The organism is Janthinobacterium sp. SUN100, from assembly GCF_030397705.1.
GTDB lineage: Bacteria > Pseudomonadota > Gammaproteobacteria > Burkholderiales > Burkholderiaceae_D > Janthinobacterium > Janthinobacterium kumbetense.
The window spans coordinates 1,604,299-1,718,637 of record NZ_JAPUBU010000001.1; the positions used below are offsets into that span (position 1 = coordinate 1,604,299).

At 62.9% G+C, this 114,339-nt stretch carries 109 protein-coding genes, 6 tRNA genes and 1 riboswitch (2 of these 116 cut by a window edge); of the genes, 35 read left to right on the top strand and 80 right to left on the bottom strand.

The window, feature by feature from the left end; genetic code table 11:
• The 5 genes from fdhE to O0881_RS07005 form a co-directional block, all read right to left on the bottom strand.
• On the bottom strand, positions 1-889 hold the 5' portion of the coding sequence (gene fdhE, locus O0881_RS06985) for a formate dehydrogenase accessory protein FdhE (protein WP_289910712.1). It extends 167 nt beyond the left edge of the window; 889 of the gene's 1,056 nt are visible here — the first part of the coding sequence; it begins with the start codon at positions 887-889; its stop codon lies beyond the left edge, outside the window.
• Between the two features lie 150 nt (positions 890-1,039).
• Positions 1,040-1,711 carry a formate dehydrogenase subunit gamma gene (locus O0881_RS06990; RefSeq protein WP_289910713.1) on the bottom strand — a complete coding sequence of 224 codons (672 nt, stop codon included), beginning with the start codon at positions 1,709-1,711 and terminating at the stop codon, positions 1,040-1,042.
• Positions 1,698-2,621 carry a formate dehydrogenase subunit beta gene (fdxH, locus tag O0881_RS06995; protein WP_034779207.1) on the bottom strand — a complete coding sequence of 308 codons (924 nt, stop codon included), beginning with the start codon at positions 2,619-2,621 and terminating at the stop codon, positions 1,698-1,700. Before fdxH ends, O0881_RS06990 begins: the two co-directional genes overlap by 14 nt.
• A gap of 13 nt (positions 2,622-2,634) precedes the next feature.
• On the bottom strand, positions 2,635-5,706 hold the full coding sequence (fdnG, locus tag O0881_RS07000) for a formate dehydrogenase-N subunit alpha (protein WP_289910714.1): 3,072 nt from the start codon (positions 5,704-5,706) through the stop codon (positions 2,635-2,637).
• 295 nt (positions 5,707-6,001) lie between these two features.
• Positions 6,002-8,161, bottom strand: a complete 2,160-nt coding sequence (locus O0881_RS07005) for a TonB-dependent siderophore receptor (RefSeq protein ID WP_289910715.1) — start codon at positions 8,159-8,161, stop codon at positions 6,002-6,004.
• Between the two features lie 382 nt (positions 8,162-8,543).
• Between O0881_RS07005 and O0881_RS07010 the strand changes: the two genes are divergently transcribed.
• Entirely contained in the window at positions 8,544-10,253 is a 1,710-nt protein-coding gene (locus O0881_RS07010) for a methyl-accepting chemotaxis protein (protein WP_289904355.1), read from the top strand.
• A 25-nt stretch (positions 10,254-10,278) separates the two neighbouring features.
• Here the strand turns inward: O0881_RS07010 and O0881_RS07015 are convergent, their stop codons facing one another.
• The 30 genes from O0881_RS07015 to O0881_RS07160 form a co-directional block, all read right to left on the bottom strand.
• Positions 10,279-10,731, bottom strand: a complete 453-nt coding sequence (locus O0881_RS07015) for a hypothetical protein (RefSeq protein WP_289904354.1) — start codon at positions 10,729-10,731, stop codon at positions 10,279-10,281.
• Positions 10,732-10,764: 33 nt separating this feature from the next.
• Entirely contained in the window at positions 10,765-12,252 is a 1,488-nt protein-coding gene (locus tag O0881_RS07020; RefSeq protein ID WP_289910716.1) for a SulP family inorganic anion transporter, read from the bottom strand.
• Positions 12,253-12,531: 279 nt separating this feature from the next.
• Positions 12,532-12,605, bottom strand: a tRNA-Cys gene (locus O0881_RS07025).
• 42 nt (positions 12,606-12,647) lie between these two features.
• Positions 12,648-12,723: transfer RNA gene (locus tag O0881_RS07030), tRNA-Gly, on the bottom strand.
• Positions 12,724-12,806: 83 nt separating this feature from the next.
• A tRNA-Gly gene (locus O0881_RS07035) sits at positions 12,807-12,882 on the bottom strand.
• Positions 12,883-12,938: 56 nt separating this feature from the next.
• Positions 12,939-13,014: transfer RNA gene (locus O0881_RS07040), tRNA-Gly, on the bottom strand.
• 71 nt (positions 13,015-13,085) lie between these two features.
• Positions 13,086-13,161: transfer RNA gene (locus tag O0881_RS07045), tRNA-Gly, on the bottom strand.
• Between the two features lie 92 nt (positions 13,162-13,253).
• Positions 13,254-13,329 (bottom strand) — tRNA-Gly (locus O0881_RS07050).
• 105 nt (positions 13,330-13,434) lie between these two features.
• Positions 13,435-14,019: a CDP-diacylglycerol--glycerol-3-phosphate 3-phosphatidyltransferase gene (gene pgsA / locus O0881_RS07055; RefSeq protein ID WP_034749601.1), complete on the bottom strand. Its 585-nt coding sequence runs from the start codon at positions 14,017-14,019 to the stop codon at positions 13,435-13,437.
• A gap of 257 nt (positions 14,020-14,276) precedes the next feature.
• Positions 14,277-16,157 (bottom strand): excinuclease ABC subunit UvrC, encoded by a 1,881-nt coding sequence (uvrC, locus tag O0881_RS07060; protein ID WP_077406680.1) that lies wholly within the window; start codon positions 16,155-16,157, stop codon positions 14,277-14,279.
• 24 nt (positions 16,158-16,181) lie between these two features.
• On the bottom strand, positions 16,182-16,577 hold the full coding sequence (gene acpS / locus O0881_RS07065; RefSeq protein WP_289910717.1) for a holo-ACP synthase: 396 nt from the start codon (positions 16,575-16,577) through the stop codon (positions 16,182-16,184).
• A 20-nt stretch (positions 16,578-16,597) separates the two neighbouring features.
• Positions 16,598-17,359 carry a pyridoxine 5'-phosphate synthase gene (gene pdxJ, locus O0881_RS07070; RefSeq protein ID WP_289910718.1) on the bottom strand — a complete coding sequence of 254 codons (762 nt, stop codon included), beginning with the start codon at positions 17,357-17,359 and terminating at the stop codon, positions 16,598-16,600.
• Positions 17,360-17,401: 42 nt separating this feature from the next.
• Positions 17,402-18,259 (bottom strand): DNA repair protein RecO, encoded by an 858-nt coding sequence (gene recO / locus O0881_RS07075; protein ID WP_289910719.1) that lies wholly within the window; start codon positions 18,257-18,259, stop codon positions 17,402-17,404.
• 28 nt (positions 18,260-18,287) lie between these two features.
• On the bottom strand, positions 18,288-19,190 hold the full coding sequence (gene era / locus O0881_RS07080) for a GTPase Era (protein ID WP_099667265.1): 903 nt from the start codon (positions 19,188-19,190) through the stop codon (positions 18,288-18,290).
• 1 nt (position 19,191) lies between these two features.
• A complete protein-coding gene (gene rnc / locus O0881_RS07085) occupies positions 19,192-20,007 on the bottom strand; it encodes a ribonuclease III (RefSeq protein ID WP_077406693.1) in 816 nt (271 codons plus the stop codon).
• 74 nt (positions 20,008-20,081) lie between these two features.
• Entirely contained in the window at positions 20,082-20,999 is a 918-nt protein-coding gene (gene lepB, locus O0881_RS07090) for a signal peptidase I (protein WP_099667264.1), read from the bottom strand.
• A gap of 3 nt (positions 21,000-21,002) precedes the next feature.
• The gene (gene lepA, locus O0881_RS07095) at positions 21,003-22,793 is read right to left on the bottom strand and encodes a translation elongation factor 4 (RefSeq protein ID WP_034749621.1); all 1,791 of its coding nucleotides are present in this window, start codon (positions 22,791-22,793) and stop codon (positions 21,003-21,005) included.
• A gap of 317 nt (positions 22,794-23,110) precedes the next feature.
• Positions 23,111-23,356 (bottom strand): glutaredoxin family protein, encoded by a 246-nt coding sequence (locus tag O0881_RS07100; protein WP_289910720.1) that lies wholly within the window; start codon positions 23,354-23,356, stop codon positions 23,111-23,113.
• Positions 23,357-23,411: 55 nt separating this feature from the next.
• On the bottom strand, positions 23,412-24,914 hold the full coding sequence (locus tag O0881_RS07105; protein ID WP_289910721.1) for a DegQ family serine endoprotease: 1,503 nt from the start codon (positions 24,912-24,914) through the stop codon (positions 23,412-23,414).
• A 243-nt stretch (positions 24,915-25,157) separates the two neighbouring features.
• On the bottom strand, positions 25,158-25,493 hold the full coding sequence (locus O0881_RS07110) for a sigma-E factor negative regulatory protein (protein ID WP_289910722.1): 336 nt from the start codon (positions 25,491-25,493) through the stop codon (positions 25,158-25,160).
• Positions 25,494-25,565: 72 nt separating this feature from the next.
• Entirely contained in the window at positions 25,566-26,189 is a 624-nt protein-coding gene (gene rpoE / locus O0881_RS07115) for an RNA polymerase sigma factor RpoE (RefSeq protein WP_171985072.1), read from the bottom strand.
• Positions 26,190-26,255: 66 nt separating this feature from the next.
• On the bottom strand, positions 26,256-26,786 hold the full coding sequence (locus tag O0881_RS07120) for a hypothetical protein (protein ID WP_289910723.1): 531 nt from the start codon (positions 26,784-26,786) through the stop codon (positions 26,256-26,258).
• A gap of 121 nt (positions 26,787-26,907) precedes the next feature.
• Positions 26,908-28,158, bottom strand: coding sequence for a beta-ketoacyl-ACP synthase II (gene fabF, locus O0881_RS07125; RefSeq protein ID WP_099667260.1), 1,251 nt, complete (start codon positions 28,156-28,158; stop codon positions 26,908-26,910).
• 29 nt (positions 28,159-28,187) lie between these two features.
• Positions 28,188-28,427 carry an acyl carrier protein gene (gene acpP / locus O0881_RS07130; RefSeq protein ID WP_008449912.1) on the bottom strand — a complete coding sequence of 80 codons (240 nt, stop codon included), beginning with the start codon at positions 28,425-28,427 and terminating at the stop codon, positions 28,188-28,190.
• Between the two features lie 178 nt (positions 28,428-28,605).
• Complete coding sequence (gene fabG, locus O0881_RS07135) at positions 28,606-29,349, bottom strand: 3-oxoacyl-ACP reductase FabG (RefSeq protein ID WP_035820245.1); 744 nt, start codon at positions 29,347-29,349, stop codon at positions 28,606-28,608.
• A gap of 49 nt (positions 29,350-29,398) precedes the next feature.
• Entirely contained in the window at positions 29,399-30,340 is a 942-nt protein-coding gene (gene fabD, locus O0881_RS07140; protein WP_077406717.1) for an ACP S-malonyltransferase, read from the bottom strand.
• A gap of 32 nt (positions 30,341-30,372) precedes the next feature.
• The gene (locus O0881_RS07145; protein ID WP_289910724.1) at positions 30,373-31,371 is read right to left on the bottom strand and encodes a beta-ketoacyl-ACP synthase III; all 999 of its coding nucleotides are present in this window, start codon (positions 31,369-31,371) and stop codon (positions 30,373-30,375) included.
• Positions 31,372-31,386: 15 nt separating this feature from the next.
• Entirely contained in the window at positions 31,387-32,454 is a 1,068-nt protein-coding gene (plsX, locus tag O0881_RS07150; RefSeq protein WP_034779241.1) for a phosphate acyltransferase PlsX, read from the bottom strand.
• A gap of 210 nt (positions 32,455-32,664) precedes the next feature.
• The gene (gene rpmF, locus O0881_RS07155) at positions 32,665-32,847 is read right to left on the bottom strand and encodes a 50S ribosomal protein L32 (protein ID WP_034749653.1); all 183 of its coding nucleotides are present in this window, start codon (positions 32,845-32,847) and stop codon (positions 32,665-32,667) included.
• Positions 32,848-33,186: 339 nt separating this feature from the next.
• The gene (locus O0881_RS07160; RefSeq protein ID WP_289910725.1) at positions 33,187-33,684 is read right to left on the bottom strand and encodes a DUF177 domain-containing protein; all 498 of its coding nucleotides are present in this window, start codon (positions 33,682-33,684) and stop codon (positions 33,187-33,189) included.
• Between the two features lie 223 nt (positions 33,685-33,907).
• Between O0881_RS07160 and O0881_RS07165 the strand changes: the two genes are divergently transcribed.
• Both O0881_RS07165 and O0881_RS07170 read left to right on the top strand, forming a co-directional pair.
• On the top strand, positions 33,908-34,516 hold the full coding sequence (locus O0881_RS07165) for a Maf-like protein (RefSeq protein ID WP_289910726.1): 609 nt from the start codon (positions 33,908-33,910) through the stop codon (positions 34,514-34,516).
• 18 nt (positions 34,517-34,534) lie between these two features.
• On the top strand, positions 34,535-35,284 hold the full coding sequence (locus O0881_RS07170) for an SAM-dependent methyltransferase (protein ID WP_289910727.1): 750 nt from the start codon (positions 34,535-34,537) through the stop codon (positions 35,282-35,284).
• 67 nt (positions 35,285-35,351) lie between these two features.
• Here the strand turns inward: O0881_RS07170 and rlmJ are convergent, their stop codons facing one another.
• Complete coding sequence (rlmJ, locus tag O0881_RS07175) at positions 35,352-36,269, bottom strand: 23S rRNA (adenine(2030)-N(6))-methyltransferase RlmJ (RefSeq protein WP_070255356.1); 918 nt, start codon at positions 36,267-36,269, stop codon at positions 35,352-35,354.
• Between rlmJ and O0881_RS07180 the strand changes: the two genes are divergently transcribed.
• On the top strand, positions 36,213-36,494 hold the full coding sequence (locus tag O0881_RS07180) for a hypothetical protein (protein ID WP_171984907.1): 282 nt from the start codon (positions 36,213-36,215) through the stop codon (positions 36,492-36,494). The genes rlmJ and O0881_RS07180 overlap by 57 nt on opposite strands.
• A 52-nt stretch (positions 36,495-36,546) precedes the next feature.
• Positions 36,547-36,978 carry a thioredoxin family protein gene (locus O0881_RS07185; RefSeq protein WP_289910728.1) on the top strand — a complete coding sequence of 144 codons (432 nt, stop codon included), beginning with the start codon at positions 36,547-36,549 and terminating at the stop codon, positions 36,976-36,978.
• Between the two features lie 2 nt (positions 36,979-36,980).
• Here the strand turns inward: O0881_RS07185 and O0881_RS07190 are convergent, their stop codons facing one another.
• Together O0881_RS07190 and O0881_RS07195 are read right to left on the bottom strand one after the other, a co-directional pair.
• Entirely contained in the window at positions 36,981-39,263 is a 2,283-nt protein-coding gene (locus O0881_RS07190; protein WP_289910729.1) for a xanthine dehydrogenase family protein molybdopterin-binding subunit, read from the bottom strand.
• A gap of 10 nt (positions 39,264-39,273) precedes the next feature.
• Entirely contained in the window at positions 39,274-42,411 is a 3,138-nt protein-coding gene (locus O0881_RS07195; RefSeq protein ID WP_289910730.1) for an EAL domain-containing protein, read from the bottom strand.
• Positions 42,412-42,670: 259 nt separating this feature from the next.
• On the opposite strand from O0881_RS07195, the gene O0881_RS07200 reads away from it, so the two are divergent.
• Entirely contained in the window at positions 42,671-43,177 is a 507-nt protein-coding gene (locus O0881_RS07200; RefSeq protein ID WP_071322895.1) for a DUF1993 domain-containing protein, read from the top strand.
• A 166-nt stretch (positions 43,178-43,343) separates the two neighbouring features.
• On the opposite strand, the gene O0881_RS07205 is transcribed toward O0881_RS07200, so the two are convergent.
• Both O0881_RS07205 and O0881_RS07210 read right to left on the bottom strand, forming a co-directional pair.
• Entirely contained in the window at positions 43,344-43,538 is a 195-nt protein-coding gene (locus O0881_RS07205; protein WP_034779267.1) for a DUF1289 domain-containing protein, read from the bottom strand.
• Positions 43,538-44,110, bottom strand: a complete 573-nt coding sequence (locus tag O0881_RS07210) for a DUF1415 domain-containing protein (RefSeq protein WP_289904335.1) — start codon at positions 44,108-44,110, stop codon at positions 43,538-43,540. The genes O0881_RS07205 and O0881_RS07210 overlap by 1 nt, the downstream gene beginning before the upstream one ends.
• A gap of 338 nt (positions 44,111-44,448) precedes the next feature.
• Here O0881_RS07210 and O0881_RS07215 point away from each other — a divergent pair, with 338 nt between their 5' ends.
• From O0881_RS07215 to O0881_RS07235, 5 genes are all read left to right on the top strand, one after another.
• The gene (locus tag O0881_RS07215; protein ID WP_289904334.1) at positions 44,449-45,858 is read left to right on the top strand and encodes a transglycosylase SLT domain-containing protein; all 1,410 of its coding nucleotides are present in this window, start codon (positions 44,449-44,451) and stop codon (positions 45,856-45,858) included.
• A gap of 103 nt (positions 45,859-45,961) precedes the next feature.
• Complete coding sequence (gene fabI, locus O0881_RS07220; protein ID WP_099667252.1) at positions 45,962-46,750, top strand: enoyl-ACP reductase FabI; 789 nt, start codon at positions 45,962-45,964, stop codon at positions 46,748-46,750.
• A 73-nt stretch (positions 46,751-46,823) separates the two neighbouring features.
• Positions 46,824-47,102, top strand: a complete 279-nt coding sequence (locus O0881_RS07225; RefSeq protein ID WP_289910731.1) for a hypothetical protein — start codon at positions 46,824-46,826, stop codon at positions 47,100-47,102.
• Between the two features lie 5 nt (positions 47,103-47,107).
• Positions 47,108-47,629 carry an AlpA family phage regulatory protein gene (locus O0881_RS07230; RefSeq protein ID WP_289910732.1) on the top strand — a complete coding sequence of 174 codons (522 nt, stop codon included), beginning with the start codon at positions 47,108-47,110 and terminating at the stop codon, positions 47,627-47,629.
• A gap of 383 nt (positions 47,630-48,012) precedes the next feature.
• On the top strand, positions 48,013-49,419 hold the full coding sequence (locus O0881_RS07235) for a DEAD/DEAH box helicase (protein WP_071322891.1): 1,407 nt from the start codon (positions 48,013-48,015) through the stop codon (positions 49,417-49,419).
• A gap of 85 nt (positions 49,420-49,504) precedes the next feature.
• On the opposite strand, the gene O0881_RS07240 is transcribed toward O0881_RS07235, so the two are convergent.
• The 4 genes from O0881_RS07240 to O0881_RS07255 form a co-directional block, all read right to left on the bottom strand.
• Positions 49,505-49,963, bottom strand: a complete 459-nt coding sequence (locus O0881_RS07240) for an acyl-CoA thioesterase (RefSeq protein ID WP_071326331.1) — start codon at positions 49,961-49,963, stop codon at positions 49,505-49,507.
• Between the two features lie 84 nt (positions 49,964-50,047).
• A complete protein-coding gene (locus O0881_RS07245; protein ID WP_099667251.1) occupies positions 50,048-50,416 on the bottom strand; it encodes a hypothetical protein in 369 nt (122 codons plus the stop codon).
• A gap of 129 nt (positions 50,417-50,545) precedes the next feature.
• A complete protein-coding gene (locus O0881_RS07250; protein WP_180979422.1) occupies positions 50,546-50,683 on the bottom strand; it encodes a hypothetical protein in 138 nt (45 codons plus the stop codon).
• A gap of 234 nt (positions 50,684-50,917) precedes the next feature.
• Positions 50,918-51,091 (bottom strand): hypothetical protein, encoded by a 174-nt coding sequence (locus O0881_RS07255; protein ID WP_162835752.1) that lies wholly within the window; start codon positions 51,089-51,091, stop codon positions 50,918-50,920.
• A gap of 135 nt (positions 51,092-51,226) precedes the next feature.
• Here O0881_RS07255 and O0881_RS07260 point away from each other — a divergent pair, with 135 nt between their 5' ends.
• The 3 genes from O0881_RS07260 to O0881_RS07270 all read left to right on the top strand — a co-directional run bounded on the left by O0881_RS07260 (position 51,227) and on the right by O0881_RS07270 (position 54,725).
• Complete coding sequence (locus O0881_RS07260) at positions 51,227-52,459, top strand: glycosyltransferase (RefSeq protein ID WP_289910733.1); 1,233 nt, start codon at positions 51,227-51,229, stop codon at positions 52,457-52,459.
• A 188-nt stretch (positions 52,460-52,647) separates the two neighbouring features.
• Positions 52,648-53,625, top strand: coding sequence for an EDSAP-1 family PEP-CTERM protein (locus tag O0881_RS07265; RefSeq protein WP_099667249.1), 978 nt, complete (start codon positions 52,648-52,650; stop codon positions 53,623-53,625).
• A 107-nt stretch (positions 53,626-53,732) separates the two neighbouring features.
• Entirely contained in the window at positions 53,733-54,725 is a 993-nt protein-coding gene (locus O0881_RS07270; RefSeq protein WP_289910735.1) for an EDSAP-1 family PEP-CTERM protein, read from the top strand.
• 18 nt (positions 54,726-54,743) lie between these two features.
• On the opposite strand, the gene O0881_RS07275 is transcribed toward O0881_RS07270, so the two are convergent.
• From O0881_RS07275 to O0881_RS07295, 5 genes are all read right to left on the bottom strand, one after another.
• Positions 54,744-55,844, bottom strand: coding sequence for a nitroreductase family protein (locus O0881_RS07275; protein ID WP_289910736.1), 1,101 nt, complete (start codon positions 55,842-55,844; stop codon positions 54,744-54,746).
• Entirely contained in the window at positions 55,845-56,714 is an 870-nt protein-coding gene (locus O0881_RS07280; protein ID WP_289910738.1) for a ThiF family adenylyltransferase, read from the bottom strand. It abuts the gene before it with no gap.
• A gap of 86 nt (positions 56,715-56,800) precedes the next feature.
• Complete coding sequence (locus O0881_RS07285; protein WP_099667245.1) at positions 56,801-58,384, bottom strand: methyl-accepting chemotaxis protein; 1,584 nt, start codon at positions 58,382-58,384, stop codon at positions 56,801-56,803.
• Between the two features lie 144 nt (positions 58,385-58,528).
• A complete protein-coding gene (locus O0881_RS07290) occupies positions 58,529-58,726 on the bottom strand; it encodes a hypothetical protein (RefSeq protein WP_010399555.1) in 198 nt (65 codons plus the stop codon).
• A 94-nt stretch (positions 58,727-58,820) separates the two neighbouring features.
• On the bottom strand, positions 58,821-61,664 hold the full coding sequence (locus O0881_RS07295; RefSeq protein ID WP_289910739.1) for an insulinase family protein: 2,844 nt from the start codon (positions 61,662-61,664) through the stop codon (positions 58,821-58,823).
• A gap of 183 nt (positions 61,665-61,847) precedes the next feature.
• Positions 61,848-61,998: riboswitch (FMN riboswitch) on the top strand.
• A 94-nt stretch (positions 61,999-62,092) separates the two neighbouring features.
• On the opposite strand from O0881_RS07295, the gene ribB reads away from it, so the two are divergent.
• A complete protein-coding gene (gene ribB / locus O0881_RS07300; protein WP_035820303.1) occupies positions 62,093-62,740 on the top strand; it encodes a 3,4-dihydroxy-2-butanone-4-phosphate synthase in 648 nt (215 codons plus the stop codon).
• Between the two features lie 16 nt (positions 62,741-62,756).
• On the opposite strand, the gene O0881_RS07305 is transcribed toward ribB, so the two are convergent.
• Positions 62,757-64,127 (bottom strand): MFS transporter, encoded by a 1,371-nt coding sequence (locus O0881_RS07305; protein WP_289910740.1) that lies wholly within the window; start codon positions 64,125-64,127, stop codon positions 62,757-62,759.
• Between the two features lie 133 nt (positions 64,128-64,260).
• Here O0881_RS07305 and O0881_RS07310 point away from each other — a divergent pair, with 133 nt between their 5' ends.
• The 6 genes from O0881_RS07310 to O0881_RS07335 all read left to right on the top strand — a co-directional run bounded on the left by O0881_RS07310 (position 64,261) and on the right by O0881_RS07335 (position 69,623).
• Complete coding sequence (locus tag O0881_RS07310) at positions 64,261-65,136, top strand: LysR family transcriptional regulator (protein ID WP_289910741.1); 876 nt, start codon at positions 64,261-64,263, stop codon at positions 65,134-65,136.
• 124 nt (positions 65,137-65,260) lie between these two features.
• Positions 65,261-65,584: a hypothetical protein gene (locus tag O0881_RS07315; protein ID WP_289904313.1), complete on the top strand. Its 324-nt coding sequence runs from the start codon at positions 65,261-65,263 to the stop codon at positions 65,582-65,584.
• A 48-nt stretch (positions 65,585-65,632) separates the two neighbouring features.
• The gene (locus tag O0881_RS07320) at positions 65,633-66,451 is read left to right on the top strand and encodes an ABC transporter permease (protein WP_289910742.1); all 819 of its coding nucleotides are present in this window, start codon (positions 65,633-65,635) and stop codon (positions 66,449-66,451) included.
• A gap of 56 nt (positions 66,452-66,507) precedes the next feature.
• Positions 66,508-67,533: an MlaD family protein gene (locus O0881_RS07325; protein ID WP_289910743.1), complete on the top strand. Its 1,026-nt coding sequence runs from the start codon at positions 66,508-66,510 to the stop codon at positions 67,531-67,533.
• Positions 67,530-68,210: a hypothetical protein gene (locus O0881_RS07330; RefSeq protein WP_289910744.1), complete on the top strand. Its 681-nt coding sequence runs from the start codon at positions 67,530-67,532 to the stop codon at positions 68,208-68,210. Before O0881_RS07325 ends, O0881_RS07330 begins: the two co-directional genes overlap by 4 nt.
• Before the next feature lie 87 nt (positions 68,211-68,297).
• Positions 68,298-69,623: an ATP-binding protein gene (locus O0881_RS07335; protein ID WP_289911469.1), complete on the top strand. Its 1,326-nt coding sequence runs from the start codon at positions 68,298-68,300 to the stop codon at positions 69,621-69,623.
• Here the strand turns inward: O0881_RS07335 and O0881_RS07340 are convergent.
• The 8 genes from O0881_RS07340 to O0881_RS07375 form a co-directional block, all read right to left on the bottom strand.
• Positions 69,620-70,933 (bottom strand): HD domain-containing phosphohydrolase, encoded by a 1,314-nt coding sequence (locus tag O0881_RS07340; protein ID WP_289904308.1) that lies wholly within the window; start codon positions 70,931-70,933, stop codon positions 69,620-69,622. The two genes, O0881_RS07335 and O0881_RS07340, sit on opposite strands and share 4 nt — an antisense overlap.
• Before the next feature lie 14 nt (positions 70,934-70,947).
• Positions 70,948-72,411 carry an ATP-binding protein gene (locus O0881_RS07345; protein WP_289910745.1) on the bottom strand — a complete coding sequence of 488 codons (1,464 nt, stop codon included), beginning with the start codon at positions 72,409-72,411 and terminating at the stop codon, positions 70,948-70,950.
• Between the two features lie 14 nt (positions 72,412-72,425).
• Positions 72,426-73,265, bottom strand: coding sequence for an HDOD domain-containing protein (locus tag O0881_RS07350; RefSeq protein WP_289910746.1), 840 nt, complete (start codon positions 73,263-73,265; stop codon positions 72,426-72,428).
• Positions 73,262-73,618, bottom strand: a complete 357-nt coding sequence (locus tag O0881_RS07355; RefSeq protein ID WP_289910747.1) for a hypothetical protein — start codon at positions 73,616-73,618, stop codon at positions 73,262-73,264. Before O0881_RS07355 ends, O0881_RS07350 begins: the two co-directional genes overlap by 4 nt.
• Positions 73,615-74,439, bottom strand: coding sequence for a response regulator (locus O0881_RS07360; RefSeq protein WP_289910748.1), 825 nt, complete (start codon positions 74,437-74,439; stop codon positions 73,615-73,617). The genes O0881_RS07355 and O0881_RS07360 overlap by 4 nt, the downstream gene beginning before the upstream one ends.
• A gap of 174 nt (positions 74,440-74,613) precedes the next feature.
• On the bottom strand, positions 74,614-75,078 hold the full coding sequence (locus O0881_RS07365) for a hypothetical protein (protein WP_289910749.1): 465 nt from the start codon (positions 75,076-75,078) through the stop codon (positions 74,614-74,616).
• A gap of 81 nt (positions 75,079-75,159) precedes the next feature.
• On the bottom strand, positions 75,160-76,422 hold the full coding sequence (locus tag O0881_RS07370) for a DEAD/DEAH box helicase (RefSeq protein ID WP_289910750.1): 1,263 nt from the start codon (positions 76,420-76,422) through the stop codon (positions 75,160-75,162).
• Between the two features lie 85 nt (positions 76,423-76,507).
• Positions 76,508-77,566, bottom strand: coding sequence for a DUF4105 domain-containing protein (locus tag O0881_RS07375; protein ID WP_289910751.1), 1,059 nt, complete (start codon positions 77,564-77,566; stop codon positions 76,508-76,510).
• A gap of 180 nt (positions 77,567-77,746) precedes the next feature.
• Here O0881_RS07375 and O0881_RS07380 point away from each other — a divergent pair, with 180 nt between their 5' ends.
• Positions 77,747-78,451, top strand: a complete 705-nt coding sequence (locus O0881_RS07380) for a hypothetical protein (protein WP_289910752.1) — start codon at positions 77,747-77,749, stop codon at positions 78,449-78,451.
• Between the two features lie 2 nt (positions 78,452-78,453).
• On the opposite strand, the gene O0881_RS07385 is transcribed toward O0881_RS07380, so the two are convergent.
• Positions 78,454-79,623, bottom strand: coding sequence for a mandelate racemase/muconate lactonizing enzyme family protein (locus O0881_RS07385; protein WP_289910753.1), 1,170 nt, complete (start codon positions 79,621-79,623; stop codon positions 78,454-78,456).
• Between the two features lie 97 nt (positions 79,624-79,720).
• Here O0881_RS07385 and O0881_RS07390 point away from each other — a divergent pair, with 97 nt between their 5' ends.
• Positions 79,721-80,680 (top strand): LysR family transcriptional regulator, encoded by a 960-nt coding sequence (locus O0881_RS07390; protein ID WP_289910754.1) that lies wholly within the window; start codon positions 79,721-79,723, stop codon positions 80,678-80,680.
• A 3-nt stretch (positions 80,681-80,683) separates the two neighbouring features.
• Positions 80,684-81,547, top strand: a complete 864-nt coding sequence (gene motA, locus O0881_RS07395) for a flagellar motor stator protein MotA (RefSeq protein ID WP_077406831.1) — start codon at positions 80,684-80,686, stop codon at positions 81,545-81,547.
• A gap of 27 nt (positions 81,548-81,574) precedes the next feature.
• Here the strand turns inward: motA and O0881_RS07400 are convergent, their stop codons facing one another.
• From O0881_RS07400 to O0881_RS07430, 7 genes are all read right to left on the bottom strand, one after another.
• On the bottom strand, positions 81,575-81,973 hold the full coding sequence (locus O0881_RS07400; protein WP_289904288.1) for a VOC family protein: 399 nt from the start codon (positions 81,971-81,973) through the stop codon (positions 81,575-81,577).
• Between the two features lie 147 nt (positions 81,974-82,120).
• Complete coding sequence (locus tag O0881_RS07405; protein WP_289910755.1) at positions 82,121-83,587, bottom strand: PLP-dependent aminotransferase family protein; 1,467 nt, start codon at positions 83,585-83,587, stop codon at positions 82,121-82,123.
• A gap of 10 nt (positions 83,588-83,597) precedes the next feature.
• The gene (locus O0881_RS07410) at positions 83,598-84,182 is read right to left on the bottom strand and encodes a LysE family translocator (RefSeq protein ID WP_289910756.1); all 585 of its coding nucleotides are present in this window, start codon (positions 84,180-84,182) and stop codon (positions 83,598-83,600) included.
• A gap of 176 nt (positions 84,183-84,358) precedes the next feature.
• Complete coding sequence (locus tag O0881_RS07415; RefSeq protein WP_289910757.1) at positions 84,359-84,844, bottom strand: helix-turn-helix domain-containing protein; 486 nt, start codon at positions 84,842-84,844, stop codon at positions 84,359-84,361.
• Positions 84,837-86,168, bottom strand: a complete 1,332-nt coding sequence (locus tag O0881_RS07420; protein ID WP_289910758.1) for a S41 family peptidase — start codon at positions 86,166-86,168, stop codon at positions 84,837-84,839. Before O0881_RS07420 ends, O0881_RS07415 begins: the two co-directional genes overlap by 8 nt.
• Before the next feature lie 313 nt (positions 86,169-86,481).
• On the bottom strand, positions 86,482-88,299 hold the full coding sequence (locus O0881_RS07425) for a DUF4153 domain-containing protein (protein ID WP_289910759.1): 1,818 nt from the start codon (positions 88,297-88,299) through the stop codon (positions 86,482-86,484).
• A 102-nt stretch (positions 88,300-88,401) separates the two neighbouring features.
• Positions 88,402-88,839, bottom strand: coding sequence for a hypothetical protein (locus tag O0881_RS07430; protein ID WP_251351615.1), 438 nt, complete (start codon positions 88,837-88,839; stop codon positions 88,402-88,404).
• Positions 88,840-88,921: 82 nt separating this feature from the next.
• On the opposite strand from O0881_RS07430, the gene O0881_RS07435 reads away from it, so the two are divergent.
• Positions 88,922-89,311 carry a MerR family transcriptional regulator gene (locus O0881_RS07435; protein ID WP_289910760.1) on the top strand — a complete coding sequence of 130 codons (390 nt, stop codon included), beginning with the start codon at positions 88,922-88,924 and terminating at the stop codon, positions 89,309-89,311.
• 58 nt (positions 89,312-89,369) lie between these two features.
• On the opposite strand, the gene O0881_RS07440 is transcribed toward O0881_RS07435, so the two are convergent.
• The 3 genes from O0881_RS07440 to O0881_RS07450 form a co-directional block, all read right to left on the bottom strand.
• Positions 89,370-90,011, bottom strand: a complete 642-nt coding sequence (locus O0881_RS07440) for a choice-of-anchor C family protein (RefSeq protein WP_251351617.1) — start codon at positions 90,009-90,011, stop codon at positions 89,370-89,372.
• Between the two features lie 156 nt (positions 90,012-90,167).
• Entirely contained in the window at positions 90,168-90,662 is a 495-nt protein-coding gene (gene rraA, locus O0881_RS07445) for a ribonuclease E activity regulator RraA (protein WP_289910761.1), read from the bottom strand.
• Positions 90,663-90,694: 32 nt separating this feature from the next.
• Positions 90,695-91,930: an MFS transporter gene (locus O0881_RS07450; RefSeq protein ID WP_289910762.1), complete on the bottom strand. Its 1,236-nt coding sequence runs from the start codon at positions 91,928-91,930 to the stop codon at positions 90,695-90,697.
• A 100-nt stretch (positions 91,931-92,030) separates the two neighbouring features.
• On the opposite strand from O0881_RS07450, the gene O0881_RS07455 reads away from it, so the two are divergent.
• On the top strand, positions 92,031-92,831 hold the full coding sequence (locus O0881_RS07455; protein ID WP_180278731.1) for a helix-turn-helix transcriptional regulator: 801 nt from the start codon (positions 92,031-92,033) through the stop codon (positions 92,829-92,831).
• 112 nt (positions 92,832-92,943) lie between these two features.
• Here the strand turns inward: O0881_RS07455 and fliD are convergent, their stop codons facing one another.
• From fliD to alr, 4 genes are all read right to left on the bottom strand, one after another.
• On the bottom strand, positions 92,944-94,329 hold the full coding sequence (gene fliD / locus O0881_RS07460) for a flagellar filament capping protein FliD (RefSeq protein ID WP_251351619.1): 1,386 nt from the start codon (positions 94,327-94,329) through the stop codon (positions 92,944-92,946).
• Between the two features lie 229 nt (positions 94,330-94,558).
• Positions 94,559-94,879, bottom strand: coding sequence for a PilZ domain-containing protein (locus tag O0881_RS07465; RefSeq protein WP_257218936.1), 321 nt, complete (start codon positions 94,877-94,879; stop codon positions 94,559-94,561).
• A 131-nt stretch (positions 94,880-95,010) separates the two neighbouring features.
• Positions 95,011-96,387 carry a DNA repair protein RadA gene (radA, locus tag O0881_RS07470; RefSeq protein WP_230540493.1) on the bottom strand — a complete coding sequence of 459 codons (1,377 nt, stop codon included), beginning with the start codon at positions 96,385-96,387 and terminating at the stop codon, positions 95,011-95,013.
• Between the two features lie 69 nt (positions 96,388-96,456).
• A complete protein-coding gene (alr, locus tag O0881_RS07475) occupies positions 96,457-97,554 on the bottom strand; it encodes an alanine racemase (protein WP_289910763.1) in 1,098 nt (365 codons plus the stop codon).
• 247 nt (positions 97,555-97,801) lie between these two features.
• Between alr and lplT the strand changes: the two genes are divergently transcribed.
• Positions 97,802-99,064: a lysophospholipid transporter LplT gene (lplT, locus tag O0881_RS07480; RefSeq protein WP_034779369.1), complete on the top strand. Its 1,263-nt coding sequence runs from the start codon at positions 97,802-97,804 to the stop codon at positions 99,062-99,064.
• 35 nt (positions 99,065-99,099) lie between these two features.
• On the opposite strand, the gene O0881_RS07485 is transcribed toward lplT, so the two are convergent.
• Genes O0881_RS07485 through tsaB form a run of 4 tightly spaced genes read right to left on the bottom strand, consistent with a single transcriptional unit; the run spans position 99,100 to position 102,152 of the window.
• Positions 99,100-100,056, bottom strand: coding sequence for a DUF1853 family protein (locus tag O0881_RS07485; protein ID WP_289911471.1), 957 nt, complete (start codon positions 100,054-100,056; stop codon positions 99,100-99,102).
• A complete protein-coding gene (locus O0881_RS07490) occupies positions 100,040-100,942 on the bottom strand; it encodes a uracil-DNA glycosylase (protein ID WP_289910764.1) in 903 nt (300 codons plus the stop codon). Before O0881_RS07490 ends, O0881_RS07485 begins: the two co-directional genes overlap by 17 nt.
• Positions 100,939-101,430: a ribosomal protein S18-alanine N-acetyltransferase gene (gene rimI, locus O0881_RS07495; RefSeq protein WP_289910765.1), complete on the bottom strand. Its 492-nt coding sequence runs from the start codon at positions 101,428-101,430 to the stop codon at positions 100,939-100,941. Before rimI ends, O0881_RS07490 begins: the two co-directional genes overlap by 4 nt.
• The gene (gene tsaB, locus O0881_RS07500; RefSeq protein ID WP_289897241.1) at positions 101,427-102,152 is read right to left on the bottom strand and encodes a tRNA (adenosine(37)-N6)-threonylcarbamoyltransferase complex dimerization subunit type 1 TsaB; all 726 of its coding nucleotides are present in this window, start codon (positions 102,150-102,152) and stop codon (positions 101,427-101,429) included. The genes rimI and tsaB overlap by 4 nt, the downstream gene beginning before the upstream one ends.
• Before the next feature lie 225 nt (positions 102,153-102,377).
• Between tsaB and dapC the strand changes: the two genes are divergently transcribed.
• The 7 genes from dapC to O0881_RS07535 all read left to right on the top strand — a co-directional run bounded on the left by dapC (position 102,378) and on the right by O0881_RS07535 (position 110,896).
• Positions 102,378-103,607: a succinyldiaminopimelate transaminase gene (gene dapC, locus O0881_RS07505; RefSeq protein ID WP_099667209.1), complete on the top strand. Its 1,230-nt coding sequence runs from the start codon at positions 102,378-102,380 to the stop codon at positions 103,605-103,607.
• A 12-nt stretch (positions 103,608-103,619) separates the two neighbouring features.
• On the top strand, positions 103,620-104,447 hold the full coding sequence (gene dapD / locus O0881_RS07510) for a 2,3,4,5-tetrahydropyridine-2,6-dicarboxylate N-succinyltransferase (protein WP_034779378.1): 828 nt from the start codon (positions 103,620-103,622) through the stop codon (positions 104,445-104,447).
• Positions 104,448-104,679: 232 nt separating this feature from the next.
• Complete coding sequence (locus O0881_RS07515; protein WP_289910766.1) at positions 104,680-106,227, top strand: FAD-dependent oxidoreductase; 1,548 nt, start codon at positions 104,680-104,682, stop codon at positions 106,225-106,227.
• Between the two features lie 134 nt (positions 106,228-106,361).
• On the top strand, positions 106,362-106,718 hold the full coding sequence (locus O0881_RS07520; protein ID WP_099667207.1) for an ArsC family reductase: 357 nt from the start codon (positions 106,362-106,364) through the stop codon (positions 106,716-106,718).
• 48 nt (positions 106,719-106,766) lie between these two features.
• Positions 106,767-107,903, top strand: coding sequence for a succinyl-diaminopimelate desuccinylase (gene dapE, locus O0881_RS07525; protein ID WP_289904271.1), 1,137 nt, complete (start codon positions 106,767-106,769; stop codon positions 107,901-107,903).
• Positions 107,904-107,959: 56 nt separating this feature from the next.
• Entirely contained in the window at positions 107,960-108,850 is an 891-nt protein-coding gene (gene prmB / locus O0881_RS07530) for a 50S ribosomal protein L3 N(5)-glutamine methyltransferase (protein ID WP_289910767.1), read from the top strand.
• A 48-nt stretch (positions 108,851-108,898) separates the two neighbouring features.
• Positions 108,899-110,896 (top strand): ATP-binding cassette domain-containing protein, encoded by a 1,998-nt coding sequence (locus tag O0881_RS07535; protein ID WP_289897235.1) that lies wholly within the window; start codon positions 108,899-108,901, stop codon positions 110,894-110,896.
• 39 nt (positions 110,897-110,935) lie between these two features.
• Here the strand turns inward: O0881_RS07535 and O0881_RS07540 are convergent, their stop codons facing one another.
• Positions 110,936-111,418: a chemotaxis protein CheW gene (locus O0881_RS07540; RefSeq protein WP_077406904.1), complete on the bottom strand. Its 483-nt coding sequence runs from the start codon at positions 111,416-111,418 to the stop codon at positions 110,936-110,938.
• A 196-nt stretch (positions 111,419-111,614) separates the two neighbouring features.
• Between O0881_RS07540 and arfB the strand changes: the two genes are divergently transcribed.
• Positions 111,615-112,013 (top strand): alternative ribosome rescue aminoacyl-tRNA hydrolase ArfB, encoded by a 399-nt coding sequence (arfB, locus tag O0881_RS07545; protein ID WP_034779396.1) that lies wholly within the window; start codon positions 111,615-111,617, stop codon positions 112,011-112,013.
• Here the strand turns inward: arfB and O0881_RS07550 are convergent, their stop codons facing one another.
• Entirely contained in the window at positions 112,014-113,873 is a 1,860-nt protein-coding gene (locus tag O0881_RS07550; protein ID WP_289910768.1) for a flagellar assembly protein A, read from the bottom strand.
• Between the two features lie 159 nt (positions 113,874-114,032).
• Positions 114,033-114,339, bottom strand: partial view of a hypothetical protein gene (locus O0881_RS07555; RefSeq protein ID WP_289910769.1) — the 3' portion only. The gene runs 20 nt beyond the window's last position; 307 of the gene's 327 nt are visible here — the last part of the coding sequence; its start codon lies off the right edge, out of view — the gene reads right to left on this strand; the stop codon is at positions 114,033-114,035.

Consider the following 114,339-nt stretch of genomic DNA (forward strand, 5'->3'; position numbering starts at 1 on the left):
GGTAGGTATGGCAATCGTCGCAGGTTTCCGCGCGCGCCACCTTCTTCGGATCATTTGCCTTGTTCGGCAATTTGTCGTCCTTTGCCGTCACGGGGTCGAACGGCGCCGCATCGGCAGCGTCCAGGCCCTGGTAAGCGATCTTGCCATTCTGTTCGCAGGTCGAACACTTCACGCGCACCATATGCCATTCGCTTTCGCAAATGCCGCAGTGCAGGTAGCGGTAGCCCTGCGACCCGCCGCCGATGCGGATCACGCTGGCGACGGGGTGCGAACCGCAGACGGGGCACAGGGTGCCCGTTTCCAGGTCCGGCACGCGCGCGGCGCGCAGTTCGCTGGCTGACACCGACCACAAGATTTGCAGGGCGGCCGCGACGAACGGCGCATGCATGGGGTTCAGGTTGTCGCCGTTTTCATCGAGCACGGCATCGGCGCAGGCATCCAGCGCTGCCGCATCGAGCGCGCGTAGCTGGGCCAGCACTTGCGTCAGGCCGCCGGACAGGGCCGGCTGGCTTGCCGCCGTGGCGGCCAGTTCATCGAGCAGGCTGGCGAATATGTCGCGCCAGACGGGCGGCCGGGCGCCGTTGACGGGCAGCACCGGCATGCGGTGCTGCATCGCGCGGCGCAGCGCGTCCGGGTCGGCGGCGGGCACGGCGCCGGGCGCCAGTTTTCCCACCACGGCGGCTTGCGCGTCGGCCAGCGCGGCCATCAGCACCAGGTAACCCTGCATGCCCGCGTCAACGGGGATGCCCTTGATGTTTCCCTGCGCCAATTCGCGCAAGCGCGAGGCGCGCGCCTTGAACAGGCTGTCAGGCTGCGGCAGCAGCAGGCGCGGAATCGCGTTGTGGTCCAGGCCTTCGATTTCGCCTGGCTGAAGAATGCGTTGTACCAATGGAGTTTTCCCATCAAAAAAGGCCGAGCGTAGCTGGCCAGCCCATCCGGCGGATGCGGCTGTGTTTCGAAAGTATTTTAATCGATAAAAAGAAAGGGGTCAGTCCTGGGACTGACCCCGGGTAATGCCGCTGGCATCAATCGCAAGAACTTAGTCTTTTGTACTGCGCATCACCGCCTCGAACCACTTCGGATGGTGCTTGCGCGCCCAGCCGTAGGTGACGGTACCGCGCACCATGGCGCCGATCGAGCCCTTGACCCACAGGGCCGCATAGATGTGCACGATGATGGCGCAGATGATGCCGAACGCGCACACGGCGTGCAGCAAGGCGGCCGCGCGGATGATGGGAATCGGGAAGTAGAACGCGAAATACGCGCGCCAGATCACGATGCCCGACAGCAACAATCCCGCCATGCAGGCCAGCAGCACGAAGAACAGGATCTTCTGGCCGGCATTGTATTTGCCGATCTTCGGAAGCTTTTCTTCGCGATTGTTGAGCACGTCGTCCATCTGTTTCAGCCACTGCTTGTCGCCGTCCTCGAACTTGTTGTGGTGCCAGAAGCGCACCACCAGGATCGCGAACGAGACGAACATCACCAGGCCGGCAAACGGATGCAGGATGCGCGTCCATTGCCCGCCGCCGAACAGGTTGGCCAGCCACGCCATCGAGGGATGGAACATGGCCAGACCGGACAGGGCCAGCATGACGAAGGTGATGGCGGTCACCCAGTGATTCGTGCGCTCGTTCGGGTCGTAGCGCTGGATCAGCGGGTTGCCATCCTTGTCACGCAGCTTTCCATCATGCAGATCACTGTGGCTCATGGTCTTCCTCCCGGATGCGTTTGGCCTCTTCCAGCGCCTCGTGCTCTTCGTCCTTACTCACTTCGTTCGGACCGACACGCGTGTAATGGAAGAAGCCTGCCAGCGCTGTGGCGGCCATGCCGGCCACCGCGAGCGGCTTGGACCAGCCCTTCCAGAAACCCACCATCGGGCTGATGCGCGGGCGTTCCGGCAAGTTCGAATACAGCTTCGGCTTGTCGGCATGGTGCAGCACGTACATCACGTGCGTGCCGCCCACGCCCAACGGGTCGTACAGGCCCGCGTTTTCGAAACCGCGCGACTTCAGGTCGACGATGCGCTCTTCCGCATGCACCTTCATGTCTTCCTTGGTGCCGAAGACGATGGCGCCCGTCGGGCACGTTTTCACGCAGGCCGGTTCCTGGCCCACGGCGACGCGGTCCGAGCAGAGCGTGCACTTGTAGGCGCGGTCGTCCTTTTTCGAAATGCGGGGCACGTCGAAAGGACAGCCGGCCACGCAGTAGCCGCAGCCGATGCAGTTTTCCTGATGGAAATCCACGATGCCGTTCGTGTATTGCACGATGGCGCCCGGCGCCGGACAGGCTTTCAGGCAGCCCGGATCCTCGCAGTGCATGCAGCCATCCTTGCGGATCAGCCACTCGAGGTTGCCGTCGTTGTTTTCGTGTTCGGCAAAACGCATCACCGTCCACGATTGCGGCGTCAAGTCCGTTGGATTGTCATAGGTGCCATGGTTTTCGCCGACTTCGTCACGCAAGTCGTTCCATTCCATGCACGCCGTCTGGCAAGCCTTGCAGCCGATGCATTTCGACACATCGATCAGCTTGGCCACGGTGCCCGTCACCGGGCTGCGCGCTTGCGGCGGCGTTACCGTGGTAGCCGACAGGCGCCGGATATCTAAGGATTGCAGTGCCATTATTGAGCTCCCATCATGCTTTTTCCACCTTCACGAGGAAGGACTTGAATTCCGGCGTTTGCGAATTCGCATCCCCCACGCCCGGCGTCAGGGTATTGATCAGATACCCCGGCTTGGCCACGCCCGTGAAGCCCCAGTGCAGCGGCAGGCCCACGGTATGCACCGGCTTGCCCTCGATCATCAAAGCCTTGATGCGCTTGGTGACGACGGCCTTGGCGATGATGTGACCCCGCTTGGAACTGACGCGCACTTCCCCACCGGCAACGACGCCGATGCTCTTGGCCAGTTCTTCGCCGATTTCGACGAATTGCTGCGGCTGGATGATGGCATTCAGGCGCGCATGCTTGGTCCAGTAATGGAAATGCTCGGTCAGGCGGTAGCTGGTGGCCACATGCGGGTATTCCTCATGCGTGCCGAACATTTTCCGGTCATCGGCGAACACGCGCGCGGCCGGATTGCTGGTCGCCTGCGGGTTTTTCGGATGCATGGGGTTGTAGCCCAGCGGATTTTCGAACGGCTCGTAATGCTCGGGGAATGGCCCCTCGGCCATGGCGCCGCGCGCAAAGAAGCGTGCCACGCCCTCGCCCAGCATGATGAACGGACCCATGCCGTTTTCCGGCGGTTCGTCGACCTTGAAGTCGGGAATATCTGCCCCGCTCCAGTTCGTGCCATTCCACTCGATCAACTTGCGCGTCGGGTCGAAAGCCTTGCCCTTCAAGTCGCACGAAGCGCGGTTGTACAGCACGCGGCGGTTCGCCGGCCACGCCCAGGCCCAGCCCAGGGTCTGGCCGATGCCGGTCGGGTCGCTATTGTCGCGCCGTCCCATCTGGTTGCCCGCCTGGGTCCAGCTGCCGGCGAAGATCCAGCAACCGCTGGTGGTCGTGCCGTCGTCGCGCAATTGCGCGAACGAGGCCAGCTGCTCGCCCTTCTTCACCAGCAGCTTGGTCGGATCTTTCGGATCGTACAAGTCGGCCAGCGCCTTGCCATTGAATTCGCGGGCGATTTCTTCCGGCTGCGGGTTATCCGGCTGCGCATAATTCCACGTCAGGTTGACGATAGGATCGGGGAACTTGCCGCCCTCTTTCTTGTACATGTTGCGCATGCGCAAGAAGAGGCCCGACATGATCTCCAGGTCGCTGCGCGCCTGGCCCGGCGGTTCGGCCGCCTGCCAGTGCCACTGCAGCACGCGCGAGGAGCTCACCAGCGAACCGCGCTCTTCGGCGAAGCAGCTGGTCGGCAGGCGGAACACTTCCGTCATGATCTTGGTGGGATCGACTTCGTGGTATTGCCCGTGCGCCTTCCAGAATTCGCCCGTTTCCACGGCCAGCGGATCCATGATGACGAGGAACTTCAGCTTCGACAGCGCTTCCGTGACCTTCTGCTTGTTCGGCGCGGACGCCAGCACATTGAAGCCCTGGCAGATATAGCCCGTCATCTTGCCTTGGTGCATGTTCTCGATGGCTTGCATCAAGTCATACGGCTTGTCGAGTTTCGGCAGGTAGTCGAAGGCGTAGTTATTTTCCGCCGTGGCAAAGTTGCCCCACCACGTCTTCATGAAGCTGACGTGGAATTTGCGGTAATTGCTCCAGTAGCTGAGCTGGTTCGGCCGCAGCGGCTTGGTGGCGCGCGCGGCGATATAGCCGTCGAAATCCTGCTCGGACTCGTTCGGCAAGGTCATGTAGCCTGGCAACAGGTTCGACATCAGGCCCAGGTCGGTCAGACCCTGGATGTTCGAGTGGCCGCGCAAGGCGTTCATGCCGCCGCCCGCGATACCCATATTACCCAGCAGCAACTGCACCATGGCGCCCGTGCGGATGGTTTGCGCGCCCGTCGAGTGGTGCGTCCAGCCCAGCGCGTACAGGATGGTGCCGGCGCGTCCCGGCACGGCGGTCGAAGCCAGGGCTTCCGCCACCTTGTGGAACTTGTCGGCCGACACGCCGCACGTGCGTTCGACCATCTCGGTCGTGTAGCGCGCGTAGTGCTTCTTCATCATCTGGTAGACGCAGCGCGGGTGTTCCAGGGTCGGGTCGACCTTGGCATAGCCATCTTCGCCGATCTCGTAATCCCAGGTGGCCTTGTTGGTGTACTTGCCTTTTTCTTTGTCGAAACCCGAGAACAGGCCGTCCTCGAACGCATAGTCTTCGCGCACGATGAAGGGCATGTCCGTGTAGTTGCGCACGTACTCATGCTGGATCTTGTCGTTCGTCAGCAGATAATTGATGATCGCGCCGAGGAAGACGATGTCCGTGCCGGTACGCGTGGCGCAGTAGTAATCTGCCACGGATGCGGTACGGGTAAAACGCGGATCGACAACGATCAGCTTGGCCTTGTTATGCGCCTTCGCTTCCGTTACCCATTTGAATCCGCAAGGATGTGCTTCTGCTGCATTGCCGCCCATGACCAGGATCACATCGGCATTCTTGATATCGACCCAATGATTCGTCATCGCGCCACGGCCAAACGTCGGGGCAAGACCTGCCACCGTCGGTCCGTGTCATACACGCGCCTGATTATCAAAGGTCAGCATCCCCATGCTGCGCACTGTCTTGTGGGTCAGATACCCCACCTCGTTGCTGCCGGCGGACGCGGCAAGCATGCCGGTGGAGAGCCAGCGGTTGACGGTCTTGCCGTCGGCATTCTTTTCGATCAGGTTGGCGTCGCGGTCATCCTTCATCAGGCGCGCGATCTTGTCGAGCGCCACATCCCAGGAGATCGGTTGCCATTCCGTGCCGCCCGGTGCGCGGTACTCGGGCACTTTCAGGCGGTTCGGGCTGTGGATGAAGTCGACCAGGCTGGCGCCTTTCGGGCACAAGGTGCCGCGGTTCACCGGGTGATCGGCATCGCCTTCCACGTGGATGATGCTGGAGACGGCGTTTTTCGCGCCGTCGCCCAGTCCATACAGCAGGACGCCACATCCTACCGAACAGTAGGGACAGGTATTGCGTGTCTCGGTGGTGCGAGACAGCTTGTATTGCCGCACTTCCGCCATCGCCTGGCCCGGTGCGAAACCGAGCAGGGCGAGGCTGGAACCAGCAATGGTCGCGCCAGTTACCCGAAGGAACTGGCGCCTGGACATCTGAACCATATTCAGGCCTCTATGATGTGAGTAAATAAAAAGTCATACGGCGTCGTGGTAGTGTCATATCACCAAGATATAAGCACCATGCCTGTGCCGTATGACAGTATTTTACCCCTCAAACTCCGACAAGGCTTAGTCCGCTGGAAAAAATTGCCTTTAGTCAATATTAATTTGACGATACCGAACGTTCCCTCTAAACAATGCCAGCCTGCCCGGCACGCTTGCACATCGCTACCCACCCACGAAAAAAAACCCGCTCGCGAGCGGGTTTTTGGGGATGCGGCCGAACTGCCAGGCCAAATTACAGGCTGTAGCGCAAGGTCAGCGCCACATTGCGCGGCGCACCCGGCAAGCTCAGGTTCGGGCTGGAACCGTGGCCCGAGACGATGTAGCGCGTGTCGCCGATATTGTTGACGTTCAGCTGCACTTCATAGCGGCCCGTGCGGTACGCGGCCATGGCGTCGGCCGTCACGTAGCCTGGCAAGACCACCGTGTTGCCCGGATTCGCGAAACGGCTGCCGACGGCGTTCGCGCCGCCGCCCACCGTGAAGCCGTGGCCCAGGTCTTTCGTCAGCCACAGGTTGGCCGTATTGCGCGATGTCAAGGTCGCGCGCTTGCCCTTGACCGGCACCTCTCTGGCGACGGTACCGCCCGGCACATTGACGCTCTTGTCCTTGGCGATGGAATCGGTGATGGTGGCGTCCAGGTAAGCGTAGCCGGCCATCATCTTCCAGCCATCGTGCAAGTCCGCGTTGAAGGTCAGTTCCAGGCCATCCGTGCGCTGCGTGCCGACGGGCACGATACGGTTCGTGATCGGGTCGCTGGTCTTGATATTGTCGCGCTCCAGGCGGAACAGCGACACGGTGGCGTTGGCGCGGCCGCCCCACAGGTCATACTTGGCGCCCACTTCCGTGTTGCGCGTGGTTTCCGGCGCCAGGTCGGCATTGTTTGCGGCCAGGGCGAAGTTCTCGCCGCTCGGCTGGAACGAGCGGCTCCACGAGGCGTAGTACGATTGCACGGCGCTCGGTTGCCAGACGAGGCCGGCGCGGGGGCTGTAGGCCGAATCCGTGCGCGACAAATCCGCCGTCGTCACGCCAAGCGCATTGGCCAGGCGCGACTGCTGCTTGTAACGGTCGTAGCGCAAGCCGGCCAGCGCCTTCCACTCGTCGCTGAAGCTGATGGCGTCCTGCACGTAAGCGGCGGCCGTGTCGTAGGTACCGAAGGTATCACTGCGCGCGCCCAGCTTGCTGCGATCGACGACGGGCAGAACAGGATTGAAGATCGACACGGGCTTCGCAGGTGTCGTTACAGCGATGGCGGCCCAACTGTTGGCATCCTTGTTTTGCTTGCCGAATTCGGCGCCGTACAGCACTTCGTGGCGCATGGTGCCCGTGACCAGCTTTTGCGTCAGTTCCGTCTGGTTGAACCAGCCGCTCTCGTCGCGGTTGAGCTTGGCGTGGCCCAGGCTCATCGTGCCCTTGACTTCGTTGACGTTGCCGGAAATATTCGTGTTGTTGCGGTCCAGGTGGTAATCGTAGTAACGGAAGGCATTGCGCAGCGACAGCGTATCGCTGAACTTGTGCGTCAGTGTCGCGGCCGTGGAGACCACGCGCGACTGGCTGAAGTCGGCATCGCGGGCGTTGGCGGCGCCATAATAGGTGCCCGCATCGACGGCGACGGGACGGCCCTGGTAGGACGGGATGCCGAAGTCCGTCAGGCGGCGGTCTTCCAGGTAATCGCCCTGCAGCAGCAATTTGGTGGCGCTGGAGAGGCGGATGGCCACCGACGGCGCCAGCGCCGTGCGGTTGATGAATTGCTGGTCGCGGTAGCTGTCCGACAATTCGCGCGCGCCCGTGACACGCCAGTCCACCGTCTCGCCGACACGGCCCACGTCGACTTCGCCGCGGCGCCCTGCTGTGTTCGTCAAGCTCAGCGCCACGTCCGCGATATCCACGCCCGGCTTCTTCGTGATGCGGTTCACCAGGCCGCCCGAGGAACCGCGGCCGTACAGCACGGCGGCCGGTCCCTTGATCACTTCCAGGCGCTCCACGTTCGACAGGTCGCGGAAATACAGCGCATCATCGCGGAAGCCGTCGACGAACTGGTCGCCGATGGCCGTGAAGCCGCGGATGAACACCTGGTCGCGCTGGCCGTCGCCCGTCGACAAGCCCACGCCGGGGATGTTCTTCATGATGTCCTGGATCGACATGGCGTTCTGGTCGCGGATGACGGCGGCCGGCACCACGTTGATCGTTTGCGGCACGTCGCGCAAGGCCATTTCCGTCTTGGTGCCGCTGGCGGAGGTGGCGGCCACGTAGCCATCCTTGTCCTTCGACGCCGTCACGGTGACGGCGGGCAAGCTTTCCTGTGCCCACGCCGCCAGTGGCGTGGCGCCCAAGGTCAAGGCGCCCAGTACGGCGATGGTGATCGGTTTACATCCTGGCTTGCGCTGTTGCTGCATACAATTCCCTGGTCGAAGTTTTAATACGAATGATTATCATTAGTATTTTATCAGCCGGCGATGGGAAAAGTAAGGATGAATGTAAGTAATAGTACTTATTAACTAGGTACTTGACGTAAAAAAGCAACAGGAAATCAATATCAAAAAATAATTAAAATTGCCGCCAGAAACTATTTCCCTGCGTCAATGCTATACTTGCGGCTTGCTGGGCAGCGGTCAGCCTGACCGATATGCCCCTTGCTTTACCTCCATCGCCACGCTCAGCGTGGCGCGCCGCACAGCCATCACGCGGCACCCGAAGACCCCGATCCCCTGCGCCTTGCGGCGCCTGTCCGCCCCTGCTGGCGGCGGCGATCATGACTATTAAACTGTTAGGAATTACATGAAAAACCTGAACATCGGCAGCCGCCTTGGCGTCGGCTTTGCTGTCGTATTGCTGTTGCTTGCCGCCTTGACCATCACCGCCCTCGTGCGCATGCAAACGGCCAGCGACCTGACTTACCGCCTCATCAATACCAGCATCAAGAACCAGCGCATGGTGGCCGAATGGTCGAAGATCATTGAACTGAACAGCGTGCGCGGCGTCGCCTCGTTCGAGATCACCGATCCGGTCGTGCGCGCCAAGATCGAGGAAGACTTGAAAGTCGATGCGGAGCGTTCCAGCAAGCTGCAGGACGACATCATCGCGTCCTTGCTCAATCCGGCCGTGATCGAGCAGTTCAAGGTGGTGCGCAAGGTGCGCACCGACTACGTGACGACGCGCGCACGCGCCTTCAAGATGAAGGCCGACGGCGACGTGGCGGGCGCCAAGATCGTGTTCGACAAGGAAGTCGCGCCCATCACCGTGGCTTACCTGGCCGAAGTGAAGCGCTTTGCCGGCATGCAGATCAAGGCGGCCGATGGCGTCGGCGCCAGCATCATCGAAGCTTACAGCGGCACCCGCATTTTCCTGATCACCATGGGCGTGCTGGCCGTGCTGATGGGCATCGGCTTTGCCTGGTGGATCACGCGTTCGATCACCGGCCCCATCCGCGCCGCCGTGAAAGTGGCGGAAACCGTGGCAGCGGGCGACTTGAGCAGCGTCATCACGGCGCAAGGCCGCGATGAAACGGGCCAGCTGATGCATGCCCTGAAAACCATGAACGATAGCCTCGTCGGCATCGTCGGCCAGGTGCGCAGCGGCACCGACACCATCGCCACGGCCTCCGCGGAAATCGCCGCCGGCAACCAGGACCTGTCGTCGCGCACAGAACAGCAAGCCAGTTCGCTGGAAGAAACGGCCTCGTCGATGGAAGAACTGACTTCGACCGTCAAGCAAAACGCGGACAATGCGCGCCAGGCGAATAAACTGGCTGGCGACGCGGCCGGCATCGCCAGCCGCGGCGGCGCCGTGGTGGCCGAAGTAGTAGCTACCATGAGCGAGATCAATACCTCGTCGAAGAAAATCGTCGATATTATCTCGGTCATCGATGGCATCGCCTTCCAGACCAACATCCTGGCCTTGAACGCGGCCGTGGAAGCGGCGCGCGCCGGCGAACAGGGTCGCGGCTTTGCCGTGGTCGCCACGGAAGTGCGCAACCTGGCGCAGCGCTCGGCAGCGGCGGCAAAGGAAATCAAGGGCTTGATCGACGACTCCGTGCAAAAAGTCGACGTGGGCACGGACCTGGTCGACAAGGCCGGCAAGACGATGGAAGAAATCGTGCAAAGCATCGGCTTCGTCACGTCCATCATGAGCGAGATCAGCAACGCCAGCGAAGAACAGAGCGCGGGCATCGAGCAAGTCAACCAGGCCATTTCCGAAATGGACCAGGTAACGCAGCAAAATGCAGCCCTGGTGGAAGAAGCCTCGGCAGCGGCCGAAGCGATGCAGGAACAGGCGAGCGAACTGGCGCAGGTGGTCAGCGTCTTCCGCCTGGATGCCAACGCGGCAGCCACCGACCGTTTCAGCGTGAAAACCGCGCAGCGCAGCGCGCCCGCAGCGCCCGCAGCCGCGCCGGCCCGCCAGGCTACGGCCCCTGCCCTGCGCCTGCCCGTGACGCGCGCCAGCAGCAAGGCGAGCGCACCGGCCGAAGGCGAGTGGGAAGAGTTTTAAATCCGCTTCTGCAAGCCGTGCGGCATCACGCCGCGCGGGCTTGCGCCTGGGTGATCAGTGCCGCCAGCTCGCGCGGCGCGGATTGCCCCAGAAATTCCAGCGCCAGCGCATCCGGATCGATGGCGGCATCCGCCGGCAAACCATGCTCGAAGCCGCCCACCATGATGCGGCAAAAATGCGGCGACTCCGCCCGCGTTTCCACATACCAGCAACCCGCATGGCCTTGCACGAAGTATTCGCCGATAAAATAGCCGAGCATGGTTTTCACCCACTGCCAGCTCTCGTCGCGAATGACGATGGTGCGCATGGCCGCATCGATGTACGGCAGGTATTCGGCCGCGTTCGTCAACACTTCGTGCGCCGGCTGGATGCCCAGGCGCTCAACAAAATTCACCAGCGAAGCGCCCAGCGCGTCATAGTAGGCATCAAAAGCCGTTTGGCTTTGTTGCAATAATTGTTCTTGTTCGTTCGACAGCATTCACACTCCACAGACATTCAGCAATCCAATATTTTACGCCACGCCCACATCCACCCCGGCCCGCTGCAGCAAGGCCTCGTTGCGGGCGGACAGATGCGTCACCTGCAGATGCTTGCCTGCCCTGTCATAGCGCTCATACAGCGATTCGATGGCGGCGATGGCCGAGTGGTCGGCCATGTGCAGATGCCGGCAGTCGAGGATGACACGGGCCGGGTCCGACGCTGCCTGGAACAGTTCCTGGAAATGCGTGGTGGAAGCAAAAAACAGGGTGCCATGCGGCAGGTAGACGCGCATGCCTTGCGTGCTGTCATCGATGTCGGCACGCATGTCGCGCGCATGTTGCCAGGCAAAATTCAAGGCGGCGATGACGATGCCGCACAGCACGGCCATCGCCAGGTCCGTGAATACCGTGATCACCGTCACGGCGACGATCACCAGCGCATCCTGCAACGGCACCTTGCCCAGCACGCGCAAGGAACCCCAGGCAAACGTCTGCTGCGCCACGACGAACATCACGCCCACGAGGGCCGCCAGCGGGATGCGCTCGATCAGCGGCGACAGGAACAGGATGAACAGCAAGATCATCACGCCGGCCGTCACGCCCGACAGGCGCGAGCGGCCGCCGGAACTCAGATTGATCATCGTCTGCCCGATCATGGCGCAGCCGCCCATGCCGCCAAACAGGCCCGAGACGACGTTCGATGCGCCGAGGGCGATGCATTCGCGGTTCGGCTGCCCCCGCGTTTCCGTTATCTCATCCGTGAGATTAAAAGTGAGCAAGGTTTCCAGCAAACCCACCATGGCCATCAACGCCGCATACGGAAAAATGATGTGCAAGGTGGCCATGTCCAGCGGCACGGCAGGCCAATGCAGGGCCGGCAAGCCGCCGGCGATATGCGCGAGGTCGCCCAGGGTGCGCGTGGGCAGGTGCAAAACATGGCTGAGCACGCCCACGCCCAGAATGGCCACCAGCGCCGGCGGCACGGCTTTTGTCAGGCGCGGCAGCACGTACACGATGGCCATGGTGAGCAGCACCAGGCCACCCATCACGAGCAAGGGCGTGCCTTGCAGCCAGGCTTCGCCCTGCGGCGTGGCCTGGCGGAAGTGTTCCAGCTGGGACATGGCGATGACGATGGCCAGGCCATTCACAAAACCCAGCATCACGGGATGGGGCACCATGCGAATCAGCTTGCCCAGGCGCAAGATGCCGAATAGCGCCATCAATATCCCGCCGAGCACCACGGTGGCCAGCAGATACTGCACGCCATGTTGCGCCACCAGCGCCACGATGACGACGGCCATGGAACCGGCGGCGCCGGAAATCATGCCGGGACGTCCGCCAAAGATGGCCGTCATGGCACAGATGATGAAGGCGCCATACAGGCCCATCAGGGGATTGAGCTGCGCCACCAGGGCAAAGGCGATGCATTCTGGCACCAGGGCAAATGACGTGGTCAAGCCCGCCAAAACGTTTTTTTGCAGGTTCGAGTACCACTCATCCCGAAAAGTTGTGTTGAACATTGATGCGTATCCAAAGTCGGAACAGGAAAATGCCGGCCGGATGGAGAATAATCAGGCGCAGCCATGCCAGCGGGCGTCACAGAAACGCGGCGCTGAGGTCGAACGGAACAGGAAAGTCGTCAGTGACTACATCGGTATGGCGGAAAGGGGGAGTTTCATCAAGGCGCCAGGCGGCGCGGCTGAGCTTGCCGGCATTATACAAGATGCGCCGCCGGCAAAAGTCTGGCCAAAGCGCAGACAAAAAAATAGCCCACTCGAAAGTGGGCTATTTTTTTCATCTGGAGGCGAGGACGGGAATCGAACCCGTCTAAACGGCTTTGCAGGCCGCTGCATAACCTCTTTGCTACCTCGCCAGAGGAACTGCTTGGATGCGCCTTGCGGCCCACCTTGAAAACTGGAGCGGGAGAAGAGTCTCGAACTCTCGACCTCAACCTTGGCAAGGTTGCGCTCTACCAACTGAGCTACTCCCGCATTGGAGCTTGGTTACCGCATAATCGCGCCGCGCATGGCGGCGGATAAAAAAAGGAAGCCAGCTTAGCTTCCCTTTAGAATTCTGGAGCGGGAGAAGAGTCTCGAACTCTCGACCTCAACCTTGGCAAGGTTGCGCTCTACCAACTGAGCTACTCCCGCATTGGAGCTTCTATTTTCTGCTACTGCCATTCTTGCTGTACTGCTTCAGCTTTCGCTGGAGCGGGAGAAGAGTCTCGAACTCTCGACCTCAACCTTGGCAAGGTTGCGCTCTACCAACTGAGCTACTCCCGCATACGAACCGCTATTTTACTGCCTTTTGCTACCGTTTACCAGTGCTGCTTTACTGCTGATCCAGTATTCACTGGAGCGGGAGAAGAGTCTCGAACTCTCGACCTCAACCTTGGCAAGGTTGCGCTCTACCAACTGAGCTACTCCCGCAGTGGACAACATTGTATCAGAAGCTCTACTACATCGCCAGTACTACTTTTTACTGCATTCGCTGTTTTTACCTATGACACGATCCAGAAAACTGGAGCGGGAGAAGAGTCTCGAACTCTCGACCTCAACCTTGGCAAGGTTGCGCTCTACCAACTGAGCTACTCCCGCGTCATCAACAACAGGCCAGCATTATAGAGGGATTACAGGGGCTGTCAACGGGCAATATCTGGTCTTTTGCAAAATATTCCGCACAAAGCAGCCGCCTGCCTATTCTTAGTGCAAATTTCCCGCTTTTTCCTTGATGAGCGGCCATGCCAGGCGCAAGTAATAGAACATCGACCACACCGTCAGCACGCAGGCGATCCACAGCAGCTTCTCGCCCCATACATGGGTATCGATCGCGCCAAAGATCACTTCGTGGTACAGCAGCAAGGGAATGGCCGTCATTTGCGCGGCCGTCTTGATCTTGCCGATCGAGCTGACGGCCACCGACTTCGAGGCGCCGATCTGCGCCATCCATTCGCGCAGCGCAGAAATGGTGATTTCGCGGCCGATGATGATGAAGGCCAGCACGGCATTGACCCGGTCCAGCTGCACCAGCACCAGCAAGGCCCCCGCCACCATCAGCTTGTCGGCCACCGGATCGAGGAAGGCGCCGAAGGCCGAGGTCTGGTTCCAGCGTCGCGCGAGGAAGCCGTCGAACCAGTCGGTGACGGCGGCAACGATGAAGACCAGGGTGGCAACCAGGTTCTGGTCGCCATGCAGCAGCATCGACGGCGGCAAATAAAACACGCCGACGACGAGCGGTATCAGGGCCACGCGCAGCCAGGTCAGAAGGATGGGAATATTAAAAGGCATAAGAGAGCAATCGGCCGACGGGTAAATTGAACATGAGGAAAGCGTGAAGAAAGCGCCACTAGTCTACATGGCCACAGGGTATTAGCCTAGTCCGGTTGCCGCGGCACCGGACTAGGCCGTCATAGAACCCTCACAAAACCGTAGCGAGCGGCAGCGAATTGCGACCGAGAAGCGCAACTGTGCTTGACACGGGGGCGCCGAGCCAGTGAGCATCGCAGGCCGCAAGTCACGACGCGCAGTAGGTTTGGTGGGGCGTTCTAATGCAGCTGCTTGTAGATTTCTTCTGCCAGCTGCGTGGAAATCCCCTCCACCGACATCAGGTCTTCGACGCTGGCGTCGACCACGCCGCGCAAGCCGCCAAAGCGGGACAGCAGCTTCTGGCGGCGCTTGGCGCCGATGCCCTCGATCTCTTCCAGGCGCGAGGTCTGGCGCGTCTTGGCCCGCTTGGCGCGCATACCCGTGATGGCGAAACGGTGCGCCTCGTCGCGGATTTGCGCGATCAGCATCAGCGCCGCCGATTCCTTGCCCAGCTCCTGCGCCGCGCGGCCATCGACGAACAGCAGGGTTTCCAGGCCCACCTTGCGCCCCTCCCCCTTGGCCACGCCGACAATCAAGCTGATATCGAGTCCCAGCTCGGCAAACACCTGGCGCGCCATTTCGATCTGTCCCTTGCCGCCGTCGATCAGCACCACGTCGGGCATCACGCCGTCGCCATTCGCCACCTTTTCATAGCGGCGCATCAGGACCTGGCGCATGGCCGCGTAATCGTCGCCGGGCGTGATGTCGTTGATGTTGTAGCGCCGGTATTCGCCGTTCTGCATGGCGTGATGGTGGAATACCACGCACGACGCCTGCGTCGCCTCGCCCTGCGTGTGGCTGATGTCGAAACACTCCACGCGCAAGCTGTCGAGGTCTTCCGTTTCCAGGCGCAGCGCCTCGGCCAGCGCACGCGTGCGCGATTGCTGCGAGCCCTGCTCCGACAACAATCGCGCCAGCGAAATCTCGGCACCCTTTTGCGCCATCTCAAGCCATTGGCGGCGCTGCCCCTGCGGCTGGAAGATCAGGTTGATGCGGTGGCCGCACTGCTCCATCAGCGCCACCATCAGGGCTGGCTGGTCGAATTCGATATTCAGGATCAGGGTGCCGGGAATGAATTTTTCCGTGTAATGCTGGGCCAGGAAGGCGGCCAGCACTTCCACCTCGATCGGTTCCTCGGCAATGGCCGCCGCATCGCTAAGCTGGCTGGGGAAGTAGGCGCGGTCGCCCAGGTGGCGTCCGCCGCGCACCATGGCCAGGTTGACGCAGGCGCGCCCGCCCTGCACCAGCACGGCGAGGATGTCGACATCGGCGTCGCCCGTCGTTTCCATGCTTTGCTGGTGCAGCACGCGCGACAGCGAGGCGATCTGGTTGCGCACCACCACGGCTTGCTCGAACTTCAGCTCGGCGGCAAACGCGTGCATCTTCTTTTCCAGGTCGGCCATCACTTCGCTCTGGCGTCCGCGCAGGAAGCGCGCCGCATTTTCCACGTCGTTCTTATAGTCTTCCTTGCTGATCAGGTCCACGCACGGCGCGCTGCAGCGGCCGATCTGGTGCAGCAAACAGGGCCGCGTGCGGTTGGCGTACACGCTATCCTCGCAGGTGCGGATGAGAAAAACCTTTTGCAGGATCTGCATCGATTCCTTGACGGCCCAGGAACTGGGGAACGGCCCGAAATACTGGTTTTTCTTGTCCACCGCGCCCCGGTAATACACCATGCGCGGCGCATCGCCATTGGTGATTTTCAGGTACGGATACGACTTGTCGTCGCGGAACAGGATGTTGTAGCGCGGTTGCAGCGCCTTGATCAGGTTGTTTTCCAGGATCAATGCTTCCGCTTCGCTGTGCGTGACGGTCGTTTCCAGGCGCGCAATGCGCTCGACCATCATGGCGATGCGGGGACTGGCCAGGTTCTTCTGGAAATAGCTGGACACGCGCTTTTTCAGGTCGCGCGCTTTGCCGACGTACAGCACCTTGTCTGCGGCGTCGAAATAGCGATACACGCCGGGCAAATTCGGCAGCTTGGCGACGGTGGCCAGCACCTGCGCGCGCGGGTCGGGCGGCGTTTCCGCCAAGGATGATTCTGGGCTTGCTTCGGTCATTGCTGGCTCATTGCGCACTTATAGTTACACTGCCTGTTCCACGATCACGAACGCGACCGCATACTCTTCCTCATCGCTGATGGTCACTTGCGCGCTCAGGCGATGCTGTTCCATGAACTCGGCCAGCACACCGCTGCAGACGATCATCGGCTTGCCGCTGGGATGGTTCAGCATCTGCGCGGCGGGCCAGGTCATCGGCATGCGCAAGCCCAGGCCGATGGCCTTGGAAAACGCCTCTTTCGCCGCGAAGCGCGTGGCGAGGAAACGCACGCCACGCACGGCATTCTTGGCGCTGCGGGCACGGAACTTTTCCAGCTCCTGCGGTCCCAGTATCTTTTTCGCGAAACGCTCGCCGTGGCGCGCCAGGGCCGCCTCGATGCGGGGAATCTTGCAGATATCGGTACCGATGCCGTAGATCATGCTGCCTCCTTTGAGCGCGCTTATGCCTTGCCGGCGATGCGCGTGGCCACCATGATAGCCTTCATTTCGCGTACGGCATTTTCCCAGCCGACAAACACGGCATGCGCGACGATGGCGTGGCCGATGTTCAGCTCGGCAATATCGGGAATGGCGGCAATCGCTTGCACGTTGGTGTAATGCAAGCCGTGGCCCGCGTTGACCTTCAAGCCGCGCCCCACGCCGAACAGCACGCCCGCCTTGATGCGTTCCAGCTCAGCCAGCTGCTCGACGCCTTCGCTATCCGCGTAGCGGCCCGTGTGCAGCTCGATCACGGGTGCACCCAGCTCGGCGGCGGCGGCGATCTGTTGCTCATCGGCATCGATGAACAGGCTCACGCGGATGCCCTCGCCTTGCAGCTGCTGCACGGCCGCCTGCACTTCCCTGAAGTAGCGCACCACGTCCAGGCCACCCTCAGTCGTCACTTCCGTGCGCTTTTCCGGCACCAGGCACACGTCCGCCGGCTTGATGCGGCAAGCGAAGTCGATCATCTCGGCCGTGACGGCCGCTTCCAGGTTCATGCGGGTGAGCAATTGCGGGGCGATGGCGATCACGTCCGCATCCTTGATGTGACGGCGGTCTTCGCGCAGATGCAGGGTGATGGCGTCGGCGCCCGCCTGTTCGGCCAGCAGGGCCGCGCGGATCGGGTCAGGATAGGCGGTGCCGCGCGCATTGCGCAAGGTGGCCACGTGGTCGATATTGACGCCCAGGTCGATGACGGGGCCGGAAGGCTGCAAAAAGCTCATAGTGATGGTATCCGTAAAGTGCTGTCGTGCTGCAAACCGCAGCTACAGCTGCATTAAATCGATCAGTATCTGGCGCGTATTCAAGGTGGCGCCGCCCAATTGATGGGCCAGCAGAAAGCGCATCAGCAGCTTGCTTTGCGCCTGCGTGGCCGCGTCAAGATAATCTTCGCGCTCCATATCGAGCAGGGTCTTGCCCGTGATCCTGGGCCAGGCATCGCTGGCGCGCGCCGGGCGCGGCCCCCGTTCCGGGTCGACCACGTACACCTGCCCCGCATCGACGGCCTGGCGCGTGCCCGTGCAGCGCGTCAGGTCGGCCGCCACGCCCGTTTCCTTGAGCAGGGCGCGCTCGAACTTGCGCAGCACGATGGGCGGCGGCTCATTGTGCGCCAGTTGATTCAAGGTGGCAACGTAGTGGTCGAACAGGACGGGATGCGGATCGTCGCGCGCGAGCAATTTGACCAGCAATTCGTTCAAATAGAAGCCGCACAGCAAGGCGGTCTTTTCCAGCGGCAACATACCGCCCACCCATTCGGCGCCCGTCAAGATGCGCAGCTCGGACTTGCCCGTCCAGCCCGCCTGTAGGGGCTGGAAGGTTTGCAGCACGCCGCGCAACTGCGAATGAGGCCGCTTGGCGCCCTTGGCGACGAGCGCGATGCGGCCGTATTCGCGTGTAAACACGTCGACGATGAGGCTGGTTTCTTTATGCGGATAGCTGTGCAGCACGAAGGCTGGCTGGCCCGTGATGCGTCCGTCGCGCGCGGGCGGACGGCTGCGCCGCGGCGCGGCAGGAGTGACAGGAGCTGCGGCCGGCGGCGCGATGGCCGCCGGCGCGGGGACAGGTGCGGATGCAGCAGATGAAGCTGGCGCAAGATCGTGCAGCGCTGGCGTGGTGGTGCTCATGCGTGTGGCGTCGCCCCCGGGTTGCGGATTACTCGTAGCCGTAGGCGCGCAAGCCCGCCTCGTTGTCGGCCCAGCCCGATTTGACCTTGACCCAGATTTCCAGGTACACGGGGCCGCCGAACAGCTTTTCCATGTCCAGACGGGCCTGGGTGGAGACTTCCTTCAGGCGCGCGCCCTTGTTGCCGATGATCATGGACTTGTGCGTATCGCGCTCGACCAGGATGGCGGCAAACACGCGGCGCAGATCGCCTTCCTGCTCGAATTTCTCGATCAGCACGGTGCTCGTGTACGGCAGTTCGTCGCCGACGAAGCGGAACAGTTTTTCGCGCACGATTTCCGAGGCGAGGAATTTCTCGCTGCGGTCCGTGATGTCGTCCGGTCCAAAGATCGGCTGGTTTTCCGGCAGGAAACGCTTGATCTCGTCCTGCAAGCCTTCCAGCTGGAAGTGCAGCTTGGCGGATACAGGCACGATGGCGGCGAAGTCGCGCATGGCGGCGATCTTTTGCGCGAACGGCAACAGCACGGCCTTGTCCTTCACGCGGTCCGATTTATTGATGACGAGGATGCACGGCACTTCCTTCGGCAGCAGGTCCATCACTTGCTGGTCGGCCGGGCCGAAGGTGCCCGCCTCGATCACGTACAAGATCACGTCCGAGGAAATCAGGGTGTTGGTGACGGTCTTGTTGAGCGTCTTGTTCAGCGCGTTCGAGTGGCGCGTCTGGAAGCCCGGCGTGTCGACGTAGATGAATTGCGCGTCCGGCACCGTCTGGATGCCCGTGATGCGGTGGCGCGTCGTTTGCGCCTTGCGCGAAGTGATGCTGACCTTCGCGCCGATCAGCACGTTCATCAGGGTCGATTTGCCCACGTTCGGGCGGCCCACGATGGCGATATAGCCACAGCGGAAGTTGTCGGGCATTTTGGTGGCTGTCATGCTAGTGTCGATTCTGTTTAGTGTGAGCGGCGATCGCCGGGGCAGCAGGGGCTGCCGCGTCGTCGCTCTGGATGGTGGCAATGCCGGCCAGCTTGAGCTGGGCGGCGCGCGGTTTCGGCTTGCGGCTGGCGGCTGGCGACTTCAACAGCGCCTGCTCGGCCACGTCGAGCGCCAGTTTGGCGGCGGCTTGCTCACCGGCGCGGCGGCTTCCGCCACGGCCGTAGACCTGGATGTTCAATTTCGGCACCAGGCATTCGATCTCGAATTCCTGGCTGTGGGCGGCGCCGTGGGTAGCCACCACGTTGTATTGTGGCAGCGAAATTTTCTTGCTTTGCAAAAACTCCTGCAGCAGGGTCTTGGCATCCTTGCCCAGGGTTTGCGGATCGACCGAGTCGAGGATGGGGATGTAGAACGCGCGGATCACCGTGCTGGCGGCGTCGAAGCCCGTGTCGAGGAAAATCGCGCCCAACAAGGCTTCCAGGGTGTCGGCGAGGATGGACGGACGGCGGAAACCGCCCGATTTCAGCTCGCCTTCGCCCAGGCGCAGGAATTGCGACAGTTCCAGCTTTTGCGCGATTTCATACAGCGACTGCTGCTTCACCAGATTCGCGCGCAGGCGCGACAGGTCGCCCTCGTCGATGGACTTGAAGCGTTCGTACAGGATGGAAGCGACCACGCAGTTGAGGATGGAGTCGCCGAGGAATTCCAGCCGCTCGTTATGCAAACTGCTGTGGCTACGATGCGTCAAGGCTTGCTGCAACAGGCCAGCATCCTGGAACGTATAGCCTAAACGGGTTTGCAATAACTGAAGATTCATTGTTGTTTCTGTGTCATCTGAGTAATTCGGCTGGCCGCCGCGCGGGGAATCGGCGCGGCAGCCATAGGGACGGCTTAGTGTATGCCGCCCACGCGTTTCGGATTGCTGAAGTTCATCCACACCAGGAAAGCCTTGCCGACGATGTTCTCGTTCGGCACGAAGCCCCAGTAGCGGCTGTCCGCGCTATTGTCGCGGTTGTCGCCCATCATGAAGTAGTTGCCTGCTGGTACCACACAAGTGAAACCGTCTTCGTTGTAGTCGCACGACTCCTTGTGCGGGAAATCCTTCACTTCGCGCAAGTTCAACGTAGGAGCAGGCTCGTCGTTGAGGATGCGGTGGCTCACGCCCGTCAGGTTTTCTTCCAGCTGCTTGTGGTAAACGGTGCTTTCATCGTCCAGGTAGTCGTCCAGCGGCGTGTATTGCACTTCCTTGCCGTTGACCGTCAAGCGCTTGTTTTCATAGGTGATTTTATCACCGGGCACACCGATCACGCGCTTGATATAGTCTTGCGACATATCTTTCGGGTACTTGAACACCATGACGTCGCCGCGCTGCGGATCGTTGACTTCAATGATGCGCTTGTTGACGATCGGCAAACGAATGCCATAAGTAAACTTGTTGACCAGGATCAAATCGCCCACCAGCAAGGTCGGCACCATCGAGCTCGACGGGATCTTGAATGGCTCGTACAGGAACGAGCGCAGGCAGAACACGAGGGCGATGACGGGGAAGAAGCTGCCCGAATACTCGACCCAGGTCGGCTGGCGCAACAGGGCCGCCTCGATGGTGGCGCGGCTGCCGCCCGCATCGGACTTGATGCCCTCGGCGGCCAGCTTGGACTGGCGCGCATCGAACTCGGCCAGGGCAAGGTCGGCCGCCTTGCGGCGCTGCTTGGACAGATAAAACACATCCAGGCACCAGACCAGGCCCGTCAACACCATCAGCACGAACAGGATTAAAGCGAAATTTCCTAAAATCACTTGCAGGTTCATGTATTAACCATCCACTTGTAAAATTGCCAGGAATGCTTCTTGCGGGATCTCCACGGAACCCACTTGCTTCATGCGTTTCTTACCCGCTTTTTGTTTTTCCAGCAATTTTTTCTTGCGGCTGATGTCGCCGCCATAGCACTTGGCCAGCACGTTCTTGCGCAAGGCTTTCACGTTCTCACGCGAAATGATGTTCGCGCCGATGGTCGCCTGGATGGCCACGTCGAACATCTGGCGCGGAATCAGTTCACGCATCTTGGCAGCCACCTGGCGGCCGCGGTACTGGCTGTTCGAGCGGTGGACGATGATGGCCAGCGCATCGACTTTTTCGCTGTTGATCAGCATGTCGACCTTGACCACGTCGGCCGCGCGGTATTCCTTGAACTCGTAATCCATCGAGGCATAGCCGCGCGACGTCGATTTCAGGCGGTCGAAGAAGTCCAGCACGATCTCGGCCATCGGCATTTCATACACGAGCTTGACCTGGCGGCCGTGGTAGCTCATATCCATCTGGATGCCGCGCTTGCCGATACACAGGGTGATCACGGAACCCACGTATTCCTGCGGCATGTACAGATTGACCGTGACGATAGGCTCGCGCACTTCCTCGATGCGCGACGGATCGGGCATCTTCGACGGATTGTCGACGTTGATCATGGTGCCGTCGCGCTGGATCACTTCATACACCACGGTAGGTGCCGTGGTGATCAGGTCCATGTCGAATTCGCGTTCGAGGCGTTCCTGCACGATTTCCATGTGCAGCAAGCCCAGGAAGCCGCAGCGGAAGCCGAAGCCCAGCGCCTGCGACACTTCCGGCTCGTACATCAGGGCCGCGTCGTTCAATTTCAGTTTTTCCAGCGAGTCGCGCAGCGCGTCGTACTGGTTCGCTTCCACGGGGAACAGGCCGGCAAACACTTGCGGCTGCACTTCCTTGAAGCCGGGCAATGGCGCGGCGGCAGGACGGTTGGCCAGGGTGACGGTGTCGCCCACTTTCGCCGCTTTCAATTCCTTGATGCCGGCGATGATGAAGCCCACCTGGCCTGCCGACAATTGTGGCAAGGATTGCGAACGGGGCGAAAACACGCCGATGTCTTCCACCAGCTGCACCGAATCGGTGGCCATCAGGCGGATCTTGTCTTTTGGTTTCAGGGTGCCGTTGATGACGCGCACCAGCATGACCACGCCCACATAGGCGTCATACCAGGAGTCGACGATCAGCGCCTGCAGCGGCGCATCGGGGTCGCCCTTCGGTGGCGGCACCTTGACGATCAATTGTTCGAGCACGTCCAGCACGCCGAAGCCCGTCTTGGCAGAGCAATGCACGGCGTCGCCCGCGTCGATGCCGATCACGTCTTCGATCTCGGCAATGGCGCTCGGCGGATCCGCGTTCGGCAAGTCGATCTTGTTCAGCACGGGCACCACTTCCACGCCCAGGTCCAGCGCCGTGTAGCAGTTGGCCACGGTTTGCGCTTCCACGCCTTGCGACGCATCAACAACCAGCAGCGCGCCTTCGCACGCCGACAGCGAGCGCGACACTTCATAGCTGAAGTCGACGTGGCCTGGCGTATCGATCAGGTTCAGATTGTAGATCTGGCCATCGCGCGCCTTGTAGTGCAGGGCCGCCGTTTGCGCCTTGATGGTAATGCCGCGCTCGCGCTCCAGATCCATCGAATCGAGCACCTGCGCCTCCATCTCGCGGTCGGACAAGCCGCCGCACAATTGAATGATGCGGTCAGCCAGGGTCGATTTACCGTGGTCAATATGGGCGATGATGGAGAAATTGCGTATGTTGTTCATTAACTAATATAAGTGCGAAGTTGACGACACTGCTTTAACAGGAATCAGGGGAATCATGTCCGGGCCAAACAGGGCCAGAACCAGGCGCCCCACTCATGATGAAAAAAGCGCTCCGAGCAGGACATCTGCATGCCCAGGCGAGCGCTTTTGAAGCGACAGAAGCTGCTGCCTCGGACAGTAGCTTTTTCGACCTCCCCATTTTACCGGATTTCAGAGTAGAAAGCCCGTCTTATGAGGCCGGCACCGGGCCAAGCCGACATTTTCGGCTGTTTTCAGCACCAGAATGGTGCAATGCAGTGTCAATATTGGCATTTAAGCTACGTCAGGCAGCGCCGTACCGCTGCCTCATCGAGGAAATAATGGCATAGCTCGGGCTGCGCCAGGTCGCCGAACAGCACCGGTACCAGCTCGTCGAAACGGGCCAGCAGCGAGGCGTCGGGCGCCGCATCGATATCGATCACGTCGACGGTGAACGGTTTTCCGGGCGCTTGCAGCAGGAGCAAGGCGTCCAGCATGTCCTGGCACAAATGGCAATAACTGCGGGAATAGAGGGTGAAATGCATGAAGAAAAGGGAAAGGCATCCCGGCCGGAGCCGGGATGCGGATGGAATCAGAAACTCACTTGGCAGACGGACGCAGCGAAACGAATTGCGCCACGTCGCCACGGCGCACCAGCACGGCCGACGACTTTTTCGGATCGAGCTTGGCGACCAGGGCATTGAACTGCTTGGCGTCTTTCACGGCAACGTTGTTCAATTGCAAGATCACGTCGCCAGGCTGCAAGCCGGCCAGGGCCGCCACGCCGTCGGCATCGTCGACCAGCACGCCCGCCTCGATCTTCAACTCCTGCTTCTTCGCGGCCGGCACGTCGCTGACTTTCAATCCCAGCGCATTGACGGCTTGCGCTTCCGGCTCCTTGGCGCCCTTCTTCGCCGTTTTCTCGCTTTCCAGCTCGACGACGGTGACGGGAATGTCCTGCTGCGCGCCCTTGCGCCAGACGGTGACCGTGGATTTGCCGTTGACGGCGGCGCCGCCTACCAGGCGCGGCAGGTCGGATGAACGCTCGATCTGCGCGCCGTTGAATTTCAGGATGATGTCGCCAGGCTTGATGCCCGCCTTGTCGGCCGGACCGCCCGGCTCCACCATCGATACTTGCGCGCCCTTGGCGTTCGGCAAGCCCAGCGATTCCGCCACATCCTTGCTCACTTCGCCGATCTGCACGCCGATGCGTCCGCGCACGACTTTCCCCGTCTTTTTCAGCTGCTCGCCCACGCGCATGGCTTCATCGATGGGCACGGCAAACGAAATGCCATTGTAGGCGCCGGACAAGGTGGCGATCTGCGAATTGATGCCGATCACCTCGCCGCGCATATTGATCAGCGGACCACCGGAGTTGCCGGGGTTGACGGCCACGTCGCTCTGGATCAGGGGCAGGTAATCGCCCGTATCGCGTGACTTGGCGGAAATAATGCCGGCCGTCACGGTATTTTCCAGGTTGAATGGCGAGCCGATGGCGATCACCCACTCGCCCACGCGGATCTTGTTCGAGTCGCCGATGGTCAGGCGCGGCAAGTTGGCGCCCTCGATTTTCAGCAGGGCCACGTCGGTGCGCGCATCGGCACCGATCACCTTGGCCTTGAATTCGCGCTTGTCCGTCAGGGTCACATACACTTCGTCGGCGCCGTCGACCACGTGGGCGTTGCTCAGCACGTAGCCATCGGCCGAAATGATGAAGCCGGAACCGACGCCGCGCTGCACTTCCTGCTCCTGCGGCACGGCGCGGCGGCCGCCGCGGGGCGCCTGCTGGCGCGGCGCGGGCATGGCGCCGCCAAAGAAGCGGCGCAGGAATTCCTGCATTTCCTGCTCATCCTGACCGCCCGCGCCAGCCCCGGCGCCGCCCATTTTCAGGCGTTCGGTGGTACGAATATTCACCACGGCCGGGCCGACGGCGTCGACCAGGTCCGAGAAATCAGGCAGTTTCACGGCCGGCACGGCGGCCTGCGCCTGTGGCGCCAGGCCCAGCATGGTGGGAGCAAGGAAGACGCCAGCCGTACCGAACAATAAGGCGGAAAGCGTCTTCACTGAAAACGACTTGCTGGCGGCACACATGTTTTTTTTCATGGAAAGGATCTTTTCGAGTATATAAACGGTTCAAAACGCGGATCAGGCGATTGCCTGCGCGCATGATTGGCCGTCATGACGGAAATCCAGGGGCAAACCCACCTGACAGCGCGCATGGCAAACAATGCAACAATATATCGCAAAAGCAAGATATTGCCTGCGCACAGTGTCAATCGTACGGAAGGCCAGTGTCAAGGGGGCGACGGGAAGGTTAAGCCAGGCATAAGATGGACGAGGCGCCCGCTAGCGCTGCGCCAGCGGCCCCGCCTCCAGCGGTTCGGCCACGCCAGGCGGCACGATGCCGGCGGCCAGCGGCGGCAGCGGTTCCGCCTGGGCAGCGGACTCTTCTGGTGCCGGCTCCGCGGCCAGACGGCTGGCCAGGCGCGCATCGAACTGGGCGCTCAGCGCATGGCCGTACTGCTCCGAGCGCAGCACCTCACCGATATGGCGATAGGCATCCCAGGCTTGCCGTCCCGATGGCGTATCGAGGGCGGCAAACGCCAGTTCGAGTTCGCTCGCCGCCAGCTCGCCATCGGCCAGCGCGGAAATAGTCTCGTGCAATCGTGTATGCGTATCCATGATGGGTCCTGCCATTTCAAGAGGATCGGTGCGGAAACCGGGCGCAGCCATGCCAACCTCATACTCTCCAGATTACCAGCGCTTGTCAATCGGCATGTCCAACAACGGTTTCAATTTCTCCGCAATCACTTCGCGCGCGCGAAAAATCCGGCTGCGCACGGTGCCGATGGGGCACGCCATGATCTCCGATATTTCTTCATAGCTCAGGCCCTCGATCTCGCGCAGCACGATGGCCGTGCGCAATTCGATGGGCAGCACATCCATGGCAGCATTGACGGTGGCTGCAATCTGCTTGCTGGCCAGCACCGATTCGGGCGTATTGTTGTCGCGCAATTTATTGCCGTCATCGAAAGACTCCGCCTGCTCGGCGTCGGCATCGCTGGATGTGGCGGCGCGCCGCCCCTGCGTGACGAGATAATTCTTGGCCGTATTGATGCCGATGCGGTACAGCCAGGTATAAAAGGCGGCCTCGCCGCGAAAATGGCGCAGCGCCCGGTATGCCTTGATAAAGGTTTCCTGCACCACATCTTCGGCCTCCGCCGGGTCATGCACGAGGCGCGACACCAGGCGCATCAAGCGGCGCTGATATTTCGATACCAGCACATCGAATGCCCGTTTGTCGCCAGCCTGCACCCGCTCGACCAGTAACTGATCATACTCGCGCTCTGTCCTCACGCCCGATGTCCCTGTAGTCATGCAGCGTGGGCGCCTGTATGGATATAGAGTTGGCCCGCTGCAAGAAGTTCAGTGTTCGTCCCACTTTTATTCTTCCCTGTTCCGCGCCGCGATCGCCCGGCAAGCCACGGCCAGCGGGCGGAAGGCGGTGCAACTGCCGCCGCGCTGCACCAACACCGCCGTGCGCCGTCCGGCGGTATCCGCCAGGCACAGCACCAGCAGCGACGGCCACAGGGTCGAGCCCGGCAACAGGCGCAGCCCCGGCGCCGCCACAGGCCCCGGCCCGGCCGGCTGCACCAGCCCGGCAGCACCGGCGTCCGGCGCCGCGCCATGCTCCAGATATACCGCCAGCCGCAACTGCCCGACCGGCGAAATATCAAGCGCCTGCGGCTTTCTGCGCCGGCGCAGCAAAGCCAGCAAAAACACGCCGCCAGCCGCACTCAGCAAGGCACCGCTCCAGCCCAGCGCATAGCCGCCCACCAGCTGGCCGGACGCGGGCAGACTGCGCCAGAGACCGCTCAAGGGCCAGGCGGCCAGCACGGCGCACAGTCCCAGCACCGCTTGCAACAGGCGCAAACAGACAGGCGTGCGAATGACAGCCGCTACCGCGATCGACATAGTTCATGGGAGAAAAAAGGCGCGCCGGCACCATGCCGGGCAAATTCAGCCGCCAACGAACGTTGGCGGCGAATCAGCGCTCACTACGATTTGACCGTAGCGAGCGCTTGAAAGTTCCTGCTTATTTCGCTTTACCGAAAATCAGCGTGCCATTCGTGCCGCCGAAGCCGAACGAATTTTTCACTGCATAATCGATCTTCATGTCACGCGCCGTGTTGGCACAGAAATCGAGATCGCACGCCGGATCCTGGTTGAAGATGTTGATGGTCGGAGGCGACACCTGATGGTGCAATGCCAGGACCGTAAACACCGCTTCCAGACCGCCCGCGCCGCCCAGCAAATGGCCCGTCATCGACTTGGTCGAGTTGACGACCAGCTTCTTGGCGTGATCACCGAAGGTGCGCTTGATGCCCATCACTTCCGCCACGTCGCCTTGCGGGGTCGACGTGCCGTGCGCGTTCAGGTACTGAATCTGATCCGCGTTCAAGCCTGCGTTGTCGAGGGCCGCGATCACCGATTTGCTGCCGCCGCTACCATCTTCCAGCGGCGAGGTCATGTGATAAGCATCTGCGCTCATCCCGAAACCATGCACTTCGGCATAGATCTTGGCACCGCGGGCCACCGCGTGCTCGTACTCTTCCAGCACCATGACGCCAGCGCCCTCGCCCAGCACGAAGCCGTCGCGGTCGGCATCCCACGGACGCGATGCCGTTGCCGGATCGTCGTTGCGGGTCGACAAGGCACGTGCCGAAGCGAAACCGCCCAGGCCCAGCGGCGACACGGTCGATTCGGCACCGCCGGCGATCATGACGTCGGCATCGCCGTACTCGATCATGCGCGCTGCGGCACCGATGCTGTGCAAACCGGTGGTGCACGCTGTAACGATCGCCAGGTTCGGGCCCTTCAGACCATATTTGATCGAAAGGTTGCCAGAGATCATGTTAATGATCGAGGCAGGCACGAAAAATGGCGAGATACGGCGCGGACCGCGCTTTTCGTACTCGGACTTGGTTTCCTCGATCAGCGGCAAGCCGCCGATACCGGAACCGATGATCACGCCGATACGCTCGGCGTTTTCTTCGGTCACTTCCAGGCCGGAGTCCTGCATCGCCTGGATGCCTGCAGCCATGCCGTAATGGATAAAGGTATCCATATGGCGGGCTTCCTTACCGGAGATGTACTCTTCGATATTGAAACCTTTGACTTCACCGGCAAAATGCGTGGTGAATGGCTGTGCATCAAACTTGGTAATCGTGGCAATGCCGGATTTACCTTCAATGATTGCGCCCCACGCCTCGGCAATAGTATTGCCGACTGGTGAAACGCAACCCAGGCCGGTGACAACAACACGACGGTTTTTAGAACGGCTCAAGCGATTCTCCTGAAGTCGGTCAGACAGGCTTAGGCCTTGACGTGTGCGGTGGCGTAGTCGATCGCCTGTTGCACGGTGGTGATTTTTTCAGCTTGTTCGTCAGGGATTTCCATTTCGAATTCGTCTTCCAGGGCCATCACCAGTTCCACGGTGTCCAGGGAATCGGCGCCCAGGTCGTCGACGAAGGAGGATTCGATTTTGATGTCTGCTTCTGCAACGCCCAGTTGCTCAGCGACGATTTTCTTAACGCGTTGTTCGATATCCGACATGTTATGGCTCCAAAGTGTGTGTTACGGAAAGTGCGCGCATTTTATCAGGTTTGCGCGTCCGAATACTAATTTCGGTGTCTGCTGCTAATTCAACCGAAGCTGCTGCTAAAAGATGCGATTATAGACAAAAACGACCGTTGAATCATGCCACAAACGCCCGCCCCGTCTACCTTTCACATCAATTCATGTACATTCCGCCGTTCACGTGCAGGGTCGTGCCCGTGATATACGCCGCTTGCGGCGAGGCCAAAAAGGCCACGGCCGCTGCCACGTCTTCCGGTTTGCCCAGGCGGGACAGGGGAATTTGCGTCAACAGGGCCGCATGCTGCTCTTCGCTCAGGGCCTTGGTCATGTCGGTATCGATGAAGCCCGGCGCGATGCAGTTCACGGTAATGTTGCGGCTGCCGATTTCGCGCGCCAGGGCGCGGCTCATGCCTTCCACGCCGGCCTTGGCCGCCGCGTAATTCATTTGCCCCGGATTACCCGACGAAGCCACCACCGACGTGATGTTGATGATACGCCCAGTTTTGGCTTTCATCATGCCACGCAGCACGGCGCGCGACAGACGGCCCACGGCCGACAGGTTCGTCGAGATGACGCTGTCCCACTCTTCATCCTTCATGCGCATGGCCAGCTGGTCTTGCGTGATGCCCGCATTGTTGACGAGGATCGACAGGCTGCCGTAGGTTTTCTGCACTTCATCGACGACGGCCGCGCAGCGCGCCGCATCGGTCACGTTCAGGACCAGGCCCTTGCCTGCCACACCTTCGGCGGCCAGGTAATCGGTAATCGCTTGCGCGCCGCTCTCCGAGGTGGCGGTGCCGACCACGGTGGCGCCCTGCTTGCCCAGTTCGGTGGCGATGGCGCGGCCGATGCCGCGCGAGGCGCCCGTGACCAGCACGACTTGATTTGCTAAATTCATGAGTATCCTTAAGAGCAACCGCGGCAGGCAGGCTGCCGCGATCTGATGTTTATTTGAGCTGCGTCAAAATGCGTTCCAGCGAAGCCTGGTCGACGATGGCGTCGCCCACCAGCACCGGGTCGATGCGCTTGGCCAGGCCCATCAGGACCTTGCCCGGACCGCATTCGATCACTTGCGTGATGCCATCCGCGGCAACCTTTTGCATGGTTTCCACCCAGCGCACGGGGCTGGCCGCCTGGCGCACCAGCGCATCCTTGATGCCGGCCACGTCGTTGACGATGGCCACGTCGACGTTGTTGATCAGGGCGATCTGCGGCGCGGCGAACGTCAGGCCGGCCATGTACTCGCGCAAACGGTCCGACGCGGGCTTCAGCAGCGACGAATGGAATGGCGCGGAGACGGGCAGTTTCATGGCGCGCTTGGCGCCCTTGGCCTTGGCCAGTTCGCAGGCGCGCTCGACCGCAGCCGTGTGGCCGGCGATGACGACTTGCGCTGGCGCATTGAAATTGACGGGCTCGACCACCAGGGCCGGGTTTTCCGCCGCCGCTTCCGCACAGGCGGCGCGCACGTCGTCATCCGACAGGCCCAGCACGACAGCCATCGTGCCCTGCCCGACGGGCACGGCTTCCTGCATGGCTTGCGCGCGGAAACGCACGAGCGGCACGGCATCCTTGAAGGAAATGACGCCGGCGGCGACCAGCGCCGAGTATTCACCGAGACTGTGACCGGCCACGACCGTCGGCACGGGGCCGCCGGCCGCCAGCCAGGCGCGGTAGAAGGCCACGGCCGCCGTCAGCATCACCGGTTGCGTGTTGGTGGTGAGATCCAGTTCTTCCTTCGGACCTTCGGCGATCAGCTTGCCCAGGTCGAATTGCAGGGCGTCCGACGCTTCGGCGACGGTCTGCGCAACCACGGGGTTGCCGGCGAAACCGTCGAGCATCGCAATCGCTTGCGAGCCTTGGCCTGGGAAAACAAATGCAAATTGTGTCATGTCGACTCCGTTTTTTTAATAATGTTGCGGGATTACATGCGCGCCAGCACGGCGCCCCAGGTAAAGCCGCCGCCCACGCCTTCCATCATGACGTTGTCGCCCTTCTTGACGCGGCCGTCGCGCACGGCGATGTCGAGCGCCAGCGGAATCGAGGCGGCCGAGGTGTTGCCATGCTGGTCGACGGTGACGACCATCTTGTCCAGCGGCAAGCCGAGTTTCTTGGCCGTGCTGTTCATGATGCGGATGTTCGCCTGGTGCGGGATCAGCCAGTCGATCTGGTCCGAGGTCATGTTGGCATGTTCCAGGGCTTCGTGCGCGACTTTTTCCAGTACGGACACGGCCAGCTTGAACACGGCCGGGCCATCCATGTAGAGGAAGGCGCTGCCGTCCAGCGCGCCGCCAGCCAGACTGCCCGGCACGCTGAGGATGTTCGAATGGCGGCCGTCCGCGTGCAGCTTGGTAGCCAGGATGCCCGGCTCTTTCGATGCCGTCATGACGATGGCGCCGGCGCCGTCGCCGAACAGCACGCAAGTGCCGCGGTCGTCGAAATTGAGGATGCGCGAAAACACTTCGGCGCCGATCACCAGCACGTTCTTATGCATGCCCGACTGGATGAAGCTGTCGGCCGTGGCCACCGCATACACGAAACCGCTGCAGACGGCTTGCACGTCTACGGCGGCGCAGTTATTCGTGATGCCCAGCTTGTTTTGCACGATGCAGGCGGTGCTGGGGAAGCTGCCGAAGAAATCGGGGGTCGAGCTGGCGACGATGATCAGGTCCAGGTCGTTGCCGTTCAGGCCAGCCATTTCCAGGGCCTTTATGGCCGCTTCCACGCCCAGGTCCGAGGAGTTTTGCGTCGGCGCCGCGTAATGGCGCGCCGAAATGCCGCTGCGCGACACGATCCATTCATCCGACGTCTCGATGCCCTTGGCGGCGAGCTGTTCGGTCAAATCCTGGTTGGTGACGCGCTTCTCCGGCAAGTAGCTGCCGGTACCGATAATTTTGCTGTAAGTTTTGCTAAAAACAGTCATGCAAATACCCGTCCACTAAATGGTAGAGCTTGTTGATGTAGGTTCGTCCGGTACTGGCGTGCGCGGCATCAGCTCGGCGATCAGGCTGGCCAGGTGCGCTTGCACGTCATTTTTTGCCGCATCAAAGGCGCGGCGCAAGGCCCATTCGAAGGAATAGGCATCGGCGCTGCCATGGCTCTTGAAGACGAGACCACGCAAGCCCAGCAGGCTGGCGCCGTTGTAACGCGATGGATTCAAGCGGTTGCCGATGGCTTTCAGGGCCCCGCGGGCGATCAGCGCGCCCAGCATGGTAATCGGATTGCGCTTGAATTCGGAAGTGAGCACGTCTTTCATGAAGCGCGCCAGGCCTTCGATGGCTTTCAGGGTGACATTGCCGACAAAACCGTCGCAGACGACGATATCGGTCGTACCCTTGAAGATATCGTTGCCTTCCACGTTGCCGTAGAAGTTCAGCGCGCCACGCTCATGGTCGGCCTGCAGCAGCTTCGAGGTGAGTTTCACCACTTCATTGCCCTTGATATCTTCCGTACCCACGTTCAGCAAGCCGATCGTGGGGCGTGCAATGCCTTCCATGGCGGACACGAGCACGGAACCCATGATGGCGAACTGGTGCAAGTGATGCGGTTCGCAATCGACGTTGGCGCCCAGGTCCAGCATGTAGGTGGGGCCGTTCTTTTGATTCGGCAAGATGCTGCAGATGGCCGGGCGGTCGACGCCGGACATGGTTTTCAATACATAGCGCGACACGGCCATCAAGGCTGCCGTATTACCGGCGGAAACGGAGGCTTGCGCCACGCCGTTCTTGACCTGTTCGATGGCCACGCGCATGGAGGAATCCTTCTTGCGGCGCAGGGCCACTTCCAGGGGATCGTCCATGGTAACTTGTTCGGAGGCATGCAATACCGACAGGCGCGGATGCGTGTCGGCTTTATGTTTTTTCAGTTCGGCACGGATCACGTCTTCCAATCCAACAAGGATCAGTTCGGCTTCAGGCTCATGTTTTACGAAGGAAATTGCTGCGGGGATAGTGACTGAGGGACCGTGATCTCCGCCCATGCAGTCGATAGAAATTTTGATTGTCATTTGTGTTGATTCAATACCGCTGCGGGCGTGCGGCAAGATGTGAATCGGACTGGAGCATATGCAGGGCGCAGCATGTCATGCACCGCCTGAGCAAGCTTGATTCAAAATGACGGGTGCGCAAGATGAATTGCAGCCGATAAAAAAGAAGAAGCGGCGCCACGCCGAATAACCACGCAACACCGCTTTCATCTTACCCAACAAAAACGTCGATTACTCGTCGTTTTTGGTCTTCAACACTTTACGACCACGATAGAAGCCGTTAGGGCTGATATGGTGACGCATGTGTGTTTCGCCGGTAACTGGCTCGACGCTCAATTGCGGCGCGACCAGGAAGTCGTGCGAACGGTGCATGCCGCGCTTGGAAGGGGTTTTCTTGTTCTGTTGAACTGCCATGATGACTCCTAATACATAAGTTCTAAAATTTTAGCACAATCGATTAGCAAATACATGCGAATCGAGTATCCCAGCGGCAAAGACTACCCGAAAATAGCCCGGACCGACATCGTTTATTACAATTACATTTCACTACACTTGCCATACTCGATTACTACACGCGTTTGACACGTTCTCTAAGCGGACCCTCACAAACCTACTGCGCGTCCCACTATCGCCTCGGCGTTGCTCAGCGTACTTCCGTACGCTTGCGCTACTCAAGACGATATTGGACCGCTCGCTACGGTTTCTGAGGCCCCCTATAAACTACCACTACTACTTATTCTCTATTCTCTTAACTTATTCTGGCTTCAAGTCCTTCAGTGCCGCGAACGGCGACTTCTTTTCAGTCTTGAGGGCATCGAGCTGCGCCGTATCGGGGCAGACGTCGTGTTTGGGTACCTGCGGCAGGGCCAGCAAGGCTTCATCTTCGATCAGGGCCGCGGCATCCATGCTGCGGCTGCCGACGATCACGTCGATCGTTTCATCGTTGATGATTTCTTCGATCTCGTCCGCGTGCTCGTCATCCTTGCCCAGCATCAGAACAGTCGAAGAATCTATCACGTAAGCATACGGAGTCAGGCAGCGCTGGCAAACCAGCTGAACGGTGCCGTTGACCGACAAGGTCAGTTGCGGGTAGCCCAGCTTGCTGGTGCCGCCGACGATCTTCCAGGCGATCTCGCCGGAATTATCTGCACAATCCTTGGTCAACCGGGTCATTTCAGCGACAGGAGTTACACCCTCGCGGCTCCCGCTGATACGACAAAAATCAAAGGCGTCGATCACAAAAGCATTCATTGGTAGAAAATTTCCCCGGAAAACCTGCGATAATAACAGGGTTTTTAGCACGGAGTCAAAGGCTAAGCATCTTTTTTGACGCAATCATTGCCATAAACATGACAACTTCATTAACACCGTCATGCCGCATGGAGCCTCAGTCAGGGGCTCTGCGCCCTAGAGTTTGCGTGAAATTCCACTGACATCGACCAGCGCGGCCATGCCGGCCGCCATCCACTACCGAATGATACCAACTTCCGCCCCATTGCGCTTGATTCTTGCATCGAGTTCGACCTACCGCAAGGAATTGCTGGAACGCCTGCGCCTGCCTTTCGAAGTCGCCGTGCCCGATCTCGACGAAAGCCCCCTGTCAGGCGAAAGCCCCAGCGCCACGGCCCTGCGCCTGGCCCAGGCCAAGGCGCAGGCCGTGCTCGACCGCCATCCTGGCAGCCTCGTCATCGGCTCAGATCAGGTCGCCACCCTCGATGGCGCACAGATCGGCAAGCCCGGCAACCATGCGAATGCCCTGCTGCAACTGCAAACCATGCGCGGACGCCAGACTGTGTTCCACACGGCACTGTGCCTGCTGGACGGACGCCAGGCGGTGCCTGTGGCACAGGTGGAAGATATCCAGACCCTCGTCACCGTGCGCGACTTGCCCGACGCGGAACTGGACGCCTACCTGCGCATCGAGCAGCCGTACGATTGCGCCGGCAGCGCCAAGAACGAAGGCCTGGGCATCGCCTTGCTTGAACGCATCGCCACCACCGACCCGACCGCCCTCACCGGCTTGCCGCTGATCGCCCTCACCGGCATGCTGCGCAAGGCAGGCGTCACGTTTTTCACCCTTTAATTTACCGACAATAAGAATATGACCGGCACCCTGTACCTGATTCCCAACCACCTCGGCCTGTCCGACAGCCCGGCCGACCCGCTGGCCCATATCATTCCAGAGCAAGTACGGCACATCACGTCCCAGCTAGATTATTTCGTTGCGGAAAATGCCAAGACGGCGCGCGCCTTCCTGAAATTGATCGGCAACCAGCATCCGCTGGCCAAGCCACTGCAGGAAATCACGATTTCCGAACTGAACGTGAATACCCCGGCGCAAGCGCTGGCCGGCTTGCTGGCTCCCCTGCTGGCGGGGCGCGACGCGGGCCTCGTGTCGGAAGCGGGCGTGCCCGCCGTGGCCGACCCTGGCGCCGACCTGGTGCGCCTGGCGCATCAGCACGGTATCAAGGTGCGTCCGCTGGTGGGCCCGTCGTCGATCCTGCTGGCCGTGATGGCCAGCGGCTTGAACGGCCAGAGCTTCGCCTTCAACGGCTACCTGCCCACGGACGCGGCCCTGCGCGCCAAGCGCCTGAAGGAACTGGAAGGGCGTTCGCGCAATGAAAAGCAGACCCAGCTGTTCATCGAAACGCCATACCGCAACGCCGCCATGCTCGACGCCCTCGTGGCGCAATGTGCGCCATCGACCCTGATCTGCGTCGCCACCGACCTGAGCCTGGACACGGAAAGCGTGCAAACGTGGAATGGCGGACAGTGGAAGAAACAATTGGCTGCAGGCAAGGCTCCTGACTTCCACAAGAAACCGACCGTGTTCTTGCTGCTGGGACAGTAAACGACAAACGCCACGGACACATTATCCGTGGCGTTTTTTTATTACAGCACTACCAAGACAAGTGTAATTACACTCTTCTAGTGCCCGTATTCTTCTGTCCACCTTTACCTGTTTCCAGCACGAACTTGGCGCCGTCGTCGCGACCCAGCACCTTGACCAGGTACGGCATGACTTCGCGCAACATCGGCTCCAGGGTGTACGGCGGATTCAGGATGAACATGCCGCTGCTGTGCAAGCCGAAGCCGTCCGGCGACGGGGTGTTCACCGTCAGGGTCACGTGCAGCCAGTCCGAGCTGGGCAGTTGCTTCAGCTTGTCAGCGAACTGGCGCGATTCCATGCGCTGCAGTACGGGGTACCAGACGGCATACATGCCCGACGGGAAGCGCACGAGCGCGTCGGCCAAGGTGTCCTTGACCTTGCGGTAATCCATCTTGTCTTCATACGGCGGGTCGATCAGCACCAGCGCGCGACGCGATGGCGGCGGCAGCAGGGCTTTCAGGCTCTGGAAGCCATCCGCCTTGGTGATGATGACGCGCTTGCCGCGCACGGTCGGACGCTCGCCCTGGGCCAGCGCATGGGCCTCGACCTTGCGGAAGTTGTCGGCCAGAATCTTTGCATCGGCGGGATGCAGCTCGAACAGGCGCAGACGGTCTTGCTCGCGGCTGACCTTGTCGGCGCAGTACGGCGAACCCGGGTAGTAGCGCATCTTGCCGCTCGGATTCATTTCCTTGATCAGCTTCATGTACTCGGCCAGCGAGGCCGGCAAGTCCGTGCGGTCCCACAGGGGCGCGATGCCCGTTTCGTACTCGGCATTTTTCGACGCATAGCCGCCGTCGAGCGCATACACGCCCGCGCCGGAATGGGTATCGATATAACTATAGGCGGTATCTTTTTGATTCAGATATTGCAACAACTGAATCTGCACATAATGTTTCAACACATCGGCGTGATTACCCGCGTGAAAGGCGTGGCGGTAACTCAACATAAGCTGGCTAATTCCATAATAAAAATAAATAAAGGCGGGAGCGCTGACACCGGGCAGGGCATGAAAACAGACTGGAGGGGTCAGGCTGCGGGGCCAGGAAACAGCATGGACCAGCGTAATCAGCGCGCAATTACCAGCATTATCCACCAGAAAGGTGCGTTGCATCAAAAAACACGGATAAACAAGCTCATGCATTCCCGCGACTGGCGTCGCCGGGCGCGGTAGAATACGCGCATCGGGCGCCCGGCGCCCATCGCCCTACTGAATAGATACGACCATGCACAGCCTGACCCTCACGACCGATAACCGCGCCGACGTCGCGGCAGCCCTGGCCGGCCCGCGCTGGACGGTGGCCTGCCTGTGCGCGCTGTGGTGCGGCACTTGCGGCAGCTACCGCGCCACGTTCGAGGAACTGGCCGCGCGCCACCCGGACACCGTCTTCGTCTGGGTCGATATCGAAGACCAGGCCGACGTGGTGGGCGACCTCGACATCGACAACTTCCCCACCCTGCTGATCCAGCACGACGACAACGTGGCCTTCTTCGGCACCGTGCTGCCCGACGGCGGCCTGGCGCACCGCATGGTGCAGGCGCAGCAGGCGCTCAGCGCGCAGGAACTGGCTGCGCTGGCCGGCAGCACGCAGGAGCGGCGCGACTGGCAGCGCGACTGCAATCTGCGCAACCTGCTGGCCGCGACACTCGATCAGTAAGATCAGCCCAGGCGCAGCGGCAGGCTGCGCAACCGTTTCCCCGTCAAACTGAACACGGCATTGGCCACGGCCGGCGCGATCGGCGGCGTGCCCGGCTCGCCCACGCCTTCCGGATGCTCGGCGCTGGCGATGATGATGGTTTCCACCTCGGGCGTTTGCCCCATGCGCAGCACGGGATAGTCGTGGAAGTTGCTTTGCTCGACTTTGCCTTCCTGGAACGTGATTTCGCCGCCCAGCGCCGCCGACAAGCCGAACAGCACGGCCGACTCCATCTGCTGGGCGATGATGTTCGGATTGACGGCGATGCCGCAATCGATGGCGCACACCACGCGCTGCACGCGGATTTCGCCATTTTCCACGGATACCTGCGCCACTTGCGCGACGATGCTGCCGAACGACTGGTGCAAGGCCACGCCGTGCGCATGGCCGGGCGGAGGACTGCCCGCCCTGGCAACGGCCGCATCGAGCACGGCCAGGTAGCGCGGATGTTTCACCAGCATGGCGCGGCGGAAGGCGACGCCGTCCTGCCCCGCCGCATGCGCCAGTTCGTCGATAAAGCTTTCCTTGAAGAATGCATTGTGCGAGTGCCCCACCGAGCGCCAATAGCCTACCGGCACGGCACTGTCGGCGATCACGTGGGCGATGCGCTGGTTGGCGATTTCATACGGCATGTCGAATTCGCCTTCGGCCGTCGTCTTGTCCGGCCCCGCACCGGGCAAGCCGAAATTGCGCTGCAAAAACTGGTGCGTGATGGACCCGCTGACGGATTTGTTGTCCCAGGACGCGATGCGGCCGTGTTCGTCGAGGCGGGCCGCGAAGCGGGCCAGCGCGGCGGGACGGTACATATCGTGCCTGGTGTCCTGTTCGCGCGTCCACACCAGCTGCACGGGCGCGCCGCCGCATTGCAGCGCGATGGCGACGGCCTGGGCCACCATATCCACTTCCAGGCGGCGGCCGAAACCACCGCCGAGCAGCAGCACCTCGATCGTCACATCCTTCGCATCGACGCCGGCCACTTTCGCCGCCACGTCGACGGCGATGCCGGGCGCCTGCGTCGACACCCACAGCATCACCTTGCCATCCTTGACTTGCGCGGTGCAGTTGACGGGTTCCATGGCGGCGTGCGCGAGGAACGGCGCGCGGTACTCGGCCTTGACGCTGCGCAAACCCTGCACGGCCTTGCTTTCCACCTCGCCGCTGGCGTGGTACGCATGGCCCGCCTCACTGTCGAGCAGGCGGGCAAACTCCGCATACACGCCGGCGCTGGACAGGTTCGCCTGCGGACCGGCCTTCCACTGCGTCGGCAAGGCGGCGGCCGCCTGTTTCGCGCGCCACCAGGTGTCGGCGACCACGGCGGCGCACGACGTGACCGACGTGCCGCGCTGGGGCAGGTGCGGCGTCAGGTCCACCACCTTTTTCACGCCCGGCATGGCGAGTATGGGCGCCGCGTCGAACGCGGCCAGGGTGTCGCCCAGGCGCGGCGGCAGATGCAGGGCCGCATACAGCATGCCCGGCGGACGCGCATCGATGCCGAAACGCGCACTGCCATTGACTTTCGACGGCGTGTCGCGGCGCGGCGCCGGCTGGCCGATCAGCTTGAAATCCTTGGGGGATTTGAGCACGGGCGTGCCTGGGTCGACGCCGGCGGCGCGCTGCGCCAGGCTGGCGTAGCTGGCGCGCCGTCCATCCGGGTGGACCACTGCGCCATCTTCCGTGCGGCATTGCGCGGGCGGCACTTGCCACAGCGCGGCGGCGGCGCCCACCAGCATGGCGCGCGCCGACGCACCCGCTTCGCGCATGGGGCCCCAGCCATCCTTCACGCTCGACGAGCCGCCCGTAACGACCACGCCCAGTTCGCGCGCCGCCTTGGCCACCGTCCACTGCGCCAGCGCCTTCAGCCGGCCCTGGTCGTCCGGGTGGAACGGCAGGCTATCCTTGAGCATGGCGACATTACCGAAGATTTTATCCATGGGCGCCTGGATCAGCTTGACGCTGCTCAAAGGCACGTCGAGTTCCTCGGCCACCAGCATCGGCAAGGCCGTGTGCACGCCCTGCCCCATCTCGCTGCGCGGCATGGCCAGGGTCACCGTGCCGTCCGTGCCTATGGCCAGCCAGCCGTTCAGGGCCACGGCGCCATCCTGCAGCGGCAGCGGCGCGCTGCCATGCAGGCGCTGGCGCGGCGGCAACACGCCCCAGCCCAGCACCAGGGCGCCCACGCCGGCCACGCCGAGACCCAGGCCGCCGAGCAGGAAACGGCGGCGCGACGTGTTTTTTTCTCCGGCCATGGGATACCCTTTAATTGGTTAGTGGTTGATCCAGCGGATCGATCCAGCGCTCCAGCATATCCTGTGCCAGCACCGGACGGCTATAAAAATAACCTTGCGCCAGCTTGCAGCCATGGCGCAGCAGGAAGGCGGCCTGCTCTTCCGTCTCCACGCCTTCGGCAATCACGGACAATTGCATGCTCTTGCCCAGCTGGATGATGGCGATCGCGATCGCCTCGTCGTTGACGTCCGTCGAGATATCCTTGATGAAGGAGCGGTCGATCTTCAGCGTCTGCACGGGCAGCTGCTTCAGATACGCGAGCGAGGAATAGCCGGTGCCGAAATCGTCGATGGCCAGGCCCACGCCGATGGCGTGCAAATCGTTGATGAAGCCCAGCGCGTCGCCCGTGTTCATGATCACCGATTCCGTCACTTCCAGCTGCAGGCGCTGCGGCTCGAGGCCCGTTTCCGTCAGGATGTCGGCCACCATGCCGGCGATGCTGCCCCGCTCGAACTGTTTTACGGACAGATTCACGGCCATCTTCGGCACGTGCAAACCCTGCGCCTGCCAGCGCATCATCTGGCGGCACGCCTCGTCGAGCACCCATTTGCCCAGCTGGTTGATGAAACCGCTGTCCTCGGCCAGCGGAATGAAGCGGGCCGGCGGCACCAGGCCCAGTTCCGGATGGTTCCAGCGCACCAGCGCCTCGACGCCGACCAGGCGGCCCGTGTCGATTTCCACCTGCGGCTGGTAATTCAGGAACATCTCGTTTTTCTCGATCGAGCGGCGCAAAAAGGTTTCCAGGCGCAGGCGCTCGACGCCTTCGCCCGTCATCGACGGCGCATAGAAGCGGTAACCGTTGCGCCCGCGCGCCTTGGCCTGGTACATGGCCACGTCGGCATTGCGGATCAACATATTCAAGTCCAGCGCATCGTCCGGATACAGGCTGATGCCCACGCTGCAGGTGACGAACAGTTCGTGGTCGGCCACCGTGAAGGGCTGGTCGAACATGGTCATCAGCTTTTCCGCCACCTGCGTCGCACCGTACTCGCCATCGACGCGTTCGAGCAGGACGATGAATTCATCGCCACCCAGACGCGCCAGGGTGTCGCCTTCGCGCAGGCGGGCCGCCAGCTGGCCGGCCACCTTTTGCAGCAATTCGTCGCCCACATGGTGGCCCAGGGTGTCATTGACGTTCTTGAAGCGGTCCAGGTCGATGAACAGCACGGCCAGCTGCTCCTGGTCGCGCGCGGCGCGCAGCAAGGCGTGCTGCAGGCGGTCGTGGAACAGCAGGCGGTTCGGCAGCGCCGTCAGCGGGTCGTGGTGGGCCATGTGGTCGAGCTTTTCCTGCGACTCCTTGATCAGGGTGATGTCGCTGAACACGCCCACGTAATGCGTGGTGGTGGCGTGCGTGTCGCGCACGGCGCTGATGGTCAGCCACTCCAGGTACAGTTCGCCGTTCTTGCGCTGGTGCCAGATTTCACCACGCCAGAAACCGCTGGCCTTCAATTCGTCCCACATAGCCTGGTAAAACGCCGCGTCGTGGCGCGCCGAGCGTGTCAGTGACGAGTGCTGGCCCACCGCCTCGGCCTCGGTATAGCCGGTGATCTGCGTGAAGGCGGGATTGACGGTGACGATGACGCCGCTGGCATCGACCACCATCACGCCGTCGGCAATATGTTCGAGCACGGTGGCCGACAGGCGCAGCTTTTCCTCGGCTTCCTTGCGCGCCGTGATGTCGGCATACACCCAGATGCTGCCTTCATTGGGGCGCAGCGGATCGAGCGCGCAGCCGCTGACCAGCGCCCAGAACAGGCTGCCGTCGCGCCGCTTGTACTGGCGCTCCTCGCTGAAATCGCCGCCCTGGGCCAGCGCCGGATACTGGCGCTCGCCCGCATCCTCGAAGTCATACGCGCTCGCAAACACGATGGACGTCGAACGGCCCGTCATCTCGGCATGGTCGTAGCCGAACAGCTCTTCGCAGCGGCGATTGACGGAAATGATGCGGCGGTGGCGCACGAACATCACGCCGAACATCACGTTGTCGAGAATCGCGCTCTGCTCCGTCAGCAGCGCTTCGATGCGCATCTCGTGGTGCTTGCGCTGGCTGATGTCTGCAATGATGCCGTCGACCCAGATGACGCCCTGCTCGCCCGCCTGCGGCTGGCCATTCTCGGCTACCCAGCGTTCGATGCCGAAAGCGTCGATGATGCGGTATTCCAGCGCATATGGACGCACCTCGGCCACCGCCTGGCGCACGGCGCGGCGGTGCTCGCGGCGGTCTTCCGGGCAGATCAGGTCGGCCCAGGCATGCGTGGTGCCGCGCATGAACTGGCGCGCCGAATAGCCGGAAATTTCCTCGATGGCGTCGCTGACGAAGTCGATGGGGCCGTCGGGCCGGTAGCGGAAGACGGCGCCCGGCACCTGCGTGACGATGGTGCGGAAGCGCTCTTCGCGCTGGCCCACGTCCTCGAACAGCTGGCCGATGGCCGCGCGCATTTGCTCGAGCTGGGCCGTCAGGCGACCCAGTTCGTCATTGCTGTGCGAAGCCAGCGGCGTGTCGAAATCGCCGTGCGACAGGCGGTCGGAAAAGCGCGTCAGGCGGCGCAGGGGTTTCAACAGGCGGCGGTTCAGGAACAGCACGATCAGCGCCATCGACACGGCCAGCTGTGCGCCCAGCACGAAAATATAGGAGATCTGCTTTTCGCGCAGCTCCTGCTGGCTGCGCGCATCGTCCATTTCGACGACGACGTGGCCGATGCGTTCGCCGCGCACGAGGATGTCGCGCTCGGCGCGGTACAGATTGCCCACGGGGCGCTGCGGCGCCCGCAGGCGGATGAATTCCGTGTCGCCCTGCCCCAGCACCTTCACCAGCAGCACGGAGCGGTCGCGCATCACCGACTCGACCAGCGAGTGGGCCGATTCCGCATTCATGTTCCACAGCGACTCCTGCATGCCCAGCGCCAGGATGTCGGCATTGCGCTGCAAGGCTTCGTTCAGGCTGGTGCGCGCCGACTGGCGCTCATGCACGCCGACCAGCACATAGCTGCCGAAAATGGCGGGCACGACCAGCCCGCCAAAGACCACCAGCAGCAAGGCGCCATAGATCGACGAGCCATACAGCACGCGCAGGCTGGCGCGCAGGCGCTGAGAAGGTGAATTAAACATGCGGCAACAGGGCAACAGGGATCAGGCGGGCGATCATTGACTTTACAGGGGAATCGGGTGGCGAGGCGGGACGAATCTTTATCAGGAGCAATTATGCATGCAAAAAGCGGGAAAAGTCACCAACAAACACGCGCCGGCGGCTACCTGATGTCATATAAACAGGGTTGAAAAACCACACGCATGCCGGCGCGCCAGGCCGGCGCCAGCAGAAAAGCGCGCAGCTTGCTATCATCGCGCCACTTTACCTAGAGGAACCATCATGACCTTCTCCATCTACTCCGCTTCGATCCCCGTCTTCAAACAGATCCTGGGCAGCCTGGCCGCCATCCTGGACAAGGCGGAAACGCACGCGCAAGACAAGAAAATCGACCCGAACGCCCTGCTGCAATTCCGCCTGTTCCCGGACATGCTGCCGTTCGTGCGCCAGATCCAGATCGCCACCGACTTCGCCAAGGGCTGCGGCGCGCGCCTGGCCGGCGTGGCCGTGCCGCCGTATGAAGACAGCGAACAGAGCTTTGCAGAGCTGAAGGCGCGCATCGTGAAAACCATCGCCTTCCTGGAAAGCCTGCCGCAAGCGGACATCGACGGCAGCGAAACGCGCGCCATCACCACCGGCAGCGGCGAAAAGACCAAGCACTTCACGGGCCAGACCTATCTGTTCCACTACGCGCTGCCGCACTTCTTCTTCCACGCGACGACGGCGTACGACATCCTGCGCCACAATGGCATCGAAGTGGGCAAAAAGGACTTTATCGGCAGCTTCTGAGACGCATAAGCAAATCTGCTGCGCGGCGCGCCTTGCGGCCTGCGATGCTCGCCGTACTTGAGTACGGCTGCGCTTCTTAGCCGCAAATCATCGCCGCTCGCGACGATTTGCTCAAGCGTCGACGCAATGGAGTAAAGCAATACTCTATTGCGTCGCTATTCAGCTATTAAGTATTCCGGCGCGGATACCCTTGCGCCAGGATGCGCACCCACACCACTTCCTTCTCTTCATCCGTCATCGACACCCAGTGGGCCACTTCCACCACGCTGCGGCCGCAGCCGCGGCAGATTTCATCGAACGTCGTCGAGCACACGGCCACGCAGGGCGTATCGGGACGCGGCGGCAATTCCTTGTCAGCCATCAGGATACCTTCGGCAAGCCGAGCTTTTCCCAGCCTTCAGTGCCCAGCGCTTCCAGCGTGGCAATATTCTTGTCGAAAATTTCCGATGCTTCCGGGAATGCCTCGACGGCGCGCTCGATGCTGTCTTCGCGCAGCAAATGCAGGGTCGGGTAGGGCGAACGGTTGGTGTAGTTGCTGATGTCGTCCTCGAACGTCTCGGCAAACTGATAGTCAGGGTGGAAACTGGCCACTTGCAGTTCGCCCGCCAGGTGCATGTCTTCCACGGCCGCGTCGGCCACATCGAGGAACTCGTTGTAGTCGAGGAAATCGTTCAGGGTATATGGATGGATCAGCAAGGTCGTGTCGATCTGCTCGGGATCCGTGTCGGCCAGGATTTGCAGCTCGTCCATCAGCAGCGCCAGCAAATCTTCCGGATTGCTCGATTCGCACACCACGTAGCGGATCTGCTTCTTGACGTGCACGGCCTTGGCGAACGGGCACAGGTTCAGGCCGATCACGGCCTTTTCCAGCCAGGCAACGGTATTGGCGATGATGACGGCGTTGTCGTCGTCGTGGCGCGTCGGGGTGTTCATATACTTAACTCTCTATCAATATGGCGGCCGGCAGCCGAATGGCCGGCCAAAGCCAAATTGTACGCACTTTTGCGCAGCCTCATGCCCGGCGCTGTCCAAGCTTGCGCCAGCCTCTTCGCCATGTATGCTATAACAGCGGCCGAATCACGCATTGGGCAAATTAAATTTGCAATAATGACAGCATTTGCGAATGGAAACTCAGCCGTATCCCACTTATTGCCGCTTATTTCCTGTCATCATGCTGACATAATTCTTGACTCCTGCATGTGGATATACGTACACTCGCTGCTTGATCATGGGTCTGTCCGATGTTTCTCCGACGACAACAATGGAACACTATGCACGAAAACTCCTTTAAATCTACCGTCCTGGCGGCGTTGGCACTGGCGCTTGCGCCCGCCCTCAGCCAGGCGTACGAAGCCGGTGTTGAGAGCGATAACGCGCCAGTCGCCGCCGCACCTGCCCTGATCCCGATGACCGCCCAGGTCACGGCGAAACTCCCCACCCTCGACAACCGCCTGCAAAAGACCGACCGCCTGCTGAAAAACCTCAGCGACAATTCCGATCCGCTGCGCGAAGCCGACGTCTGGGGCCGCATCCGCAGCGGCTATGCGATTCCCGACATCAACAACCAGCTGGTGGCCAACCACGTCAACTGGTACGCCACCCGCCCCGACTACATCGCCCGCACGACGGCGCGCGCCTCGCGCTACATCTTCCACGTGGTGCAGGAACTGGAAAAGCGCGGCATGCCGACGGAACTGGCCTTGCTGCCGTTCATCGAGTCCGCCTTCAACCCGCAAGCGTTCTCCAGCGCCAATGCGGCCGGCATGTGGCAATTCGTGCCCGCCACGGGGCGCGATTTCAACCTCAAGCAAAACATGTTCAAGGACGAGCGCCGCGGCGTGCTGGCCTCGACCGATGCGGCCCTGACGTACCTGCAGCGCCTGTATGACATGTTTGGCGACTGGCAACTGGCCCTGGCCGCCTACAACTGGGGCGAAGGCTCGGTGCAGCGCGCCATCAAGAAAAACCAGGCGCTGGGCAAGCCAACCGACTTCGAAAGCCTGGCCGACCTGATGCCGGCCGAAACGCGCAACTACGTGCCCAAGCTGCAAGCGGTGAAAAACATCATCGCCAATCCGGCCCAGTTCGGCCTGACCCTGCCCGTGGTCGACAACCAGCCCTACTTCACGGCCATCGACAAGACCAGCGACATCGACATCACCGTCGCCGCCCAGCTGGCCGAACTGTCGATGGATGAATTCAAGGCCTTGAATCCGCAATTTAACCGCCCCGTCATCATCGGCGGCGAAAAGACCAAGATTCTGTTGCCACAGGAAAACGCCGCCAAGTTCACCACCAACCTGGCGCAATGGGGCCATGCCTTGTCGAGCTGGACGACGCACAAGATCACCAATGCGCGCGAACGCATCGAAACCCTGGCGTCGAAATTCGGCACCACGGCCGACGTGCTGCGCCAGGCCAACAATATTCCGCAGCGCACCAGCCTGCGCGCCGGCTCCACCATCCTCGTGCCAAAAACCTCGGCCACGATGAACAAGGACATCACCCAGGAAATCGCCGACAGCGCCACCATGCTGCTGGAAGCGGACCGTCCGGAACGGGCCGCCAAGGCACTGCGCCGCGCCGCCAAGGGAGGCAAGGTGCAAGCCGCGCCAATTTCCCTGGTGAAACCGCGCATCCAGCGCGGCGGCGGCAACAGTCGCGCCAAGGCCCGCCACTGATCGCCTGAGCTGTATTGACCTACCTCACCGGCCGCCACAGCCTTGCTGTCGCGGCCGGTTGCACATCCGCCTTACCCGCCCACCTACCCAGACAGGAGTCGTCATGGCTTTCTTGCAAGGCAAAAAAATTCTCATCACGGGCTTGCTGTCGAACCGTTCCATCGCCTACGGCATCGCCAAGGCTTGCCACCGCGAAGGCGCCACCCTCGCCTTCACCTACGTGGGCGAACGCTTCAAGGAGCGCATCACGGAATTTGCGGCGGAATTCGGCAGCGAACTGGTCTTCGACTGCGACGTGTCCAGCGATGAACAGATCAGCGCCGTCTTCAGCGACCTGGCGCAGCACTGGGAACACCTCGATGGCCTGGTGCACGCCATCGGTTTCGCGCCGCGCGAAGCGATCGCCGGCGACTTCCTCGACGGCCTGTCGCGCGACAGCTTCCGCATCGCGCACGACATTTCCGCCTACAGCTTTCCCGCCATGGCCAAGGCCGCCCTGCCCCTGCTGCATCCGGGCGCCTGCGTATTGACCCTGACTTACCTGGGCGCCGTGCGCGCCGTGCCCTACTACAACACCATGGGCCTGGCCAAGGCGTCGCTGGAAGCGTCCGTGCGCTACCTGGCCGAATCGCTGGGCCCGCGCGGCATCCGCGCCAACGGCATCTCGGCCGGCCCCATCAAGACCCTGGCCGCTTCCGGCATCAAGGATTTCAGCAAGCTGCTGGGCTTTGTGGCCGAACACGCCCCGCTGCGGCGCAACGTCACCATCGAAGAAGTGGGCAACACGGCCGCCTTCCTGCTGTCCGACCTGGCTTCCGGCATCACGGGCGAGATTACCTACGTCGATGGCGGTTTTTCGCAAGTGATGGCCGTCAATCCCGAAGTAGAGTAATGCGGTGGCGGCCGATATTCTGCGGTTGTCACTTGACAACCGCAGAATATCGACCTACATTGGAGGCCATCGCATGGCGCGCTCCCCGCACCCGAAGAAGGACATCGAAGCGGCGCTGCGCCACGCGGAAAACCAGGGCTGGCGCGTGGAAGTGGGTGGCAGCCATGCCTGGGGCAAGATCTACTGCCCGTACAACGATGCCAGCTGCCGTTGCGGCGAATTCTGCATCGCCTGCATCTGGAGCACGCCGAAAAATCCCGACAACCATGCGCGGGCGATCCGCCGGGTGGTCGATAATTGCACTTTCAATAAGCTGATGCACGACTGCATGCAACGCAAATCCAGGGGGTAGCCATCATGGATTACATCTTTACTCTCAAATACCGCCTGCCCGACAACGAAACCGACCTCGATGCGCTGGCCGAGCGCCTGGGCGGCGGCGGCTGCGACGATGCCCTGGCCGGCATCGGGCAAGCGGGCCGCCTGGCGCTGGAATTCACGCGCGAGGCCAGCAATGCCAGCGAAGCACTGCTGAGCGCCATGGCCGATGTGAAAGCCATCGTGCCCGGGGCCGTGCTGGCCGAGGCCGCCCCCGACTTCGTGGGACTGACGGACGTGGCGCAAGTGCTGGGCTTGTCTCGCCAAAACCTGCACAAGCTGATGAACAAACACCGCCACAGCTTCCCCGCGCCCGTGCATGAAGGCAGCGCCACCATCTGGCACCTGGCCGACGTGCTGGCTTGGCTGCAGGCCAAGGGGACTTACCAGCTGGAACGCAGCCTGGTCGACGTGGCGCAAGCGGCCCGGCAAATCAACCTGGCCAGGGAAACGCGACAGGCGCCGCCGCTGCCCGCCGACATCGTGGCCATGCTCCATTAAACGGAAGAAAACTACGTATTCTTACTGATTTCACATAGGAAACATGAGCAAAACGTGGTAGGACTGTCGTTTCTTCCCATTTAAGCCGTGCAAAACGGCAGCAAATACGGTATAGTGTCGTTGTGCGCTGCAATATGTTTCCTTGAAGCGATGGCAACACCGCAGTTACATGCACTACAAACTTAGCAGCTTCGCAAGCCTTAGCGCATCCACAGGATGCCGCTTAATAAAGCCCTCCCGCCTTGTGTGTCGCACCTGACACCGTCCCGGCGCAAAGCTTTTGTGCCGAAATTTCTTTCTAGTTGAGTCATTTCGTTTTGGTTGGCGTTGCTATTTTGCGTTCTGCTTTTTGCAAGAACGCTGATTTTCACGAAAGAAAAAGAATGACATTTGAATCCTTAGGCCTGCATCCGTCCATCCTCGCCGCTCTGACCGAATCGGGCTACACCGCGCCAACCGCGGTACAGTCGCAAGCGATTCCAGCCGCGATCGAAGGCCGTGACCTGCTGGTCTCGTCGCAGACCGGTTCGGGCAAGACCGCAGCATTCATGCTGCCGTCGCTGCACAAACTGGCCAGCGCCGAACAAAGCGCCGCCGGCAAGACGCCAAACCAGGAAATGCAAGCATCGCGCGCCCGCGGCGAGCGTCCACGCTTCAAGGCTGCCCAGCCAAAAATGCTGGTGCTGACGCCAACGCGCGAACTGGCCCTGCAAGTAACGACCAACACCGACAAGTACAGCACCGGCATCCGTCGCATCAAGGCTGTGTCGATCCTGGGCGGCATGCCTTACCCTAAACAGATGCAATTGCTGGCCAAGAATCCTGAGATTCTGGTCGCGACCCCTGGCCGTTTGATCGACCACATGGACTCGGGCAAGATCGACTTCTCGCAACTGGAAATCCTGGTGCTGGACGAAGCCGACCGCATGCTGGACATGGGTTTCATCGACGACATCGAAAAGATCGTCGAAGCGACGCCGGAAGGCCGTCAAACCATGCTGTTCTCGGCAACGCTGGATGGCGTGGTCGGCAACATGGCCCGCCGCATCACGAAAAACCCGCTGGTCATCCAGGTGGCAAGCTCGAGCAACAAGCATGAAAACATCACGCAGCGCGTCCACTTCGTCGACGACCTGTCGCACAAGAATCGCCTGCTGGACCACCTGCTGCGCGACGAAACCTTGGACCAGGCTGTTGTGTTCACCGCCACCAAGCGTGACGCCGACACCATCGCCGACCGTCTGAACATCGCCGGTTTCTCGGCTGCCGCCTTGCACGGCGACATGCATCAGGGCGCGCGCAACCGCACCCTGGACGGCATGCGCCGCGGCCAGGTCAAAGTGCTGGTTGCCACCGACGTTGCCGCCCGCGGTATCGACGTGCCAACGATCACCCACGTGTTCAACTACGATCTGCCGAAGTTCCCGGAAGACTACGTCCACCGCATCGGCCGTACCGGCCGCGCTGGCCGCAACGGCCTGGCCATCTCGCTGGTGAACCACGCTGAAGGCATGAACGTCAAGCGCATCGAACGCTTCACCAAGCAATTGATCCCGGTCAATGTCATCGAAGGTTTCGAGCCAAAGAAAACGGCATCGGCACCACGTTCGAGCGCCCGTCCAGGCGGTTGGAAACCAGGCGACAACCGTGGCGGCGCGAAGCCAGGCCAACGCACGTTCAGCAAGCCAGGCGCACCGCGTAAAGACGGCGCACCAAGCACCGGCGGCGGCTACAAGGGTTCCAACCCGCGCAGCACCGACGGCGCACGCCGCAGCTACGGCGACCGTTAATCACGGTTTGCCATTGCCTCTAGGCATGCAATGAAAAACGGCCACCAGATCGCTCTGGTGGCCGTTTTTTTATGCCCGCAACGCTTTATTTCTTCGACACTTTCTGGCGCGACAGCTTGCGCAGCTTGGCCTGCTCGAAGCGCACCTGCTGTTCCGGCGTCTCCAGCGCCAGCGGCGGCACGGCCACGGGCTTGCGGTTCGCATCCACGGCCACCATCGTGAAATAGCAGCTGTTGGCGTGGCGCACCAGGCGCTGCTGGATGTTTTCCGTCACCACGCGGATACCCACTTCCATCGACGTCGTGCCCGTGTAATTGATCGAGGCCAGGAACGTCACCAGTTCGCCCACGTGGATAGGCTGCAGGAACATCACCTGGTCCACCGACAGGGTGACCACGTAGCTGCCCGAATAGCGGCTGGCGCAGGCATAGGCAACGCTGTCGAGGTATTTCAGGATGGTGCCGCCGTGCACGTTACCGGAAAAATTGGCCATATCGGGCGTCATCAAGACCGTCATCGTCAGTTCGTGGGCCGACCAGTTCATCGCGCTGTCCAAAGTGTTCTCCAAAGGGGGAAATTAAAAGTGAGGGAAGATGTGAAAACCGGCCCCAGGGGCCGGTAGCGGGACTTAAAGGCCCAGGGTATCGATGTCGGCCAGCGAGTCGCGGCCCTTGTCGGAAATGTCGTGGCCCTCGCCTTCGGCGCGCGCCACGATGTGGGCTTTCTTGCCCAGGAAATAAGCCACGTCCGAGTCCAGCTTGGTCAGCGGATCGGTGGCGACGGCGCGCAGCCCCATGATGCAGCGGCGCAGGAACAGCAGTTGTTGTGCTTTCTCGGTGATGGACAAACGGCCATCGCGTGCATAGCTGAGCAGCTTCAGGCCGGACAGGCGCTTGGCATTGCGGGCAACGCAAGCGCTGGGGCGCTCGGTCTTGATGCCGCGTGCAACTTGCTCCAGCGCGTCATATTCATCGGTCGTTAATTTCTCGTTCTTCATTACTTTTCCATAAAAGGCCAGGTGTTCGGCCCCCATGGTACGCGCCCCGCTGCGCATCGGCAACAGGCAACGTGAATCTACCGCCGCCCGCCAGGCGGCCAGGCGGCGGAAACACGGGCGTGACGACCGTTATTTGTAGCTGCGCAGCAGCAGCCATGCCAGGCCGCAACCGGCCACGGCGCCCGCCAGGGCCAGCGCCACGAGGTTTTTGCTGGTGATCACAGGGCGCCGGCCCAGGTAAATTTTGTTATGCAAGGAATTGCCCACGATGGTCTCCTGTACAAGAATTTTTATGATGTCTCATTATAAGAACAGAATCGTGACGGCCGCATGACACTCGACAGTTAGAGCTTGATTTGTATCCACTCGGCAACATTTATTGGCGTTTTTGTTGTTTAAATGGCGTGGCGCTGGCGGCCACCGCGCAATCCATTTCCGATCGGAAATAAACGCGGCGCGCCCCTCCCCGCCGCCGCCATGCCGGCGGCGCACCGCACCCCGTCACTGCATTTTCACGGGCGGTGGCGGCGGCGTCGGCTCCTCGACGGGCACGGGCTCGATATGGGGCGGCGTTTCCGGCGGCGGCGTGACGGGATCGCCTTCCGGCGGTGGCGGCATATCGGGTTCGGGCGTGCTGTGCGCACGCAACAGGGCAGGACGGAATTGGGTTTGCATGTGACCTCCTTTGCCCCACTCTAGCCGATGCGGCCAAATCCTGGCGCCCGCCAGTGGCAAGCCGCTGCGGGAACTAAACGGCGCAGCGCCACTCCAACCTGGCAGGTCTCTCTCCTGCGAGTACAAGCGATCCCCATGGCGCGCAAGAAAATCCTCTTTATGGCCGAGGCAGTGACCCTGGCCCATGTCGGCCGCCCCCTGAGCCTGGCCCAGGGACTCGACGAGGACAAATATGAGGTGCATTTTGCCTGCGCCGATGGCTATGACTTTTGCTTCAAGCAAACGCCCTTTCGCCGCTGGCGCATCGACAGTATTTCATCGCTGCAATTCCTGCAAGCCTTGGCGCACGGCAAGCCCGTCTACACGGAAAGCACCCTGCACGCATATGTGGAAGACGACTTGCGCCTGCTCAATACCGTCCAGCCCGATCTCGTGATCGGCGACTTCCGCCTGTCGCTGTCCGTCAGCGCGCGCCTGCAGCGCATTCCCTACCTTACCGTCAGCAATGCCTACTGGAGTCCGTACGTGCGCCAGCACTACACGGTGCCCAGCCTGCCCCTGACCAGCCTGCTGCCCATCTGGCTGGCAGCCCCCCTGTTCCGCCTGATCCGCCCGCTGGCCTTCGCCTCGCATGCCGTCCCCCTGAACCGCGTGCGCCGCCGCCATGGCTTGCCCTCGCTGGGCAGCGACCTGCGGCGCATCTATACGGATGCGGACCGCACCGTGTACGCGGATATTCCGCAACTGTTCCCGCCGCACGCCATGCCGTCCACGCACGACTACCTGGGCCCCATCATCTGGGCGCCGCCGCTCGACTTGCCGGATTGGTGGCAGCGCCCGGAACTGAGCAGTGGACGGCCCATCATCTACGTCACCCTGGGCAGTTCCGGCCAGGGGCAATTGCTGCCGCGCGTGCTGCACGCGCTGGCGCCCCTGCCCGTCACCGTATTGGCGGCCACGGCCGGCACCGGCCGCGTCGATGCCGTGCCGCCGAATGCCCACGTCGCGCCCTTCTTGCCGGGCGACGCGGCGGCCCGGCGCGCCAGCCTGGTGATCTGCAACGGCGGCAGCCCCACCAGCCAGCAGGCGCTGACGGCAGGCGTACCTATCATCGGCATCGCCGGCAACCTCGACCAATTCCTCAACATGCACGGCATCGCGGGGACCGGCGCCGGCCTGCTGCTGCGCGCCGACCGCTTCCAGGAAACTGCCCTGCGCCATGCCGCCACGCGCATGCTCGACGATGGCCGGGCCAGGCTGGCGGCGCGTCAGCTGGCCACGGCCATGCGCGACTATGTACCAGGGCAACGCTTGCTGCCCCATATGCACGCCCTGCTGGATCCTTCGCCGCAAGGCGGCCAGCCTTGACGGGCGGCGTCGGCTTTTCTTACAGAGAGTCCGGCAACACCTGCAGCACGTCAACAAAAGCACGCCAAGTCCTTGATTTCAAAAGAACCTCATGCGTTGGCATGGAAGTCGCTTAAGTCTGGCCATGAGCACCTGCAGACAGGACTCAGGCAACACTTCCAGACTCACTCAACCACGAGGTGAATACAATGAAACTCTCGAAACTGAAACTGCTTCCGGCCGCGGCCGCACTGGCCATGTTGTGCGCCGCCGGTAGCGCACAGGCGGGCGCCTATGGCTACGCCTACAACAACATCTTCGGCTTGCAGATCGTCGCCGCCACGGGCTCGATCACCGCCCTGAACAGCACCACGATCTCGCGCGCCACGGCCACCCTGAATGGCGTCAGCGTCATCAATGGCGGTCCCGGCCTGCTCGACTCGCCCCGCGCCGCCATCGGCGCCGTGACCAAAGGGGAAAACAATTTCACGCAACAGGGCGCCTCGGGCAACTACTCGCGCGGCGATGCGCAGATCGTCAGCACGCAGTTCCCCTCGTTCCCGCCCGGCTCCACCTCCACGCAGGCGGTAAACGTGGCCGAGGCCCACCTGGCCGGCCCAGCTGGCACGGCCGACGCGTCCGGCCGCAACGGCTCGACCACGGGCTTCTCCGTCAACTTCGTCGTCGGTTCGCCCACGGCAACGCTGAGCTTTGACTTCTTCTCCTCGCCATTCATGCAAGTCTTCCTGCAAAGCACAGTGGGACAACTGTCCACCGCGACGGCCAACCTGGTGATGACTATCACCATCACCAACTCGACCGGCGCGACCGTCTTCAACTGGACGCCCGATGGCGTCGTCGGCTCCGGCATCTTCGGTGGCACGGAGAACGCCGATGCGGCCAACCTGAACACCGGCCTGGCGACCAACTTCCTGACGCGCGGCAACCTGTTTACGTATAACCCCACCGGTTGCGGCACGCCTGGCGGCACCGGCGTGGGCACGACTTGCGGCGGCAACTTCAACGCCGTCAGCAATGCCCTCGCGGCCGGCAACTACACCTTGACCTTGAATGCGGTGGAGAGCGTGGACCTGGTCAAGCAGGCGCCGGAACCAGGCACCCTGGCGCTGCTGGGCCTGGGTCTGGCCGGCCTGGGCTATGCCAGCCGCCGCAAGGTTAGCGCCTGAACCAGGCAACAGGGGGATGCACAGGCGAGGGAGTTTCCTCGCCTTTTTCATGTGGCAAGCCTGTCGGTTTTCCTTACAGCCCAGCCGACCAGGAGATGAGGATTTTCATGACTACATTTTCTTGTACCCGATTGCCCATGCTCCTGCTGAGCTTGCTATTGCTGGCCAGCAGCGGCACTGCCGGCGCCGCCGCCTACGGCTATTCGTACACCAGCGTCTTTGGCCTGGTCATCAGCAATCCCTCCGGCTCCGTCACCCTGCTCAGCAACATCGACCTGTCGCGCACCACCGCCACGCTCAATGGCAGCAGCGTCATCAATGGCGGCAGCAACGAAATCGACGCGCCGCAGGCGAAACGCGGCGCCGTCACCAAGGGAGAAAACGACTTTACCCCGCAAGGCATGGGCAACGCTTCGTATGCACGCGGCGAGGCGCAAATCGTCACCTCGCAAATCCCCCCCTTCCCACCGGGTTCGACCAGCACGCATACCGTGAACGCGGCGGAAACCTTCCTGACGGGCGGCGGCAGCGCGGACGCCTCGGGGCGCAACGGTTCCAGCACCGCGATGACCGTCAATTTCGTCGTCGGCCAGCCGGGCGCGACCCTGGCCTTCGACTTCCAGGCCCTGCCCTTCATGCAGCTGTACCTGGATGCGCTGGCCGGCACGGGCTCGGCGGCCACGACGAATATGGCGATGACGTTCAGCATCATCGATGAACATGGCCAGATCGTCTTCAGCTGGGCACCCGACGGCAAGCTCGGCTCCGGCATCCTGGGCGGCACCGAACTGGCCGATGCGGCCAGCCTCAATACGGGCTACGCGCAAACGCCGCTCACCAGCGGCAGCGTGTTCACCTACGATCCCAGCGGCTGCGGCGCGCCCACGGGCACGGGCGTCGGCACGGCGTGCGGCGGGCAGTACGGCGCCGTCACGGACAGGCTGGCGGCCGGCAGCTACACGCTGGTGTTGAATATGCTGAACAGTTCCGAACTGGCCTATGTGCCAGGCGTCACGCCCATGGCGCTGCCGGGCACCTTGCCGTTACTGGCGGCCGGCTTGCTGGCGCTGGCCGTCCTGGCGCCCCGGCGGCGGCGCTGACGGGGCGCCACGCGCGCTTCACTGCCCCGCCGTTGGCGCCACCAGCAAGTCTTGCAGCGGACGGCGCAGCGAGCGCGCACTGGCCGCCGGGCCGGCGCCTATGCGCCCGAGAAACACGGCCCGATCCAACGCGGCCGGCCCCAGCACGGCCTGGCAGCGCACGGCCAGCTCCTGCGCCAGCTCCTGCAGGCCATCGGTGCGCGAAAAGGCGCGCCGTTCGCGCACATAGCGGGCAAAGATCAGCGGCGTCAGTTCCGGCTGCAATTGCAAGCCCAGTTGCGTGGCCGTCAGCCAGAAGCGTTGCATGGCGCGCCCGGCCGCCACGTAATCGTCGATGTGGCGCGGCGAGGCATCGGCCAGCAGCACGAAATGGGCGGCGCAATACAGGCCCGGCAGCAAGTCCATCTGCAGGCGCGGCGCGACGGTGCCCGCCAGCCAGGTATTGAAGAACTCCACGCGGCGCCAGCTGTGCATGACCCAGCGCATCAAACGCGCCGTCATCGCGTCGACGCCCAGCGCCTGCTCCGGGATGCGGTCGGTGCTGTAGCGCACGCCCCACTCGATCACGTCGCGGTGCACCTTGTGCGCTTCGGGCATGGTCAGGCGCAGCTTCGCATTGTCGAACATCAGACGCGCGCAGGCCAGGCGCGCGCGCCTGCCTTCGAACCACTGCACGCCGTAGCCGGGCGGCAAGCTGGCCGCCAGCGCCGCCTTTTCGCTGGCGCGCAAGCTGCGCGTGCTGAGCCGGCGCCGCTGCACGCTGCGCTGCGGCAAATAGGCCGCCAGCGGATCGGGCGGCATGCCGGGGCTGTCGACCAGGCGCACATCGAAGGTGGGCAGGGTGTCGGGCATGGACAGGCGCCGGCGCGCTTCCATGCGCAAGCCGTGGCTGCTGGCCGCCAGAGCCATGCTTTCGAGCAAGGCGCCCAGCGACAGCTGACTGGGATGGCCGTCGAGGTCGTACACGCAGTGGCTGCGCGTATCGAAACCGTGCACGACGACATGGCGCGGCGCCACGACTTCAAAGCGCCACGGCTGCGTATTGTCGCCGCTGGGCGCCCAGCGCGCCTGCTCGAGGATGTTTTCCAGCACGGGATCGATTTGCGGTGCTTGCGCCATTTATGCCCCCTGCGCGGAGCGGCGCCGCTGGATGATGGCCATCGTCAGGCGCTGCAGCGGATGACGGTGGCCGCCGGGACGCCAGGTATGCACGAGCTTGTTGCGGTAGGCGTCGAAATGCATGCCGTGCGGCGCCGCCATCACCTTGCCCCGCTTTAACAGGATCTTCAAGGCTTCCGTGGCGGCCGCGCCCGCGCACAGCTGGCAACCCATGATGGTCGACGGCCCGCGCCGCTCCTTCAGGTTGATGGCCGACGGGTCGACCAGGTAGCGAGCATGCAAGCCGGCCGGCGCCAGCCCGACGAGAAAGCGCAGGGCTTTTTCTTCCTCGGGCAAGTCGCCCCAGCCAAAATACTCTTCGAACGTCATGCCGCCCGGCAGGAAGCTGAGCACGGCCGTGCCCATGCCCAGCGGCGCGGCCGTGATGGCGGGGATGCCCAGGCGGGCGCAAGTGGCAAAGGTGGCCTGGCGCGCGGGGAAGGCGAAGAAATCCAGGCCGTCCACATACAGCTCGACACCGGCGAAGAACTCGGCCAGGTTGCTGTCGTGTATGCCGTCTGGAAATTGTTTAATATCAAGTTCGGGATTGATATCGCGCGCCATCTGCGCCAAGACCGCCACCTTGGGCTGGCCCAGGGTGGACACCATGGCGCCGGCCTGGCGGTTGAAATTGGCGATATCGAAGGTGTCGAAATCGGCGATGTGAAAGGCGCCGATGCCCAGCCGGGCCAGGGTCAGCAAGTGCACGCCGCCCACGCCGCCCATGCCGGCGATGGCCACGCGCTTGCCGCGCAAGCTGTCCTGCTCCGCTTGCGTGACCCAGCCCAGGTTGCGGGCGAACGCCGCGTGATACGAAAAACCGTCTGTCATGCTCACCTCTTCTGTGCATCCCTTGCGGACGAAGAAAGTTGGACAGGTGAGCCGGGGTTAAGTTCCCCAATGACAGAAAAAAGCGCTTAGCGCGTCAGGCGCCGCGCCGCAGGCACGCTGCGCTGTAGTGCTGCCGCCGCCGGCGCCGCTGCGCCCACCTTGAACACGCTGACGATCTGCGCCAGCCCCGCCGCCTGCTCGTTCATCGCTTGCGCCGCCGCCGACGCCTGCTCGACGAGGGCCGAGTTTTGCTGCGTCATGTTGTCCATCTCGACGATGGCCTGGTTGATCTGTTCGATGCCGGCGCTTTGCTCGGCGCTGGCCGAGGAAATCTCGGCCACGATATCGGTCACATGCTGCACGCTGGAAACGACTTTTTCCATCGTCTCGCCCGCCAGCGCCACCAGTTTTTCACCGGCGCCCACTTGCTCGGCGGAACTGTCGATCAATTGCTTGATTTCCTTGGCGGCGGCGGCCGAGCGCTGCGCCAGGTTGCGCACCTCGCTGGCGACGACGGCGAAGCCACGGCCCTGCTCGCCCGCGCGCGCCGCTTCCACGGCCGCATTCAGGGCCAGGATATTCGTCTGGAAAGCGATGCCGTCGATGACGGCGATGATGTCGCCGATCTTCTTCGACGAGGCATTGATGGCGCCCATGGTGTCGACCACCTGGCTCACCACGCCGCCCGCCTGGCTCGCCACTTGCGAGGCAGAAATGGCCAGCTGGTTGGCCTGGCGCGCATTGTCCGCATTCTGGCGCACGGTCGAGGTCATTTCTTCCATGGTCGACGCCGTTTCTTCCAGCGAGCCCGCCTGCTGCTCCGTGCGCGCCGACAGGTCGTGGTTGCCGGAAGCGATCTCGCCCGATGCCGTGGAAATGGATTCCGCATCGTTGCGCACCTGGCTCACCAGGTGCGCCAGGTTATCGCGCATGGCCTTGATCGCCATCAACAGACTGGATGTATCGCCGGGACGCGTATCGATCTGCGTCGTCAAGTCGCCCTGGGCGATTTGCGCCACGATGGCCGCTGCATAGTCGGGTTCGCCACCGAGCTGGCCCAGGATGCGGCGCAGCATCAGGGCCGCCAGGGCGCCCACCACCAGCATCAGCGCGCCGCCGATGGCCAGCAGCACGCCCGCCTGGGCCCAGAACTTGTGGTTGATGTCATCGATATACGTGCCCGTGCCGATCAGCCAATCCCATGGCGCAAATTTCACCACGGCATACATTTTTGCCACCGGATCCTTCACGCCGGGACGCGTACCATCCGCCTGCACCAGGCCGATGCGGCTGGTGGCCAGGGCCACGCGGTAGCGGTCGCCCGACTGTTTCATGTTCTTTTGCGGCGTGCCGATGCGCGCAGGATTGGGGTGGACGTACAGCAAGTCCGTGCTGAAATCGCGCACGAAATAATACATTTCGTCCTTGACGAAGCTGCCGATGGCCAGCTTGGCCTGCTGCTGGGCCTGCTCACGCGTGAGCTTGCCCGACTGTTCCAGCGCATACGCTTTTTCCACCGAGGCATTGGCCAATTCCACCAGCACCGTCAATTGCTCGACCCTTTCCGCCATCATGGTCTGGCGCAGCGAATACAGGGAGAAGGAAGCGATGAGGACGATGCCCAGCAAGGTACTGAAACACAGGAGGAGAATGCGCGAACGGAGAGTCATGGGAGCCTGGGTAAAGAATAAAATGTGGAATTATAAACAATTTCCATGTGGAAATCTTTTCAGAAAAGCAAAGCGGGCGGCGCTACCAGGCTGATGCCCGGCAGGCACCGCCCGCATATGTCTTGCTGAAGTCTGACTGACAGGTCAGGCCAAGGCTTCCTTGGCCGCCTCTTCCGGCGTCAAGCCGTCGTAGAACTGGTCGGTGAACCACTCGACCTGCTCTTCGATATGGTCTTGCGCCTGCGCCACGGTGGCGCCGCCGGCCACGAGGAAGCCTTCGACCTCGATACACCAGTTGATCAATTCCAGGGTTTCCGGATCGAGTTCTTCTTTCTTAGCCATCGTACAGTCCTTGCTTGTTAAATTGCGATCACATCCATCAGCGGCAGTTTAACAGCTTCGCCACCTTGCCGCTCCCGCAGTTCAACAATGAAGCTTACTTGGCTGCAACGTTCTTGCGTTCCGGATACAGGACTACCTGTACATAATTGTGCATGTCCAGGTAGCGCTGCGCCGCCAGTTTGACGGCTTGCGGCGTGAGAGCCCGCACGCGCTGCTCGTAGCGCAGCAGGTACGCGGGATCGCGGCCCTGCGTTACCGAACCCATCAGTTGGTTCATCCAGTAATTATTTTCCCGCAAGGATTTCTGCTGGCGCGTGATCCAGTTCAGCTTGACCTTTTCCAGGTCCGCCGCGGATGGCCCGTCCGTCTTCATCTTGTTGATTTCGGCAAACGCGGCGGCGATCACCTTGTCCACGTTTTCCGGTCCCGTCGGCAAGTTCAGGGCCACGGAATAATGGCCATACGGATGCTGGCCCATGGACGTCTCGAAGCCGCCGCCATAGATCATGCTCATCTTTTCGCGCAGCACTTCGATGACTTTCAGGTTCAGCACCTCGCCCAGCGCCTGCAGGGTCAGCTTTTGCTCGTCCGAATACGCCACGTCGCCATTGAAGGTGATGGAAATCGTGCTCTTCGGCTCGCTGCCCATGTAGATATCCTTCTTGACCACGCCCGTCACCGGACGCATGCCCACGTCGCGGTAGGCGTGCGGCACCTCGGCCACGGGCAAGGTGCCCAGGTAGCTGGCGATCAGCGGCTTGATCTTGTCGAGCTCGAAGCTGCCCGCGAAGATGAAGGTCATGTCGCGCGCGCTGGAAAAGCGCTGGCGGAAGATGTCCAGCGAGCGGTCCAGGCCCACCTTGTCGAAATCGGCCACGCGCGGCACGCCATCGACGCGCGGGTTGTCGCCAAACATGGCGTGCTGGATGGCGTCGTAAAACACGGCTTCCGGCTGCGCCATGCTGTTTTTCGCCAGGTCCTGCTGCTTGCCGATGAAGGATTGGTACAGGCCCGCATCCTTGCGCACGTCGTGGAAATACAAATACACCAGTTGCAGCATGGCTTCCACGTCGGCGCTGCTGGCCGAGCCGCCGAAGCCTTCGCTCAGCTCGCCCAGCGAAGCGCCCACGTTGACCGTCTTGCCGGCCAGCACTTTTTGCAAGTCCAGCGGCGCCAGGTCTTTCAAACCCATGCTGCCGACCACGGCGCTGGCGTAGCGGGCGTTGTAGATGTCGGCGTCGCCGAACAGCGACTGGCCGCCGAAGCGGGTCGAGCCCATCAGCACCTGGTCATTCTTGAAGTCCGTCGGTTTGAGCAGCACGCGCACGCCATTGCCCAGGGTCAGCTCCGTCACGCCGATGGCGCTGTTCAACTTTTCCGCGACGATGCTGCCGCCGGCCGGCGGGCCATCCATCAGCTTGCTGGCGAGCACTTTTTCCGTGCGCGGCTCGATGGTTTGCTGCTCGGCTTTCGCCACGGCGTCGAGCAATTGCTGCTGCGTCGGCACCACCGAGGCCGCATCGCCCGCTTTCGGCTCGGCGCCCATGAAGACCACCAGTTTCTTTTGCTGGTCGGGAATCACCCTGGCCACCGTCTCGTTGATTTCCTGCAAAGTTACCTGCGGCAAGAGTTCCTGCGCGTACAGCAATTCATTGGCGATGCCGGGGATGGCTTCCTGCTCCAGGAAGTTGCGCGAATACTCGGCCACGAAACCGCTCGAATCGGACTTGTCGCGTTCGCTGTACGCGCGCTCGTAATTGCGCAGCATGTTCTTGCGCGCGCGGTCCAGCTCATCCTGGCTGAAACCGAAGCGGCGCGCCCGCTCATCTTCTTGCACCAGCGCATCGACGGCCGGCTGCACGCCGCCCTTGCCCAGCAAGGCATACGCGCTGAACGATTCATAGCCGCGCACCAGCTTGCCCATGCTGCTGCCGCCCTGGATGAACGGCGGGTTCGCCTGCTGCGTCAATTCCTGCATGCGCGCGCTGAGCATCTGCCCATACAGGTTTTCGATCATCTGGCGGCGGTAGTCGGTAATCGTGACGGGCTCCTGCGCGGCGCGGATCGGGTAGCGGATGAAGACCGCGTCGTCCGGCGCTTCCTTGTCAGTGATCACCAGCGCTTCCGTTTGCGCCCGCTGCGGCACTTCCGCATACAGGCGCGGACGCGGTTTCGCCGGATTTTTCAGCTTGCCGAAATGCTGCTGGATCAGTTTTTCAGCCTGTTTCGGCTCCACGTCGCCGACCACCACGACGGCCATCAGGTCGGGACGGTACCAATCCTTGTAGAAACGCTTGATGGCTTCCGGCTTGAACGTTTTCAGCACGGATTCCTTGCCGATCGGCATGCGTTCCGCATAGCGCGAACCATTCAGCAGTTTCGGATACAGCACCTTGTTCATGCGGTCGCTGGCGCCCTTGCCCAGGCGCGCCTCTTCCAGCACGATGCCGCGCTCGCTGTTGATGTCGGCCGGATTGAATTTCAAGCCATGCGCCCAGTCTTCCAGCACGAGAAAACCCTTTTCCAGGTTTTCCTTCTTGTTCGTTGGAATCGGCAGCACGTACACGGTTTCATCGAAACTCGTGTAGGCGTTCAAGTCGGCGCCGAACTTCACGCCGATCGATTGCAAATAGGAAATCAGTTCATTGCGCTTGAAATGCGTGGAGCCATTGAAGGCCATGTGTTCCGTGAAGTGGGCCAGGCCTTGCTGGTCGTCATCTTCCAGGATGGAACCGGCTTTCACCACTAGGCGCAATTCCACTTTTTGCGCGGGACGGGCATTTTTCTTGATGTAATAGGTCAAGCCGTTCGGCAATTTTCCGACGGTAACTTCTGGTGCCAGCGGCAAGGGATCGCTCAAACGGATTTCTGCCTGGGCCATGCAGGCGCACGCCAGCAAGACGGCGCCCGAGATCAGGCGTAATTTACTCAGCTTCATGTATTCTCAACGGTAAGATTCAGTAGGCATACCTTACACTGAAATCCTGTTTCCGCCATTAAAAACAGCTTAGGAAAAACTGCTTTCCCCGGGCAACTTTGTCGAATGACAAACTCAACAGTGCCCTGCCATATTTTTTCAATTGTGCTAAAGTATTGCCGCCGGTCATGTGGACCGGCACAACGACGTCTTCGGGGCGGGGTGCGATTCCCCACCGGCGGTAAGACCGGCAACGGTCAAGCCCGCGAGCGCTTTCCAGGCACCGCTTGGCGAGGTCAGCAGATCTGGTGTGACTCCAGAGCCGACGGTATAGTCCGGATGAAAGAAGATGTGCAGTAGTGTGATGTCCCATCGCCACGGCGATGCGGCCAGTTGCGTCTATTCGCTTGCCCTGCAGCGTTTTTCGCCTATGCGAGGAGCGTTTCACCATGTTAGTCAACAGCTATACCCTGCTTTCCAACGACCTGGAAGGTCGCATCCAATCCGCCCTGGCCGCCATGCGCGCCGGCATTCCCGTCATCCTGCTCGACGATTTCGACCGTGAAAACGAAGCCGATTTGATCCTGTCGGCCGAAAAATTGACGAACGAAACCATGGCCCTGCTGATCCGCGAATGCAGCGGCATCGTCTGCCTGTGCCTGCCGACGGACGTCGTCAGCGCGCTGGAATTGCCGCCCATGTCGTCCGACAACGGCAGCCGCTACGGCACGCCGTTCACGGTCTCCATCGAGGCGCGCGACGGCGTCACGACGGGCGTGTCGGCCGCCGACCGCGTGACCACCATCCGCGCCGCCATCGCGCCGAACGCCAAGCCCGCCGACTTGGTGCGTCCTGGCCACGTCTTCCCCCTGCGCGCCGCGCCCGGTGGCGTGCTCGAGCGCCGTGGCCACACGGAAGGCTCCGTCGACCTGTCGCGCATGGCAGGCCTGAACCCGGCCGCCGTGCTGTGCGAACTGATGAACCCGGACGGCACCATGATGCGCGGCGACGATATCGAGCGCTTCGCCGAACTGCACGGCATGCCGATCCTGACCATCGAAGAACTGGTGGAGTGGCGCAGCACGCGCGAGCAATAATCCGTCAAGCCAGCCTTCAGGCGGCCACGGCCTTCGGCAGATGCACGTGGCGGTAGACGAGGCCCGCCGCCAGGCCATACGCGACGGCGATCGTCGCGTAGGCCAGCGGCAGGCGCAGCGACCAGTCCGGCACCATATGCAGGATACTGCCGATCAGGGCCACGCCCACCAGCGCGCCGATTTGCCGGTTCGCATTCAAGGCCGCCGCCGCGCTGTTCGCATGCTGCTTGCCGGCCACCCGCATCACGGTGGCCGTCATGGCGGGAATGGCGATGCCGATGGCCACATTCATCACGGCCGTGCCCAGCGCCAGCAGGAAATATGGCGTGCCGGGACGCAAGGCCATCAGCAGCAAGGCCATGCCAGCGCCTACCAGCAAGCCTAGCAGCATGGGCAAGCGCGTGCCATGACGCGCCGCAATACTTCCCGCCATAAAGTTTCCCACCGTATAGGCCGCCATCATGGGCAGCAGGCGCAAGCCCGACTGCAAGGCATCGGCGCCGCCCGACTGCTGCAAGAACAGGCTCAATAAAAACAGCTGGCCGAACACGCAGAAGTTGATCAAAAAACCCACGCCATTGGCCGCGCCAAAGCTGCTGCTGTGAAACAGTGCACGCGGCAACAGCGGGTGGCTGCCGCTGCGCTCGCGCCGCAGCAATTGCCCGGAGGACAGCACCGTCAAGGCCCCCGCCGCCAGCACGCCCGGCGACAGCCAGCCCAGCACGGGACCTTCGATCAGCACGAAACTCAGGCCCGCCAGCGCCGCCACGCCCAGCGCATGGCTGAACAGCGATAGATCGCGCGGCTGGCGCGCCGGCGCGACCAGCAACAGCTGCGCCATGACGATGGCCAGCACGCCCAGCGGCACATTCACCCAGAACACGCTGCGCCAGCCGAACTGGTGCACGAGGATGCCGCCGATCAGGGGGCCGGACGCGCCGGCCACGCCCACCAGCGCCGACCAGGCGCCCAGCATGCGCGTGCGTTCGCGCTCGTCTTCAAAGCTGTGCGTCAGCAGGCTGAGCGAACTGGGCATGAACAGGGCCGCGCCCGCGCCCTGCAGCAGGCGCGCGGCCGTCAAAAAATGCCCGTCGGGCGCGGCGCCGCACAGCACCGAACCGAGAATGAAGACGCCCAGGCCGCCCTGGTACACGGCTTTCGGCCCGTAGCGGTCGGCCAGCGCGCCGCCGGCCAGCAGCAGCGCGGCAAACGTCAGGGTGTAGCCGTCGACCACCCACACCAGGCCCGTCAGCGGTATGGCCAGGTCCAGCGCGATATCGGACAGCGCCACGTTGACGGCCGTGACGTCGAGCATGGCCATGACGAAGCCGAACGCCAGGGTCAGCAGGATCAAGCCGCTGGCGCGGCGCGGTGTGGGGGCAGGCATGGTATTTCCTTGCAGGGACGGGGGGCAGTCATTATGCGAGTGTTGAAGAATGCAGTAAACAGGCATAAAATCGGCACTATGATGCAAAAATGCATCACGATAACGACAGGAAAACAAGCTATGGATTGGGCTTATGGACTGGGATAACGCGCGCATCTTTCTGGCCATCGGCCGGGCCGGCACCTTGCGCGGCGCGGCCGCCCTGCTGCGCATCGACCAGGCCACGTGCGGGCGCCGCCTGGCCGCGCTGGAAAGCTCGCTGGGCGCCACCCTGTTCCTGCGCACGCCGTCCGGCTACGTGCCCACGCCGGCCGGCGAGCTGGCCTTGAACGCGGCCGAAGCGATGGAACGGGCGGCCGACAAGCTGCAACGCGAGATGCAGGGCGTCGACAACCGCCTGTCCGGCCTGGTGCGCGTGGCCACCACGGACACCATGGCCAGCCATTTCGTCATCCGCGCCATGCAGCGGCTGCACGCGGCGCACCCGGACATCCGCATCGTGCTGCACGTGGCGCCGCAGCTGGCCAGCCTGACGCGGCGCGAAGCGGACCTGGCCGTGCGCGCCGTGCGTCCCACCGACCCGGACCTGATCTCGCGCCATCTGGTCAAGCGCAGCCTGGGCCTGTACGCGTCAACAAGCTACCTGGCGCAGCGGGGCGAACCCGTGCGCGGCACGGCGCTGGCCGGACACGACATCGTCATCTACCACCATTCCGTGGCGCCCCGTCACGCGGAAAAACTGGCCGGCGAATCCGTCGCCAACGCCCGGGTGGCCATGGAAGTGAACTCGGCGGCCATGCTGCAGGAAGCCACGCGCGCGGGCCTGGGCGTGGCCGAGCTGGCCACCCACCTGGGTGATATCGACCCGCTGCTCGTGCGCATCTGGCCCGAGCGGGCGGAAAGCTACGACGTGTGGCTCGTCATGCATGCCGACCTGAACCGCTCTGCCCGCGTGCGCGCGGCGGCCGATGCCATCATCGCCAGCGTGGCCACCGCCAGCGCCGCATGACAGCCGCGCACAATAGTGCCGAAAAGAAACTTTCTTTTTGATAAGTCTGATAGAATCCGCAACCCCGCCGGGCACAGCCACCGCCACGCCGCCGCGGGTTCCCTTAATCCACTGGAGAATTTTTATGCTTATCTGGCAAGGCTTCGGCATACTCGCCCCCCTGATCTGTTTTATCGTCGTACTGGCCGCGCAAGCGCTGTTTGGCGCCACCCTGGGCGAGGAATACACGAAGAGCCACACGTGGACCCTGGCCCTGGCCTTCCTGCTGGCAGCCGCCGCCAGCTGGTATGCGGGCGTGCGCCTGAACAACGCGCCAGGACGCGAACTGATCGACCCGGCCACGCAGGAAAGAGTCATCTTGCGCAAGCGCCACACCCTGTTCTGGATTCCGATGCAATACATCGCCGTGCTGATGGTCGTGATGGCCGGCTTCGCCCTGTTCGGATAGCCGCGCACGCTAGCCGTGCTTGCCGGGGCGGGCTGATGTTAAGATGCCATGATGACCCTATCCGTCTCCCTCATCATCAGCCTGCGCCGTTTGCACCGGGCCACCATGGCCTGGCTGGTCAGCTGGTGGCGCATGCTGCATTTCGCCATCCTCGTGTTTTCGCTGGCCCTGTCGCCGTCGAGCTATAACCGCGACAACCGCCCCATCCTCGCGCACCGCCTCGTGACGAACACGGCGCCGAACCTCGTGTGGTTCAGCGTTGCCTGCGCGCTCGTCAGCCTGGTGCTCATCCGCATCGTCGTCGTCAGCGCGCAAAGCTACGGCCTGTCGCACTATGCGCTGGAAATGGTGGTGCGCGTGCTGGTGCTGGAACTGATCCCGCTGACGGCCGCCCTGTTCGTCGCGCTGCGCCTGACCTTGCCCGACGGCATTGCGTTTGCGCAAATGCGCTCTTCCGGCATGCTCGATACCATGCAGCGCCAGGGCGTCGACCTGCTGCGCCGCGAATACTTTCCACGCGTCATGTCCGGCATCTTTGCCGTGTGGATGCTGGCCATCGTCAGCTGCGTCACCTCGCTGATCCTCGCCTACATCACCATCTACGGTTTTACGCCGTGGGCGCTGCAGGGTTACACGCGCGTCGTGGGACAGATCTTCAATCCCGCCGTGGCCCTGATCCTGATGCTCAAGGTCATCTTCTTCAGCTTTGCCGTGGCCCTGATCCCGCTGGCCTCTTCCTACTATCCGGACGAGCCGCACGGCCGGCGCAACCGCATGTGGGCCGCGCATGGCCTGTCTGAAATGCTGCGCCTGTTTTCCGTCATCCTGCTGGTCGAAGTGGCTTCGCTGATGGGCAATTACTACTGATGCCCCGCCCGCCGCCGCCAGCCATCCCCGAACCACCCAAACGAGAGCCAGAAGCCATGAGCCACCCCCAAAATCCCGACCAGGTCGACGTGACGGCGCCCGCCGGTGTCGCGCAAGATGCCGTCCTGCCCGCCCCGCCGCCCGTGCGCCACGCGGAACTGAAGGCGGCCATTTTGCTCGTCTTCATGTTCGTGCTGGTGGTCGGCTCCGTCGTCTACCTGATGTATGCACGCGGCGCCTTCGAAGCGACGCAGACGCTGGTGCTGACGGCCGACGATTCGGACGGCGTCGGCGTGGGCGCCGACCTGACCTTTTCCGGCTTTCCCATCGGCCGCGTGCAGCGCATCGAGCTGGCGCCGGACGGGCGCGCGCGCGTCATCATCGACGTGCCGCGCAAGGACGCGCACTGGCTGCGCACCAGCTCCATCTTCACCCTGGAACGGGGCATCGTGGGCGGCGCCAAGTTGCGCGCCTACAGCGGCATCCTGACGGACCCTCCCCTGCCTGACGACGCCACGCGCGACTTGCTGGTGGGCGACATGGCGGCGGAAATTCCCCGCCTGCTGGCCGCCGCCAAGGACTTGCTGAACAACCTGGGCAACCTGACGGGCAGCGATTCCGCGCTCGACGGCACCATGCGCAACGTGCAGGCCGTGACGGGCAAGCTGAGCGGTCCGGGCGGGGCCATGGGCTTGCTGACGGGCGACGACAAGCAGTCGCGCCTGCTGATCGAGCGGGCCAACGCCCTGCTGGTCACGGCCGACCAACTGGCGCGCCGCACGGATGGCCTGGTGGCCAATGCCGATACGCGCGTCTTCGGCGACAAGGGCGTGATGACGGATGCGCAGGCAACCATCGTGCAGCTGAACGCCCTGCTGGCCGACACGCGCAACAGCCTGAAAAAAGTCGACGCCGTGCTGGTCGAGGCGCAAGCCGTGGGCGCCAACGCCAAGGCGGCCACGGCCGATCTGGGTCCGCTGCGCGCGGACGTGGAAAGCAATCTGCGCAAGGTCGAGCAGCTGGTCAATGAAATCAACCGCAAGTGGCCATTCAAGCGCAATCCGGAGATCAAACTGCCATGATAAATATCAATCCGCTCCGGCCTGCCCTGGCCGCGCTGTTGTCCGCCGCGCTGGCCGCCTGCTCCAGCGGCCCGCCCGTGCCGGACTGGAAAATGAATGCGCAAAGTTCCGTCGAACGGTTTCAAGCGGCTTACCTGACTGGCAACGCCCTCGTCGAACAGACGGAATTCCGGCGCGCCCGCAGCCAGGTGGCCGGCACGGGCAAGCTCGAACTCGTGGCGCGCATCGAACTGCTGCGCTGCGCCACGCGCGTGGCCAGCCTGGCCTTCGAGGACTGCGCCGGCTTTGACGCCCTGCAAGCCGACGCGACAGCCGCCGACCGCGCGTATGCGGCCTGGCTGGCCGGCAAGGCGCAAACGGCCGACATCGCCCTGCTGCCGGAAGCGCAGCGGGCGGCCGCCGGCGCCGGCTCGGACACGGCCGCCGCCAGCGCCGTGGCCGCCATCAAGGACCCGCTGTCGCAGCTGGTGGCGGCCGGCGTACTGCTGCGCGCCAGCCGCGCCACGCCGGAGCTGCTCGATACGGCCGTCGCCACGGCCTCGGACCAGGGCTGGCGGCGTCCGCTGCTGGCGTGGCTGGGCGTGCAGCGCCTGCGCGCCGAACAGGCGGGCGATACGCAGGCGGCGCAGCGCATCGCGCGGCGCATGGCGATCGTCGAACAGCCGCTGGCCCCCTGAGCGCGCCGCTGGCGGCCCAGGGCAGGCAGAATCAGGCATAATCGAGCGGGGATGACATCAAGGCCGTGCAGGCAGCGAGGTGTGACGATGCAGTTCGAGGATTTCGACCTTTCCACTCCCGATACCGGCCGGCATGCCGGGTCGGCGCCTGGCGATGACGCCTCGGCCGCCACGGCCGTGCGCCTGCAATACCTGCTCGACAATACACCCTCCATCATCTATTGCACCGTGCCCAGCGGCGACTTCAAGATGACCTTTGTCAGCAACAATGCCTTGAACGTGCTGGGCTACCAGCCCGAGGAAATGGTGGCCGACCCCAATTTCTGGTTCGACCACATCCACCCCGACGACGCCCCCGGCATCTTTTCCAGCCTGGCGCAGATCTTCGTCGAAGGCGCGCGCGCCTATGAATACCGTTTTCGCGTGCGCGACGGCAGCTATCTGTGGATGCACGACAGCCTGCGCCTCGTGCGCGACGAGCACGGCGTGCCGTTCGAAGTGATCGGCTCGCTGACGGACATCACGGAACGCAAGCGCATGGAAGCGATGCTGCAGGCGCGCGGCGAAGAGCAGCAACTACTGATCAGCAAGTTGCAGGAAGCGCACGACCAGCTGCTGCAGTCGGAAAAGATGGCGTCCATCGGCCAGCTGGCGGCCGGCATCGCGCATGAAATCAATAACCCGATCGGCTTCGTCAATTCGAACATGAGTTCGCTGCAAGGCTACGTCGGCACCCTGTTCGACGTCATCGCCCGGTATGAAGCGGCAATGGGCGAGCCGCTCGACGGCCCGACCCTGGTCGCGCGCGTGGCCCAGGTGCGCGCGCAGGCCGACCTGGCCTTCCTGCAGGACGACATCGGCGACCTGGTGCGCGAATCGATGGATGGCCTCAAACGCGTGCGCGACATCGTGCAGGCGCTGAAGGATTTTTCCCACGTGGGCGAGACGGATTGGCAAGTGGCCAGCCTGCATGCGGGCCTGGACAGCACCCTGAACATCGTCGCCAACGAATTGAAATACAAGGCGCGCATCGAGAAACACTACGGCGAGCTGCCGCCGATACTGTGCCTGGCCTCGCAGCTGAACCAGGTCTTCATGAACCTGCTCGTCAACGCGGGCCAGGCCATCGGCAGCGACGGCGTGATCAGCATCCGCACCGGCCACGCGGACGACTGGGTATGGGTGGAGATCGGCGACACGGGCGCCGGCATCGCACCCGAGCACCTGAACCGCATCTTCGAGCCGTTCTTCACCACCAAGGCCGTGGGCAGCGGCACGGGCCTGGGCCTGTCGCTGTCGTACGGCATCGTCAACAAGCACGGCGGACGCATCGACGTGGCCTCGGAAGTGGGCCGCGGCACGCGCTTTACCGTGCACCTGCCGCTGCAGCCGCCGGGCGCCGCGAACGCCTAGGCGTCTTTCGGCGGCGCGTACACGCGGATGCTCAGGCGCCCGCCATTCTTGCTTTCGAAGTCGAGCAGCTGGCTGATCACGCGGGCCGTCAGCACGTGTTCTGCCGCCAGCAGCATCAGGCCGTCGCGGCTGATCAGGTCGCGCGACAGCACCATGCCCGGCTCCAGCTGGCCCGACAGCACCGTCAGGTCGCGCGCCGGCGGTTCCGTCTCTTCCATGATGCCGCGGAAAGCGGCTACCACGGCCGGGTCGTAGCGCTTGCCGACGCTGTCGTAGATCAGGCTGCGGGCCTCGTCGGCGCGCAGGCTGCGCTGCACCATGGCGCCGATCTGCAAGCCGTCGTAATCGGACGCCAGCGCCAGGATGCGCGCGCCCAGCGGAATGGCCAGGCCCACCAGGCCATCGGGAAAGCCGCCGCCGTCGAAGCGCTCGAGCTGCGAGCGCAGGATCACGGAAACGGCGCGCAATTCCTCCAGCGCCATCAGCAGCTGTTCGGCGCGCAGCGGATGCTTGCGGAACGCGGCCAGCTGATCGCCCGTCCAGGCGCTGGCCGGCAATTCCAGCACATCGTCGCTCAAGCTGAGCTTGCCGATATCCTTGAGCAGTGCCGCGATGAACACGTCGCGCGCCTCCTGCCCTTCCAGGCCCAGCGCCTGCGCCAGCTTGCGCGACAGCTCCGCCACCCGCCGCGCATGGCCGGCCAGCTTGCCGCCGCGCATCTCGATCAGGTTGGAAAACACCTTGATGGTCGTCACGAACGTGGCCTTCAGGCGCTCGTTGGCCGCCTGCACCTCGTCGTGCGACAGTTTCAGCTGCTGCGTGCGCGTGGCCACCTTCGCTTCCAGGCTGGCGTTGAGCGCCTGCAATTCCACGTTCTGGCTGGCCGTCAACGCTTCCAGGCGCCGTTTTTCCTCTTCCAGCGCGCGCCGTTCCAGCGCGTGGCGCACCACCAGCACGATATCGTTCTCGTCCCACGGCTTGGTCACGTAGCGGTATATCTCGCCCTGGTTGATGGCGTCGAGGATGGACTGGATGTCGGCATAGCCGGTCAGCAGCAAGCGCATGGTGCCGGGCCAGCGCCGGCGCACCTGGGCCAGGAATTGCGCGCCATCCATGTGCGGCATGCGCATGTCGGAGATGACCAGGTCCACCGTCTCGCTCTCGAGCAGGGCCAGGCCGGCCGCGCCGCTCTCGGCCGTCAGCACGCGGTAGCCGTGCGGACGGAACAGACGGCGCAGCGACGACAGGATATTCGGTTCGTCGTCGACGCACAGGATGGTGGGCGGCGCGGTGCTGGTACTGGTGCTCATGCTGTCCTGTTCGGTCATGGTGCGACGGCCTGCGCCTGGCGCACGGGCAAGGTGATGCGGAAGGTGGTGCCGCGGCCGATGACGCTGCGCACGTCGATGCGGCCGTGGTGTTTCTGCACCGTCGTGTAGGCCAGCGACAGGCCCAGCCCCGTGCCCTTGCCGACGGCCTTGGTGGTGAAGAAGGGGTCGAAGATGCGCGACAGGTGTTCGGGCGCGATGCCGCCGCCCGTGTCCTCGACCTCGATCCACACTTCCGTGGCGTTGTCGCTGCCCGTGCGCAGGGTGATGCGTCCGCGCGCCTCGCCCATGGCGTGGGCCCCGTTGACGACCAGGTTCATGATCACCTGGTTCAGTTCGGAAGGCTGGCATTCGATATCGGGAATGTCGGCATATTCGCGCACCACGTCGGCCTTGTACTTAACTTCGTTGTTCACGATATTGAGCGTGGTATCGATGCCCTGGCGCAAGTCGGCCCAGACCCACTCCTGGTGCGCGTCCGTGCGCGAAAAATCCTTCAAGTCCTGCACGATGCGGCGCACGCGCGCAATGCCTTCCTTCGACTCGCCCATCAGCAGCGGTATGTCGGTGCGCAGGAAGTCCAGGTCGATCTGTTCGCGCAGCGCCCGCAGGCGCGCCGCCACCACGGGGTCGGCGACGGCCGGCTCGGCTTCCTCATAGGCGTCCAGCATGGCAAACAGGTCGTCCAGGTAGCCTTCCAGGGTGCCGACGTTGGAAAACACATAGCCGATGGGATTGTTGATCTCGTGCGCCACGCCGGCGGCCAGCTGGCCGATCGACGCCAGCTTTTCCGACTGAAGCAACTTTTGCTGGGCCAGCGACAGCTTGCTGTTCAATTCCGTCAGAGCCAGGTTGCGCTCGCGCAACTCCAGATCGGCGATCTGGCGCTGGCGGATATCGTCGGCCAGGCGCTCGTTCATTGCAGCCAGCTGGGCCGTGCGCTTGGCCACCAGGTGTTCCAGGTTGTCGTGCGCCTTGCGCAGCGCCAGTTCCGCCAGGCGCCGCTCGCTGACGTCGCGCAGGGTTTCGATGGCGCCCACCAGGCAGCCCTGGCGGTCGCGCAGGGGCGCCGCCGTGAAATGCAGCCAATGGCCGTCGGGGCCGATATCGGCAAAGAAATCCTCGGCCTCAAAGGCGCCGGGGATCACGGAAGAGCGCTTCAGCTTGCCAAGATAGAGTTCATTTTCGCCGAATGCGATATCGTCGGCCACCAGCAAATCGGCCAGGCAGGCGCGCGGCTGCGGATAAAACGCCTTCCAGTGGTCGCGCGTGCCGACCATCTCGGCGGCCGTGAAGCCCGTCAACTGTTCGCAGGCGCTGTTCCAGTGCGTGATCACGTGGTCCGTGTCGATGGCGAACGTGGCCACGGGATGGCCGTCGAAAAACGCCGACAGTGCGATGGAATCGGTCTTGCGGCGTTCCGGCTTGGCCGGCAGTGCCTGCCCTGCTTCTGTGTCCATGGCCTCTGTCCTGTTCATGCCAGCATGATCCGCGACATTTCATCGAAGGTGTGTTCCGTTTGCCGCAGCAGCGCCAGCCAGGACGGCTCGTCCAGGGCGACGCTGCGCCAGCCCGTGGGCGACAGGGGCGGCACGAGCGCATCGTCGACGCCGGCCAGGTCGAGCGCCAGGGCGACGGCATTGGCCAGGTGCACGGCCAGCGGCAAGCCGCCCGCGTCCAGGCGGTCGATGGCGTGATGGTCGGCCACCGCCTGTTGTATCGCGGCGGGAAACTTCCAGTAAGCAGCCAGGGCGCTGCCCACCTGCGCGTGATCGATGCCGATGACGGCCAGTTCCGCCTCGGCCATCTGGCAATCCTGCGCCTGGCGGTGGCTGCGCACGAGCGCGTGCTCGGCCGGGAAGCGCGTCACCAGCACCAGGGTACCCAGGTCGTGCAGCAGTCCCGCCGTGAACGCCGTTTCGGGATTGACGCGCAAGTGCGGCGCCAGCAGGCGCGCGGCGATGGCCGTGGCCAGCGAGTGGCGCCAGAACGCCTGGAAATCGAAGCCGCCGCTGACTGGCGCGAAGCTGCCCGTCAGGGCGCAGGCCGTGACGACGGTGCGGATGCTGTGAAAGCCCAGCACGGAAACGGCTTGCGGAATGCTGGTGACCTTCGATTGCATGCCGTAGAACGAGGAGTTGGCAATGCGCAAGGTCTTTGCCGCCAGGGCCTGGTCCAGTTCGATCTTTTGCGCCAGCACATGCACGTCCGTGTCGTCCTGGTCCATACTCGACAGCAGTTCCAGCACCACCACCGGCAGCGAGGGCAGTTCCTGGATCTGGCGGATGATGTGTTCAAAACTGAGGCGTGTCATGCCGCGCCCCCTTGCCGGTAGCGCTGCAGCAGCGCCAGCAGTTCCGCCCCCGCGGAGTCGGGCGGCGTGGCGCGGAACAGCACGGCCAGCCGTTCCAGGCGGCGCGCCCGTTCCTGCTCGGCATGCGCCTGCGCGGCGGGGTCCGGCTCCTCGTCCATGACGACGTGGCAGCGCTCCACATTGCGCCTGCGCAAGGCCGTCAGGTTCGCCGCCGTCAGGGTGGCGCCCTGGGCCAGCAACACGGCGCCGCTGGCGTCGTTCAAGGCTTGCGCCAGCACCATGCCTTCCTGCGCCTGCTCCATGGAAATCTCGCGGCCGCTTGCACTCACGCTTGTACTCACGCTTATACTCATGTATCCGCTCCATGACGACTCAGGGTGACCAGGCTGCCGCGCGAGCGCGAATGCAAGCCCATCGGATGGACGGCCACGACATACGGCTGGCCATCGATGGCGGCCAGGCGGGGCGTGCCCTGCCCGTCGAACAGCTGCGGCAGGACGATCGCCGCCTCGTTGCCCAGCAAGGCCGCGCCCCGTTCGAACAGGCTGGCGGCCGCCCCGTTGATGAAGGCGATCATGCCGTCCTCGTCGAGCCCGATCACGGGCAGCGGCAGGAATTGCAGCACTTCGCGCGCGATGCCCAGGCTGACTTCATCGCGGCTGATCTGGTGCTGCTGCTGGCACACCAGCGCCTGCATGGCGGCATTGGCCGCGGCCAGCGCCTGGTTGACGTCGCGCAACTGCGCATTCAGGCGCACATTGTCGTCGTCGATGCCCTTCAGGCGAAACGCTTCGGCGATATGCTCGCGCAGCTGATGGTCTTCCCAGGGCTTGGTAAGAAACTTGAAGATGGCGCCTTCGTTGACGGCGTCCGTGACGGCCTGCAATTCGGTATAGCCCGACAGCATGATGCGGATGGTCTGTGGGCACAGCAGCTTGGCCTTGCGCAGGAAGTCGGCCCCCAGCATGCCGGGCATGCGCTGGTCCGACACGATGACGTCGACGGCATGGCTGGCCAGCACTTCCAGCCCTTCCTGGCCGCTGGCGGCCGTCAAAATATGGTAACCGTCGCGCCGCAGCAGGCGCTTCAGGGAAGCGAGGATATTCGGCTCGTCATCGACCAGCAGCAAGGTGCGCGGTGGCGCCACGGCGTCCGCCGCCACAGTCCCTGGCATACCATGCTCATCGTGCACATCCATCGGACCATCCTCTCATCGCCGCGGCGATATCGGAGCTTGCCTGGAGGGGGAAATCTGCCGCGCGGGAGAGTCTTGCGCGGCAGCCAGCCTGCCTTGAAATTATACGACTAAATATTCCTCTATGGCACTTATCCGGCATTTATCCGGCACTTATCCACGCCGTGCCGGACACGGCGTGTCGCGGTAAAACACAAAGCCGCCCAGGCCGATGGCTTGCGTATCGGCTTTCACGGCGTACACCAGCGTGTTCCTGGCCGCCTCGACCCTCAGCAGGTTCTGGTGCAGCACCGTTTGCGCGTGCGCCAGTTCCAGCGATGGGGTCGGCGCCAGCTGCAAACGCAGTTCGGACGTGGCCCCATCATAGGCCCAGCGGCCCGGATTGAAGAAGGCGAAACCGCCGTCGAAACGCAGGCTGCCATCCTTGAACTGGGTCAGGCAAATACCGGGAAATTCGCTGGGCGGGTTGTACCAGGTGGCGGCCACGGCGGCATCGGCCGGCGTCTTGCCCGGCATCTGCATGCCGGACGTGCCATGGTTGCCGCCCATGCCGGCGCAAGCGGCCAGCGCCGCGAGGCAGGCGGCAGCGGCCGCCCGTTTGATCATGATCCTGTGCATGCACGTCCCCTTGCTTTATAGAAACACAATCTTAGTCCGGGAAACGTGGCCGTTCAAGCGGCTAGCGCACATAAGGTGGATTTAATTGCCCTCGGCCGCCTTCGCCGCCAGGGCCGCAGCTTCGCGCAATTTGTCCTTCTTGCTCTTGCGCGCACCCTTTACGCCGCCGTTGACCGTATCGGTGACGGAATTGACCAGAGTCGGTAGTTCCGTCGGCTCGAAACCGGCCACCACTTCGCGCACGATGCGCAAGTCGTTGCGGTTTTCGATCAAACGGAAATGCGCTTCCGTATCGGCCGTCACGAAACTGATGGCCGTGCCGCTTTCGCCGGCGCGGCCCGTGCGGCCGATGCGGTGCGTGTAGTCGACGGCCGAACGGGGCAAGTCATAGTTGACGACGGCCGGCAAGCCGGCGATGTCGATGCCGCGCGCGGCCACGTCGGTGGCGACCAGCACCTGCAAGCGGCACGCCTTGAAGTCGGCCAGCAGCTGGCTGCGCGTGCCCTGGCTGAATTCGCCGTGGAAGGCACCCACGTGCAGGCCCGCGCGCTGCAGCTTGTCGGCCACGTGTTCGGCCGCGTACTTGGTGGCAACGAACACCAGCACGCGCTCCCACTGCTGCTGCAGGATCAGGTAGCGCAGCAGCTGCGTGCGGCGCGGCACGTCCACCGTGATGGCGCGCTGCACGATGTCCGGCTTGTCCTGCGGTTCGGACGCCACTTCGATGCGCACGGGTTCGCTGAGCAGGCCGTCGGCCAGCGCCTGCACGTTGTCGGGGAAGGTGGCGGAGAAGAACAGGTTTTGCCGCTGCTTGGGCAGCAGCGCCAGGATGGCGTTGATTTCCTCGCTGAAACCCATGTCCAGCAAACGGTCGGCTTCATCCAGGACGAACAGCGACACGCCGCCCAATTTGACGGCATTCTGGCGCACCAGGTCCAGCAGGCGGCCCGGCGTGGCGACGACGATATCGGCGCCGCCGCGCAAGTCCATCATCTGCGGATTGATCGACACGCCGCCGAACAGCACGGAAATCTTCAGTTTGATCGGCAGCGGCTTGGCCAGCGCGTGCACCGTCTGCCCCACCTGCGCCGCCAGCTCGCGCGTGGGCACGAGGATCAGCGCGCGCACCTGGCGCGGGCCGGAAACGGGCGCCATCAGCGCCTGCAGCAGCGGCAGCGCGTAGGCGGCCGTCTTGCCGGAACCTGTCTGCGCCGCGCCCAGCACGTCGCTGCCGCGCAGGATGGCGGGAATGGCGGCCGCCTGGATGGCCGTCGGCGCGGCATAGCCGGCCTTGTCGACGGCGCGGACCAGGGCGGGAATCAGACCCAGTGAGGAAAATGGCATAGCGGGCCTTCTTATTATTTAGTCATGAAGTGAGACCGGCCGCAATGTGCGGCCGGTCGGAATAGCGACAGTATAAAGCAGGCGCTTACTGCCTGGGCATTTGCAGCTTCGGGTGGCCCGTTTCATCGTAGCCCGGAATGCCGCGGCGGATCGCATGCGAAAAGTCCGCGTCGTCGTTGGCCGCCCGCGCGCGCGCCGTGACGTGGCCGCCATCGCGCAGCTGCTGGAAGGTCTGGCCGGGCACCAGGCCCTTGACGTCGAACAGGTAGCGGTCCAGGTAGCCCGAAGCCATCAGCCGGTAGTCGAGCGGCAGGCCCGGCACGATGCGGCGCACCATCTCGAAGACGATGGTGGTGCAGTTGGCCGTCAGGGTGTTGTAGAACTGCGGCTGGTTCTTCAGCGATTGCGCTTCGTCCAGGTAGGCGAGGAACAGCGAGCGCATGGCCGCCTTGGGCATCATCACGCGGTACAGATGCATGTCTTCGCCGCGCGCATTCGTGCGCACGCGCAGGATGTCGCGCTCGTCGGCGGCGATCAGGCTCATCTCGAAGTGCTTGAAAAAGCCGCCGATGGCGGAAAAGCTCTCGCCCTTTTCCTTGCGGATTTCGATGGAAAACGTCAAAAAGCGCCCGTCGGCAAAGCCGAACGAGATCAGGGTGTGCGCGATGTACGGCCCCGTCCAGTACGACAGCGCCGTGTCCACCGTGCGCAGCTCGTCGAGGTCGTAGCTGCGCTGTTCCCACTTGACCGTGTAATCGTCGTCGCTGCGCCAGTCGAAATTGCGCACATTGTCCAGCGTGACGGTGCTGCCCTTCACCGTGCCCGTGACGTTGCGCGCCACGTCGTCGGCCCACACGCGCTGCTGTTTCGGCGTGATCAGGCTCCACCACAGGAGCAGCAGGAGAAAACCAGCCGTATACGGCAGCAGCACGCGCGCATCGCCGCGCGTCCACCACAGCGCGATGCTGGCCACGCCCAGCGCGCCCCACAGCAGCGCGCCGATGGCTTGCGCGGCCGTGCCGCCGGACAACTGGTACCACAGCGCCAGCGCGCCCCACAGTGCGGTCAACAGGAGAATCAGGGAAACGGCCATTTTGCCGATACTGCCCAGCACGGAGCGGGCACGATGTGATAAGAAAGTCATGCCGCAATTATAGGGCCAAGCGCAGGAACAGGTACGTTCAGGCAAGTACCGCGGCAACAGGCCCCGACAGCGCAATCATTGCTTGCCTGCTAATTTATTTCATGAGAGCATATTGCCAAAATGAAATGTATAGACAAGGCGGCCTGTCATGGCGGCGCCTTGGCTTTCCCAGGAGATACCTTGCAGCCCCCTTCCCTGTACGCCCTTGCCGGCAGCCTCAATTCCCTCTTCATCGTCGTCAGCCTGTACGGCCTGTGGTCGCAGCTGCAAAAAATCTGGCAGCGCAAGCGCGATGCCGGCATCGGCGCCGGCAAGACGACCGACATCCTGTCCATCAACCAGTTCACCGTCAGCTTCCTCGCGTATTGCGTGTTCTTCGTGTACGGCTACTCGATCACGCCGTTCAACCACTACATCGTCTGGCCCCGCCTGGTCGCCTCGCTGATCGCGCTGGCCATCCTGTATGAAATCCACCGCGACCGCCGCAGCTTGACATCGCGCAATGCGCTGCTGGCCTGCGCGCTGCTGCTGGGCGCGGGCATGGCGGGGCTGGCCTTCGGCCCCACCTTCAGCGATGAAAAGCGCGTAATCTCGCAAGGCCTGCTCGTCGCCGTCACCGTGCTGCTGGCGCAGGGCTACGCGCACCAGATCCGCTTGATCTGGCGCTCGGGCAAGACGGGCGCCGTGTCCCTGAAAATGAGCCAGTTCATCCTGGCGATGGATGCCAGCACCATCTTCTTCGCCTGCGTCATGGGGCTGGAAACGGGCTGGCCCTTGCTGCTGCTGGCCTGCGTCAGCGCCACGACCAAGCTTATCATCATGTGGCTGTTCCGCTGGGAAAAGAGCAGTCCCGCCGCGCAGATCAAACGGCAGGCGCCGGCCTGAGCCTATTGCCCGCTCAGCGCGCGCATTTCCGCATACAGGTTCGCCTTGCCCTCGAAGCCGATGCCGACCAGGTCCGGCATGGTGATGTGGCCGTTTTCCACGCGCACGCCGTCGGGGAAGCCGCCGAACGGCTGAAATAAGTCCGGATACGATTCATTGCCACCCAGGCCCAGCCCTGCCGCGATATTCAGGGACATCTGGTGGCCGCCGTGCGGGATGCAGCGGCTGCGCGACCAGCCGTGCTGGTGCAGCATGTCCAGGGTGCGCAGGTATTCCACCAGGCCGTAGCTGAGGGCGCAGTCGAACTGCAGCCAGTCGCGGTCGGCGCGCATGCCGCCGTAGCGGATCAAGTTGCGCGCATCCTGCATGGAAAACAGGTTTTCGCCCGTCGCCATCGGCTTGTCGTAATAGCTGCGCAAGGTCGCTTGCAACTCGAAGTCGAGCGGATCGCCCGCCTCTTCATACCAGAACAGGTCGTACTGGCGCAGCGCCTTGGCGTAGGCGATCGACGTGTCGAGGTCGAAACGGCCGTTGGCATCCACGCACAGCTTTTGCCCATCCTGCAGCACGTCCATGATGGCGTCGATGCGGCGCAAGTCTTCGTCCAGCGAAGCGCCGCCGATCTTTTTCTTGACCACCGTGTAGCCGCGGTCGATATAGCTGCGCATCTCGTCCTGCAGGGCGGACAAGCTCTGGCCCGGGTAGTAATAGCCGCCGGCCGCATACACGAACACTTGTTTGTCCGGCACGCCCGTGCCATGGCGCTCGGCCAGCAGCTGGAACAGGGGCTTGCGCTCGATCTTCGCCACGGCATCCCAGATGGCCATGTCGATGGTGCCGATGGCCACCGAGCGCTCGCCATGGCCGCCCGGCTTTTCATTGGTGTACATGCAATCCCATACCTTGTGCGGGTCGAGATTGGCGCCGTCATCCGTGACGAGGCTGGCGGGATCGGCGTCGAGGATGCGGGGAATGAAGCGCTCGCGCATCAGCATGCCCTGGCCGTAGCGGCCATTCGAATTGAAGCCGTAGCCGACGACGGGCTTGCCGTCGCGCATCACATCCGTGACGACGGCCACCAGGCTTAACGTCATCTTGGTGAAATCGATGTAGGCGTTGCGGATGGGGGAAGAGATGGGAATGGTCTTTTCGCGGATCTCGACGATTTTCATGCGGGTCTCCTGTGCTTGAATGGTGACGCCAGCTTAACCGCGATATACAGTCGTATAATCGATAGCAATTTAAACCATTCTTCACTTGAAGTTAATAATGAAAAGCGACGCCACCACGGAAATGGCCTTCTTTGTGCTGCTGGCCAAGCTGGGCAGCCTGTCGGCCACGGCGCGCGAGCTGGGCATCACGCCGCCCGCCGTCAGCAAGCGCCTGCAGCTGATGGAGCAGCGCCTGGGCGTGCGCCTGCTGAACCGCAGCACGCGGCGCATCAGCCTGACGGGCGACGGCGAAAGTTATCTGCAGCAGGCGCGGCAAATCCTCGACGATATCCTCGCCATGGAAGAGTCGCTGGCCAGCGGCAGCGCCGAACCGCGCGGGCTGCTGCGCGTGAATGCCACCTTGGGTTTCGGCCGCACGGTGATCGCGCCCCTGCTGTCGCAATTCGCCCTGCGCCACCCGCAGCTGGAAGTGCAGCTGCAACTGACGGACAGCCCCATCAACCTGGTCGAGCAGGCGTACGACCTGGGCATCCGCTTCGGCGACTTGCCCGACACGCGTTTGTCGGCGCGCAAGATCATGTCGAACCGGCGCTTCCTGTGCGCCTCGCCCGCCTACCTGCAGGCGCACGGCACGCCGCACACCCCGGACGAGCTGGCGCAGCACCGCTGCATCGTGCACCGGCAAAACGATGACGCCTACGGCATCTGGCGTTTGAGCAAAGGGCGTGCCACGCACACGGTGAAGGTGCGTGGCACGGTGGCCAGCAACGATGGCGACGTGGTGCTGGGCTGGGCCCTGGACGGGCACGGCATCCTGCTGCGCTCGGAATGGGACCTGGCCCGCTACCTCGACAGCGGCCGCCTGCGCGTGGTGCTGGACGATTACGCGCTGGCGCCGGCCGACCTGTACGCCTATTATCCGAGCCGCCACCAATTGCCCGCCAAAGTGCGCGCTTTTATCAATTTTCTCATCCAGCAGCTGCAGCCGGACGCGGCTACCGCAGGCAAATCGGGTTACACTACAATATTGCGATATGGCAATATTATAAAGGAGTAGGTTTTGCTAGTCATACTCGGATTTCTCGTCGTGCTGTTTTCCGTCTTCGGCGGCTTCGCCATGCAGGGCGGCCATTTGGCGGCCCTGTTCCAGCCGCTGGAACTGCTGATGATCGGCGGCGCGGCGCTGGGCACCTTCTTTGTCGGCAACGACGCCAAGGCCATCCGCGCCACGTTCGCGGCCATCCCCACCCTGTTCCACGGCTCGCAATACACGAAGGCCCGTTATATGGAACTGATGGGGCTGATGTATGAAATCCTCAGCAAGATCCGCAAGGAAGGCTTGATGTCGGTCGAGGACGATATCGACGACCCGTACCGCAGCCCCATCTTCGTGAAATACCCGTACACGCTCGGTGACGAGCACATCCTAGAATTCATTACCGATTATCTGCGCCTGATGGTGTCGGGCAATATGGATGCCTACCAGATCGAAAACCTGATGGATAACGAGATCGAGACGCACCATGAAGATGCGGAAATGCCGATCCAGACGATTTCGCAGCTGGCCGACGCCATGCCCGCCTTCGGCATCGTGGCCGCCGTGATGGGCGTCGTGCACACGATGGCGTCCGTCGGCTTGCCGCCGGCCGAGCTGGGCGTGCTGATCGCGCAGGCGCTGGTGGGCACCTTCATCGGCATCCTGCTGGCCTACGGCTTCATCGCGCCGCTGGCCAGCTTGCTGCGCCGCAAGCACCATGAAACGGCAAAGATGTACCAGTGCGTGAAAGTGACCTTGCTGGCCAGCCTGAACGGCTACGCGCCGGCGCTGGCCGTGGAATTCGGCCGCAAGGTCATTTCCGCCACGGAACGCCCCTCGTTCAGCGAACTGGAAAACCACGTGCGCCAGGTGCGTACGAAAAACTGATACGGCCTGTTCCGCTTGCTCGGCGCGTCAAGCTTCCGGCGCCGTCCAGACCAGGTTCCACAGGTGGCCATCGATATCTTCGAAGCCCTGGTCGTACATGAAACCATGGTCTTCCGGCGGATGCGGTATGCGGCCACCGGCGGCCTTGGCCCTGGCGATCAGGCTGTCCACCTCTTCCCGGCTTTCGCAACTGAGGCAAATGACCACTTCATTGGCCTCCTTTGCCTTCGCCACCGGCTTGCCGATCAGGGACTGGAAGAAGGCTTCGGTCGTCAGCATGGCCTGGATGGTGTCGTCGACGATGTTCATGAAGGCCGCGTTCTCGCCGCTGAAGCGGGAATTGAAGGTAAAGCCGAGGGCGGAAAAGAAGGCCCTGGATTTCTCCAGGTCCTTCACGGGCAGGTTGAGGATGATCTGTTTGTTCATGGCGCTTCCTTATTTCCCTGGTGAAAGTGGAATGGACAACCGGTGCGCCGTCCCGGCGACGGGTGGCGGCACACCAAATTGACACGCTGGCGAAAAAAGAACCCCTCCAGAATATCAACAAATGACAAGGAAAGGCGCAGACCATGCTCAGGACTTGCCGCCGAGGCTGGCGGCGCCGCTGGCGCGGGCCAGGCTTGAGCGTGCGCCAGCCACCGCGCGCAGGCGCTCTTCAAGGTAGGCGCTCACGCGGGGATGCTGGCTGAAGGCGACGTTGAAGCGGATGTGCTGGTCGGGCGTGTCGTTGGCCGAGAACGCGGCGCCGCGCATCAACAGGATCTTGTTGCGGTAGGCGTCCTGCACCAGCAAGTCCACGTCCAGCCCTTCGGGCATGCTGCCCCACAGGAAAATGCCGGCGTCGCCGGGCTGCTCGAACAGCACGCCGGCCGCGCTCAATTGCCGCGTGCTGGCGTTGCGCGCCACCATGATCTTGCGTTGCAGCCGTTCCAGGTGCTTGCGCAGGTTGCCGGCCTTGAGCACTTCCAGCAAAACGTATTCGTTCAGCGCAGGCAAAGTCATGATGGAGTGGATCTTGGTGCGCATCAGCAGCTTGAGCAGCGCGGGCGCCGCAGCCAGGTAGCCCATGCGCAGGGCCGGGCTCAGCGCCTTGCACAGGCTGGAGTAGTAGATCACGCCGTCCAGCCCGGACAGCGATGCCAGCCGCGTGCTGTGGCCCTGCTGGAAATGGCCGTGCACGTCGTCTTCGGCGATCAGGAAGCCATACTGCTGCGCCATGATCAGCACCTTGTGCAGGTTGGCGGCGCTGCTGCTCCACCCGGTGGGGTTGTGCAAGGCCGTCTGCACGAACAGCAGGCGCGGACGGTGCGCGCGGCAGGCCGCTTCCAGCTCGTCCAGGTCGAGGCCATCGGGGCGGCGCTTGATGGGCACCAGGCGCACGCCGTCCTGGCGCAGCCTGCCGAACATCAGGAAATATCCGGGGTCTTCCACCAGCACCGTATCGCCGGGCTGCAAAAACGTGCGGCAGATCAGATCGATTGCATGGGTGCCGCCGAACGTGGTGAGGATGTGGCTGGCGTCCGCGGCGACGCCGATGCCGCGCAACAGCAGCGCGATCTGCTCGCGCAGTTCGGCCAGCCCTTGCGGCGGACAGCGCGAGGCCATGCCGGCCGCGCTGCGCGCCAGGCCGCGCTGAACGGCGGCCGCCGGCAGCGCATCCTGCAGCCAGGTGGGCGGCAAGGCGCCGCTGCTGGCCAATATCACGCCCGGACGCTGGTCGTTCACTTGCTGGCTCAGCCACACCGGCTCCTGCTCCTGGCCAGCTTCCAGCGCCACCTCGTCGGGAATGGCGCTGCCGGCGTCAGCAGGCGTGCAAACGAAGAAGCCCGTCGTGCCGTGGGTATCGATGACGCCTGCGGCCACCAGCCTGTCATATGCCACCACCACGGTGTTGGTGCTCACCGCCAGCTGCGTGGCGAGCTGGCGGATCGACGGCAGCCTGGTCCCGCCGGGCAGGACGCGTTGCGCGATCTGCTGGCGCAATGCGGCCTCGATCTGCTGGAACAGGGCGATGGGCGAGGAGCGGTCGATGGCGAACATGGGTGGCAGTCTAGCGCAAAAACAGCACGGCGAGGACCAGCAGGACGGCCCCCATCGCCAGATTGAAGATGCGCTGGTTGCGGGGCGCCTTCAGCACGCTGCGGATCGAGACGCCGAACAGCGCCCACATGGCGTTGCACGGCGTGCCCACCACGGTGCCGGTCACGGACACCAGCAGCGCGCTGGCGAGCATATTGCCCTGCGCAGGCATGAAGACGGACGCCATGGTGACCGCCTTGAGCCAGCTCTTGGGGTTCAGCGCCTGAAACAGCGCCGCCTGCGCAAACGACACGGCCTTCGGCGCGCTGCTTCCCGCCACCGAGGCGCCGGCCAGCTTCCAGGCCAGGAATATCAGGTACAGCGCGCCCGCGATCCGCAGCACCTGCTGCGCCATCGGGTACGCGACGAACACGCTGCCCAGCCCCACGCACATGAGCACGGTCTGCACGAAGATGCCGGCCTGGATGCCGAGGATCACCGGCAGCGCGCCGCGATAGCCGAAATTGGCGCCGGTGGTGGCCAGCATGACGTTATTCGGCCCGGGCGTGGCGGACATCACAAAGCAATAGCTCATCAGGGGCAGGAGTTCGGTCATGGCAGGCAGTCGCAGCGTGGAGAAGGCCCCAGTCTAGAAGCGCGGCACGCCAGGGACAAGGCACAAGGCGACGCATACAAGCACATGCTGTATCAGTCGAACGACTGCTACAGCGGCCCCCGCCCGGACAAGCATGCGGAAAGCTCTGCTCGCGGCATGAAGCGGAACCGTCTGCGTCAGCCCGGGGAATCGATGCGTTTGTCCAGCGGCTTCGCGTGGAGGGCATCGGCGGCCCGATCCACGAATTGTCTGACGTCCCCCACCTCGGCAAACAAGCCGGCATAGGCCGCCCGTATCAGCACCGTGCACTGCCCGAATTTCGCCAGCTGCGACAAACCCTCATCAGTGGGCATGAATACCCGTCGCCGGGCATCATTGTCATCGTTCCGATGCTGTATCAGGCCCAGGCGGAGCAGCTTGGGTATCTTTTGCATGACCAGCTGGTGCGAATGTCCGAGTTCGCGCGCCAGGTCCGAGGCGGAGGCCGTGCCGAGCGTCGCAAGAACAGTCATCAGCGAACACGAACGCACCGGGATGACGATCCCCATCGTGTCGAAGACGGTCTTGGATTGCTCAGCGATCAGGACGCTCAGTCGTTCGACGGCGCGGCCGAGAAACACGGCGTCATCGATCGCGGCCGGGTGAGGTGTCTTCTCAGTCAAGGCGCTTGTACCTCTGGATGCTGCCGTCCTGGTTCACGCGTTCCAGCGCCGTCACTTTCCCACGCGAAACATTCAAGCGGTATCGAAAATCCGACACGCCTTCCACCGCAAACAGCTCGGGACCGATCGGCTCCAGCGCGACCCGAAACCGGTCGCGCCAGATAATGTAGAGCCTGCCCTTGTCCAGGACAATCTGGCGGCCTTCATATTTTCCGGCGGCTTGCGTCAACAGCCCGGCATCGACATGCGGGCGCTCGATCGCTGCCGTCAAGCTGGGGAGCAGCCAGGCAAGTTCGGTTCGCCTGGCGTCATCGGTCTTCGCCAGATGTTCAAGCGCCAGCTTGTGCGCCAGAGGCAACGCGCGGATGGACGGGCTTGGAATATCGGGTTGCACGCCGGTTCCTTCGAAATCGCCATGCTCCACGGGATCCTGGATCTGGCCGATCGGCACTTGCACGAAAAAATCGTCGTTGAGCGGCTTGCGCGCCACCGGATGCGCACCGCCGGCGGTGCGCTCCCCGATCAGTGTCGCTCGTCCGAGCTTTTTCATTGCATAGGAAAACCATTCTGCGGAGGAAAAAGACGTGGAGCCGGTCAGGATATAGACGGGCTTGTCCACCATGCGCTTGCCCGGCAAGCCCGGCAACACCCATTGCCCGCGCTGGATACGCTTGCCATCCTCATTATAGTAATAGTCAAAGAGCAACTGGTCTTTCTCGCTGGAGAAGAAATAGCTCGCCAGAAACTGCGCCATTTCCAGATGCCCACCATTGTTATAGCGCAAATCGATGATGAGGGCGTCCGTATTGCCGACGAAGCGCATAACGGACGCCGCCGTATCATGGGCAAGTTCCGGATCGGCAAAATAGCTGAAGCGTAGGTAGCCGATGTTTCCCTTCAGGCGAGCGACCTCATCGAAACCGAAATTGGTCTCCTCCAGCCGGCTCAATTCCTCTTTTCGTATCTTGGCCTTGAGCGTCGGGTTGGCCTTTGCCTTGAATTCCGCGATCCATGCTGGGTCGGCGCCCACGAAGAAATGCAGGTCGCCGCTGACTTTGACGAGGTCGTCCGTCAGCTTGCCCGCAAACTCTGCCTGCGTCGTCGCCGAGTCATAATCGCCCTTGGTCAGATGTTCCTGAAGCACCGGCGCAATTTTTCTTGCGATGTCCGGAAACGCGTAGTTTGCATTCAAGGTGCTATTGAGGGAGGCGATGATCTCGCTCTTTTCATTGCGCGAAAGGCCAGGCTCCCCGGCAAAAGCGCCCGGTGCGCACAGGATGGACAAGGCCGACAGCGTTTGAAGCAGACATAAGTGATAACGCATTCTGATGTTCCCCCCTCGGTGAGATTCAATCATACAATATATTGCGCAACATATTGCAGAAAAATTAAATCACCTCGGTGAGGAAAATAAACAACCTCCGCTTCCGTCCGATCTGTTCTCGCCAGAAGGGTGCTTCGGCCAGCGCTGTCAGATTCAACGCTTCAGTGGCAGCCTCCGGCCGGCCATCGTCATTCGCAGCTTCCGCCGATACGGGACCGTCACAATGATTCAGTGCACGACCTTGCTGCCTTCAGGGCAAGCTGGCGGTTCCATCCCGCGCTGCAAGCCCCGCTGCGCGCCCTCCTCCTGCCATCTACGGGGCCGGCGCCGTCTCGTCCGGGCAGCTGACCTCGTCCTCCGGCGTATACAAGGTCATCGGCACGCGCTGGCCATCCACTTCCAGCTCGCGCACCTTCGGCGGCACCAGCTGGAACTGGCCCGCTTGCAGCTTCTCGCGCAGGGGCTTGCAGCGCAGGGCATCGGTGGGGATTTGCCCGCGCGCCGTCCAGCTGCCGTCTTCTTTTTCCGCCAGCAACACCGACGAGGCGCGCGGATCATTGCTGATCAGCAACACGTCCTGCTTGCCGTCGCCATCGAAATCGAGCAGATAGGCGTCGCACTGCGGCCCTGCCCGCTTCAGGCAGGCGGGCAAGCGCCAGGCGGGGCCCACTTGCGTCCAGTCCTGGCGCAGGAAACTGTCCGGCAGCTTCGCCGTCGCCGGACGCAGGGTCAGGTTGATCGACACGTCGCTCAGCGCGCCCGTCTCGTCGAGGCGGTTCTGGCGCTTGAGCATGGCGTCGGCGCGCGCCCGCACGATGGCCGCATCCGGGCCCGTCGTGCGTTTCGTCAATTCCTGAAGGGCCGCCTGGCCATAGCGGGCGCCCTGGAAGCGCAGGTATTCGAAATCGAACTTGTCCACGCCCACCTTGCCGCTGTCCAGGCGCGCCATCTGGCTGGCCACGGAAATGCGCGCCGGGTCCGCCAGCGGCGAGAACAGGGCGAACAGCACCAGCAAGGTCACAAAGGCGGTGGCCACGTTGACGTTGGCGATCAGGTGCAGCCAGTCACCATACTTGCTGGCCGCCCAGGCATAGCCGGCGGCGTAGCAGGTGGCGACCAGCAGGCAGGCGGCCGCGATCAGGCGGTCGGACGTCCAGCCGTGCGACATCACGCGCAAGGTCAGTGCATAGATGGCGATGCCCACCACCCACGGCAGCAGCAGGCAGGCCAGGCGCGTGCCTAGGCGGATGCCGCGCGCCACGCCATGGCCCACTTCGCCGTTCTGGAAGGCGGCATTGATCAGCACCACCAGCACGCCGGCCATGCCCAGCAGCACGGACGCCGCATGGCGCGTGGCCCACAGGCGCTCGAAGCCGATGAAGGGCAAGGTCAGCAGGAAACCGGAGACGAGCACGGCGGCGATCGGCATCAGCCACGACAGCAGCACCAGCAGCAAGGTGCGGATGCCGCGCACGATGGATGGGCGCACGTCGGTGATGTGGATGGCAAAGGAAAACGCGAAGCAGATGACGGGAATCACGAACCAGGCCTGGCCCAGCAGCTTTTTCAGGAAACTGAGCTTAATCAGCAGGAACAATTGCCCGCCCAGCCACAGCACCAGCCACAAACCCAGCACGAACAGCAGGGAAAACAGCAGCTGGATGCCCAGCTTCCAGGCGATTTCAAAGTAGGTCGGGTAGCGGGCGATGCGCCGGCCATCCTGGGCGCTGGCCAGCACCAGCGCGTGGGCGATATAAAACCCCACCACGCAAAAACCGAACAGCTGGGCTGAAATCACGCGCAGCGGCGCGCCCGGCTTGTAGTTGCCCCAAATCACGTGCTCGGCGCCACGCGCCACGTCGTGCCAGGCCAGCACGGCCAGCACGACGGCCGCGCCGGCCATCCACAGGGCGATGCGCTTGAGCGACATGTGGCCCAGGCTGGACACCAGCAGGATGGGCAGCAGCAAGCTGATCAGCATCAACGGGCCCAGCAGATAGGCTTCCGTGGCAGGCCACACCTTGTCTTGCGCCGTGCTGTACAGCCAGTACAGCAGCAAGCCTTGCAGCAGGCCCGTCACCAGGCGCGTCACCGCGATACGCGGCGCCACCACCGGATCGAGCAACGCCATGTTTTTTCCTGCGGCATCCTGCTGCATAGTCATTCCCTTAATAGTCGTTCATTGCAGTCATTGTTGCACTGCGAGCACGGCCATTATTGCATTTCGTTATCGTCATCTCAACAGCGATTCGCGCGCGCCCCCTTCCCGCCCACCCTCGCTGCGGCGCACCGGCAAGCTTTGCGCGAGACCCCAGGCCAGCTCCGGTACGAGGAACAGCCACAGCAGGGGCTGGCCCGTCATGAGCAAGGCCCACGCCATCCAGGTGGAAAACAGGTAGCGGGCCACGGCGTCGTAGCGGCCGAAGCGCGGCTGCGGATCGAGCATGCGCAGCACCGACCAGACCATCACCACGCTGCCCAGCAAGCTGCTGATGAGCAAATGCAAGGGTTCGAACACTGGCAGTGGCGCGCCGCCCAGGGCCAGGTTGATGGCGTTCAAGTGCTCGCGCAGCAGCAAAAACGTCCACGGCGTGGTAAACGGGGCAATCATGAGCACATCGTAAATGGCGCTGGCGCGCACCACGCGGCGGAAGGCGGAAACGGACAACATGGCAACTCCTGTATATGGAAAGCATCCATTCTCAAGGCTGGAGTACACTCCATGGTCAAGCATTTTATGAAGGAATATTTCCATGCAGATCGGCGAGATGGCGCAGGCGACGGGCTTGAGCCGCGACACCCTGCGCTTCTATGAAAAGCGGGGCTTGCTGCGCGCGCGGCGCGGCGCGAATGGCTACCGCGACTATCCGCCCGAGGCGGCGGACTGGCTGCGCTACCTGCGCACGGCGCAGCAGCTGGGTTTTACGCTGGCGGAAATCGAGGCCGACATGCCGCTGCTGGCCGGCGCAGGCGATCCGGCCATGGCGGAACTGCTGCGCGCGGCGCTGGCGCGCAAGCTGGCCGACATCGATGCGCGCATCGCCGGCTTGACGCAGTTGCGCGGCGAACTGGCGCGGCGGATGGAGCCGCAGGCGGCCGCCTGTCCGTTGCAGGGAGATGCCGATGCAGCACCAGCTCCCTGAAAAACAAAAACCGCCTGGGCATGGCCGCAGGCGGTTTTGACGTGGCGCAAGGCTGGAATTACTTGGCGGCCTTGCGGCGGCGCAGGAAACCCATCAGGCCCAGGCCGGCCAGCAGCATGGCGTAGGTTTCCGGTTCCGGCACGGCGGCCATCACGGAAACATTGTCGATCACGGCGCCCGAGTAATTGTCGAACGGCGTGCCGGCCTTGGCGGCGCTGGCAAACGACAGGGTCGCCAGGCCGGTGGAAGCGGCCGTGAAGCTCAGGGTATTGCTGTACAAGGTGTTCGAGGCGGCGGCCGTCGAGTAGAAATCCCCCACCACGCCACCGAAATTGACGCTCACGCCCTGGCCTGCAGGGCCGCCGGAATTGCGCGCCATGTCAAAGGTCAGGCTGTACGTCTGGCCGGCAACGACGCTGAAATTTTGCGACAGGAAACCCGGACCTGGCGTACCCAGCAAATCGACGCTGTAGCCGTTGATGGCGTTATACGCATTGCGGATCAGGTCGACGGAACTGGCGCCCACGGTCCAGCCCGTGATGGCCGACGAACCGCTGTTGACGACTTTAAAGCCGCTGTCGAAGGTATAGCCGGAAGCAACTGTTTCAAAATTGCCATTCGTGATCAGGTTGACGGGGCTGGCGCTGGCGGTGCCGGCAGCAAACAGGGCGACAACGGCTGCGATGGTGGCGATTTTCATGAGTTGATTTCCTTGCCTTATTGGCATTAAAGTTACCTTAAGTGAAATCATATCTCAGCCAGGATGAAAATCCAAGAACTTTGCAAAAATATATTTAATGTAAGCAATTTGCAACGTCTTCAGGCGCCCTCGCCCCTTCCTCCGGAGCGCGACAGCTCAATCAAGCTCTTGCCGCGCCACCAGGATGCCATCCGCATCGGCATAGATCCAGTCGCCCGGATGCACGGCCACGCCGCTGATCTGCACGCGCACGTCGCGCTGGCCGGCGCCCGTCTTGTTGCTCTTGCGCGGATGCGTGGCCAGGGCGCGCACGCCGATCTGGCAGACATTGATTTCCTCGCTGTCGCGGATGCAGCCATCGACGACGATGCCGGCCCAGCCGTTGCTTTCGGCCAGCACGCCCAGCTGGCCGCCCACCAGGGCGCGGCGCAGGCTGCCGCCGCCATCGATCACCAGCACATGGCCCTGGCCCGGCGCTTCCAGGGTGCTGCGCACGAGGGCGTTGTCTTCGAACACGTGCAAGGTGGTGGCGGGGCCGCTGAAGCGCACGCGCTGGCCGAAGGCGCGGTACACGGGCGGCAGCACGGCCAGGGTGCCGTCGTCCAGCATGGCTGCATAGTCGTCGCACAGGTCGGTGGTGGCAAAGGTCATGGGGATTCCTTTCGTGGCAGATGGCAACGATTCTATGCCTTTTGCAGCGCCGCGGCACGTGTTTTGCCGCCCACGCCCACGGCCGTGGCGATCGCCAGCGCCTGGAACAGGCCGATGAAGACGAACAGCATGGCCGGATGGTCGCCATCCATCAGCGCGCCAAAGAACAAAGGCCCTACGGCCAGGCCGCTGTCGAGACCCGAATACACGACGCCATACACGCGCCCGGTGGCATTCTTCGGCGCCGCCGCGCGTATCATCAGGTCGCGCGACGGCCCTGCCACGCCCGACATCAGGCCGATGGCGCCCATCAGCACCACCGCGCCCCAGGCCGGCACGACGGCCATGGCCAGCAGCACGGCCAGCAGCGCGGCAGCGGCAAAGGCGATCGCCACGTTGCGGTCCGGCTGCTTGCTGCGCGCGCCCACCACGCCGCCGGCCAGCATGCCCACGGCCGAGGCCAGCATATAGGCCGTGTAGGCGCTCGTGGCCAGCGCCAGGCTCATGCCATACAGCTTGACGAGCGCCACGCTGGCAAAGCTCTGGATGCCGCCCAGGGCGATGGCGGTAATGAAGAAGAAGGCAAAGCACATCCACACGGCAGGCAGACGCAGGAAGTCCAGCGTGCCTTCGCCGCCGGCGGCCTGGCCCGGCGCGGCCTGTTTCACGGGTTCGGGGCGGATGGCGTGGCGGTTCAGGAACAGGATCAGCAGCACGCCGAACGGCAGCACGGCCGCGCATTGCAAGGCCACCCGCCAGTCGTAGTTGGTGGCGACATACGTCATGAACAGGGGCGCCAGGGCCCAGCCGATATTGCCGCTGATGCCATGCACGGAAAAGCCGTAGGCCACGCGGGCCCCCGACACGCGCTGGTTGAGGATCGTGTAGTCGGCCGGATGGAACACGCTGTTGCCCATGCCGGCCAGCATGGCGCCCAGCATCAGCGCCGCATAGCTGTGGGCGGTGGACAGGGCCAGCGCCGACACGCCTAGCAAGAAAATGCCGGAAAACAGCACGGCACGGGCGCCGAAACGGTCGACGACAAAGCCGGCCAGCGCCTGCCCCACGCCCGAGATGATGAAGAACACCGTCATCAGCAAGCCCAGTTCCGCATACGACAGGTCGAAGGCGGGTTTCAGCCAGACGAACAGGGCCGCGAGGATCAGGTGATAAAAGTGCGACACGCCATGCGCCAGCCCCACCAGGGCGATGACGCGCGCATCGCCGCGCAAGGTGGGAAGTCCGGATGCCGAGTTAGTTGTTATCATGTCATACCCTGTCTTATACTGGTGAAGCTCAAGTGTATGCAAAATACCATCGTCTGTTTTCCGACAGAACGACATAATTTATCGAATTAAGGCCAAGCTGATGGGTGTACCTATCCTCCACCATACCCGCATGTGTCCGCCACGGGAAGCGCCCAGCGCCACCATTCCCGTGACCATGATCGCGCGCGACCTGCAACCCGATGAATTCTTATTGCCGCACAGCCACCCCTGGGGCCAGGTCACGATGGCGCTCGAAGGCGTGCTGCGCATCACCGCCAACAACAGCAGCTGGGTGCTGCCGCCCATGCGGGCCATCTGGATCGCGCCCAACGTGGAGCATGCCGTCACGATACTGGAAAAGACCCGCTTGCGCCCCCTGTGCATCCATGCCGCGCGCGCGCCCTTTGCGGGCCACGACTGCAAGGTGCTGGAAGTATCGAATTTGCTGCGCCAGCTGATCATGGCGCTGGAACAGCTGGATCCGGGGCAGGAACCGGCGCGCGAGGCGCTGCTGGCCGAACTGATCCTCGATGAATTGAAACGCTCGGCCACGCGCCCCATCCGCGTGCCCTTGCCCGGCGACAAGCGCCTGAAAAGCCTGTGCGACAGCCTGATCGAGAAACCGGGCTTGAACCAGACCCTGGAACACTGGGCGCAGCAGGTCGGCGCCTCGGAGCGTACCCTGGCGCGGCTGTTCGAACGGGAATTGGGCATGAGTTTTGGCCAGTGGCGCCAGCAAGTGCGCCTGGCGCACGCGGCGCCCCTGATCGCGCGCGGCGTGCCGCTGTCGCAAGTGGCCGAAGAACTGGGCTACGCCAGCCAGTCGGCCTTTTCCGCCATGTTCAAGAAGACTTTCGGCAGTTCGCCGTCAGCCTTCTTTGCCCAGGGCGACAGAATCTAGCCAACTGGAAAGCGCGCCGATACAGCGCTCAGGGCAAGGCGCAGCGCCGCAGGCAGTACGCTGGTACGGCAAGGCGATGCAACGCCGCCATGGGCGCTTTAGCGGTGCGCTCTCAAGCCATGAAGTCGAACAGGGAATTCTTGCCGGTATAACCCGGCAAGGCCGAATTCGTTCCCATCTGTTCCTGCGCGGAATACGCTTTCACCAGCGCCTGCGCCTGGGCCGTCAACGCCTTGGCCAGCACGGCTTTCTTGTTGGTGAGCGTCGTGATGTCCTTGCCGACCGTCTGCACTTCCTTGCGGATGATGCTCGTTTCACCCGTCAGCTCGCCGATCTTGGTGGCGAACTGGTCCGCCACACCCTTGCCGTTATTCGTGAACATCTTGCTGACGGCGTCCGGATCGGCCGCGATGGCGGCCTTGAGTTTTTTGTCGTCGAGCACCAGCTCGCCGCTCTTGCCCAGGGTCACGCCGGCGCTGCCCAGCACCGACGATGGCACGCCCGTGCTGGCCGTGCGCAGCACTTGTTCCATCTGTGAGCGCACTTGCCCCAGGGCCGTGTCGGACTTCAAGTCGCCCTGCTGCAGGCTCTGCAGCTTGCTGTTGAGTTCATTGTAGGCCGTGACGAAGCTGGCCACGTTGCTGGCGATCTGGCTGCTGTCCTTGGCGATGACGAGGTCGGTCGTGCCTTTTTTCTTCAATTCGATGGTGGCGCCCTCGACGGCCGTCGTCAGGGTATTCGTGGCGCTCTTGATTTCCTTGCCGTCGACGGTCAGCAGCGCATCCTGCGCGGCGGCCGTCTGCTGCATGCCCTTGCCGGCGCCGGGCGCATAGCTGAGCAGATTGCTGACGGCCGCGTCGCCGGACACGCTGATGCGCATGCTGCTGTCGGCGCCGCTCTTGCCATTGATGGCCAGCGAATAGCCATCGGCGCCCTTGACCACGCTGGCGTCGACGCCCTGCTGCTTGAGCGCGGCGGCGATGCCGTCGAGGCTATTGTTGCTGCTGTCGATGGTCACCGCAATGATCTTGCCGCTGCCAGGCGTAAATTGCTTGCCGTCGGCCGAGCCCACTTCGATCTTGACCAGCGCGGGCGCCCCCGTGCCGATGGCCGCGCTCGAGGATTTCTGCGCGCCGCTGAGCAAGGTCTGTCCCTGCGCCAGTTGCTTGACGTTCATTTCATGGCTGCCGCTGACCGCCTTGTCGGTGGTGGTGGCGCTCAGCACATCCTTGCTGCTGGACGTGGCCGACGTGGCCAGGCCGCTGCCGGCCATGTTCTTGGCCACGGTCTGGAATTTCGCCAGCGCCGATTGCAGCTGGCCCAGGCCCGAGAACTTGGCCTGGTCGCGCGCCAGGCTGGCGTTGAGCTTGACGACGCCCGTGTTTTGCGACTGCATCTGGCGCTCCACCTTCGCATACACATCGGCCGAGATATTGCCCTGCGTCGTCTGCTGCGTGTTATTGGTGTAGGCCCTGCTGTTGATGGTCGAATTAAACATGGTAGGCGTTCCCGTCGGGTATAAGGTCATGGCGCACGGTTCAGGTCGTGACCGTGCTGCGCTGGAAACGGACGGCAGGCGCGCATGGCGCGGCAAGGTCCCTCTTCTGGTTGATAATTATGCAGTATTACCGGAATATCAAAACAGCGAACAGAACAGGTTTTTCCTGACTGCAAACCCATATGCACCATTTTAGCGCAATCACTTGCCGTTTATCTTCGGACGTGCCTCAGCGCATGAATTTCGAAATGGCGCTGCTGACGGCCATGTCCAGCTGCTGGAAAGTGAGTCCCACCTTGAAACCGGCACTGCTGAAAATACAGTGCGAGACGGATACGCGCGCCTCGATGATGTGCGCCGCGCCATCGTAAAACAATTCGAACAGCACCTTGCCCTTCTTGCCTGTCGGCACCGGTTCCGCGATGACGGCCGACATGCCGCCCGGCCCCACGTCGAGGGTGCGCGCCGCCACGGGGCCCGCGCCATCCATTACCAACATTGCCTTGGCACGCAATATCTTGCGTGCGCCCTGCCTTTGCTCAACTGACACTGTATTCCGCTTCTCTATCTATGCATTGTCGATGCGGATGCGCGAGGCGCATCCATCGGACAAATATTATAGTTCTAAACGGAAATTTTGTTTGACTTGTCTCAAGCTTGGCATTTAAACCATACCAACTTTTACTCCAGGTCGCGCAGCTTGTTGAACGCTTCGTCGATGCGCTCGACGCCGATGACCTTGAGGCCCTCGATGACTTGCTTGGGCAAGTTCGACTTGGGCACCACGGCCAGGGTAAAGCCCAGCTTGGCCGCTTCGCGCAAGCGCTCCTGGCCCCGTGGCGCGGGACGGATTTCGCCGGCCAGGCCCACTTCGCCAAACACCACCAGGCCCCGCGGCAAGGGTTTGTTGCGCATCGAAGAGTTAATCGCCAGCAACACGGCCAGGTCGGCCGCCGGTTCCGTGATCTTCACGCCGCCCACGGCGTTGATGAACACATCCTGGTCGAAGGCGGCGATGCCCGCGTGGCGGTGCGCCACGGCCAGCAGCATGGCCAGACGGTTCTGCTCCAGGCCGACGGACAAGCGGCGCGCATTCGGCAAGTGACTCGTATCGACCAGGGCCTGGATTTCCACCAGCAGCGGGCGCGTGCCTTCCTGCGTCACCATCACGCACGAGCCCGGCACCTGGTTGTCGTGCTGCGACAGGAACAGCGCGGACGGGTTCGACACCCCTTTCAAGCCCTTTTCCGTCATGGCGAACACGCCCAGTTCATTGACGGCGCCGAAACGGTTCTTGATGGCGCGCACGAGGCGGAAACTGGAATGGGCGTCGCCCTCGAAGTACAGAACCGTGTCGACGATGTGTTCGAGCACGCGGGGGCCGGCCAGCGCGCCCTCTTTCGTCACGTGGCCGACTAAAATGATGGTCACGCCCGTCTGCTTGGCCGCGCGCGTGAGCTGGGCCGCGCATTCGCGCACTTGCGCCACGGAACCGGGCGCCGAGCTGAGCGCGTCCGAATACACGGTCTGGATGGAGTCGATCACCACCACTTCCGGTTTCAAATCGGCCAGGGTGGCGAGAATCTTTTCCAGTTGGATCTCGGCCTGCAGTTTGAGTTCCTTGGCGTCGATGACGAGGCGCTTGGCGCGCAGGGCGATCTGCGCGCCCGATTCCTCGCCGCTGACGTACAGCACGCGCTTGTGGTGCGACATGTTGGCCAGCGCCTGCAGCAGCAGGGTCGACTTGCCGATGCCGGGGTCGCCGCCGATCAGCACGACGCCGCCCGCCACCATGCCGCCGCCCAGCACGCGGTCGAATTCCTCGATGCCCGTGCCGAAGCGGGGCACGTCGATGGCGTCGATATCGTCGAGCGACAGCACGGGCGCCGTCTGCGCCAGCGACATGTGCTGCGGGTTCGAATAGCGGTTGTTGCCGCCCGTCTCTGGCAGGGTTTCCACCATGGTGTTCCACTGGTTGCACGAGGTGCACTGCCCCATCCATTTGTTGCTGATGGCGCCGCAATCGCTGCAGGTGTAGATGGTCTTGACTTTTGCCATGGTGTACTTTGCCCGGGTAAGGTGAAACTGCTGTCTATATATACAGTATATACAAACGGCGGGCCGCCGTCACTGTGTCGCTTCGACCACGGGCACGCGGGGCGCCAGTGCGCACATCAGCTCATAGCCGATGGTGCCGGCGGCCAGGGCCACCTCGTCGATCGGCATGCCCTGGCCCCACAAAGTGACGGCACTGCCGACTTTTGCACCGGGCACGTGCGTCAGGTCGACCATCAGCATGTCCATCGACACCCTGCCGATGAGTCCCGTGCGCACGCCGTCGACGAGCACGGGCGTGCCTTCGGGCGCATGGCGCGGGTAGCCGTCCGCATAGCCGCACGCCACCACGCCCACCTTGATATTGCCGGCCGCTTCGTAGCGGCTGCCGTAACCCACCACTTCGCCGACGGCAATATCCTGGATGCCGATGATGCTGCTGCGCAAGGTCATGGTGGGCAGCAAGCCGAACGCCTGCGCCGACGTGCCGCCGGGAGCGCCGCTGGGCGTGCCGCCGTACAGCATGATGCCGGGGCGCACCCAGTCGCTGTCCAGGTGGTGCAGCAGCACGCCGGCCGAATTGCACAGGCTGCGCGGCAATGATGTGCCGATGCTGGCCGCACCCGCTTCGAAACGCAGCATCTGCTGCTCCAGGGGCAAGCGCTTGGGCGCCGCCTCGTCCGCATTGGCGAAGTGCGTCATCAGGGTGATCGTGCCGATATGCGGCATGGCGCGCAGGCGCGCATACGCCCCCGCCACGGCGTCCGGCGTAAAGCCCAGGCGGTTCATGCCCGTATTCATTTTCAGGTGCACATCGATGGCGTGCGGCAGGCGCGCCGCTGCCAGCAGGGCGATCTGTTCCTCGCAATGCACGCTGCCGTTCAAGCCATATTGCGCCATGACGGGCAAATCGCTGGCGTCAAAAAAACCTTCCAGCAGCAAGATGGGCTTGGTCCAGCCCAGTTCGCGCAGACGCACGGCGTAGTCGACCTCGACCAGCGCCAGGCCATCGGCATCGGCAAAGCCCCGCATGGCCCGTTCCAGGCCGTGGCCATAGGCATTTGCCTTGACGACGGCCCACACCTTGGCGCCGCGGGCGCCGGCACGGGCGCGCGCCAGATTGTGTTGCATGGCATCGAGATGGATGGTGGCGAGAAGGGGCCTGGGCATATGCGTCGTTCACGGCGGGTGGGAAAGCCGTATTTTACCGGATGCACCGTACGCGGACACGGCAGACGTCCAAGGTCGTATGCAGAGGACATCATTTATAAAATGCTCACATGTATGTGTATTTTTCTACGGCAGAAAAATTAAGGTTCGCTTAGGCAAGAGTATGCAAAGCGGCCCCTTCCAAACTTGGGGTTTGCCGTTTTTTCGTGGTATAAAGCAAGCCAGATATGATTTCAGGCAATCCAGAATGAATCGTGGTTTTTATACCATCATGGCGGCGCAGTTCTTTTCCTCGCTGGCAGATAACGCCCTCTTTTTTGTCGCCGTCGATTTATTGGTGTCCATGAAATCCCCGGCGTGGATCACGCCGCTGCTCAAACTGTCGTTCGTGCTGTTTTACGTGCTGTTGGCCGCTTTTGTCGGCGCCTTCGCAGATGCATTGCCAAAAGGCAAGGTCATGTTCATCGCCAACATGGTCAAGATCTTCGGCTGCGCCCTCGTCTTCTTCCACGTACACCCGCTGCTGGCCTACGCCGTCGTCGGTTTTGGCGCGGCCGTGTACTCGCCCGCCAAATACGGCATCCTGACGGAACTGCTGCCGCCGGAAAAGCTCGTGGCGGCGAATGGCTGGATCGAAGGCTTGACCGTCACTTCCATCATCCTCGGCACCGTCATGGGCGGCGCGCTCGTCAGCGGCCACGTGTCCGACATGCTGCTATCCTTCGACTTCCCCCTGATCGACACGGGCATCACCAACAAGACGGAAGCGGCCCTGTGCGTAGTGGTCGGCATTTATGTGCTGGCGACCCTGGCCAACCTGAAGATTCCCGACACGGGCTGCGTATATCCGCACCAGGAACGCAATCCTATCAAACTGATTACCGATTTTGCCAATTGCTATTCCATCCTGTGGAAAGACAAGCTGGGCCAGATCACCCTGGCCGTGACGACCCTGTTCTGGGGCGCCGGCGCCACCTTGCAACTGATCGTGCTGGAATGGGCCAAGCAATCCTTGAACATGCCCTTCGACAAGGCGACCAGCCTGGTGGGCGTGGTCGCCATCGGCGTGGCCGCCGGCGCCGTGCTGTCGGCCCGCTTCATTCCACTGCGCAAATCGCTGACTGTCATTCCACTGGGCATCGCCATGGGCGTGATCGTCATGATGATGACGCAAGTACATTCCGTATGGATCGCCTACCCGCTGCTGATACTGATCGGCGCCCTGTCCGGCTTTTTCGTCGTGCCCATGAATGCATTGCTGCAACATCGCGGCCACGTGCTGATGAGCGCAGGCCATTCCATCGCCGTGCAGAACTTCAATGAAAACCTGTCGATTTTGACCATGCTGGCCGTGTATTCGATCATGATCCGCCTGCACCTGCCGCTGAACATCATCATCACCCTGTTCGGCCTGTTCGTCGCCGGCACCATGTACATGATCATGCGCAAGCACAAGCTGAACCAGGCCGAGCACGACAATTTATCGCTGATCGGTGAGCAAAAGCATTAATTTCGGGGGCTGAGCCGGCGGATCAGCCCCCGGCATTACGCTGGCAGCATGCCAGCGAGCCGCCGCGCGGCAGCCTGCTCCGTCCAGTCAGGCGGCACGACAAAACCACGCGTGCACTCCACTTCCCAGCCTTCGACATTATCCACCGTGGCCACCATCACCGGTTGCGCCAGATCAAACAAGCGCACACGCAAGGCCTCCACATCCAGCACTTCCACGTCGCGGCCCTTGAACGGCGCCAGCCATTGCAATCGCGGCAGCACGACATAGCGCTGCGCCGGCAATTGTGTGGGCACGCACCAGAAGCCGTGTCCATGATTCTGGGAAATACCGTCCAGGGCGGGCGTGGCGTCCGGGGCATAAAACAGCCAGCCCTTGACCAGCGCCTGCGCCGCGTGCACGGGCTGCGCCAGCAGGGTTTGCGCGGCCGGATGGCGGGACAAGGCCAGTTGCTTGTCGAGGATCTTGCGCATCTTCAATCCCAGGGTGTCGGCCAGGTTGGGGCCGATCAAGTGATTGAAGACGCCGGGATCGGGCGCGCCTTCGAGCAGGTAGAACTTGGTGGCGAATTCCCAGTGCAGCAACGCGTCGCCCTGCGCTCCATCGCGCAGCAGGAAATCGAACTCGCCCACCGTGTCGTTGCGGTTCACCTGCACTTGCAAGCCATGCGCTTGCAGCAGTCCGTGTTGCTCAAAATAAAAGGCCAGCAGCTTTTCAGCGTACAGGCCCAGGCGGGAATAGAATTTCGGTCCCAGCGCCGCATCGAGCGGCGACGGATCGTCTTGCAGCGCGCCCAGCCAGGCGGCAACAGAAGGCGTGACGGGCGCGAGGCTGGCGATGCGCCCGCCCCAGTGGGAACTGCCCGGGTCCAGCAAGTCCGGCGAGTCGAGCAGCCAGGCCAGCGCACGCACGCGGGGGTGCGTCAGATGCCCCCAGCGGCGCTCGAAGCGGGCCTGGAAAGTGCCGGCGGCCGCATCACTCACCGTGCGAATCACCGTGCGTGCTTTTTGCCAGGCACAAATCGGCCCAGGCGCGCGCCTTGGCCTTGCCCGTCTCGTCCTGCAGCAACATTTCCGGGTGGAAAGTGGCCACGACGGCAGCCTTGCCCAGTTGGCGCACGGTACCGCGCACGGGTTTCTCGCCGGGATTGATGCCGGCGGCGGCCATCGAGCCGAGCGTCAAAATGGTGCGCGGTTGCAGCAGGGCCAGTTCGCGCTCGAAATACGGACGGCAGGCGGCCGACTCGGCTTCTGTCGGCAAGCGTTCCTGGCCCGCCTCGTCGAGCGGACGGCATTTCAGCAAGTGCGTGATGTACACATCGCGATCCGCATCGACGGCGATGGCTTTCAGCATATTGTCGAGTAATTTGCCCTGCTCGCCCGGCAAGGCGCGCCCTTCCCGCTCTTCCAGGCGCGACGGGCTGCTGGCCAGCATCAGCCAATCGCCCTGGCGGTCGCCACGGCCCATGACGACGCCCTTGCGCGTCTTGCACAGGTCGCAGCGCGCGCACTTGGCGACGGCCGCCGTCAAGCCATCCCAGTCGAGGGTGGCGATATCCGTATCGCTCAGCTGTCTGGCGGGCGGCGGTGGCGGCGCATCGTCGAACCAGGCCGTATCGTCAGATGCGGCGGGAGCGGCAGGCGTGGCGGGAGCGGGAGCGACAGGCGCAGCAACGTCAACGGCTTTCACCTCAGCAACAACCTCAGCTACCGGCACGGGCGGCGCGGCAGGCTCAACCACGGCGGCCACCGGTGCCGCTGCTGCTTCCACGATCTCGGCAACGTCAGCCGCATCAGCGGCCTCGGGTGCGGCGCCCTGGCGCAAGCGCCACAGGGGGCCGACGCCCATTTCATCGAGGAAAACGGCGCTGCGGCTCATAAGGTATAACGCATCACGATGGCGTCCTCACGTTGCGAGTTACTGGCCGGATAGTATCCCTTGCGCCGGCCGATCTGTTCAAATCCATAGCGCTGGTAAATATCGAGCGCGCGCACGTTCGACGGGCGCACTTCCAGCAGCATCGATTCCATGCCCAGCTGGCGCGCGCAGGCGCAGGACTGGTTCAGCAGGAAGCGGCCCAGTCCCTGGCCCTGGATCGCGCCTTCGACGGCCACGTTGAGCAAGTGCGCCTCGTCGACGACCAGCATCAGCAAAAAGTAGCCGAGCAGGGTGCCATCCACGTCGCGCAGCACCCAGGCCGGGTAGCCGCTCTTGAGCGAATCGACAAAGTTGCCGTGCGTCCAGGGATGCGGATACACGCGCTGCTCCAGCGCCAGCACTTCCACCAGGTCCGCTTCGACCATCGGCTGATAATCGAGGCGCAGCAAGTCCCAGCCGGCAGCGCGGTCCTGGTCCGCCACACTCATTGCGCGGACTCCGCAGCGGCCTTGGCCTGTTGCATCTCTTGCCGTTCGGCGCTGGTAAAGGCGATCTTGTTGCGCAAATACAAAGGCTGCGCCTCGGCCGCCGTCACGAACTGGCCGGCAGCAAAGGCGATGCGCGCCAGCTGCGCCACTTGCACGGCGTGCGGCATGATGGCGGCGTCGGCAGTCGCGGCGCACGGCAGCACGGCCAGCGCTTCGGCGTATGCACTGAAACCGTTGCCGCAAGCGGCGACATCGCCTTGCGGCGCCACGCCGGCCGGCGCGCTCAGGGCCGGTGGCGCAACAATCTGCAAGCCATCCTGGTAATCATATTGCGCCCAGTACACTTCACCCATGCGGGCGTCGAGCACGGTCACGATGCGTTGCGCGCCATGTTGCTGGTGGCACGCGAGCGCCATGGCGTCGAGGGTGACGACGGGCACGACAGGCAGCTTGGCGCCGTAGGCCAGGCCTTGCGCGATGCCGCAAGCCGTGCGCACGCCCGTAAACGAGCCGGGGCCGGAGCCATAGGCGATGGCGTCGACGTCGGCCAGGGTCACGCCCGCTTCAGCGAGCAATTCCTGCACCATCGGCAAGATGGACTGGGAATGGGTGCGCACGCCCGACGACGCGCGGGACAGGACGACATCGCCGCGCAACAAGGCGCAGGAGGCGAGTTCGGACGAGGTTTCAATGGCAAGCAGGGTGGGAAGTAAGGTAGACATAGCGTATTTTACCTTGCCGCGCCACGGCATGGCACTCCCCGCTGCGGCATGCCGTGGCAAGCCGGGCAGCCCTCACGCCGATGCGGCTTGCACAGCGGCCCCGCGAGGACGGCTATAATGAAAGACGCGGCTCATTATTTGACCGGCATCAAGTCTGCCGCGCCAAGCAATCGCCTAGCAATCGCTGAGCAACATCGTCTTTCCACTCTTGCCCTGGTCCGTTCCGTGAATCCACTTCTTGCTAAACTGCAACCATATCCCTTTGAAAAGCTGCGCCAGCTGTTTGCCGGCGTGACGGTCAATCCCGAGTATGCGCCCATCAGCCTGGGCATGGGCGAACCCAAGCATCCGACGCCGGCTTTCATCGAGCAGGCATTGGTCGACAACATCCATGGCCTGGCCAGCTATCCGACCACCATCGGTTCGGAAGCCTTGCGTACTGCCATCGCCGGCTGGCTCGAACGCCGCTATGGCATCCCCAAGCTCAATCCTGCCACGCAAATTCTGCCCGTGAACGGTTCGCGCGAAGCGTTGTTTGCGCTGGCGCAAACGGTGATCGATCCGGCCGCCGGTTCGCTGGTGATCAGCCCGAATCCGTTTTACCAGATCTATGAAGGCGCGGCCTACCTGGCCGGCGCCGAACCGTATTTCGTCAATTCCGACCCGGCGCGCAATTTCGGCTGCGACTACGACAGCGTACCGACCAGCGTGTGGGAAAAGGTCAAACTGCTGTTTTTGTGCTCGCCAGGCAACCCGACGGGCGCCGTGCTGAGCCTGACGGACTGGGAACATCTGTTCGCCCTGTCCGAACGCTACGATTTCGTCATCGCCGCCGACGAGTGCTATTCCGAGATCTACCACGGCGACACGCCGCCGCTGGGCGCGCTGCAGGCGGCGCACATGCTGGGCCTGTCCACCATCGAGCGCCCGTATGCACGCCTGGTGGTGTTTTCCAGCCTGTCGAAGCGTTCGAACGTGCCGGGCATGCGCTCGGGCTTTGTTGCCGGCGATGCCGAAGTATTGAAAAAATTCCTGCTCTACCGAACCTACCACGGCGGCGCCATGAGCCCTGCCGTGCAGGCGGCCTCCGTCGCGGCCTGGAACGACGAAACCCATGTCGAGGAAAATCGCGCCAAGTACCGCGCCAAGTTCGACGCCATCACGCCGCTGCTGCAATCGGTGATGGACGTACAATTGCCGGACGCCGGCTTCTACCTGTGGGCCGACGTCAGCCGCACGGGCCTGTCCGACACCGAATTCGCGCAACGCCTGTACGCCGAATATAATGTGACGGTATTGCCTGGCAGCTACCTGGCGCGCGACGCGCACGGCATCAATCCGGGCCGCAACCGCATCCGCATGGCCCTCGTGGCCGAAACGGCCGAAGGGCTGGAAGCGGCCTTACGCATAGTAAAATTCTGCCAGCAGCTTTCCGCATCCGCATTAACTCACTAATAAGACATCATCATGAGCCAACAACTGCAAAACATCATCGACCAGGCCTGGGAAAACCGCGCCGAGATCAATCCGGGCAACGGCACGGCCGAACTGCGCGACGCCGTCTCCCACGTCATCAATGGCCTGGACAATGGCAGCATCCGCGTGGCGGAAAAAACCTCGGGCGACTGGGTCGTCAACCAGTGGGTCAAGAAAGCCGTGCTGCTGTCGTTCCGCCTGGAAGACAACGTCGTGCTGCCATCGGACGGCACGATGCAGTTCTACGACAAGGTCCCGACCAAGTTCGCCAACTACACCAAGGAAGACTTCGTCAAGGGCGGCTTCCGCGTGGTGCCGCCAGCCGTCGCCCGCCGCGGCAGCTTCATCGCCAAGAACGTCGTGCTGATGCCGTCCTACGTCAACATCGGCGCCTACGTCGATGAAGGCGCCATGGTCGACACCTGGGCCACCGTCGGTTCCTGCGCGCAAATCGGCAAGAACGTCCACCTGTCCGGCGGCGTCGGCATCGGCGGCGTGCTGGAACCCATGCAAGCGAACCCGACCATCATCGAAGACAACTGCTTCATCGGCGCCCGCTCGGAAATCGTCGAAGGCGTGATCGTCGAAGAAAACTCCGTCATCTCGATGGGCGTGTACATCGGCCAGTCGACCAAGATCTACGACCGCGCCACGGGCGAAGTGACCTACGGCCGCGTGCCAGCCGGCTCCGTCGTGGTCTCGGGCAACCTGCCTTCGGAAGACGGCAAGTACTCGCTGTACTGCGCCGTGATCGTCAAGCGCGTGGATGCGAAGACCCGCGCAAAAACCGGCATCAACGAGCTGCTGCGCGGTATTTGATGACACCTCTGTAAACCTACTGCGCTGCCCACTATCGGGTTTCCGTTGCTCACTGTACTACATGTACAGTTCCGCTACTCGACCCGATATTGAGCGTGCTCGCTACGGTTTGCAGAGGCGTCGTGACGCACGTAAAAAATCATGTCCTGCCAACCGGCGGGACATTTTCATTTCCGACTAGCAACTTCAATCGTCCTGCAGCCATCACCCATCCTGTCCTATACTGGATGGCATGAATACTCCTCCCGTATTGATCGTCGGCGCCGGTCCTACCGGCCTCATGCTTGCCTTGCGCCTGGCGCGCCATGGCGTCGATTGCCGCATCATCGATAAAAACAGCGGACCGGGCCAGGCGTCGCGGGCCATGGCCGTGCATGCGCGCACCCTGGAGTTTTACCAGCAGCTGGGCTTTGCCGACGAGCTGGTCAGCCTGGGCATCAAGATCAATGCCATGCACATCCACGAAGGCGGCGAGGAGCTGGTAAAACTGGCGCTGGGCGAGATCGGCGAAGGCCTGAGTCCCTATCCTTTCGTGCTGAGCCTGCCCCAGGACGAGCATGAGCGCTTTCTTATCAGCAAGCTGGCAGCGGCCGGCGTGCATGTGGAATGGAACGTCGCGCTGGACCTGTGGACGCAGGACGATAGCGAAGTGCAAGCCATCCTGCTCAACAATGGCGAGCGACAATATTGCACGTTTAACTATATTTGCGGCTGCGACGGCGCCCGCAGCAAAGTGCGCGAGATCGCCGGCTTCGCGTTCTCGGGCGGCACCTACGACCACCTGTATTACGTGGCCGATGCGCAAGTGGCCGGCAAGAATACGGATTTGCACGCCCACCTGGGCGCGAACTCTTTTGCGCTGATGTTGCCCGTGCGCACCAGCGGCATGCAGCGCCTGATCGGCATCCTGCCCGACAAACCGGAAGGCGCGCCCGCTCCCGTCTTCGACGACGTGCGGGAACAGGTGGAAAGCTTGCTGAATATCCAGGTCGAGCACGTGAACTGGTTTTCCACGTATAAAGTGCATCACCGGGTGGCGGCGCAGTTTCGCGAGCGGCGCTGCTTCATCCTCGGCGACGCGGCCCATCTGCACAGCCCTGTGGGCGGCCAGGGCATGAACACGGGCCTGGGCGACGCCGTCAACCTGGCCTGGAAACTGGCGCAAAAGCTGCGGGGACAAAGCAACGACGCCCTGCTCGACACCTATGAAAGCGAACGCATCGTGTTTGCCCGCAAGCTCGTCGCCACCACCGACCGCGCCTTCCAGGCCATCGTCGCGCAAGGCATCGCCGGACAATTCCTGCGCCGCTGGCTGGTGCCGCACGCGCTGCCCTTCCTGTCCGGCTTCGGGCGGGCGCGCCGCTTGCTGTTCCGGACCGTGTCGCAAATCCAGATCAGCTATGAAGACAGCGCCCTGTCCGCGGGCCACGCAGAATACTTGCGCGGCGGCGACCGCCTGCCGTGGTTCTCGGACGGCACGCAAGACAATTTCACGGCCCTGCGCAGCATGGATTGGCAATTGCACATCTATGGCGAAGCGGCGCCCGAACTGCTGGACGAAGCGCGCGTGCTGAAACTGCCCGTGCATTGCTACACCTTCAATGTCGCCGCCAAGCTGGCCGGCCTGGGCCGCGACGCAGCCTACCTAGTGCGCCCCGACGGCCACATCGCGCTGGCCCTGCACCTGCAGGAAAGCGGTGCCCTGCGCGCCCTGGCCCTGCGGCTGGGCCTGCATTTCGGTCCGGCCGAATCGGGCAAGGCGGCGCCACGGCCCGTGTAAGGGAAATCACTGGGGCGTGTTGCACTGCCGCATCGACTGCGCATCGACTGTATAATGTCGGCTGACATCGCATATCGCGCCAGCGCAAGCGCCGCGATCAAGCGAACCGCATTCATACCCCCTTAGCCCTACCCATGACGACCATTACACTCTACGGTATCCCCAACTGCGATACCGTCAAAAAGGCCCGCACCTGGCTGGCCGCGCAGCAACTCGATTTCACCTTCCACGACTTCAAGAAGCAGGGCCTGGAACGCGCCACCGTCGAGGCGTGGCTGGCGCAATTGCCGTGGGACGTGCTGGTCAACAAGAAAGGCACGACGTGGCGCGCCCTGTCCGACGAGCGCAAAGCATCGATCACCGACGCCGCCAGCGCCCTGGAGCTGATGCTGGAAAACCCGTCCATCATCAAGCGCCCCGTGCTGGACAAGGACGGCCAGTTCAGCGTGGCGTTTTCGGATGCGCAGTACCAGACCCTTTTCTCGCTGTAACCATACTTAGTTGACAACCGGAACGATGTTGCCGGCACGACCTTACCCATGACCACCTCCAAAACCCTCGCCCTGACCGAAAAACTGATCGCCCTGTCCTCGGTCACGCCCGACGACAAGGGCTGCCAGCAGCACCTGATCGACATCCTCACACCGCTGGGCTTTGTCTGCGAAACGATACAGTCGAACGACGTCACCAATCTGTGGGCGCGGCGCGGCACGACGTCGCCCGTGTTCGTCTTTGCCGGCCATACGGACGTGGTGCCGACCGGCCCCGTCGAGCAATGGCGTTCGCTGCCCTTCATTCCCACGCACCGCGACGGCAAGCTGTACGGTCGTGGCGCGGCCGACATGAAGACCTCGATCGCCGCCATGGTAATTGCCTGCGAGGAATTTATCGCCGCCACGCCGGAGCACACGGGTTCGATCGCCTTTCTGATCACCAGCGACGAGGAAGGCCCGGCCACGGACGGCACCGTCATCGTGTGCGAGCAACTGAAGGCGCGCGGCGAACAGATCGACTATTGCCTGGTGGGCGAGCCGACGTCGAGCGCGCAGCTGGGCGACATGATCAAGAACGGCCGCCGCGGTTCGCTGTCGGGCCGTTTGACGATCAAGGGCGTGCAGGGTCACATTGCCTATCCGCACCTGGCAATGAATCCCATCCACGAAGCGGCGCAGGCGCTGGCCGACCTGGTCGAGGAAAAATGGGATGCGGGCAACGAGTATTACTTGCCCACCTCGTGGCAAATGTCGAATATCAATGCGGGCACGGGCGCGAACAACGTGATTCCGGGCGACATGGTGATCGACTTCAATTTCCGCTTTTCCACGGCCAGCACGGCCGAGGGATTGCAGGAACGGGTGCACGCGATCCTCGACCGGCATGACTTGCAATACGATTTGCAGTGGACCCTGAGCGGCCTGCCCTTCCTCACGCCGCGCGGCACCTTGAGCGATGCGCTGTCGGCCGCCATCCTGGAAGAAACGGGCCTCACGACGGAGCTGTCGACCACGGGCGGCACCTCGGATGGCCGGTTTATCGCGCAAATCTGCCCCCAAGTGATAGAATTCGGGCCGCCCAATGCCAGTATTCACAAGATCGACGAGCACATCGAACTGCGCCACATCGATCCCCTGAAGAATATTTACCGGCGCACCCTGGAGCATTTGCTGCCCGTCTGAACCAGAATACCGAGGCCCGTCACGGCGGGCCAGAACACCGTCTTTTCGAGAATGCCATGACCCCGAACCCGTTTTCCACGCCACGCGACCTGCTGCGCTACGCCGTTACCCGTTTTAATACCGCCAAGCTGTTTTTCGGCCACGGCAGCGCCGAAGCGTTCGACGAAGCGGCCTATCTGATCCTGCACACGTTGAAGTTGCCGCTCGACAAGCTCGAACCGTTCCTCGACGCCAAGCTGCTGCCGTCGGAAGTGGCCAGCGTGATGAGCGTCATCGACCGCCGCAGCATCGACCGCGTGCCGGCCGCCTACATCACCAAGGAAGGCTGGCTGGGCACGTACAACTTCTACGTCGACGAACGCGTGATCGTGCCCCGCTCCTTCATCGCCGAGCTGATCCCTGAATACTTCTCGCCGTGGGTGGCGGAACCGGAAGCCGTGGAAAACATCCTGGAACTGTGCACCGGTTCGGGCTGCCTATCGATCATGATGGCCGACGCCTTCCCGAACGCCCAGGTCGACGCCGTGGACATTTCCGCCGATGCGCTGGCCGTGGCCAAGCGCAACGTCGACACGTACAAGCTGCAAGACCGCGTCACCCTGATCGAATCGGACCTGTACACGAACGTGCCGGCCAAGAAATATGATTTGATCATCAGCAACCCGCCGTACGTGAATTCCGCGTCGATGGGCGCCCTGCCCCAGGAATACCTGGCCGAACCGCAAATCGCCCTCGACGGCGGCAGCGACGGCATGGACCTGGTGCGCAAGATCATCGCCGGCGCGGCCGAGCGCCTGACGGATGACGGCATCCTGATGATTGAAATCGGCAACGAACGCGCATACGCGGAAGCAGCCTTCGGCGAACTGGGCCTGACCTGGCTGACGACGAGCGCCGGCGACGACATGGTCTTCCTGCTGACGGCCGAGCAGCTCAAGCTGGTATAAGCGCTGGCGTCAGCGCGCAGCGCCTTAATTTACAACACAAAGAAAAAAATGATACGTTTCCTACAAGTAAGCCTGATGCGCGGCATCAAACCGTTGCTCGAACAAGTCGATGTCACCCTCAATCCGGGCGACAAGATCGGCCTGATCGGCGCCAATGGCGCGGGCAAATCGAGCCTGTTCGCCATGATGCGTGGCGAATTGCACCCTGACCAGGGCGAGATCGATTTCCCGGCCAAATGGCGCGTGGCTTACGTGGCGCAGGAAACGCCGCCGCTGGACCGTGCCGCGCTCGACTATGCGATTGACGGCGACGTCACCCTGCGCAAACTGGAAGCGGAACTGGCGCGCCTGGAGTCGGAGCCTGCCACGTCGGAAAACGGTATCGCCATCGGCGAAATCTACAGCGCCATGGCCGATGCCGACGCCTACACCGTGCAATCGCGCGGCGAGCAATTGCTGCTGGGCCTGGGCTTCACCCTGGACCAGATGCAGCAACCGGTGGCCAGTTTCTCCGGCGGCTGGCGCATGCGTCTGAACCTGGCGCAAGCGCTGATGTGCCCGTCCGACCTGCTGCTGCTCGATGAACCGACCAACCACTTGGATCTGGACGCCATCATCTGGCTGGAAGACTGGCTCAAGCGCTACGCCGGCACCTTGCTGATCATTTCCCATGACCGCGACTTCCTCGATGAAGTCGTCAACGTGGTCGTGCATATCGACGAGCGCAAGCTGAAGCGCTACTCGGGAAACTATTCGAGCTTCGAGCGCCAACGCGCGGCGCAGATGATCCTGGCCGCCGGCGCGCTGGAAAAGCAGCAGCGCAAGCGCGCCCACCTGGAATCGTTCGTGAACCGCTTCAAGGCGCAAGCGTCCAAGGCCCGCCAGGCGCAAAGCCGCATGAAGGCGCTGGCGAAGATGGAAGAACTGGCGCCACTGCGCGCCGCCGCCGAATTCTCGTTCGAATTCCGCGAGCCGCTGTCGGCTCCGAACCCGCTGCTGGTGATGGAAGACGTCGATGCGGGCTACAAGATCGAAAACGAGGCGACGGGCGAAATCACGCATAAAACCATCGTCAACGGCATCAAGTTTTCGCTGCAGATCGGCCAGCGCATCGGCTTGCTGGGCCAGAACGGCGCCGGCAAATCGACCCTGATCAAGACCATCGCCGGCGAACTGATGCCGCTGACGGGCGACGCCACCATGGGCAAGGGCTTGAACATCGGCTACTTCGCCCAGCACCAGGTGGAAATGCTGCGCCACGACGAATCGCCGCTGTGGCATCTGGCGAAGATCGCCCCGACCGTGCGCGAGCAGGAACTGCGCAACTTCCTCGGCGGCTTCAACTTCCCCGGCAACATGGTCACCGCGTCGATCGCACCGTTCTCGGGCGGCGAAAAAGCCCGTCTGGCGCTGGCCCTGATCGTCTGGCAGCGTCCTAACCTGCTGCTGCTCGATGAACCGACCAACCATCTGGATCTGGAAACGCGCGAAGCGCTGACGGAAGCGCTGGCCCAGTTCGAAGGCACCCTGGTCGTCGTTTCCCATGATCGCCACTTGCTGCGCGCCACCACCGACGAATTCATCATCGTTGCCGACGGCAAGCTGCAACCGTTCGACGGCGACCTGGACGACTACAAGGATTGGCTGTTCAAGACCAAGCTGGGCAAAGGCACGGATGTGCTGCCGGCCGCCGGCAAGGCCAACAAGACGGACTTCCCCGTGACGTCTTCCGTACCTTCGCCGGTAGCTGCCGCCCCTGCCGCGCCCGTGCGCGACAAGCGCAAGGAAGCGGAAGAGCGCCAGAAAACGGCCGCCCTGCGCAAGCCGATCGAAAACAAGATCAAGCGCCAGGAAGAGCAGATCGCCAAGCGCAATGCGCAAAAGGCGGAAACCGACGCCAAGCTGGGCGAGCCGACCATCTACGATGCGGCCAACAAGGCCAAGCTGAAGCAATTGCTGGCCGACCAGACCTTCTTCACCAAGGACCTGGCGCAGTTGGAAGCGGAATGGCTGGACTTGCAAGATCAACTCGAAAAGCTCGGTTAATGCAATAGCGACAAAAGACGACTCCCGGGTCGTCTTTTTTTATGCCGCCTGCATGGGGCTGGGGCTACGGATCGCCATCAGGCGGTCGATGTCGACGAGGATCAATCGGCGACCCGCCACCGTGCCCAGGCCCAGCAGGTAATCGGCTTCCGTCTCGCCCAGGCCGGGCACGGCGGCGATGTCGGCGGGGGCCAGGCTGACGATATCGGTGACGCCATCGACCACCATGCCCATCACGCCATTGCTCAGCTGCAGGATGATCACGTCGGTGGCCGGGTCGGGTGCGCCGTGGGCGCTGCCGAACGCGGCGCGCATGTCGACGATGGGAATGATCACGCCGCGCGAGACGGCCACGCTGTGCAGCACTTCCCCTTCCGAGGAAAAACGGTCGAGTTCCTTCAGGGGGCGCAATTCCCGCACGCAACGGTAATCGAGGCCGTATTCCAGGCCGCCCAGCCGGAAGCTCAAGTACTGCGTCAGGTATTGCGCGGTTGCGGCGCCAGGCGTGGTCGTGGGCTGCATGGTGTTCCTTTCATCCGGTAAGCGCTGCCAGGATGCGCAGTGGCGCAACGTTGGCCCCATGCTAACCAGCATCGCCGCAGGCGGCGTTGAGAAAACTCAACTTTCCCGGAAGGCCAGCCTGACCTCGGCGCCCCGCCTTGCGCCGGCGCAGCCATCTTCCCTTACAATACCGACATTCCCCCCCAACAGGCAGGCCATGCAACACCTCGTCAACCCCGCTGAAGTTGAATTTTCCGCCATCCGCGCCCAGGGCCCGGGCGGGCAGAACGTCAACAAGGTGTCCAGCGCCATCCATTTGCGCTTCCCCATCGCCGCCTCGTCGCTGCCGGAAGCGTACAAGGAACGGCTGCTGGCCCTGCGCGACAGCCGCATCAGCAAGGATGGCGTACTGGTGCTCAAGGCGCAGCAGTCGCGCAGCCAGGAGCAGAACAAGGAAGAGGCGTTGCGGCGCTTGCAGGAAATCATCGACAGCGTGACTTTCCTGCCCGCCGTGCGCCGCGCCACCAAGCCCACGCGCAGCTCGCAGCGGCGCCGCCTCGACAGCAAGAGCACGCACAGCGTCCTCAAGCAATCTCGCGGCAAAGTTATCGACTAATCAGGGCAGTGGCTGGTAAGTCCAGTCCAGGCTGCCCGTGCTGTCCGCGAACACAGGCTGCGTGGCCGGCGTGGCGCTGCGCAGCAGGGCCTTGATTTCCTTCGGCGGCCGGTCATAGACCTTGGCCGGTCCGGGCGGCACGACGAGGGCGCGCACCGTCGTCTCGCCATCGACGAGGCCCAGGGTGCAGCGCGACTGGCCCGCCGTCGCCTGCCGCTCCTGGCGCAATTGTTCCACCAGCACCAGCATCTGCGCGTGCAGGATTTCCGACTGTTTGACTTCCACGCGCAGCCGCGCCACCTCCTTCAGCACGGGAGCGATGCGCGCGGCCAGCTTGTCGTACTGCACCTGCTGCGTTGGCTGCAGCTGCAATTCGCCGCGCCGCAGCTGGCCCGCCAGGGTCAGGTAGTTGCGCACCTCGGGCAATTGCGCGATGGCATCGATTTCCTGCTGGCGCTTGTGCTGCACCTGCAGGAATTGCGCCGCCTTCGCCAGGCTTTCCCCGATCTTTTGCTCCAGCGCGCTCAAGTCGGGCACGAGGGGGAACAGCAGCATTTCCACCTGCCTGCGGGGACCGGCGCTGCCGATGCGGATGGTGCGCGCCGCCACGGCGCAGCCTTCGGCCAGTTCGATGACGACCTCGTCGGCGATGATCTCGCAATTGCTGGCGCTGTCGATCACCACGCGCGTGCCGGCGATGACGCAGCTTTCGGCCCGCTTCACATGCACTTCGCCGCTCAGCGCCTGCAGCACGGAACCGGAAGCGACGCCCTCGACGCGCACGTCGCCGTGCTCGTTGAAGGCCGTGCCGCCCACCAGGTTGCGCTTGAGCCATATCAACCCGCCATGCGAGTGCAGATGGCCATACACGTCGCCATGGATGGTGATGTCGCTGCCGTCGAGCTGGCGCTGCTCCTGCACTTCGCCATACTCCTCGTAGGCGGCGCGCAGCTTCAGATTGCCCGTGGTGCGGCTGCTGACGCCTTCGCGGCTGACGATCTTGTTTTCGATCGACATCTTGCCGTGTTCATCAACATTCACATAGCCATCCATGGTGGCGACGATGAAAGCGCCATCGCTGAAATACTCGACCGACGTGCCTGGCCCCGCCACCGTGGCCAGGTCCAGCTCCAGCGGCGCGGGCGGCGGCAGTGGCTTGCCGGCCAGGTCATAGCCTGGCAAACCGGGCGTGCCGGGCAGCAGGCGCAGCAGGCGCGCGTGCTTTTTCACTTGCGGGAAGCGGTTCTTGAAGCTGAGCAAATCCAGGCGGCCATCGGAACGTTCGCGCGGCGCGTCGTCGCGGTGGATGCCTTGCGACACTTCGACCAGCTGGGCGTCGCGCCCCGGCTGCGGCGGCAGCACCCGCGCCACCGTGATGCGCTCGGCCTTGCCGCTGGCGAGCATGGCGCGCACGGCCACGCTATCGATGCCGTAGTGCACGCCCTTGCACCACAAGTCAGCCACCAGCTCGTCAAACTCGCGGCGCGCCGGCGCCTGGCCATCCGCGTCGGCAGGCAAGGTTTCAAAATAAAACTCGGCGCTGTCGCCCCGGATCTTGACCTGTTTATACAGCGCGCGGCGCTGGGGCGGGAATGGCGCCACGCGCACGGCGATGCGCAGCAAGGCGTCACCCTTGGGCGCGGCGCGGGGTGCGGGCGCATGGAACAGGGTCAGCAGGAACAAACCGTAATCTAGGCCCGCCAGCAACTGCCCCGACTGGAACAGCTGGTCGACGGCGGCGCGCAGCTGCGCCGGCGCCAGCGACAGGTCCAGGAACACGCCCTCGTCGCGCTGGACCAGGCCGTGCGGCAAGCCGCCTGCGGGGACCGCATCCGGAACGGGTGTGTCGTCGTCGCTCACGCCTTGCCTCCCCCAGCAGCCATTTCAAAGAATTGCCTCCGTGCACTAGAACAATATCACGGGGCGGGGCCGTGTGCCTGACTCAGCGACAATGCGGGCGGCCAGATGCAAACAGGGCCATGTCTTGCGAGATGGCCCTGTCGGAGGGGGGATGGCTGCCTAGCGGCGCGGCGGGTTGGAATAGATATCCTGGCCCACTTCGTTGATCTGGCGGCGCAGGTCGCGCCGTTCGTCGGGCGTCATGCGGCCCGTGCGGCGCGAGGCGTCGGCGCCTTCGTTGGCGCGGCGCTGCTCCTCCGCGCGCGTGTCGAAACTGCGTGCGTCACGCTGTTCGCGCAGTCGCGTATCATTGCTGCTGGTGCGCTGTACCTGTTCATACCGCTGGGCCTGCATTTGCTGCTGGTCGTCACGGCGTGGCGGCGGCTGGTTTTGCGCTGACGCCAGGCTGGCGGCAAACACGGAGCAA

Coding starts and splice junctions, on each gene's coding strand:
- O0881_RS06990 (WP_289910713.1), bottom strand. CDS start 1,711: ATGAGCCACAGTGATCTGCATGATGGAAAGCTGCGTGACAAGGATGGC.
- fdxH (WP_034779207.1), bottom strand. CDS start 2,621: ATGGCACTGCAATCCTTAGATATCCGGCGCCTGTCGGCTACCACGGTA.
- O0881_RS07005 (WP_289910715.1), bottom strand. CDS start 8,161: ATGCAGCAACAGCGCAAGCCAGGATGTAAACCGATCACCATCGCCGTA.
- O0881_RS07010 (WP_289904355.1), top strand. CDS start 8,544: ATGAAAAACCTGAACATCGGCAGCCGCCTTGGCGTCGGCTTTGCTGTC.
- O0881_RS07015 (WP_289904354.1), bottom strand. CDS start 10,731: ATGCTGTCGAACGAACAAGAACAATTATTGCAACAAAGCCAAACGGCT.
- O0881_RS07020 (WP_289910716.1), bottom strand. CDS start 12,252: ATGTTCAACACAACTTTTCGGGATGAGTGGTACTCGAACCTGCAAAAA.
- pgsA (WP_034749601.1), bottom strand. CDS start 14,019: ATGCCTTTTAATATTCCCATCCTTCTGACCTGGCTGCGCGTGGCCCTG.
- uvrC (WP_077406680.1), bottom strand. CDS start 16,157: ATGACCGAAGCAAGCCCAGAATCATCCTTGGCGGAAACGCCGCCCGAC.
- acpS (WP_289910717.1), bottom strand. CDS start 16,577: ATGATCTACGGCATCGGTACCGATATCTGCAAGATTCCCCGCATCGAG.
- pdxJ (WP_289910718.1), bottom strand. CDS start 17,359: ATGAGCTTTTTGCAGCCTTCCGGCCCCGTCATCGACCTGGGCGTCAAT.
- recO (WP_289910719.1), bottom strand. CDS start 18,259: ATGAGCACCACCACGCCAGCGCTGCACGATCTTGCGCCAGCTTCATCT.
- era (WP_099667265.1), bottom strand. CDS start 19,190: ATGACAGCCACCAAAATGCCCGACAACTTCCGCTGTGGCTATATCGCC.
- rnc (WP_077406693.1), bottom strand. CDS start 20,007: ATGAATCTTCAGTTATTGCAAACCCGTTTAGGCTATACGTTCCAGGAT.
- lepB (WP_099667264.1), bottom strand. CDS start 20,999: ATGAACCTGCAAGTGATTTTAGGAAATTTCGCTTTAATCCTGTTCGTG.
- lepA (WP_034749621.1), bottom strand. CDS start 22,793: ATGAACAACATACGCAATTTCTCCATCATCGCCCATATTGACCACGGT.
- O0881_RS07100 (WP_289910720.1), bottom strand. CDS start 23,356: ATGCATTTCACCCTCTATTCCCGCAGTTATTGCCATTTGTGCCAGGAC.
- O0881_RS07105 (WP_289910721.1), bottom strand. CDS start 24,914: ATGAAAAAAAACATGTGTGCCGCCAGCAAGTCGTTTTCAGTGAAGACG.
- O0881_RS07110 (WP_289910722.1), bottom strand. CDS start 25,493: ATGGATACGCATACACGATTGCACGAGACTATTTCCGCGCTGGCCGAT.
- rpoE (WP_171985072.1), bottom strand. CDS start 26,189: ATGACTACAGGGACATCGGGCGTGAGGACAGAGCGCGAGTATGATCAG.
- O0881_RS07120 (WP_289910723.1), bottom strand. CDS start 26,786: ATGTCGATCGCGGTAGCGGCTGTCATTCGCACGCCTGTCTGTTTGCGC.
- acpP (WP_008449912.1), bottom strand. CDS start 28,427: ATGTCGGATATCGAACAACGCGTTAAGAAAATCGTCGCTGAGCAACTG.
- fabG (WP_035820245.1), bottom strand. CDS start 29,349: ATGAATTTAGCAAATCAAGTCGTGCTGGTCACGGGCGCCTCGCGCGGC.
- fabD (WP_077406717.1), bottom strand. CDS start 30,340: ATGACACAATTTGCATTTGTTTTCCCAGGCCAAGGCTCGCAAGCGATT.
- O0881_RS07145 (WP_289910724.1), bottom strand. CDS start 31,371: ATGACTGTTTTTAGCAAAACTTACAGCAAAATTATCGGTACCGGCAGC.
- plsX (WP_034779241.1), bottom strand. CDS start 32,454: ATGACAATCAAAATTTCTATCGACTGCATGGGCGGAGATCACGGTCCC.
- rpmF (WP_034749653.1), bottom strand. CDS start 32,847: ATGGCAGTTCAACAGAACAAGAAAACCCCTTCCAAGCGCGGCATGCAC.
- O0881_RS07160 (WP_289910725.1), bottom strand. CDS start 33,684: ATGAATGCTTTTGTGATCGACGCCTTTGATTTTTGTCGTATCAGCGGG.
- O0881_RS07165 (WP_289910726.1), top strand. CDS start 33,908: ATGATACCAACTTCCGCCCCATTGCGCTTGATTCTTGCATCGAGTTCG.
- O0881_RS07170 (WP_289910727.1), top strand. CDS start 34,535: ATGACCGGCACCCTGTACCTGATTCCCAACCACCTCGGCCTGTCCGAC.
- O0881_RS07180 (WP_171984907.1), top strand. CDS start 36,213: ATGTTTCAACACATCGGCGTGATTACCCGCGTGAAAGGCGTGGCGGTA.
- rlmJ (WP_070255356.1), bottom strand. CDS start 36,269: ATGTTGAGTTACCGCCACGCCTTTCACGCGGGTAATCACGCCGATGTG.
- O0881_RS07185 (WP_289910728.1), top strand. CDS start 36,547: ATGCACAGCCTGACCCTCACGACCGATAACCGCGCCGACGTCGCGGCA.
- O0881_RS07190 (WP_289910729.1), bottom strand. CDS start 39,263: ATGGCCGGAGAAAAAAACACGTCGCGCCGCCGTTTCCTGCTCGGCGGC.
- O0881_RS07195 (WP_289910730.1), bottom strand. CDS start 42,411: ATGTTTAATTCACCTTCTCAGCGCCTGCGCGCCAGCCTGCGCGTGCTG.
- O0881_RS07200 (WP_071322895.1), top strand. CDS start 42,671: ATGACCTTCTCCATCTACTCCGCTTCGATCCCCGTCTTCAAACAGATC.
- O0881_RS07205 (WP_034779267.1), bottom strand. CDS start 43,538: ATGGCTGACAAGGAATTGCCGCCGCGTCCCGATACGCCCTGCGTGGCC.
- O0881_RS07210 (WP_289904335.1), bottom strand. CDS start 44,110: ATGAACACCCCGACGCGCCACGACGACGACAACGCCGTCATCATCGCC.
- O0881_RS07215 (WP_289904334.1), top strand. CDS start 44,449: ATGCACGAAAACTCCTTTAAATCTACCGTCCTGGCGGCGTTGGCACTG.
- fabI (WP_099667252.1), top strand. CDS start 45,962: ATGGCTTTCTTGCAAGGCAAAAAAATTCTCATCACGGGCTTGCTGTCG.
- O0881_RS07225 (WP_289910731.1), top strand. CDS start 46,824: ATGGCGCGCTCCCCGCACCCGAAGAAGGACATCGAAGCGGCGCTGCGC.
- O0881_RS07230 (WP_289910732.1), top strand. CDS start 47,108: ATGGATTACATCTTTACTCTCAAATACCGCCTGCCCGACAACGAAACC.
- O0881_RS07235 (WP_071322891.1), top strand. CDS start 48,013: ATGACATTTGAATCCTTAGGCCTGCATCCGTCCATCCTCGCCGCTCTG.
- O0881_RS07240 (WP_071326331.1), bottom strand. CDS start 49,963: ATGAACTGGTCGGCCCACGAACTGACGATGACGGTCTTGATGACGCCC.
- O0881_RS07245 (WP_099667251.1), bottom strand. CDS start 50,416: ATGAAGAACGAGAAATTAACGACCGATGAATATGACGCGCTGGAGCAA.
- O0881_RS07255 (WP_162835752.1), bottom strand. CDS start 51,091: ATGCAAACCCAATTCCGTCCTGCCCTGTTGCGTGCGCACAGCACGCCC.
- O0881_RS07260 (WP_289910733.1), top strand. CDS start 51,227: ATGGCGCGCAAGAAAATCCTCTTTATGGCCGAGGCAGTGACCCTGGCC.
- O0881_RS07265 (WP_099667249.1), top strand. CDS start 52,648: ATGAAACTCTCGAAACTGAAACTGCTTCCGGCCGCGGCCGCACTGGCC.
- O0881_RS07270 (WP_289910735.1), top strand. CDS start 53,733: ATGACTACATTTTCTTGTACCCGATTGCCCATGCTCCTGCTGAGCTTG.
- O0881_RS07275 (WP_289910736.1), bottom strand. CDS start 55,844: ATGGCGCAAGCACCGCAAATCGATCCCGTGCTGGAAAACATCCTCGAG.
- O0881_RS07280 (WP_289910738.1), bottom strand. CDS start 56,714: ATGACAGACGGTTTTTCGTATCACGCGGCGTTCGCCCGCAACCTGGGC.
- O0881_RS07285 (WP_099667245.1), bottom strand. CDS start 58,384: ATGACTCTCCGTTCGCGCATTCTCCTCCTGTGTTTCAGTACCTTGCTG.
- O0881_RS07290 (WP_010399555.1), bottom strand. CDS start 58,726: ATGGCTAAGAAAGAAGAACTCGATCCGGAAACCCTGGAATTGATCAAC.
- O0881_RS07295 (WP_289910739.1), bottom strand. CDS start 61,664: ATGAAGCTGAGTAAATTACGCCTGATCTCGGGCGCCGTCTTGCTGGCG.
- ribB (WP_035820303.1), top strand. CDS start 62,093: ATGTTAGTCAACAGCTATACCCTGCTTTCCAACGACCTGGAAGGTCGC.
- O0881_RS07305 (WP_289910740.1), bottom strand. CDS start 64,127: ATGCCTGCCCCCACACCGCGCCGCGCCAGCGGCTTGATCCTGCTGACC.
- O0881_RS07310 (WP_289910741.1), top strand. CDS start 64,261: ATGGACTGGGATAACGCGCGCATCTTTCTGGCCATCGGCCGGGCCGGC.
- O0881_RS07315 (WP_289904313.1), top strand. CDS start 65,261: ATGCTTATCTGGCAAGGCTTCGGCATACTCGCCCCCCTGATCTGTTTT.
- O0881_RS07320 (WP_289910742.1), top strand. CDS start 65,633: ATGATGACCCTATCCGTCTCCCTCATCATCAGCCTGCGCCGTTTGCAC.
- O0881_RS07325 (WP_289910743.1), top strand. CDS start 66,508: ATGAGCCACCCCCAAAATCCCGACCAGGTCGACGTGACGGCGCCCGCC.
- O0881_RS07330 (WP_289910744.1), top strand. CDS start 67,530: ATGATAAATATCAATCCGCTCCGGCCTGCCCTGGCCGCGCTGTTGTCC.
- O0881_RS07335 (WP_289911469.1), top strand. CDS start 68,298: ATGCAGTTCGAGGATTTCGACCTTTCCACTCCCGATACCGGCCGGCAT.
- O0881_RS07340 (WP_289904308.1), bottom strand. CDS start 70,933: ATGAGCACCAGTACCAGCACCGCGCCGCCCACCATCCTGTGCGTCGAC.
- O0881_RS07345 (WP_289910745.1), bottom strand. CDS start 72,411: ATGGACACAGAAGCAGGGCAGGCACTGCCGGCCAAGCCGGAACGCCGC.
- O0881_RS07350 (WP_289910746.1), bottom strand. CDS start 73,265: ATGACACGCCTCAGTTTTGAACACATCATCCGCCAGATCCAGGAACTG.
- O0881_RS07355 (WP_289910747.1), bottom strand. CDS start 73,618: ATGAGTATAAGCGTGAGTACAAGCGTGAGTGCAAGCGGCCGCGAGATT.
- O0881_RS07360 (WP_289910748.1), bottom strand. CDS start 74,439: ATGCCAGGGACTGTGGCGGCGGACGCCGTGGCGCCACCGCGCACCTTG.
- O0881_RS07365 (WP_289910749.1), bottom strand. CDS start 75,078: ATGCACAGGATCATGATCAAACGGGCGGCCGCTGCCGCCTGCCTCGCG.
- O0881_RS07370 (WP_289910750.1), bottom strand. CDS start 76,422: ATGCCATTTTCCTCACTGGGTCTGATTCCCGCCCTGGTCCGCGCCGTC.
- O0881_RS07375 (WP_289910751.1), bottom strand. CDS start 77,566: ATGACTTTCTTATCACATCGTGCCCGCTCCGTGCTGGGCAGTATCGGC.
- O0881_RS07385 (WP_289910753.1), bottom strand. CDS start 79,623: ATGAAAATCGTCGAGATCCGCGAAAAGACCATTCCCATCTCTTCCCCC.
- O0881_RS07390 (WP_289910754.1), top strand. CDS start 79,721: ATGAAAAGCGACGCCACCACGGAAATGGCCTTCTTTGTGCTGCTGGCC.
- O0881_RS07400 (WP_289904288.1), bottom strand. CDS start 81,973: ATGAACAAACAGATCATCCTCAACCTGCCCGTGAAGGACCTGGAGAAA.
- O0881_RS07405 (WP_289910755.1), bottom strand. CDS start 83,587: ATGTTCGCCATCGACCGCTCCTCGCCCATCGCCCTGTTCCAGCAGATC.
- O0881_RS07410 (WP_289910756.1), bottom strand. CDS start 84,182: ATGACCGAACTCCTGCCCCTGATGAGCTATTGCTTTGTGATGTCCGCC.
- O0881_RS07420 (WP_289910758.1), bottom strand. CDS start 86,168: ATGCGTTATCACTTATGTCTGCTTCAAACGCTGTCGGCCTTGTCCATC.
- O0881_RS07425 (WP_289910759.1), bottom strand. CDS start 88,299: ATGGCGTTGCTCGATCCGGTGGTGGCGCCGCGTATCGCGGTGACGCGC.
- O0881_RS07430 (WP_251351615.1), bottom strand. CDS start 88,839: ATGTTGTCCGTTTCCGCCTTCCGCCGCGTGGTGCGCGCCAGCGCCATT.
- O0881_RS07435 (WP_289910760.1), top strand. CDS start 88,922: ATGCAGATCGGCGAGATGGCGCAGGCGACGGGCTTGAGCCGCGACACC.
- O0881_RS07440 (WP_251351617.1), bottom strand. CDS start 90,011: ATGAAAATCGCCACCATCGCAGCCGTTGTCGCCCTGTTTGCTGCCGGC.
- rraA (WP_289910761.1), bottom strand. CDS start 90,662: ATGACCTTTGCCACCACCGACCTGTGCGACGACTATGCAGCCATGCTG.
- O0881_RS07450 (WP_289910762.1), bottom strand. CDS start 91,930: ATGATAACAACTAACTCGGCATCCGGACTTCCCACCTTGCGCGGCGAT.
- O0881_RS07455 (WP_180278731.1), top strand. CDS start 92,031: ATGGGTGTACCTATCCTCCACCATACCCGCATGTGTCCGCCACGGGAA.
- fliD (WP_251351619.1), bottom strand. CDS start 94,329: ATGTTTAATTCGACCATCAACAGCAGGGCCTACACCAATAACACGCAG.
- radA (WP_230540493.1), bottom strand. CDS start 96,387: ATGGCAAAAGTCAAGACCATCTACACCTGCAGCGATTGCGGCGCCATC.
- alr (WP_289910763.1), bottom strand. CDS start 97,554: ATGCCCAGGCCCCTTCTCGCCACCATCCATCTCGATGCCATGCAACAC.
- lplT (WP_034779369.1), top strand. CDS start 97,802: ATGAATCGTGGTTTTTATACCATCATGGCGGCGCAGTTCTTTTCCTCG.
- O0881_RS07490 (WP_289910764.1), bottom strand. CDS start 100,942: ATGAGCCGCAGCGCCGTTTTCCTCGATGAAATGGGCGTCGGCCCCCTG.
- rimI (WP_289910765.1), bottom strand. CDS start 101,430: ATGAGTGTGGCGGACCAGGACCGCGCTGCCGGCTGGGACTTGCTGCGC.
- tsaB (WP_289897241.1), bottom strand. CDS start 102,152: ATGTCTACCTTACTTCCCACCCTGCTTGCCATTGAAACCTCGTCCGAA.
- dapD (WP_034779378.1), top strand. CDS start 103,620: ATGAGCCAACAACTGCAAAACATCATCGACCAGGCCTGGGAAAACCGC.
- O0881_RS07515 (WP_289910766.1), top strand. CDS start 104,680: ATGAATACTCCTCCCGTATTGATCGTCGGCGCCGGTCCTACCGGCCTC.
- O0881_RS07520 (WP_099667207.1), top strand. CDS start 106,362: ATGACGACCATTACACTCTACGGTATCCCCAACTGCGATACCGTCAAA.
- dapE (WP_289904271.1), top strand. CDS start 106,767: ATGACCACCTCCAAAACCCTCGCCCTGACCGAAAAACTGATCGCCCTG.
- prmB (WP_289910767.1), top strand. CDS start 107,960: ATGACCCCGAACCCGTTTTCCACGCCACGCGACCTGCTGCGCTACGCC.
- O0881_RS07535 (WP_289897235.1), top strand. CDS start 108,899: ATGATACGTTTCCTACAAGTAAGCCTGATGCGCGGCATCAAACCGTTG.
- O0881_RS07540 (WP_077406904.1), bottom strand. CDS start 111,418: ATGCAGCCCACGACCACGCCTGGCGCCGCAACCGCGCAATACCTGACG.
- arfB (WP_034779396.1), top strand. CDS start 111,615: ATGCAACACCTCGTCAACCCCGCTGAAGTTGAATTTTCCGCCATCCGC.